General features: G+C 67.4%; 109 protein-coding genes (1 of these 109 running past the window's edge). 50 read left to right on the top strand and 59 right to left on the bottom strand.

Going from position 1 to position 113933, the window contains the following annotated elements; all coding sequences use genetic code 11:
• The 3 genes from DAT37_RS41740 to DAT37_RS41730 form a co-directional block, all read left to right on the top strand.
• Positions 1–755, top strand: partial view of a cellulase family glycosylhydrolase gene (locus tag DAT37_RS41740; RefSeq protein ID WP_109530491.1) — the 3' portion only. 649 nt of this gene lie to the left of the window's left edge; the window shows 755 of its 1404 coding nt (coding positions 650–1404); its start codon lies off the left edge, out of view; it ends in the stop codon at positions 753–755.
• 260 nt (positions 756–1015) lie between these two features.
• On the top strand, positions 1016–2014 hold the full coding sequence (locus DAT37_RS41735; RefSeq protein ID WP_109530490.1) for an acyl-CoA dehydrogenase family protein: 999 nt from the start codon (positions 1016–1018) through the stop codon (positions 2012–2014).
• Positions 1998–3173: an acyl-CoA dehydrogenase family protein gene (locus DAT37_RS41730; protein WP_109530489.1), complete on the top strand. Its 1176-nt coding sequence runs from the start codon at positions 1998–2000 to the stop codon at positions 3171–3173. Before DAT37_RS41735 ends, DAT37_RS41730 begins: the two co-directional genes overlap by 17 nt.
• A 65-nt stretch (positions 3174–3238) precedes the next feature.
• On the opposite strand, the gene DAT37_RS41725 is transcribed toward DAT37_RS41730, so the two are convergent.
• The 6 genes from DAT37_RS41725 to DAT37_RS41700 form a co-directional block, all read right to left on the bottom strand.
• The gene (locus DAT37_RS41725; RefSeq protein ID WP_109530626.1) at positions 3239–3772 is read right to left on the bottom strand and encodes a carboxymuconolactone decarboxylase family protein; all 534 of its coding nucleotides are present in this window, start codon (positions 3770–3772) and stop codon (positions 3239–3241) included.
• Between the two features lie 94 nt (positions 3773–3866).
• Positions 3867–4550 carry a TetR/AcrR family transcriptional regulator gene (locus tag DAT37_RS41720; RefSeq protein ID WP_198654707.1) on the bottom strand — a complete coding sequence of 228 codons (684 nt, stop codon included), beginning with the start codon at positions 4548–4550 and terminating at the stop codon, positions 3867–3869.
• Between the two features lie 216 nt (positions 4551–4766).
• Entirely contained in the window at positions 4767–5474 is a 708-nt protein-coding gene (locus DAT37_RS41715; RefSeq protein WP_109530487.1) for an SRPBCC family protein, read from the bottom strand.
• A 28-nt stretch (positions 5475–5502) separates the two neighbouring features.
• Positions 5503–6060, bottom strand: coding sequence for a (2Fe-2S)-binding protein (locus tag DAT37_RS41710; protein WP_109530486.1), 558 nt, complete (start codon positions 6058–6060; stop codon positions 5503–5505).
• Entirely contained in the window at positions 6053–6928 is an 876-nt protein-coding gene (locus DAT37_RS41705) for an FAD binding domain-containing protein (protein ID WP_109530485.1), read from the bottom strand. The genes DAT37_RS41710 and DAT37_RS41705 overlap by 8 nt, the downstream gene beginning before the upstream one ends.
• Positions 6925–9276, bottom strand: coding sequence for a xanthine dehydrogenase family protein molybdopterin-binding subunit (locus tag DAT37_RS41700; RefSeq protein ID WP_109530484.1), 2352 nt, complete (start codon positions 9274–9276; stop codon positions 6925–6927). Before DAT37_RS41700 ends, DAT37_RS41705 begins: the two co-directional genes overlap by 4 nt.
• A 420-nt stretch (positions 9277–9696) precedes the next feature.
• Here DAT37_RS41700 and DAT37_RS41695 point away from each other — a divergent pair, with 420 nt between their 5' ends.
• Complete coding sequence (locus DAT37_RS41695) at positions 9697–10797, top strand: XdhC family protein (protein ID WP_109530483.1); 1101 nt, start codon at positions 9697–9699, stop codon at positions 10795–10797.
• 59 nt (positions 10798–10856) lie between these two features.
• On the opposite strand, the gene DAT37_RS41690 is transcribed toward DAT37_RS41695, so the two are convergent.
• Positions 10857–11693: an SDR family oxidoreductase gene (locus tag DAT37_RS41690; RefSeq protein ID WP_109530482.1), complete on the bottom strand. Its 837-nt coding sequence runs from the start codon at positions 11691–11693 to the stop codon at positions 10857–10859.
• A 100-nt stretch (positions 11694–11793) separates the two neighbouring features.
• Between DAT37_RS41690 and DAT37_RS41685 the strand changes: the two genes are divergently transcribed.
• From DAT37_RS41685 to DAT37_RS41670, 4 genes are read left to right on the top strand one after another with little or no spacing between them, the layout of a single operon-like run.
• Positions 11794–13371, top strand: a complete 1578-nt coding sequence (locus DAT37_RS41685; protein WP_109530625.1) for a methylmalonyl-CoA mutase family protein — start codon at positions 11794–11796, stop codon at positions 13369–13371.
• Positions 13371–13769, top strand: a complete 399-nt coding sequence (locus DAT37_RS41680) for a cobalamin B12-binding domain-containing protein (protein ID WP_109530481.1) — start codon at positions 13371–13373, stop codon at positions 13767–13769. Before DAT37_RS41685 ends, DAT37_RS41680 begins: the two co-directional genes overlap by 1 nt.
• 37 nt (positions 13770–13806) lie before the next feature.
• Positions 13807–14763: an LLM class F420-dependent oxidoreductase gene (locus DAT37_RS41675; protein WP_109530480.1), complete on the top strand. Its 957-nt coding sequence runs from the start codon at positions 13807–13809 to the stop codon at positions 14761–14763.
• Positions 14760–15806 carry a CaiB/BaiF CoA transferase family protein gene (locus DAT37_RS41670; RefSeq protein WP_109530479.1) on the top strand — a complete coding sequence of 349 codons (1047 nt, stop codon included), beginning with the start codon at positions 14760–14762 and terminating at the stop codon, positions 15804–15806. The genes DAT37_RS41675 and DAT37_RS41670 overlap by 4 nt, the downstream gene beginning before the upstream one ends.
• A gap of 58 nt (positions 15807–15864) precedes the next feature.
• Here the strand turns inward: DAT37_RS41670 and DAT37_RS41665 are convergent, their stop codons facing one another.
• The gene (locus DAT37_RS41665) at positions 15865–16920 is read right to left on the bottom strand and encodes a ferredoxin--NADP reductase (RefSeq protein WP_109530478.1); all 1056 of its coding nucleotides are present in this window, start codon (positions 16918–16920) and stop codon (positions 15865–15867) included.
• A gap of 75 nt (positions 16921–16995) precedes the next feature.
• Between DAT37_RS41665 and DAT37_RS41660 the strand changes: the two genes are divergently transcribed.
• The 4 genes from DAT37_RS41660 to DAT37_RS41645 are packed head-to-tail and all read left to right on the top strand — an operon-like array spanning position 16996 to position 21142.
• On the top strand, positions 16996–18417 hold the full coding sequence (locus DAT37_RS41660; RefSeq protein ID WP_109530477.1) for a class I adenylate-forming enzyme family protein: 1422 nt from the start codon (positions 16996–16998) through the stop codon (positions 18415–18417).
• Positions 18395–19300, top strand: coding sequence for an acyl-CoA dehydrogenase family protein (locus DAT37_RS41655; RefSeq protein ID WP_109530476.1), 906 nt, complete (start codon positions 18395–18397; stop codon positions 19298–19300). Before DAT37_RS41660 ends, DAT37_RS41655 begins: the two co-directional genes overlap by 23 nt.
• Positions 19287–20375, top strand: a complete 1089-nt coding sequence (locus tag DAT37_RS41650; RefSeq protein WP_109530475.1) for an acyl-CoA dehydrogenase family protein — start codon at positions 19287–19289, stop codon at positions 20373–20375. Before DAT37_RS41655 ends, DAT37_RS41650 begins: the two co-directional genes overlap by 14 nt.
• Positions 20376–20377: 2 nt before the next feature.
• Positions 20378–21142: an enoyl-CoA hydratase/isomerase family protein gene (locus DAT37_RS41645; RefSeq protein ID WP_109530474.1), complete on the top strand. Its 765-nt coding sequence runs from the start codon at positions 20378–20380 to the stop codon at positions 21140–21142.
• A gap of 231 nt (positions 21143–21373) precedes the next feature.
• On the opposite strand, the gene DAT37_RS41640 is transcribed toward DAT37_RS41645, so the two are convergent.
• Together DAT37_RS41640 and DAT37_RS41635 are read right to left on the bottom strand one after the other, a co-directional pair.
• On the bottom strand, positions 21374–22147 hold the full coding sequence (locus DAT37_RS41640) for an SDR family NAD(P)-dependent oxidoreductase (RefSeq protein ID WP_109530473.1): 774 nt from the start codon (positions 22145–22147) through the stop codon (positions 21374–21376).
• Entirely contained in the window at positions 22144–22908 is a 765-nt protein-coding gene (locus DAT37_RS41635; protein WP_109530472.1) for an SDR family NAD(P)-dependent oxidoreductase, read from the bottom strand. The genes DAT37_RS41640 and DAT37_RS41635 overlap by 4 nt, the downstream gene beginning before the upstream one ends.
• A gap of 124 nt (positions 22909–23032) precedes the next feature.
• Between DAT37_RS41635 and DAT37_RS41630 the strand changes: the two genes are divergently transcribed.
• Both DAT37_RS41630 and DAT37_RS41625 read left to right on the top strand, forming a co-directional pair.
• Positions 23033–24178, top strand: coding sequence for a thiolase family protein (locus DAT37_RS41630; RefSeq protein WP_109530471.1), 1146 nt, complete (start codon positions 23033–23035; stop codon positions 24176–24178).
• A 40-nt stretch (positions 24179–24218) separates the two neighbouring features.
• Positions 24219–25100: an ArgK/MeaB family GTPase gene (locus DAT37_RS41625; protein ID WP_408637496.1), complete on the top strand. Its 882-nt coding sequence runs from the start codon at positions 24219–24221 to the stop codon at positions 25098–25100.
• 33 nt (positions 25101–25133) lie between these two features.
• On the opposite strand, the gene DAT37_RS41620 is transcribed toward DAT37_RS41625, so the two are convergent.
• Positions 25134–25787, bottom strand: coding sequence for a TetR/AcrR family transcriptional regulator (locus DAT37_RS41620; RefSeq protein WP_109530623.1), 654 nt, complete (start codon positions 25785–25787; stop codon positions 25134–25136).
• Between the two features lie 300 nt (positions 25788–26087).
• On the opposite strand from DAT37_RS41620, the gene DAT37_RS41615 reads away from it, so the two are divergent.
• Both DAT37_RS41615 and DAT37_RS41610 read left to right on the top strand, forming a co-directional pair.
• Positions 26088–26873: an enoyl-CoA hydratase gene (locus DAT37_RS41615; RefSeq protein WP_109530470.1), complete on the top strand. Its 786-nt coding sequence runs from the start codon at positions 26088–26090 to the stop codon at positions 26871–26873.
• Positions 26874–27117: 244 nt separating this feature from the next.
• The gene (locus DAT37_RS41610) at positions 27118–27633 is read left to right on the top strand and encodes a hypothetical protein (protein WP_109530469.1); all 516 of its coding nucleotides are present in this window, start codon (positions 27118–27120) and stop codon (positions 27631–27633) included.
• 138 nt (positions 27634–27771) lie between these two features.
• Here DAT37_RS41610 and DAT37_RS41605 read toward each other — a convergent pair whose 3' ends face one another.
• From DAT37_RS41605 to DAT37_RS41580, 6 genes are read right to left on the bottom strand one after another with little or no spacing between them, the layout of a single operon-like run.
• On the bottom strand, positions 27772–28584 hold the full coding sequence (locus DAT37_RS41605) for an acyl-CoA dehydrogenase family protein (RefSeq protein ID WP_109530468.1): 813 nt from the start codon (positions 28582–28584) through the stop codon (positions 27772–27774).
• The gene (locus tag DAT37_RS41600) at positions 28581–29696 is read right to left on the bottom strand and encodes an acyl-CoA dehydrogenase family protein (protein ID WP_109530467.1); all 1116 of its coding nucleotides are present in this window, start codon (positions 29694–29696) and stop codon (positions 28581–28583) included. Before DAT37_RS41600 ends, DAT37_RS41605 begins: the two co-directional genes overlap by 4 nt.
• Positions 29693–30109, bottom strand: a complete 417-nt coding sequence (locus DAT37_RS41595; RefSeq protein ID WP_109530466.1) for a nuclear transport factor 2 family protein — start codon at positions 30107–30109, stop codon at positions 29693–29695. Before DAT37_RS41595 ends, DAT37_RS41600 begins: the two co-directional genes overlap by 4 nt.
• Positions 30096–31337, bottom strand: coding sequence for a metal-dependent hydrolase family protein (locus tag DAT37_RS41590; protein WP_109530465.1), 1242 nt, complete (start codon positions 31335–31337; stop codon positions 30096–30098). Before DAT37_RS41590 ends, DAT37_RS41595 begins: the two co-directional genes overlap by 14 nt.
• 3 nt (positions 31338–31340) lie before the next feature.
• The gene (locus DAT37_RS41585) at positions 31341–31700 is read right to left on the bottom strand and encodes a hypothetical protein (RefSeq protein ID WP_109530464.1); all 360 of its coding nucleotides are present in this window, start codon (positions 31698–31700) and stop codon (positions 31341–31343) included.
• A complete protein-coding gene (locus DAT37_RS41580; RefSeq protein ID WP_109530463.1) occupies positions 31681–32952 on the bottom strand; it encodes an aromatic ring-hydroxylating oxygenase subunit alpha in 1272 nt (423 codons plus the stop codon). The genes DAT37_RS41585 and DAT37_RS41580 overlap by 20 nt, the downstream gene beginning before the upstream one ends.
• A 448-nt stretch (positions 32953–33400) precedes the next feature.
• On the opposite strand from DAT37_RS41580, the gene DAT37_RS41575 reads away from it, so the two are divergent.
• The 11 genes from DAT37_RS41575 (at position 33401) to DAT37_RS41525 (ending at position 45568) form a co-directional block, all read left to right on the top strand.
• Positions 33401–34786, top strand: a complete 1386-nt coding sequence (locus tag DAT37_RS41575) for an ABC transporter substrate-binding protein (RefSeq protein WP_109530462.1) — start codon at positions 33401–33403, stop codon at positions 34784–34786.
• 16 nt (positions 34787–34802) lie between these two features.
• Positions 34803–36926: a branched-chain amino acid ABC transporter permease gene (locus DAT37_RS41570; RefSeq protein WP_109530461.1), complete on the top strand. Its 2124-nt coding sequence runs from the start codon at positions 34803–34805 to the stop codon at positions 36924–36926.
• Positions 36904–37617, top strand: coding sequence for an ABC transporter ATP-binding protein (locus DAT37_RS41565; protein WP_198654706.1), 714 nt, complete (start codon positions 36904–36906; stop codon positions 37615–37617). Before DAT37_RS41570 ends, DAT37_RS41565 begins: the two co-directional genes overlap by 23 nt.
• Entirely contained in the window at positions 37614–38384 is a 771-nt protein-coding gene (locus DAT37_RS41560; protein ID WP_109530460.1) for an ABC transporter ATP-binding protein, read from the top strand. Before DAT37_RS41565 ends, DAT37_RS41560 begins: the two co-directional genes overlap by 4 nt.
• On the top strand, positions 38381–38755 hold the full coding sequence (locus DAT37_RS41555; RefSeq protein ID WP_109530459.1) for a hypothetical protein: 375 nt from the start codon (positions 38381–38383) through the stop codon (positions 38753–38755). Before DAT37_RS41560 ends, DAT37_RS41555 begins: the two co-directional genes overlap by 4 nt.
• 314 nt (positions 38756–39069) lie before the next feature.
• Positions 39070–40236 (top strand): acyl-CoA dehydrogenase family protein, encoded by a 1167-nt coding sequence (locus tag DAT37_RS41550; RefSeq protein WP_109530621.1) that lies wholly within the window; start codon positions 39070–39072, stop codon positions 40234–40236.
• A complete protein-coding gene (locus tag DAT37_RS41545; protein ID WP_109530458.1) occupies positions 40236–41000 on the top strand; it encodes an SDR family NAD(P)-dependent oxidoreductase in 765 nt (254 codons plus the stop codon). The genes DAT37_RS41550 and DAT37_RS41545 overlap by 1 nt, the downstream gene beginning before the upstream one ends.
• Complete coding sequence (locus tag DAT37_RS41540) at positions 41000–42409, top strand: CaiB/BaiF CoA transferase family protein (RefSeq protein ID WP_109530457.1); 1410 nt, start codon at positions 41000–41002, stop codon at positions 42407–42409. The genes DAT37_RS41545 and DAT37_RS41540 overlap by 1 nt, the downstream gene beginning before the upstream one ends.
• Entirely contained in the window at positions 42406–43251 is an 846-nt protein-coding gene (locus DAT37_RS41535; RefSeq protein ID WP_109530456.1) for an enoyl-CoA hydratase/isomerase family protein, read from the top strand. The genes DAT37_RS41540 and DAT37_RS41535 overlap by 4 nt, the downstream gene beginning before the upstream one ends.
• Entirely contained in the window at positions 43244–44389 is a 1146-nt protein-coding gene (locus DAT37_RS41530) for a thiolase family protein (protein ID WP_109530455.1), read from the top strand. The genes DAT37_RS41535 and DAT37_RS41530 overlap by 8 nt, the downstream gene beginning before the upstream one ends.
• A gap of 27 nt (positions 44390–44416) precedes the next feature.
• A complete protein-coding gene (locus DAT37_RS41525; protein WP_109530454.1) occupies positions 44417–45568 on the top strand; it encodes an acyl-CoA dehydrogenase family protein in 1152 nt (383 codons plus the stop codon).
• 141 nt (positions 45569–45709) lie between these two features.
• On the opposite strand, the gene DAT37_RS45170 is transcribed toward DAT37_RS41525, so the two are convergent.
• From DAT37_RS45170 to DAT37_RS41510, 4 genes are all read right to left on the bottom strand, one after another.
• Positions 45710–45940 (bottom strand): NUDIX hydrolase, encoded by a 231-nt coding sequence (locus DAT37_RS45170; RefSeq protein ID WP_198654705.1) that lies wholly within the window; start codon positions 45938–45940, stop codon positions 45710–45712.
• A gap of 39 nt (positions 45941–45979) precedes the next feature.
• Positions 45980–46141 carry an NUDIX domain-containing protein gene (locus DAT37_RS45165; RefSeq protein ID WP_198654704.1) on the bottom strand — a complete coding sequence of 54 codons (162 nt, stop codon included), beginning with the start codon at positions 46139–46141 and terminating at the stop codon, positions 45980–45982.
• Positions 46142–46222: 81 nt separating this feature from the next.
• Positions 46223–47041, bottom strand: a complete 819-nt coding sequence (locus DAT37_RS41515; protein WP_232840316.1) for an SDR family NAD(P)-dependent oxidoreductase — start codon at positions 47039–47041, stop codon at positions 46223–46225.
• Positions 47042–47099: 58 nt separating this feature from the next.
• The gene (locus DAT37_RS41510; protein ID WP_157978966.1) at positions 47100–48026 is read right to left on the bottom strand and encodes a hypothetical protein; all 927 of its coding nucleotides are present in this window, start codon (positions 48024–48026) and stop codon (positions 47100–47102) included.
• 300 nt (positions 48027–48326) lie between these two features.
• Between DAT37_RS41510 and DAT37_RS41505 the strand changes: the two genes are divergently transcribed.
• The 4 genes from DAT37_RS41505 to DAT37_RS41490 are packed head-to-tail and all read left to right on the top strand — an operon-like array spanning position 48327 to position 51790.
• Positions 48327–48647, top strand: coding sequence for a hypothetical protein (locus DAT37_RS41505; RefSeq protein ID WP_157978965.1), 321 nt, complete (start codon positions 48327–48329; stop codon positions 48645–48647).
• Positions 48648–48695: 48 nt separating this feature from the next.
• Complete coding sequence (locus DAT37_RS41500) at positions 48696–50498, top strand: mucin-associated surface protein (protein WP_109530451.1); 1803 nt, start codon at positions 48696–48698, stop codon at positions 50496–50498.
• A gap of 40 nt (positions 50499–50538) precedes the next feature.
• On the top strand, positions 50539–50928 hold the full coding sequence (locus tag DAT37_RS41495; RefSeq protein ID WP_157978964.1) for a hypothetical protein: 390 nt from the start codon (positions 50539–50541) through the stop codon (positions 50926–50928).
• A gap of 16 nt (positions 50929–50944) precedes the next feature.
• Positions 50945–51790: a 2OG-Fe(II) oxygenase gene (locus tag DAT37_RS41490; RefSeq protein WP_109530449.1), complete on the top strand. Its 846-nt coding sequence runs from the start codon at positions 50945–50947 to the stop codon at positions 51788–51790.
• Between the two features lie 242 nt (positions 51791–52032).
• Here DAT37_RS41490 and DAT37_RS41485 read toward each other — a convergent pair whose 3' ends face one another.
• The 12 genes from DAT37_RS41485 to DAT37_RS41430 form a co-directional block, all read right to left on the bottom strand.
• A complete protein-coding gene (locus DAT37_RS41485) occupies positions 52033–52776 on the bottom strand; it encodes an SDR family NAD(P)-dependent oxidoreductase (protein WP_109530448.1) in 744 nt (247 codons plus the stop codon).
• The gene (locus DAT37_RS41480) at positions 52773–53600 is read right to left on the bottom strand and encodes a TauD/TfdA dioxygenase family protein (protein ID WP_109530447.1); all 828 of its coding nucleotides are present in this window, start codon (positions 53598–53600) and stop codon (positions 52773–52775) included. The genes DAT37_RS41485 and DAT37_RS41480 overlap by 4 nt, the downstream gene beginning before the upstream one ends.
• A gap of 36 nt (positions 53601–53636) precedes the next feature.
• Positions 53637–54194 (bottom strand): nuclear transport factor 2 family protein, encoded by a 558-nt coding sequence (locus tag DAT37_RS41475; protein WP_109530446.1) that lies wholly within the window; start codon positions 54192–54194, stop codon positions 53637–53639.
• Positions 54195–54237: 43 nt separating this feature from the next.
• Positions 54238–55098: an SDR family NAD(P)-dependent oxidoreductase gene (locus DAT37_RS41470; protein WP_109530445.1), complete on the bottom strand. Its 861-nt coding sequence runs from the start codon at positions 55096–55098 to the stop codon at positions 54238–54240.
• Entirely contained in the window at positions 55095–55637 is a 543-nt protein-coding gene (locus tag DAT37_RS41465; protein WP_109530444.1) for a nuclear transport factor 2 family protein, read from the bottom strand. Before DAT37_RS41465 ends, DAT37_RS41470 begins: the two co-directional genes overlap by 4 nt.
• 12 nt (positions 55638–55649) lie before the next feature.
• Positions 55650–57083 (bottom strand): aldehyde dehydrogenase family protein, encoded by a 1434-nt coding sequence (locus tag DAT37_RS41460; RefSeq protein ID WP_109530443.1) that lies wholly within the window; start codon positions 57081–57083, stop codon positions 55650–55652.
• A gap of 2 nt (positions 57084–57085) precedes the next feature.
• A complete protein-coding gene (locus DAT37_RS41455; RefSeq protein ID WP_109530442.1) occupies positions 57086–58792 on the bottom strand; it encodes a thiamine pyrophosphate-binding protein in 1707 nt (568 codons plus the stop codon).
• Positions 58782–59705, bottom strand: a complete 924-nt coding sequence (locus tag DAT37_RS41450) for an SDR family NAD(P)-dependent oxidoreductase (RefSeq protein WP_109530441.1) — start codon at positions 59703–59705, stop codon at positions 58782–58784. The genes DAT37_RS41455 and DAT37_RS41450 overlap by 11 nt, the downstream gene beginning before the upstream one ends.
• A 23-nt stretch (positions 59706–59728) precedes the next feature.
• Positions 59729–61552, bottom strand: a complete 1824-nt coding sequence (locus tag DAT37_RS41445) for a flavin-containing monooxygenase (RefSeq protein ID WP_109530440.1) — start codon at positions 61550–61552, stop codon at positions 59729–59731.
• A 27-nt stretch (positions 61553–61579) separates the two neighbouring features.
• Complete coding sequence (locus tag DAT37_RS41440; RefSeq protein ID WP_109530439.1) at positions 61580–62956, bottom strand: aromatic ring-hydroxylating oxygenase subunit alpha; 1377 nt, start codon at positions 62954–62956, stop codon at positions 61580–61582.
• A 140-nt stretch (positions 62957–63096) separates the two neighbouring features.
• On the bottom strand, positions 63097–64632 hold the full coding sequence (locus DAT37_RS41435) for an SMP-30/gluconolactonase/LRE family protein (RefSeq protein WP_109530619.1): 1536 nt from the start codon (positions 64630–64632) through the stop codon (positions 63097–63099).
• Positions 64633–65203: 571 nt separating this feature from the next.
• Positions 65204–66010, bottom strand: coding sequence for a FadR/GntR family transcriptional regulator (locus tag DAT37_RS41430; protein WP_109530438.1), 807 nt, complete (start codon positions 66008–66010; stop codon positions 65204–65206).
• 132 nt (positions 66011–66142) lie between these two features.
• Here DAT37_RS41430 and DAT37_RS41425 point away from each other — a divergent pair, with 132 nt between their 5' ends.
• From DAT37_RS41425 to DAT37_RS41405, 5 genes are read left to right on the top strand one after another with little or no spacing between them, the layout of a single operon-like run.
• Positions 66143–67312, top strand: coding sequence for an acyl-CoA dehydrogenase family protein (locus tag DAT37_RS41425; protein WP_109530437.1), 1170 nt, complete (start codon positions 66143–66145; stop codon positions 67310–67312).
• 32 nt (positions 67313–67344) lie between these two features.
• Positions 67345–68289, top strand: coding sequence for an acyl-CoA dehydrogenase family protein (locus DAT37_RS41420; RefSeq protein WP_109530436.1), 945 nt, complete (start codon positions 67345–67347; stop codon positions 68287–68289).
• A gap of 5 nt (positions 68290–68294) precedes the next feature.
• The gene (locus DAT37_RS41415) at positions 68295–69071 is read left to right on the top strand and encodes an enoyl-CoA hydratase/isomerase family protein (RefSeq protein WP_109530435.1); all 777 of its coding nucleotides are present in this window, start codon (positions 68295–68297) and stop codon (positions 69069–69071) included.
• On the top strand, positions 69068–70264 hold the full coding sequence (locus DAT37_RS41410; RefSeq protein ID WP_109530434.1) for an acyl-CoA dehydrogenase family protein: 1197 nt from the start codon (positions 69068–69070) through the stop codon (positions 70262–70264). Before DAT37_RS41415 ends, DAT37_RS41410 begins: the two co-directional genes overlap by 4 nt.
• Positions 70264–71373: an acyl-CoA dehydrogenase family protein gene (locus tag DAT37_RS41405; RefSeq protein ID WP_109530433.1), complete on the top strand. Its 1110-nt coding sequence runs from the start codon at positions 70264–70266 to the stop codon at positions 71371–71373. The genes DAT37_RS41410 and DAT37_RS41405 overlap by 1 nt, the downstream gene beginning before the upstream one ends.
• 504 nt (positions 71374–71877) lie before the next feature.
• Here the strand turns inward: DAT37_RS41405 and DAT37_RS41400 are convergent.
• The 5 genes from DAT37_RS41400 to DAT37_RS41380 form a co-directional block, all read right to left on the bottom strand.
• Positions 71878–73584: a class I adenylate-forming enzyme family protein gene (locus DAT37_RS41400; RefSeq protein ID WP_109530432.1), complete on the bottom strand. Its 1707-nt coding sequence runs from the start codon at positions 73582–73584 to the stop codon at positions 71878–71880.
• A gap of 29 nt (positions 73585–73613) precedes the next feature.
• Positions 73614–74960, bottom strand: a complete 1347-nt coding sequence (locus DAT37_RS41395) for an FAS1-like dehydratase domain-containing protein (protein ID WP_232840315.1) — start codon at positions 74958–74960, stop codon at positions 73614–73616.
• Between the two features lie 14 nt (positions 74961–74974).
• Positions 74975–75958: an acrylyl-CoA reductase (NADPH) gene (gene acuI / locus DAT37_RS41390; protein WP_109530431.1), complete on the bottom strand. Its 984-nt coding sequence runs from the start codon at positions 75956–75958 to the stop codon at positions 74975–74977.
• A gap of 149 nt (positions 75959–76107) precedes the next feature.
• Complete coding sequence (locus DAT37_RS41385; protein WP_109530430.1) at positions 76108–76884, bottom strand: SDR family NAD(P)-dependent oxidoreductase; 777 nt, start codon at positions 76882–76884, stop codon at positions 76108–76110.
• Complete coding sequence (locus tag DAT37_RS41380; RefSeq protein WP_232840314.1) at positions 76881–78422, bottom strand: class I adenylate-forming enzyme family protein; 1542 nt, start codon at positions 78420–78422, stop codon at positions 76881–76883. Before DAT37_RS41380 ends, DAT37_RS41385 begins: the two co-directional genes overlap by 4 nt.
• Positions 78423–78531: 109 nt before the next feature.
• Here DAT37_RS41380 and DAT37_RS41375 point away from each other — a divergent pair, with 109 nt between their 5' ends.
• The 4 genes from DAT37_RS41375 to DAT37_RS41360 all read left to right on the top strand — a co-directional run bounded on the left by DAT37_RS41375 (position 78532) and on the right by DAT37_RS41360 (position 82256).
• The gene (locus DAT37_RS41375) at positions 78532–79725 is read left to right on the top strand and encodes a CaiB/BaiF CoA transferase family protein (protein ID WP_109530428.1); all 1194 of its coding nucleotides are present in this window, start codon (positions 78532–78534) and stop codon (positions 79723–79725) included.
• Positions 79722–80993, top strand: a complete 1272-nt coding sequence (locus DAT37_RS41370) for an acetyl-CoA hydrolase/transferase family protein (protein WP_198654703.1) — start codon at positions 79722–79724, stop codon at positions 80991–80993. The genes DAT37_RS41375 and DAT37_RS41370 overlap by 4 nt, the downstream gene beginning before the upstream one ends.
• Positions 80993–81760, top strand: a complete 768-nt coding sequence (locus DAT37_RS41365; protein ID WP_109530427.1) for an enoyl-CoA hydratase/isomerase family protein — start codon at positions 80993–80995, stop codon at positions 81758–81760. Before DAT37_RS41370 ends, DAT37_RS41365 begins: the two co-directional genes overlap by 1 nt.
• 184 nt (positions 81761–81944) lie before the next feature.
• Positions 81945–82256, top strand: a complete 312-nt coding sequence (locus tag DAT37_RS41360) for a 2Fe-2S iron-sulfur cluster-binding protein (RefSeq protein ID WP_109530616.1) — start codon at positions 81945–81947, stop codon at positions 82254–82256.
• A 28-nt stretch (positions 82257–82284) separates the two neighbouring features.
• Here the strand turns inward: DAT37_RS41360 and DAT37_RS41355 are convergent, their stop codons facing one another.
• The 6 genes from DAT37_RS41355 to DAT37_RS41330 all read right to left on the bottom strand — a co-directional run bounded on the left by DAT37_RS41355 (position 82285) and on the right by DAT37_RS41330 (position 87752).
• Complete coding sequence (locus tag DAT37_RS41355) at positions 82285–83103, bottom strand: SDR family oxidoreductase (protein ID WP_109530426.1); 819 nt, start codon at positions 83101–83103, stop codon at positions 82285–82287.
• Entirely contained in the window at positions 83100–83558 is a 459-nt protein-coding gene (locus DAT37_RS41350; protein ID WP_232840313.1) for a VOC family protein, read from the bottom strand. Before DAT37_RS41350 ends, DAT37_RS41355 begins: the two co-directional genes overlap by 4 nt.
• 91 nt (positions 83559–83649) lie before the next feature.
• Positions 83650–84624: an NADPH:quinone oxidoreductase family protein gene (locus DAT37_RS41345; RefSeq protein WP_109530425.1), complete on the bottom strand. Its 975-nt coding sequence runs from the start codon at positions 84622–84624 to the stop codon at positions 83650–83652.
• A gap of 1 nt (position 84625) precedes the next feature.
• Positions 84626–85402 carry an enoyl-CoA hydratase-related protein gene (locus DAT37_RS41340; protein ID WP_109530424.1) on the bottom strand — a complete coding sequence of 259 codons (777 nt, stop codon included), beginning with the start codon at positions 85400–85402 and terminating at the stop codon, positions 84626–84628.
• A complete protein-coding gene (locus DAT37_RS41335; protein WP_109530423.1) occupies positions 85399–86454 on the bottom strand; it encodes a phosphotransferase family protein in 1056 nt (351 codons plus the stop codon). The genes DAT37_RS41340 and DAT37_RS41335 overlap by 4 nt, the downstream gene beginning before the upstream one ends.
• Positions 86451–87752, bottom strand: a complete 1302-nt coding sequence (locus DAT37_RS41330; protein WP_109530422.1) for an acyl-CoA dehydrogenase family protein — start codon at positions 87750–87752, stop codon at positions 86451–86453. Before DAT37_RS41330 ends, DAT37_RS41335 begins: the two co-directional genes overlap by 4 nt.
• Positions 87753–87911: 159 nt before the next feature.
• Between DAT37_RS41330 and DAT37_RS41325 the strand changes: the two genes are divergently transcribed.
• On the top strand, positions 87912–88586 hold the full coding sequence (locus tag DAT37_RS41325) for a TetR/AcrR family transcriptional regulator (RefSeq protein WP_232840312.1): 675 nt from the start codon (positions 87912–87914) through the stop codon (positions 88584–88586).
• Here the strand turns inward: DAT37_RS41325 and DAT37_RS41320 are convergent, their stop codons facing one another.
• The 5 genes from DAT37_RS41320 to DAT37_RS41300 all read right to left on the bottom strand — a co-directional run bounded on the left by DAT37_RS41320 (position 88587) and on the right by DAT37_RS41300 (position 93649).
• Positions 88587–89357, bottom strand: a complete 771-nt coding sequence (locus DAT37_RS41320; protein WP_109530613.1) for an SDR family NAD(P)-dependent oxidoreductase — start codon at positions 89355–89357, stop codon at positions 88587–88589.
• A 72-nt stretch (positions 89358–89429) separates the two neighbouring features.
• Positions 89430–90296: an SDR family NAD(P)-dependent oxidoreductase gene (locus tag DAT37_RS41315; RefSeq protein ID WP_109530421.1), complete on the bottom strand. Its 867-nt coding sequence runs from the start codon at positions 90294–90296 to the stop codon at positions 89430–89432.
• Positions 90296–91207, bottom strand: a complete 912-nt coding sequence (locus tag DAT37_RS41310) for an LLM class F420-dependent oxidoreductase (RefSeq protein ID WP_109530420.1) — start codon at positions 91205–91207, stop codon at positions 90296–90298. The genes DAT37_RS41315 and DAT37_RS41310 overlap by 1 nt, the downstream gene beginning before the upstream one ends.
• A 39-nt stretch (positions 91208–91246) precedes the next feature.
• Positions 91247–92476: an acyl-CoA dehydrogenase family protein gene (locus tag DAT37_RS41305; RefSeq protein WP_109530419.1), complete on the bottom strand. Its 1230-nt coding sequence runs from the start codon at positions 92474–92476 to the stop codon at positions 91247–91249.
• 33 nt (positions 92477–92509) lie between these two features.
• Entirely contained in the window at positions 92510–93649 is a 1140-nt protein-coding gene (locus tag DAT37_RS41300) for an acyl-CoA dehydrogenase family protein (protein ID WP_109530418.1), read from the bottom strand.
• Positions 93650–93788: 139 nt separating this feature from the next.
• On the opposite strand from DAT37_RS41300, the gene DAT37_RS41295 reads away from it, so the two are divergent.
• Genes DAT37_RS41295 through DAT37_RS41285 form a run of 3 tightly spaced genes read left to right on the top strand, consistent with a single transcriptional unit; the run spans position 93789 to position 96854 of the window.
• A complete protein-coding gene (locus tag DAT37_RS41295; protein ID WP_198654702.1) occupies positions 93789–95087 on the top strand; it encodes a cytochrome P450 in 1299 nt (432 codons plus the stop codon).
• On the top strand, positions 95084–95272 hold the full coding sequence (locus DAT37_RS41290; protein WP_109530416.1) for a ferredoxin: 189 nt from the start codon (positions 95084–95086) through the stop codon (positions 95270–95272). Before DAT37_RS41295 ends, DAT37_RS41290 begins: the two co-directional genes overlap by 4 nt.
• A 25-nt stretch (positions 95273–95297) precedes the next feature.
• Positions 95298–96854, top strand: a complete 1557-nt coding sequence (locus DAT37_RS41285) for an acyl-CoA synthetase (protein ID WP_109530415.1) — start codon at positions 95298–95300, stop codon at positions 96852–96854.
• Positions 96855–96890: 36 nt separating this feature from the next.
• Here DAT37_RS41285 and DAT37_RS41280 read toward each other — a convergent pair whose 3' ends face one another.
• The 8 genes from DAT37_RS41280 to DAT37_RS41245 all read right to left on the bottom strand — a co-directional run bounded on the left by DAT37_RS41280 (position 96891) and on the right by DAT37_RS41245 (position 104181).
• A complete protein-coding gene (locus DAT37_RS41280) occupies positions 96891–97700 on the bottom strand; it encodes an NAD(P)-dependent oxidoreductase (protein ID WP_109530414.1) in 810 nt (269 codons plus the stop codon).
• A gap of 14 nt (positions 97701–97714) precedes the next feature.
• A complete protein-coding gene (locus DAT37_RS41275; protein WP_109530413.1) occupies positions 97715–98533 on the bottom strand; it encodes an NAD(P)-dependent oxidoreductase in 819 nt (272 codons plus the stop codon).
• Entirely contained in the window at positions 98533–99087 is a 555-nt protein-coding gene (locus DAT37_RS41270) for a DoxX family protein (RefSeq protein WP_109530412.1), read from the bottom strand. The genes DAT37_RS41275 and DAT37_RS41270 overlap by 1 nt, the downstream gene beginning before the upstream one ends.
• Positions 99087–100049: an alpha/beta hydrolase gene (locus tag DAT37_RS41265; protein WP_109530411.1), complete on the bottom strand. Its 963-nt coding sequence runs from the start codon at positions 100047–100049 to the stop codon at positions 99087–99089. The genes DAT37_RS41270 and DAT37_RS41265 overlap by 1 nt, the downstream gene beginning before the upstream one ends.
• Before the next feature lie 22 nt (positions 100050–100071).
• Positions 100072–101760, bottom strand: coding sequence for a thiolase C-terminal domain-containing protein (locus DAT37_RS41260; protein ID WP_109530612.1), 1689 nt, complete (start codon positions 101758–101760; stop codon positions 100072–100074).
• Between the two features lie 77 nt (positions 101761–101837).
• On the bottom strand, positions 101838–103196 hold the full coding sequence (locus DAT37_RS41255; protein WP_109530410.1) for a cytochrome P450: 1359 nt from the start codon (positions 103194–103196) through the stop codon (positions 101838–101840).
• Between the two features lie 12 nt (positions 103197–103208).
• Complete coding sequence (locus DAT37_RS41250; RefSeq protein ID WP_109530409.1) at positions 103209–103403, bottom strand: ferredoxin; 195 nt, start codon at positions 103401–103403, stop codon at positions 103209–103211.
• A gap of 70 nt (positions 103404–103473) precedes the next feature.
• The gene (locus DAT37_RS41245; protein ID WP_109530408.1) at positions 103474–104181 is read right to left on the bottom strand and encodes an SDR family NAD(P)-dependent oxidoreductase; all 708 of its coding nucleotides are present in this window, start codon (positions 104179–104181) and stop codon (positions 103474–103476) included.
• A gap of 302 nt (positions 104182–104483) precedes the next feature.
• On the opposite strand from DAT37_RS41245, the gene DAT37_RS41240 reads away from it, so the two are divergent.
• From DAT37_RS41240 to DAT37_RS41225, 4 genes are read left to right on the top strand one after another with little or no spacing between them, the layout of a single operon-like run.
• Positions 104484–105947 carry an aldehyde dehydrogenase family protein gene (locus DAT37_RS41240; protein ID WP_109530407.1) on the top strand — a complete coding sequence of 488 codons (1464 nt, stop codon included), beginning with the start codon at positions 104484–104486 and terminating at the stop codon, positions 105945–105947.
• Positions 105944–107152: a CaiB/BaiF CoA transferase family protein gene (locus DAT37_RS41235; protein WP_109530406.1), complete on the top strand. Its 1209-nt coding sequence runs from the start codon at positions 105944–105946 to the stop codon at positions 107150–107152. Before DAT37_RS41240 ends, DAT37_RS41235 begins: the two co-directional genes overlap by 4 nt.
• Positions 107153–107170: 18 nt before the next feature.
• Complete coding sequence (locus tag DAT37_RS41230) at positions 107171–108349, top strand: OB-fold domain-containing protein (protein ID WP_109530405.1); 1179 nt, start codon at positions 107171–107173, stop codon at positions 108347–108349.
• Positions 108346–109518, top strand: coding sequence for a thiolase C-terminal domain-containing protein (locus tag DAT37_RS41225; RefSeq protein WP_109530404.1), 1173 nt, complete (start codon positions 108346–108348; stop codon positions 109516–109518). Before DAT37_RS41230 ends, DAT37_RS41225 begins: the two co-directional genes overlap by 4 nt.
• A gap of 157 nt (positions 109519–109675) precedes the next feature.
• Here DAT37_RS41225 and DAT37_RS41220 read toward each other — a convergent pair whose 3' ends face one another.
• Positions 109676–110932: an amidohydrolase family protein gene (locus DAT37_RS41220; RefSeq protein WP_109530403.1), complete on the bottom strand. Its 1257-nt coding sequence runs from the start codon at positions 110930–110932 to the stop codon at positions 109676–109678.
• Positions 110933–111224: 292 nt separating this feature from the next.
• On the opposite strand from DAT37_RS41220, the gene DAT37_RS41215 reads away from it, so the two are divergent.
• A complete protein-coding gene (locus DAT37_RS41215) occupies positions 111225–112163 on the top strand; it encodes a radical SAM protein (RefSeq protein ID WP_109530402.1) in 939 nt (312 codons plus the stop codon).
• A 38-nt stretch (positions 112164–112201) separates the two neighbouring features.
• Positions 112202–113221 carry an adenylate/guanylate cyclase domain-containing protein gene (locus tag DAT37_RS41210; protein WP_198654701.1) on the top strand — a complete coding sequence of 340 codons (1020 nt, stop codon included), beginning with the start codon at positions 112202–112204 and terminating at the stop codon, positions 113219–113221.
• Positions 113222–113245: 24 nt separating this feature from the next.
• Here the strand turns inward: DAT37_RS41210 and DAT37_RS41205 are convergent, their stop codons facing one another.
• Complete coding sequence (locus DAT37_RS41205; RefSeq protein ID WP_109530400.1) at positions 113246–113698, bottom strand: MaoC family dehydratase; 453 nt, start codon at positions 113696–113698, stop codon at positions 113246–113248.
• Positions 113699–113933: the final 235 nt, after the last annotated feature.

Below are 113933 nucleotides of genomic sequence, written 5' to 3'. Positions count from 1 at the left end.
TCAACGAGCCGTGGCCGGGGTGGGAATACCCGACCTGTTTCCCACAGGGTTGCCCCCGATTCGAGAACGACGTCCTCGCTCCGTTCCAGGCCGAGGTGATGAACGCGATCCGCCGGGTCGACTCGAAACACGTGCTGTTCTACGAGCCTTCGGTGACCAACGACTTCGGAACGCCGAACTGGATGCCGAATCCGACCGGCGATCCGAACGCGGGCATGAGCTTTCACGACTACTGCGTGGGCATGGCCGACGCGTGTGTGAACAGCGGATCGGATCGCGCCGACCGCGAGGGCGTCGTCGGGATGGTGACCGAATTCGGCGCGACCAGGGACTGGGCGAAACTGACCCGTCTCGGCGATCTCTACGACGACCGCATGGTCTCCTGGATGCTCTGGTCCCTGTCGCAGAACCAGACACCGGGTCATCCGCAGGAACCGCCGACCGGCCCCGACCTGATGGACCCGGCGATCGTGCGGGCCTATCCGCAGGCCGTCGCGGGCACTCCGCTGCAATGGCGCTACGACAGCGCGACCGGCGCTTTCACCCTGCGTTACCGCGCCCTTCGCGTCGATTCCGGGCAGCCGTTCCCGCTCGGAGCCCGGACCGAGGTGTCGCTGCCACAATCCATCTACCCCGGTGGCTACGACGTCGATGTCCAGGGCGCCGATGTCGTCTCCGAACCCGACGCCCCGATGCTCGAACTGACCGCCGACCCCGGGCAGGACCCGGTGACGGTGACGGTGACGCGGCGGTGATCGACACCGGCGCCGCCGAGGTTCACGCCTGGGACGTTCGCCGCGACGCCGACGATCCGATCACGCGGGCGAATCGGGTCGTGCCTCTTGTCGGATATACGCGGTGCCCGTGCGCGCCTAGGCGGTTCAGCGGCCGATGTCAAGCCTGCGGGGTCGCGAAATCGGCGTGGTCAGAGGGCGAATCAGATCGGTCCTTTCGGAATTGAGAATGTTATTCTCATGGAAGTACATCTTCATTCCGCGAAAGGAGGGAGGCTGAGATGCTGTTCGAGTTCGACGCCGACCAGCGACTATTGCGCGATACGGTGCGTGAGGTCACGGCTAGAGAGTGCCCACCGGCGCTCATTCGAGACATCGTCGACAAGGACCTCGACGCCGGTCAGCTATGGCAGACCTACGTCGGTCTCGGCTGGACCGAACTGACGGATCCGGACCTCGCCGTGGAATTGGCCATCGTGCTGGAGGGGCTCGGCCGGGCCACCGACCCCACGCCCTTCCTCGCGTCGGTCTCCCAGTTCGCCCCCCTCGTTCCCGATGCGGGAGCGATCGATCGGCCCGGTACCGCCGTGTATTCGGGTGTGGTGCCCAGCCGCGACGGCGCGGGCTGGCGGCTGAACGGCACCGCGCGCCACGTGCTCGACGGTGACCGCGCCGAGCAGTTCGCGGTGGTCACGTCCGCGGGTGTCTTCGTCGTGCCCGCGTCCGGGGTCACCGCGCGCCGCACCGCGATCTTCGATCCGGTGCTGCACGTCGCCGAGGTCACCTTCGCCGATGTGTGGGTCGGCAACGCCGACCGCAGCAGTATCGACACCGAACGCGCGCGTCAGCACGCGCTGACCGGCATGGCCATCACGACCGTCGGCGCCTGCCAGCGGATTCTGGACCTGGTCCTCGAACACGTCCGCACCCGTAAGCAGTTCGACGCTGTCATCGGATCGTTCCAGGCCGTCAAGCACAAGGCCGCCGATATGCACATCGCGATCGAACGTGCCCGCGCGCTCGGCTATTTCGCCGCGCTGTGCCTGGCCTCCGACGACCCGCGCAGGCGGCTGGCGGCCTCGATGGCCAAGGCGTCGGCGGGCGAATGCCAGTCCGTGGTGTTCCGGCACGGGGTTCAACTCTTCGGCGCCATGGGGTTCACCTGGGAAAATGACCTACAGTTCGCGCTCAAGCGGGCCAAGGCCGGCGAGTTGCTGCTCGGCGGCGCGGCCGAGCACCGGGCGCTGATCTCCGAGGAGTACCGTGCAGCTCACGTTTGATTCCGATGTCGAGGAATTCCGGGCCGAATTCATCGCCTTCCTCGACGCCAATCTGCCCGGTGAGGACGTCGCCGTCGAGCGGTCCGCGTCCAGTGCCGACGTTCCGGAGTGGGCACGGCAGTGGCAGCGGCTGATGTTCGACAGCGGTTGGCTGCTGCCCGCCAACCCGCCCGAGTTCGGCGGGCGCAACGCCACCCTGATCCAGCAGTACGTGCACCTGGAAGAACTGTCCAAGCGGCGGATCTACCACAGCTTCAACCCGCAGGGCCTCGGCATCATCGCGGCCTCGCTGCTGTCGTTCGGCACCGAGGAGCAGAAGCGGCGCTGGGCCGTGCCGATCCTGCGCGCGGAGATCACCGCCGCGCTCGGCATGAGCGAGCCGGGCGCCGGTTCGGATCTGGCCGGGCTGCGCACCCGCGCGATTCGCGAGGGTGACGAATTCGTCGTCGACGGTCAGAAGGTCTGGACCTCGGGCGCGCACGACGCCGACGTACTGCTCACCTTCGTGCGCACCGATCCGACCGCGCCCAAGCACAAGGGCATCAGCGTGCTGCTGATCCCGACCGATTCGCCCGGTGTGACCAGGCGGCCGTTCCCCTCGGTGTGCTCGCCCGACGATCTGGATTTCAACGAGGTCTACTTCGAGGGCGTCCGGGTGCCCGCCGAGAATCTCATCGGCGAGGTCAACGGCGGCTGGTCGGTGGCGAACGGGTCGCTCGGACACGAGCGCACGCTGCTGTGGCTGAGTTTCGCCGATCGGCTCGAGGATCTGCTCGGCGATTTCCGTCCGCACAGCGCGCAGGACCACGACGCCTTCGCGAAGCTGATCATGGACAACCAGGCGCTGCGGCTGCTCGGCTCGGCGGCACTGGCCAGGGAGGCGCGCAACGAGCAGGACGTGCCCGCGCTGTCGATCCTGAAGGTGCTCGGTTCGGAGGCGATCCAGACGGCTTCCGAGCAGGCCCTGTATTCGGTCGGGCTGGAAGGGCTCGCGCATCCGACCCTGAGCTCGCCGCCGAGCCGGATGTCGCTGGATCATTTCTCCTCGGGCTGGTTCGAGCGCTACATGCGCAGTTTCGCGGGAACCATCGCGGGCGGCACCTCCGAGATCCAGCGCACCATCATCGCCGAGCGGGTGCTCGGCCTCCCGCGCGCCTGAGCGGGTAGGCAGACAGTTCGGGGGCGGTACGCGATTCGCGTACCGCCCCCGAGTCGTCGGCGGGGTCAGTGCCGGGTGTCGACCTCGATGCCGAAGGTGTTGATCGCTGACGCCAGCATGGCGTACGCGCCGACGGTGAAGACGAAATCCATGATCTGGCGCTCGCTGAAGCGTTCGCTCAGTGCGGCCCACGTCTCGTCGGACAGATTCGACTTCTCGTCGAGTTCGTCGACCGCCCGCAGGACGGCGAGATCGAAATCATCGGTGATCTGGGCGTTGCCGCGGGCCGCCTCGACCTCGGTCTCGGTGAGTCCGGCGTCGATGCCCATCCTGGCGTGATGGTCCCATTCGTAGGCGCAGTTGCGGCGGTAGGCCACACGCAGGATCGCGAGTTCACGCAGGCGCTCGGTGAGCGTGGACCGGAACAGCAGATGCACGTTGAAGGTGAGGAACGCCTTGGTCAGCGCGGGGTGTCGCGCCATGGTGGTGAGCACGTTGCCCGCCTTCTCGGCGTTGCGACGCTCGGCGGGCAGCATGCGGGACAACGCGCTGATCACTTCGTCGTCCCACTCCTCCTCCGGAAGGGGTCCCAATCTCATCGCGTCCTCCTGATTGCCGAGCGAGAATGCGATTTGCATTCTTGACTAACACATTTTCAAAACCGTGCCCCGCAGTCAAACCGCCGTGCGCACCTCAGGTGAGCAGGCGATCTTCCGCCTCGTCGGAGCGGGCGGTGATGCCGTTGGCGCAGAAGTTCCACACCTCGGCGGCGCTGAGCGGTCGGGCGTCGGCGTCCACGCTCGCGGGCTGGGAGATGAACATGACGGTATGCATGGTCATCGCGGCGAGCCTGCGCGGGTTCGCGTCGCGTTGCAGCCGTGTCGACTTGTTCGCCTCGGTCATCAGCTCGGTGAACAGCGCGAACAGTGCCGCGTGCGCCATGCGCACCTCGGCGGGATGCGAACTGAGCAGCTGGGGGGCGAATTCGGTGAACAGCGGTCGCTTGGCGTCGGGGTCGGGACGGCAGAGCTGGAAGAGCAGTTCGACCGCGGTGCGCAACTTCTCCAGCGGTTCGACGCTGTTGCTGGTCGCGGCACGGATCTGTTCGACGGTCCTGCCGAGCGCGTCCTCGTAGAGCGCCAGCAGCAGTTCGTGTTTCCCGTCGAATTGCAGGTAGAAACTGCGCAGCGACTGTCGCGACCGGTCGACGACCTCCTGCACCGTGAAGTCGGTGCTGCCCTTCTCGGTGATGATCGCCTGCGCCGCGTCGAGGAAGCGCTGAACCCGTTGACTCGCACGGATTTTGGCGGTCCGGAGCGAGCGGTCCACCGCGCGCTGCTTCCACGCGGGCACGTTGCCTTCATCGGTGCGGCTCATAGAGACCTCGAGCGGGCGCATCGATGGGCGGAAACCCTCCGGGGGATGAACATCATTGAATAGTACCGGAAGGGAAGGAACATTCTACTGATTCGTATATCTCAATTCTTATCAGAAAGATCGAGACTATCCAAAATCAAGAACTACGTTCTCAGGTCCGGTTGGGGAGCGTACCGGCCCCGCTGCTGCCGAGACCGGTACGCGCGAGAGCGCCGATCAGGCCGTCGGCTTGGACGAACGCCTGCGGAGCAGTACCGCGAGCAACAGCGCGGCGACCCCGGCGAACGCGAGGCCGCCGAGTTTGGTCGCATTGCCCGCGCCCGCGGCGGCGAGCAGATCGATCGGCTCGGCGGGCTTGCGAGGCGCCGAAGGAGTCGCCGCTGCGGTGGACGCCGCAGCGGCGGCCGGGCTCGCCTGCTCGGACGACGGGACGGCAGCAAGAGTCGGCGACGCGGGTTCGTCGACGGGCGCATCGTGGCTGGAGGCGGTGATCTCCTCGGCCAGGTTGGCGGCGAACTGGCCGATCAGCGTTCCGGCCACATCCGCGAGCGCGCCGCGCCCGAACTGGGCGGGTTTGCCGGTGATCGCCAGATCCGTGTCGACGAAGACCTCGGTGATGCCGTCGGTTTCGACCAGGCGGCAGGTTATGGTCGCCTTGGCCGTCCCGTTGCCCCTGGTCTCGCGACCGCGACCCTCCAGCACGGCGATACCGCCGTCCTCGTCCTGGAACACCACCTTGATGACACCGCTGTAGCTCAGGCCGACGGGACCGAGTTTGACCTTGATCTTGCCGTGGTAGTCGTCGCCCTCCTTGGAGGTGATGGTCGCGCCGGGTACACAGGGGGCGAGGCGTTCCAGATCGAGCAGCACCGGGAAGGCCTGCGCGGCGGGAACGGGAATCGTGAAGGTGTTGTCGAGTTTCATTGGTGTCCTTCAGAGGTCACGCGGACGTTCACGACTGCCGCGCCGTGGGCGCCGCCGCATCGGTCGTCTCCGCATCGTTCGCATCGGAATTGTTCGTACGATCGCCGTTCGCGTCGGCGATGGAATCGGCCGCGGCGCGAACGGCCCGGATGATGCCCTGGTATCCGGTGCACCGGCAGAGGTTGCCCGAGATCGCGTCGCGGATCTCGGGTTCGGTCGGGTCCGGGTTCTCGCGCAGGAACGCGGTGGCCGACACGATGAATCCGGGGGTGCAGAAACCGCATTGCAACCCGTGTTCGGCACGGAACGCGGCCTGCACGGGAGACAGGGTGCCGTCGGGGGCCGCGATGCCCTCGACCGTGGTCAGTTCCGCGCCGTCGGCCTGCACGGCGAAGATCAGACAGGCCCGGACCGCGTCGCCGTCGAGCATGACGGTGCACGCGCCGCACACACCGTGCTCGCAGCCCAGATGGGTTCCGGTCAGCCCGCATTTCTCGCGCAGGTAGTCGGCCAGGGTCAGTCGCGGTGCCACGATGTCGCGGCGCGACGCACCGTTGATCGTGACCTCGATCTCGATATCAGTCATCGCTCGCCTCCTCTACGGCGCGACGCCACGCGCGCACCACCATTGCCGCGCCGACCCTGCGCCGGTATTCGGCGGAGCCGTGCACATCCGATGTCACCGAATCCAGTCCCGCCGTGGCGGACCGGCCGATCTCCTCGACGTCGACGTCGTCGATCGAACGGCCGACGAGTCCGGCCTCGGTGGTTCTGGCCCGCACCGGTGTCGGCGCCAGTCCGATCAGTCCGATCGCGGCGCTCTCGATCCGCGAATCCGCGTCGAGGCGCACCGCGATCGCCGCGCCCGCCATCGCGAAATCGCCACTGCGGCGGGTGAATTCCTCGATGGCGTAGCCGCAGCGGCCGCGCCGGACCTGGAATCCGATCGCGGTGACGATCTCGTCGGGCTCCAGATCCGTCGACCACATGCCGGTGAAGAATTCGGCGGCGGGGACGACGCGGCGGCCACGGGGGGACAGCGTCTCGATCTCGGCGTCCAGTGTCAGTGCCACCGCGGGATATTCACCCGCCGCGTCGGCGTGGGCGATCGCGCCGCCGATGGTGCCGCGATTGCGGATCTGGAAATGCCCGATATGCGGGGTTGCCCGTGACAGCAGCGGCACCGCGCGTCGCACCTCCTCGGACCGGCCGACCTCGGCGTGGGTCGTCCCCGCCCCGATCCACACCGTGTCCTCGCTGGTCCGGATGCCGCGCAATTCGCTCACCTTGCGCAGGTCGACCAGATGGTCGAAGACGGCGAGCCGCAACGCCAGCATCGGCATCAGACTCTGACCGCCCGCGATGATCTTGGCCTCCTCGCCGAGGTCGGCGAGCAGGGTCACGGCCTCCTCGGCGGTGGCGGGGGCGTGGTATTCGAAGGCCGCCGGTTTCATGCGGGACCCTTTCCGGCGGCGCGCGCCTCGTCGAGCATCGACACGATCGTGGCGGGGGACAGCGGCAGTTTCGAGATCTCCACACCGAACGGCGATAACGCGTCGGCGACGGCGTTGAGGATCGCCGGTGTCGAACCGATCGCCCCGCCCTCGCCGACGCCCTTGAAGCTGCCCGGCCCCGGGCTCGGGGTCTCGACGTGGCCGACCTCGATGCGCGGCACCTCCGACGCCGTCGGCATGAGGTAGTCGAGGAATGTGGTGGCGACCGGGTTACCGCTCTCGTCGTAGGCGAGATTCTCGTAGAGCGCTCCGCCGATGCCCTGCACGGTGCCGCCGTAGATCTGGCCCTCGACCACGGCCGGGTTGATCATGGGGCCGCAGTCCTCGCTGACGATGTAGCGCAGCAGGATCACCTCGCCGGTCTCGATATCGACCTCGCAGGTGCACAGGTGGGTGGCATTGGCCCAGATCGCCATCTGCGTGGTCTTGTGCCGTCCGACGGCCTCGAGACCGGGAGGTGTGCCCGGCGGCAGCGCGTCGGCCTGGAGGTAGGCGATCTCGGCGATCTCGGCCAGCGTGAGCGCCTTGTCCGGATTGCCGACCACGGTGGCCCTGCTGGCCGCGAACTCGATCTCGTCCACGGCGACGCCGAGACGATGCGCGGCGATCGCGATGATGCGCTCGCGCAGCGGCGCGGCAGTCGCGGCGATCGCGCCCGCGGTCATCGAACCGGAACGGCTGCCCTGGGTGCCGCCGCCGAACGGAGTGACCGCGGTGTCGCCCTGCACGGTGCGCACGTCGGCGATATCGGCGCCGAGCGCGTCGGCGGTCAGCTGGACGACGGTGGTCTCGATGCTGTTACCCGCCGAACCGCCCGCGACGAAGACGTTGACCTTGCCCGTGGGCGCGATCCGGATGGTGGCGCCCTCGGTGCTCAGGAACGGACTCGCGCCCGCCGTCGGCTCGATATAGGTGCAGGTGCCGACGCCGAGGTAGCGGCCTTCGGCCCGGGCGGCGCGCTGCTGTGCGCGGAAGGCCTCGTAGTCGAGCATCTCGACCGCCTGCTCCAGCGTTTCCATCGGGGAGGCGTTGTCGTAGACCATGCCGTTGGGGTTGGGGAAGGGGAATTCGTCGCGGCGCAGGATATTTCGTCGGCGCAGTTCGATCGGGTCGATACCGATCCGGCGCGCGGCGTGATCGAGCAGCACTTCGCGGGCCACCGACTCGAACTGCCACGGTCCGCGGTAGGCGATCCGGCCGACGGTGTTGGAGTAGAGGAATTTCGCGTGGAAGGAGGCGTTCGTGACCCGGTAGGGGCCGGGGAACAGCATGCCGACCGGAACGCCGCCGGTGATCGGTGAGGGCGTCGGGTAGGCGCCGACGTTCTGCGCGTGTTCGATGGAGGCGGCCAGGATCTTGCCGTCCTCGTCGAAAGCCATTCCGACAGAAGCGTGTTCGTGTCGCGACATCCCGGCGGACATGAGGTTTTCCTGCCGGTCCTCGATCCATTTCACCGCCGAGCCGAGTGCGCGCGCCGCCAGCAGCACGCAGGCCTCTTCGCGCAGCGGCGCGACTTTCATGCCGAAGCCGCCACCGGTGTCGCGGGCCAGGACGCGCACCTGGTGCTCGTCGATGCCGAGCAGTCGCGCGGTGAAACCGCGGACCTCGAAGGGGGATTGGGTGGAGGCCCAGATCGTCATCTCCGAGGTGGGGATCGACCATTCCGCGACGATGCCCCTGGTCTCCATCGGCACCGGCGAATAGGCCTGTTGGAAGATCTGCTGGCGCACCACGTGGGCGGCCGAGTCGAAGATCGGCGCGAGGTCCGAGGCCGGGCGGCCGCCGATCTCGCCCGCGGAATTCCCGGCGAAACCGGCGTGCACGAGGTTCGGTGATTCGCCCGCGGTGATGTAGTCGACCACCGGGTCGAGCGGTTCGTAATCGATGATCACCTGTTCGACGGCGTCCTCGGCGACGTAGCGATCGACGGCGATCACGAGGACCACCGGGTCGCCGACGAAGCGGACCTCCTCCTCGGCCAGCGGCGGACGCGGCACCGGCGGCATGCCGATCATGTCGAGTCCGTAGGAGATCTGGTGCGCGGTGGGATTGAGGTCGGCGGCGGTGTAGACGGCCAGTACGCCGTCGAGTTCGAGCGCGCCGGAGACGTCGATGTCGCCGATGCGCGCACGTGGCAGCGGGCTGCGGACGAAACACGCGTGCGCCATGCCGGGCCGCGTGACGTCGTCGACGAAGGTGCCCGCCCCGGTGACCAGGCGCGCGTCCTCGACCCGGGGTACCCGGGAACCGACGACGCCGGTGCTGGGAGGGGTGTGCGTGCGGGTCATCGCGCGGGTCTCCGGCCGTATCCGCCGTCCACCCCGATGGGCTGCCTGGAAGAAGTCATCCGGCTGGTACTCCGTTCACCTCGGATGCCGACCGGCCCCGCCCCGCGCGGGCTCGGCGCCGTCGGCGAGTTCGGACATCGTGAGGGGGCATCGTGATCGGAGGTCGGGGTCGGGCGCGCGGGCCGGGGCTGCGGACCGCTCGCGGGACGACGGGTGCCGTTCGTGGATGCTGAACATGTGTTTAGCACTGGGATTCGCGGAATGTCAACCGCCTATGCCGCAAACGGATATGCCGCTAGAATCGTACGAGAATTGTATTCTCGCTGAGAGTGCGACGTGATCGGAGTTCTCGGCAGACTCCGATCCGATCGGCGGCGGGCCGTTCTCGCGGGCCGGGCCGATGACTGCGAGAGGACTGCCATGCGTGAACTCGGTGCGCATCTGCTGCGCTGGCATGCCGCGGGGATCTCGTATGTGCTGGCCACGGTGGTCGGCGTGACCGGAAGCGCGCCGCGTCCGCCCGGGGCGACGATGGCCGTGGACGCCGAGGGCAATATTCGGGGGAGTCTGTCCGGAGGATGCGTCGAGGGCGCGGTCCTCGAATTGTGCGGCCGAGTACTGGAGACCGGCGAACCAGTCCGCGAGATTTTCGGATACAGCGATAGCGATGCTTTTGCCGTCGGCCTGACCTGTGGCGGTGAGTTGGAGATTCTGGTCCATCGGATCACCCCGGACCGGTATCCGATCGTCGAAGCCGTCCTCGACGCCGACGGTGGACCGGTCGCGCTCGTGCGCGATCTGGAGTCGGGGGCGATGCTGGCTCTGCGCCCGGACAGTGTGGTCGGGCCCGACGCCGATCCGACACTCGTCGCTCGGGCGCGGGCCATGCTCGACACCGCGAGCACCGCGGTACGGGTGATCGGCTGCGCTGATCGGGAAAGAACGGTTTTCATAGAATCGTTCGCGCCGCCCCCGCGCATGCTCGTCTTCGGCGCGACGGATTTCACCACCGCGCTGTGCCGGGTCGGCCGGTTGCTCGGCTACCACGTCACCGTCTGCGAGGCGCGTCCCGCCTTCGCCGATCCGGCCAGGATGCCCGACGCGCACGAGGTCGTCCGCGAATGGCCGAATACCTATCTCGCGCGCACCCACGTCGACGCGCGCACCGTCATCTGCGTGCTGACCCACGATCCGAAATTCGACATTCCCGTACTGGTCGAGGCGCTGCGACGCCCGGTGGCCTATGTCGGCGCGATGGGGTCGCGGCGCGCGGACCGCGAACGAAGGCTGCGATTGCGCGCGGCCGGACTGGGCGAGGAGCAGTTGCGTCGGCTGCGTTCGCCGATCGGCCTCGAACTCGGCGGGCAGACGCCGGAGGAGACCGCCGTCGCGATCGGCGCGGAGATCGTCGCCGTGCGACGGGGTGGTTCGGCGCGGCCGCTGTCGGTGACCGATCGCCCCATTCATCCGGGTGGCCTCGTGTCCGGCGGGACGCAGGCCGAGCAACTCGCCACGGGGTGAACATCGGGGGGCTCGGGGTGCGGTTCCCGGCCGATGCCGCCGGGAACCGCACTCGCGGATCAGGCGTCGAGGAAGAGGTCGAGCGTGGGGTTGTCGCCACCGCCGTAGCGGGACATGTCGTCGATGCCGGTGAAGCGCTTCACCGCGTCCTCGTCGATGAAGGTGTTCCCGGTGATCTTGCCCGAGGGCTGGGTCATGATCGCGACGGCGGCGTCGGCCATGATGCGCGGGCTGCGGGCGGCGGCCAGACCTTCTTCGCCGCTTTCGAGATTGGCGACCGCCGAGGTGGCGATATAGGTCTGCGGCCACAGGCAGTTGAAGGCGATCGCGGCGTCGGCGTACTCGGTGGCCCAGCCGAGGGTCAGCAGGCTCATGCCGTATTTGGACAGCGTGTAGACCGGGTGCGCGCCGAGCCAGTACGGATTCATGTTGATCGGCGGCGCGATGGTCAGCACGTGCGCGTTGGCCGATTTGCGCAGGTGCGGAAGGGACGCCTTGGTCAGCAGGAAGGTGCCGCGGATATTGATGTCCTGCATCAGGTCGAACTTCTTGGCCGAGAGCTGCTCGGTCGGCTCGGTGGCGATGGCGCTGGCGTTGTTCACGACCAGGTCGACGCCGCCGAATCGTTCGACGGCGAGGTCGACGGCCCGCTGGACATCGTCTTCGTTACGCACGTCGCCGACCACCGCCGCGGCGCGTCCGCCCGCGGCCTCGACGTCGGCGGCCGCGGTGTGGACGGTGCCGGGCAGCCGCGGATGCGGTTCGGCGGTCTTGGCGAGCAGCACGACGTTCGCGCCCTGCTCGGCGGCGGCGAGGGCGATCGCCAGCCCGATTCCGCGACTCGCGCCGGAGACGACCAGCGTGCGGTCGGTCAGTTGTCGTTCCTGATCGGACATCGTTCTCCTCAGTCCCGAGAGTGTCCCGAGAACATTTTGCGGTCTCGTTCACACCAAACGGTATTGGCATTCTCCTAAAGCGAAAGTATCGTATTCAATGATGAACAACCAAGTGCAGACCTCGTCCGGAATCCCGCTGGAGCCGATCTACGGACCGGATGACCGGCGCGGTGACCCGCCCGACCCGGGCGCTTATCCCTTCACGCGCGGAAACTTCGCCACCGGCTACCGGGGGCGGCTGTGGACTTTCCGGCAGTACTCCGGTTTCGGAACCGCCGAAGAGTCCAATGAGCGATACCGCTACCTGCTCGGGCAGGGCGGTACCGGCTTGTCGGTCGCGCTCGACCTCCCCACCCAGTGCGGGTACGACTCCGACGACCCCGAGGTGAGCGAGGAAGTCGGCCGCGTCGGTGTCGCGGTCGACACCCTCGCCGACGCCGAGGTGCTCTTCGACGGCATCCCGCTGGACAAGATCAGCACGAGCTTCACGATCAACGGCACCGCCGCGATCCTGCTGGCCTTCTACGTGGCCGCCGCGGAGAAGAAGGGTGTGCCCAGGGAGAAGCTGACCGGCACGATCCAGAACGACATCCTCAAGGAATACGCCTCGCGCGGCACCTGGATCTGGCCGCCGGAGCCCTCGCTTCGCCTGATCGCCGACACCATCGAGTTCTGTGCCGCGGAGGTACCGCGGTTCAACGCGATCTCGGTGGCCGGGGCGCATTTCCGCGACGCGGGCGCGACCGCCGTGCAGGAGATGGCGTTCACGCTGGCCGACGGCGTCACCTACTGCGACACCGTCGTCGAGCGCGGCCGGATGACGATCGATCAGTTCGCCCCGCAGATCTCCTTCTTCTTCTACACCCACGGCGATTTCTTCGAGGAGATCGCGAAGTACCGCGCGGGCAGGCGTCGCTGGGCGACCCTGGTGCGCGAGCGGTACGGCGCGACCACCGACAAGGCCTCGATGTTCCGTTTCGGCTGTGTGGCCGGCGGCGCCTCGCTGTACGCGCCGCAGGCCCAGAACAACCTGGTCCGCGTCGCCTACGAGGCGCTGGCCTCGGTGCTCGGCGGGGTGCAGTCGATGTTCACCGCCGCGTGGGACGAGCCGTTCGCGCTGCCGAGCGAGGATTCGGCGACCCTGGCGCTGCGCACCCAGCAGGTGCTCGCCTACGAGACCGGCGTGACCCGGGTCGCCGACCCGCTCGGCGGCTCCTACTTCGTGGAAGCGCTCACCGACGCCACCGAGGAGAAGATCATCGAGATCATGCGTGACCTCGACGATCACGGCGGCATGGTGCGCTGCATCGAAGACGGTTACCTCCAGGGCCTCATCGCCGACGAGGCGTTCAAACTCCACCACGAGGTGGAGAAGGGCGAACGTCCGGTGGTCGGTGTCAACAAATTCGTCTCCGACGAGCCCGCCCCCGACATCGGTACCTACGAACTCGACGCCGAGGGGCGCGAGCGACAGCTCAAGCGACTGGCGCGGGTGAAAGCCGAACGTGATCCCGCCGCCGTTCGTGACACCCTTGCCGCGCTCTCGCGCGGCGCCGAAGGAGACGACAACCTGATGCATCGCCTGATCGATTGCGCCAACGCCTACTGCACGGTCGGTGAGATGACCGCCGCGCTGAAGTCGGTGTGGGGCGAATTCCAGCAGCCGGTGGTGTTCTGATGCCCGCTCGCGTACTGGTCGCCAAACCAGGTCTGGACGGACACGACCGCGGCGCGAAGATCGTCGCCCGCACGCTGCGCGACGCCGGATTCGAGGTGGTCTACACCGGGATTCGCCAGCGCGTGGAGGACATCGTCTCCATCGCCTTGCAGGAGGACGTCGCCGTCGTCGGCCTCAGCATCCTGTCGGGCGCGCACGTCGCGCTCACCGCCCGCGTGGTGAACGCGCTGCGCGAGGCCGACGCCGGTGATATCGCGGTGGTCGTCGGCGGGACCATCCCGCAGGCCGACGTGCCGAAGCTGCTCGAAGCGGGTGCGAAGGCGGTCTTCCCGACCAGCACTCCGCTCGAGACGCTCGTCACCGAGATTCGCGCACTGACCGGAACACCGGCCCCGTGATCCAACGGATGCCGAAGACACACAGCTTGGAGGAACAGTGCGCATCGGAGTAATGATCGGGCCGGAGCGGGGTGACTCCGGGCGCAAGCTCGAGCGCATGTTGCGCGATATCGAGTGGGCCGAATCGGCCGGGATGGACACGGCGTGGATCCCGCAGATCCCCACCGATTTCGACGCCCTGATCACGATCGCCGCGATGGGTTTGAAAACTTCGCGTATCGAATTGGGTACCGCCGTGGTGCCGTTGCAGGCGCAGCATCCCATCGCGCTGGCGCGCCAGGCGTTGTCGGCGCACGCCGCGTCCGGTGGCAGGCTGGCGCTCGGCGTCGGCCCGTCGCACCACTGGATCGTCAGCGATATGCTCGGCCTGCCCTACGACAAGCCGGCCGCCTACACCCGCGACTACCTCGAGGTGCTCAACGCGGGACTGCTCGGGTCGGGTTCGGTGGACGTGGAGAACGATACGTTCACGGTGCACAACCCCCTCGATCTCGGCCCGGTCGCCCCGGTGCCGGTGCTGATCGCGGCGCTGGGACCGGTGATGCTTCGCATCGCGGGCGAGCAGGCCGACGGCACCGTGCTGTGGATGGCCGACGAGCGCGCCATCGAGAGCCATATCGTCCCCAAGATCAGCAAGGCCGCCGCCGACGCGGGCAGGCCCGCGCCGCGCGTGGTCGCCGGACTTCCGGTCTGCCTGTGTGAACCCAGCCGGGTCGACGAGGCGAAGGCGCGCGCCAATCGCATTCTCGCCGAGGCCGAGGTGTCGCCGAACTACCAGCGGCTGCTGGATCAGGGGTCGGCGCGCAATGTCGGCGATATGTGCATCGCCGGTGACGAGAAGCAGATCGAGGCAGGTCTGCGGCGCTACGCCGACGCGGGCGCGACCGATATGTCGATCCGGCTGCTGCCGATCGGCGACAACCGCGACGAACTGGTGGCGTCCAAGCAGCGCACCAGGGAGATGATCGCGGCGCTGGCCCAGGAGCTGCGATGAGCGGTCCGAATTCCGGCCCGCTGGCCGGGATTCGGATACTCGAGGTCGGCACCATGCTCGCCGGTCCGTACGCGACGATGATGCTCGCCGATCTCGGGGCCGAGGTCACCAAGGTCGAGCCCGCGACCGGCGATATCTCCCGACAGGTCAGCGACAGCTATTTCGCCAGCCTCAACCGTGGGAAACGTAGTGTCCGGATCGAGATCGGCAGCGAGGCGGGCCGGGCCCGTCTCGGTGAACTGGTCGGGCAGTCGCACGCGCTGCTGGTGAATCTGAAGCCGTCGGCGATCCGGCGGCTCGGACTCACCTACGAGGCGCTGCGGCAGTACAACGAGAAGATCGTCTGCGTCGCGATCACCGGATACGGGCTCTACGGCGGCGATGACCCGGCGTTCGACTACATCGTCCAGGCCGCCGCGGGCATCGCGGCGCTCACCGGCGATCCGGCGGGTCCGCCGACCCTGCCCGGCTATTCGTCGGCCGACAACTCGACCGGCCTGACCGCCGCGCTCGGCCTGCTGGCCCAGATCGTGTCCGGTCGGGGCGGGCAGGTGGACGTCTCGCTCTACGAGACGATGCTGTCGCAGTTGAACTATCACGCCGCCGCCTATCTCAACGACGGTAAGCGACCCGAGCGCCGCCCACACGGCGCGCACTCGTATTACGTTCCGGCCCAGATCTTCCCGACGGCGCGGGGCTACCTCGCGCTGTTCGTGACCCACGACGGGTTCTGGAAGACCTTCGCCGCCGAGGCGGGTGTCGACGGGTTCGAACTGATGGCGGATCGCGCCGCGCGCCGCACCGAGGTGCTCGACGCGGTCACCGCCGCGTTGGCCGCCGATACCGCGGTCGGCTGGGAAGCGCGCCTGCGACCGCTGGGCATTCCCGCGGCCGCCGTGCGGGATCTGCCGGAGGCGTTGGACACCAGTCCGGACGCGGTGGTGACGGCGGGGCAGTTCCGTCTGGTCGGCAATCCGATCCGGATCGACGGGTACGTGCCCGCGTACGGCCCGCCGCCTCGGCTCGGTGAGCACGACGACTGAGTCCGTGCGCGACGAAACCCTGGGGCGGCCCGTGACTTTCACGGGCCGCCCCCTCGGTTCACTGGTCGTAGTCGACGGTGATCGATTCGCTGTCGGGCACCGCCTGGCAGGTCAGGACGTAGCCGTCGTCGACCTCGTCGTCGGTCAGAGCCTGGTTGGCGCGCATCGTCGCGTGGCCCGCGGTCACCTTGGCCATGCAGGTGGCGCAGTTGCCCGCCTCGCACGAGAACGGCGGGGTGAAACCGGCACGGCGGGCGCTCTCGAGCAGCGTCTCACCCTCCTTGCGCGGCACCGACTTCTTCTTGCGCTTGAGGGTGATGTTGACATCACCCAGTGCGACCGCCGCCTCGGTGGGCGACGGGCTCTGCACGGGCGCGGTCACGACGGTGTCGGGCGTCGCCTCCACGGTCTCGCCCGGAATCGGCGCGGCGGCGCCGAATCGCTCGCTGTGGACCAGACCCGGTCCCGGCAGCGCGAGTTCGATCATCTCCATGAACGCCTCGGGGCCACAGATGTAACTGTCACCGTGGCCGTCGGCGCCGACGAAGGTCTTGATCGCCTCGGCGTCGAGGAAACCCGCCGTGGAATCCAGGTGCCTGATCACTTCCAGCCTGCCCGGATACTTCTGGGCCAACTCCTTGAGCGCTGTGTCGAAGATCACCGAATCCGCGTCGCGATCGGCACACAACAACCGAACCGATCGGTTGGTTGTCGCGAGCGCGGATTTGGCCAGCGACAGGATCGGGGTGATACCGCTGCCGCCACTGAAACCCAGCAGCGGGACATCGGTCTCGCGCAGGCAGAACCGGCCGGCCGCCCTGGTCACCTCGACTTCGTCACCCTCGCCGAGGTTGTCGTGCATCCAGTTCGACACCGCGCCGCCCGGCACCCGTTTGACGGTGGTCATCAGCTCACCATCGGTTTCCGGTGCGCTGGACATCGAATACGCGCGATACAGCTCGGTGCCGTCGACGGTGACCTTGAATGTGCAGAACTGCCCGGCGATGTAGGAGATCGGCCCGTCGTGCGGCGCGAGCACGAACGTCCGGGCGTCGACGCTCTCCTTCACGATCCGTGTCACGGTCGCGCGCTGGAACAAAGAGGGTCTCGCCATGAGCCGCAGCCTCCTGGTATTAAGGTTCTAGTAGTAAGAGAATTATATTCTCACTCACGAGACGGGATCTCTCAAATGTCGCCAGGAAGCAAGTCGGGTGCGCTCGACTTCGAGGGGCGGTCCTACTCACGGAACGACCTCGACGACCTCGCGGCGGGTTTGGCGGACGAACTGGCCGCCGAGGGCGTGCGAACCGGTGACCGGGTGGCGCTGATGTCGTCCAACCGTCCCGAATTCGTGATCGCGGTGCTGGCGATCTGGCGACTCGGCGCGGCCGTCGTCCTGCTGAGTCCGGCCTGGAAACACGACGAGGTCGCGCACGCGCTCGCGGTGACCGCGCCGACCCGCGCGGTCGGCGACAACCCGGTGCTCGGCGCGCTGCTGCCGATGCGCGATCTCGACCACCCGATCTCCCCGCGTGCCGCCGACGCCGCGTCGCCCGATCCCGCCGCCGACGCGGTGCTGGTGTTCAGTTCCGGCACCACGGGCCTGCCGAAGGCCGTCCGCCACACCCACGCCTCGCTGGCCTTCGGGGTGCGGCAGTGGATCGAGGTGCTCGGGCTCACCGGCGCGGACCGAATCCAGATCGCGACCCCGCCCTCCCATATCCTCGGGCTGCTCAATATCGTGACCGCGCTGGAAGCGGGCGCATGGATGCGGCTGCACCGGCGTTTCGACCTGGACACCATGCTCGGCTGTATACAGGACGACCGGATCACCATCGAGATGGCCGTCGCCCCGATCGCCCTCGCCATCGCGTCACATCCGAAACTCGAAACTTTCGATTTGAGTTCGCTGCGCTACATCATGTGGGGCGCCACCCCGGTCACCGCCGCCGTCGCCGAACAGGTCACGGCGCGCACCGGGGTGCGCTGGCTACCCGCCTACGGTGCGAGCGAATTACCCGTGATCGCCTGCAATCCGCTCGGCGGCGCCCGCTTGGACACCGTCGGCAAGGCCGCGCCGGGAGTACGCGTGCGCGTGGTGTCCCTCGACACCGGCGAGGTTCTCGCGCCCGGCGAGACGGGTGAGATCCAGTGCCGCGCGGATTCGGTGATGGCGGGGTACCTGCCCGCCGAGGCGACAGCGAGCGCGTTCGACGACGGCTGGTATCGCACCGGCGACGTCGGCCACGTCGACGACGACGGCTGGATCAGGCTGACCGACCGGGCCAAGGAGATGATCAAGGTCCGTGGATTCCAGGTCGCCCCCGCCGAGATCGAGGCCGTCCTGCACGGCCATCCGCTGGTGCGCGACTGTGCCGTGTTCGGCGTCCCCGCCGAGGACGGCGAATCCGTCGTCGCTGCGGTAGCGGTTGTGGATGCCGCCGCGGACACCCTCACCGAAGACGAATTGATCGACCTGGTCGGCGCGCGACTGGCCACCTACAAGCGGCCGCGCCGGGTCGTCTTCGTCCCCGAAATTCCCCGCCTGCCGTCCGGCAAGGTGTTGCGTCGAGTCCTGAAGGAGCGCTATGGACGTCCGTCTGACCAGTGAACAGCGGCAACTGCGCGATGCCGCAGCCAAATTGGCCGATGATCTAGGTCCTGGATCGGTCGCCGAACTCGATGACGAGAAACGCCGCGCGCGGCTGGAGCGGGCGGTCGACGGCGCCGGCTGGCGAGCCCTGCGCACCGACGGCGCCTCCGGCGTCGAAGTCGCCATCGTGGCCGAGGAATTCGGTCGTCGTCTGATCGATGTCGCCTTCCTCGGCCCGGTGCTGGCCGACGATCTGTACGGCAAACCCGCCGAGGACGGCGACACCTGGACCGTCGCCGTCGGTGATCGCGCGATCGACGCGCGCGATCGAGGCCGGGCGCTGTTCATCGAGGACAACAGCCTTTTCGCGATCTCGGTCGGCGAAGCCGCCCCCGGCGCGGATCTCACCCGGCACAAGGCGCACCTGACCGGTGACCGCGAACATATCGGCGAGCTGTCGGCCGATCAGGTCATCCAGTGGCAGGCCCTGGCCGTCACGGTGACGACCGCGGACCTGCTCGGCGTCGCCCGTGGCGCACAGGACCTGGCGGTCGAATACGCCAAGATGCGTGAGCAGTACGGCAAGACCATCGGGTCCTACCAGGCCGTCGCGCATCTGCTCGCCGAGAGCCAGGCCCTGATCGAGGGCTCGGTCAGCGTGCTGCGCCACGCGGCATGGGCCGTGGACGAATTGACCCCCGCCGAGGCACTGCGCGCCGCGCGGATCGCCAAGCTCTACACCGCTCGTGCCGCGCGCACCATCTGTGAGACCTCGATCCAGGTGCACGGCGGCATCGGCAACACCTGGGAATGTCTCGCGCACGTCTACCTGCGTCGCGCGCTGACCTCGACCGAACTGTTCCCCGTACGTCTGGAGGAGATCGACCTTGGACTTTCGTGATTCACCGCAGGAGGCCGAATTCCGCACGCGACTGCGGAACTGGCTCGCCGAGATTGCCGGGACCTTCCCGACCTCGGGTGACGAATACTGGGCCAAACAGGGTGAGTGGCACCGCGCGCTGTACGAGGCGGGATTCTTCGGGACCTCGTGGCCCGAGGAATTCGGCGGCCAGAACCTGCCGCCCGTCTTCGACGTCATCGTCGACGAGGAACTCGCGGTCGCGGGCGCGCCGCCACGGCCCAGCCTCGGATATCTGGTCCAGGGACTCGGCAGGCACGGCAGCAAGGAATTGCAGCAGCGCTTCCTGCCCGGTCTGATCAACGGCACCGAACGCTGGTGCCAGGGCTTCTCCGAGCCGGGCGCCGGTTCGGACCTGGCGTCGTTGTCGACCACCGCGACCCGCGACGGCGACAACTACATCATCCACGGTCACAAGATCTGGACCAGCTACTCCGATGTCGCCGACTGGTGCCTGCTGCTGGCACGGACAGATTCGACCGTGGCACGCCACAAAGGCATCTCGGCCTTCCTCATCTCCATGCACCAGCCGGGCATCGAACAGCGTCCGCTCAAGATGATCAGCGGTGTGACCAAGGAATTCGGCCAGGTCCTCTTCGACGGCGCGGTCGTGCCCGCCGACCAGATGGTCGGCGAGCCGGGCGACGGCTGGAAGATGGCGATGACCGTGGTCGGCCACGAACGTGAGCCCTCCACCCTCGGTTTCGCGGCGCGCTACGGAAAACTGGTGCGCCAGATGTCGGCTCGCGTCGACGGCAGGAATCCCGACGAACTCGCTTGGGCCGCGGTCGAGGTGGAGATGTTGCGTCTGCACGTGCGCCGTCGGCTGTCCGAACAGCTCGACGGTGTGGTCCACGGACCCGACGGCTCACTCGACAAATTGCTGATGACCTGGGTCGATCAGTCGGTGGGGCACGCGGCGCTGGCCGTGGGCGGCACCGACGACACCGAACTGATGGGCAGCTACTTCTACAGCCGGGCCCAGAGCGTCATGGGCGGCACCTCGCAGATCCAGAAGAACATCATCGCCTCGCGCATTCTCGGACTAGGAGTTTGACCATGTACGACATGCCCGACGAGATCCAGGTCGAGGCCGACGGCCCGCTGCGGATCATCACCCTGAACCGGCCCGACGCGCTCAACGCGGTCAACGACGACCTGCACGCGGGTCTGGCCAGGCTCTGGCCCCGGCTCAGCCGCGACCGTGACGCGCGGGTCGCGGTGCTGACCGGTGCGGGCAAGGCCTTCTCGGCCGGTGGCGATTTCGCCTACCTCGCCGAACTGGGCACCGACGCGGATCTGCGCGCCAAGACCATCTCCGACGGCCGCGACATCGTCCTCGGGATGACCCGCTGCCGGGTGCCCGTCATCGCCGCGGTCAACGGCCCCGCGGTGGGGCTCGGATGCAGTCTGGTCGCGCTCAGCGATGTGGCCTATATCGCCGAGACCGCGTACCTGAAGGATCCGCACGTCCAGGTGGGACTGGTCGCCGCCGACGGCGGTCCGCTGACCTGGCCGTTGCACACGAGTCTGCTGCTGGCCAAGGAATACGCGCTGACCGGCGCGAAGATCTCGGCCGAGCGGGCGCGCGAGATGGGTCTGGTGAACCACGTGGTCGCCGATCCGCTCAACGAAGCCCTTGCCTGCGCCAAGCGCATCCTCGAACTGCCGCGCCAAGCCGTCGAGAGCACCAAGCGCCTGATGAACGTGCATCTGGAGCGCGCGGTCCTGGCGACACTGGATTACGCGCTGGCCGCGGAGGAAGCCTCCTTCCAGACCGAGGAATTCCACGCGGTGATCGCGGGTCTCACCAAGCGCGGCTGATTGTCGGTCGGCGCGCCGCACCGTATGGCGCGCCGACCGGGTCGTGGCGACCACCACGAACGCCGCGACGACGAAAATCCCCCGGAAACTACAGTTTCCGGGGGATTTTCACGTTCTGCTCGGCGAGCAGTGCGCTCGCGGCGCGACCGGTACTCGGCCTGAGCGGACATTCTCGCTCGCGGGATACGGGATCCCGCTGCTCTGAGGGGATGTCGACCGCTCAGGCCGTTGTCAGCGGGCCGCGATGAGATGTTCGGAACGCTGCACGGTTCCGGTGATCCCGTCGGCGTTCTGAGCCGCGAGCAGGACGGCCGCGTCGGCCATCGCCTCGGGGGGCTCGACCATTTCCGGCGGGATCTCGCGTCCGCCGCTGCCGGCCTGCCAACCCTCGGTCAGCACGACCCTGGTCGGGCTCAGGCAGTTGACGGCGATATTGTCGCCGCGCAGGTCCGAGGCCAAGCCGAGGTACATTCGCTCGACCGCGGCCTTGGAGATCCAGTACGCGTTCGCGCCACGGTCGACCATGTCGACGCCGGTGGTGGTGATCGCGATGAGTGAACCGCCGCCGCGAGCCCGCAGATGCGGAATCACCGCCTTGGTCACCAGGAAGACACCGGTCAGATTCACATCCAGGCACAGTTGCCAGCGTTTGAGCGGCGTCTTCTCGATCGGCGCCAGCCACATCACGCCCGCGTTGGCCACGAGGATGTCGATGCCGCCGAATTCGGCGACGGTGGCGGCGATCGCCGCGTCCACGGACTCTTCGCTCGTGACATCGCACTGGACCGCGAGCGCGCGTCCGCCCGCCGCGGTGATGCGTTGCGCGACAGCGTGAATCGTTCCGGGCAGCGCGCCTTCCTGTTCGGAACGCGCGGCCACGGCCACCGAAGCGCCCGCCGCGGCGAGTCCTTCGGCCACAGCCGCGCCGATACCGCGGCTCGCGCCCGCCACGAAGGCGACCTTGCCGGTCAGGTCGCCTGTCGCGGGTAGAACTGTGTCACTCATTTCGGCGGGAAACGCAGCGCGCCGTCGAGACGGATGACCTCGCCGTTGAGGTAGTCGTTGTCGATGATCGACAGCGCCAGCTTGGCGTACTCGTCGGAACGGCCCATGCGCTTGGGGAAGGGAACCTGCGGACCCCAGTAGCCCTCGAGCTGGTCAGCCGCCTTGCCGTACGCGGGGGTGTTCACGGTGCCGGGGGCGATGCTCACCACGCGGATGCCCGCGGGGGACAGGTCGCGCGCGGCCACCAGGGTCATACCGACCACGCCACCCTTGGCGGCGGCGTAGGGGAGCTGACCGATCTGGCCTTCGAACGCGGCGATCGAGGCGGTGTTGATGATCACACCGCGGGCGCCTTCCTCCAGCGGCTCGGTCTTGGCGATCGCGGCCGCCGACAGACGCAGGATGTTGAACACCGCGGTGAGGTAGAACTCGATGGTGGTACGGAAACCATCGAGAGCCAGCGGGGAGCCGTCCTTGCCGATCAGCCTGCCTCCCGAGGCGGGACCGCCGTGGGTGTCGACCGAGATCCGCAGCGGGCCGAGGGCTTCGGCCTCGGCGATGGCCGCGAGCACCGAATCCTCGTCGGTGGCGTCGGTGTGTACGTAGGTGATGCCGAGCTCGTTCGCGAGCTCTTTGCCCTTGTCGTCGGCCACGTCGGCGACGACGACCTTCGCGCCTGCCGCGTGCAGTCGACGGACGGTCGCCTCGCCGAGACCACCGGTTCCACCGACGACGAGCGCGGAGCTTCCACTTATCTGCATGTCATAATCCTATCTTGCAACTGTCACTCTCGTACTGAGAAAATAGCATTCTCGCGACTCTCGGCATGATTGCCGAAAAGCTCTCGAACCGCAATCTCGTCGTTCGAAAAATGGAGGCCAACCAATGCCTGAAGCCGTCATCGTGTCCGCGCTGCGGACCCCCATCGGCACCGCCCGCAAGGGCACCCTGCGCGCCACCAACGCCTTCGATCTCGCCAAGCATGTCGTCAGTGCCGCCGCCGAAGGTCTCGATGCCGACCGCATCGACGACGTGGTCCTCGGCGAGGGCCGCTACGGCGGCGGCGTGCTCGCCCGCCACGCGGCCGTGACCGCCGGGCTCACCTCCGCGCCGGGCGTGGCGCAGAACCGGCACTGCGCGGCCGGAATGGCCGCGGTGCAAAGTGCGGCGGGCAGCATCCGCGCCGGAATGGACGAACTGATCATCGCGGGCGGTGTGAACTCCGATTCCACCGCGCCCCGGGTCCGGTTCCAGGTCGGCGAGGACTCCTGGATCGACCCGTGGGTCTCGCCCAGCCACCCCGATCGCCCCGATGCCCCGGCGATGGATATGTCCATCACCGTCGGCTGGAACGCCGCGGTCAAGGCCGGGCTCACCCGTGACGACCTCGACGCGTGGGCGCTGCGCTCGCACCGCAATGCCATCGCCGCCATCGACGAGGGCCGTTTCAAGGAAGAGATCGTCCCGATCGACACCCCGTTCGGCCTGTTCGACACCGACGAGCACCCGCGTCGCGACACCAGCCTGGAGAAGCTGGGCTCGCTCAAGGTGCTGCACCCGGAGATCGAGGGCTTCTCGATCACCGCGGGCAACTCCTCGGGCGCCAACGACGGCGCGGCCGCGCTGGCCATCGCCAGCGACGCGCTCGGCCTGCCCGCCCTCGGCTACATCCGCTCGTGGGCCTCGGTCGGCGTCGACCCCGCCATCACCGGCCTCGCGCCCATCGAGGCGATCAACAAGGCCGTCAAGCGGGCCGGGATCTCGCTGTCGGAAGTGAAGCTCATCGAGATCAACGAGGCGTTCGCCTCCGTCCCGATCGCGGCCATCCGGGCGCTGGACCTGGATCCGGATTCGGTCAACTTCAGCGGCAGCGGCTGCTCGCTCGGACACCCCGTCGCCGCCACCGGCGCGCGGATGATCGTCACCCTGGTGCACGAACTGCGTCGTCGCGGCGGCGGTTTCGGCATCGCCGCGCTGTGCGCGGGCGGCGGCATGGGTTCGGCCACGGTGATCGAGGTCCCCGCCCCGTGATCGGGCAGGACACGGTGGACACCAGGGTTGGGAGCAGGCGGTGATCGCGGAGACCGCGACCATCGCCGAACTGCTCGATCAGGCGAGGTCGGGCTCGGCACGGGCCACCGGCAGGCTGCTCAGCCTGGTCGAGGGCGAGCGTCGCGACGAGGTGCAGGCGGCGCTCGGGACCGGCTCGATCCGGGTCATCGGGGTGACCGGTCCGCCCGGTGCGGGTAAGTCGACGACGATCGCGGCGCTGGTCGCCGCGTACCGTTCCCGCGGACTGCGGGTCGCGGTACTCGCCGTCGACCCGTCGTCGCCCTACAGCGGCGGTGCGCTGTTGGGGGACCGGATCCGGATGGCGAGGCATATCAACGACGCCGACGTGCTGATCCGTTCGCTGGCCACCCGTGGGCATCTCGGCGGGCTGTCCGCCGCGGTGCCCGCGGCCCTGCGGCTGCTCGCGGAATTGAAGTACGACGTCGTCATGCTGGAGACGGTCGGCGTCGGGCAATCCGAGATCGAGATCGCGGCCGTCGCCGATCCCACCCTGGTGATCCTGAATCCCGGTGCGGGCGACGCGGTTCAGGCCGCGAAGGCCGGGCTGCTGGAAGTGGCCGACCTGCTGGTGGTCAACAAGGCCGACCGGGATGGCGCCGAGCGCACTGTGCGCGACCTGCGCGCGGAATCCGATGTCCCGATCCTCACCCTGATCGCCTCGCGCGACGAGCGGATCGAGGAACTGGTCGAGGCGATCGATGCCCACCACCGGGCCGATACCCCCGCGCGGCGTGCCGCGCGGGCCCGTGCCCAGATCCTGTCGCTGGCGCAGTCGTTGATGCGTTCCCACCCGGAACTGGACCGACTGGCCGAGGCGGTCGCCTCGGGCGATCGCGATGCCTACGGCGCCGCCGCGGCACTGCTGACTTCGCGGGAGTGAGTCGGCGCGATCACGGCCTCGCCCGCGGGAGAACTAGCCGCGGGCGAAGCCGTGAGCGCAGAAGTTCCAGACCTCGGACGCGGTGATCGTGTGCTGCGTGTCGTCCTCGGACACCCCGGCCGACTGCGCGGTGAACATGACCGTCTGCATGACCATGGCGGCCATGCGGCGCGAGTTGATGTCGGGGGGAACCTGTTTCGCCTCTTTGGCGAGTTCCATCAGTTCGGAGAACAGCGCGAGCATCGGCGCGTGCGCGATCTTCACCTGGCTGGGATGGGTGACCAGTAACTGCGGCGCGAAATCGGTAAACAGCGGACGTTGCGCGGCAGGATCGGGACGGCACAGTTCGAACAGCAACTCGACAGTCACCTGGAGTTTGTCGAGCGGGTCGGTGGGACCGTCGGCGGCGGCGCGCAACTGTTCGGCGATGCGGCTCAGCGCGTCCTCGAAGAGGGCGAGCAGCAGTTCGTGTTTGCCGTCGAATTGCAGGTAGAAGCTGCGCAGCGATTGCCGGGAGCGATCGACGACCTCCTGTACCGTGAAGTCCGTCGTGCCCTTCTCGGTGATGATCGCCTGCGCGGCGTCGAGGAAGCGCTGAACGCGTTCCTCGGCGCGTAATTTCGCACTGCGTAGGGAGCGCTCCACCGCGCGCTGTTTCCATGCGGGCTTCTCACTCAGGCTGGTCACCGGCACCTCGGCCCTGGGTCGTCTGAAGAGAACATGGATGCACTGTACCGGAAATGCCAAAATTTTCGGGTTCCGTCGATTACGGTCCTCCTTATTGGAGACTATCCTTTCCGGTAGTGAGAATGTTATTCTCGCATCCGATCAGGCATCGACGCTGGCAAGGAGGCAAGCCGGATGTTCGTGGCGTACGGCTCCGACCGACCGCCGGGGCGCAGACATAGCGCCGGTCGTCGGCCGGATATCCAGCGCACCATCGTGGCCGGGCGTGTGCCCGGTCATCCACGGAGTTGAGGAGTCGTCTTGTACATTCGCTACGAGGTGGCCGACAAGATCGCCACCATTTCGCTCGACCGGGCCGATGCGGCCAACGCGCAGAACAGTGAACTGCTCGACGAACTCGATGCGGCCTGGACCCGCGCCGCCGACGACGACGATGTCGCGGTCATCGTGCTGCGCGCCGAAGGCAAGCATTTCTCGGCGGGGCACGATCTGCGGGCGGGTTCGAAGGCGGACTGGGGCAAGATCACCCTCGAGCGGATCTACACCAACGAGGCCCGCCGCTATCTCGAGTACTCGCTGCGCTGGCGCAACGTCCCCAAGCCGTCCATCGCCTCGGTGCAGGGCCGCTGCATCGCGGGCGGGCTGCTGCTGGTCTGGCCGTGCGATCTCATCGTCGCCGCCGACGACGCCCAGTTCTCCGACCCGGTCGTGCTCATGGGCATCGGCGGCGTCGAATACCACGGTCACACCTGGGAACTCGGCGCGCGCAAGGCCAAGGAGATCCTGTTCACCGGGCGACCGGTGACCGCCGAGGAGGCCGCGCAGGTCGGCATGGTCAACACCGTCGTCCCGCGCGCCGAACTCGACGAGCAGACCAGGGCGCTGGCCACCAGGATCGCGGCCATGCCGCGGTTCGGACTGCGCCAGGCCAAACGCGCGGTCAATCAGACCCTGGATGTGCAGGGGTTCTACGCTGCCATCCAGTCCGTATTCGATGTGCACCAGACGGGTCACGGAAATGCCCTCAGCGAGAACGGTTTACCGATTCTGGTGCAGCTGGAAGACATGAAGGCGAATATCGAATAATTCTCCCCAATGTTTACGGCATCGCTTACAGTTTTCCGAGTCGCTGGTGACCCGCGTAGCGACCGGTACGCCGGTATCGACAACATCGAGTCGGCCGCCGGTATCGCCGAGCAGGCGTAACCGGCGATGAAGCACAGATCGCGCCGCACCCATCTATACGACGCGATCGTGCACAAATAAATGTTCGGCAATTCGGGGCACCGAGGCCGTTCAGCAATTCCCTTTCCTGAGACGAGGATTTCTCATGCGCATTTCGTTCCCCCGCACTGCCGCGGTGTGTAGTGGTCTCGCGCTTGTCGCGGCCGTCGCCCTGACCGGCTGTAGCTCCGATGACGAGTCGAGCGATTCGGCTTCGACGTCCGCCTCGGCAAGCAGTGCCGCGAGCTCGGCCGCCGCCGCGCCCGGCGCCGCCGATGCCGAGACCACCAAGGCGATCACCGACGCCTACACCGTCTTCTTCAACGCCGCCGCGCCGGTCGACCAGCGCATCGCGTCGGTCGAGAAGGGCGATATCTTCGCGCCGGTCCTGCAGGCGCAGGCCGCCGACCCGGCCAAGGGCGGCACCACCGCCACCGTTTCGGCCGTCAAGGTGGTCGACGCGACCAACGCCAAGGTCACCTACACGCTGCTCATGGGCGGCAACCCGGTGCTGCCGAACCAGGGTGGCGAGGCCGTGAAGATCGACGGCAAGTGGAAGGTCGGCGCCAGCACCTTCTGCGCGCTGATGGCCCTTCAGGGTGGTACTTCGGCCGCCTGCTGATTCCAGCGGCCTGCCGATGAGCCGGTAGAAACACCGAATGGCCCGGTCCCGACACAGAGTCGGGGACCGGGCCATTCGGCGTTCGGAGTGTTTCGAGGTGCTACGTCGGGGTGCTCTCAGGAAAACCGAGCGGAGCGCTCAGAGCTGAGCCAGTCGCGGCGCCGAACCGTTCGCGCGGATGAGCGCACCCGCCTCGCGGGTGAGTTCCCTTGCGCTGCCGAGTAATCCGTCCAGCACCAGGGTGCGGCGGACATGCCGGGACAGATCGTGTTCGGCGGTGAAACCGATACCGCCGAGCACCTGCTGGCAGTGCCTGGCGGCGGTGAGCGCCGCCTGTCCCGCCGCGGCCTTCGCCAACAGCGCGCCGAGTTCGCCGTCGGCGTTGTTCAGGGCGGCTTCGGCCCCTTCCAACGCGACGAGGGTTTCGGCGAGCCGATGCCGCACCGCCTGGAAGGACGCCAGCGGACGGCCGAACTGGGTGCGCTCGACGGCATGGCGCCTGGCGAGGGCGAGCATGGTGTGGCCCGTCCCGAGCAACCACCAGCCCAATGCCCGCCTGCCCTCGGCCAAGGCCTCGGCGGGAAGCACCGTCCCTTCCGTGAGCGTGCGCAGCGCGAGTTGCTCATCGACCGCACTGCCCGCGCCGCCGGTGCTGTCCCAGATCACGAAGGTGCCGCCGGCGAACGGCAGCGTCACCGGATCGGTTCCGGTCCATCCGGCGGCCCTGCGGACCACGTCGTTGAGCACCGAGGCGTGCGCCCCGGTCTCACCGAGCAGCCGGAACACCAGCGGTACGGCCAGATCCGGCAGATCGTCGAGCACATCCGGCCAGCCCAGTTCGGCGAGCGCGGTGTCGAGCTCGTGACCACTGGCCGAGGTCAGGGTTTTGCGCAGTGTGTCGGTGAGCAGTTCGAGTTCGGCCCGATCGGCACCGGAATCGGCCACGGTCATTCCTTCCCCAGGTCCAGCAATCGCCGGGCGATGATGTTGCGCTGGATCTCGGCGGTTCCGCCGTAGATCGTGGCCGCCCGCGAGTAGAGAAATTCGGTGCGCCACGGCGATTCGCCGAATTCCACCTCACCGGGGAGCAGATCGCGCGCGGTGTCGAACAGACGCTGTTCGGCGGTCGCGAGCAGAACCTTGTCGATCGAGGTCTCCGCGCCGAGCCGTTCGCCCGCGGCCAATCGCCGCTGGGTTCCCAGGGATCGGCACCGCACGGTGTGCAGGGCGAGGTAGGCCGCGCCGAGTTCGGCGTCGTCGGCGATGGTCGTCTGCTCGATCACCTGGTCGAGCCGGGTGAGCAGATAGGCGATCCGATGCCAGAAGCACGTCGAACGTTCGTAGGGCAGCAGATCCATCGCCACCCGCCAGCCGTCGCCCGGTTTGCCGAGCATGCGATCGGCGGGCACGACCACGTCGTCGAAGAACACCTCGGCGAATTCGTCGACGCCGTGCATGGTGCGCAGCGGACGGACGGTGATGCCGGGGGAGTCCATGTCGACGAAGAAGGCGGTGATGCCGTCGTGGCCGGGACCGGTGCGGGTCAGCAGGACGCAGCGGGCGGCGTACTGGGCCAGGCTGGTCCATACCTTCTGACCGCTCACCACCCATTCGTCACCGCGCTGGGTGGCCTTGGTGGACAGGGAGGCCAGATCGCTGCCCGAGCCCGGTTCGGAGAAGCCCTGGCACCACTGTTCGCGGCCGGAGAGCAGCAGCGGCACCATCTCGGCCGCCAGTTCCGGTCGCGCGTAGGAGATCATCGTCGGCGCGAGCACCTCGATCATCGAATAGATGCCGGGTTCGGCCAGATCGCGGGTGGCGATCTCCTCGCCGAGGATCGCGCGCAGCGCGGCGGGCCCACCGAGGCCGGTCACTTCGGCGGGCCAGCCGTAGCGCATCCAGTCCGCGTCGTAGAGCGCGCGACGGACCCGCATCAACTGCTCGACCTGTCCGTCGAGCGAGTGATCCGGGCCCGGGGTCAGATCGTTGTCTGCGAGCCACGCGCGCAGACCGTCGCGGAATGCGGCGATCTGCGCGTGCGGGTCGGTGTCTACCGCCGTCATGCCTTGGAACGCTCGAAGGCGTGCGGGATTCCGGAATCGTGATCGCCGTTGCGACGGATGAAGGTCATCCGTCGCGTCTTGATCCGCCAGCCGTCCTCGGTGCGGACGATGTGGTCGGTGTAGTACCCGATCCGCATGTCGTGGGTGCTGTTGTCGATGAAGCACAGCGGCTGGGTGCCCGACGCGGTGTCGCCATCGATGTCGAGAACCGGTGTGCCCGTGAGGAACAGGCCCTTGGGCGCGGCGGCGACCAGCTCCGGGAAAAGGTCCAGGGTGTAGGTGTCGCCGAAAGCGCTGTAGGTGCCGTCCGGGGTGAAAACCTTTACCACCCCGTCGATATCGCCCTGCGTGATAAACACGGCGTATCGGGCCAGCAACTGCTGGATATCCAGCAGGTCGTCATTTCTGGACATAGATCTTTCCGCCTTTCATCACGAATCGCACGTCCCTGGTGACGGTGATGTCGTGCGTGGGATCGCCGGGGACGGCGATGATGTCGGCCAGTTGTCCCTCGGCCAGCCTGCCGCGGTCGGTGACCCCGATCAGTTCGGCGCCCCTGATCGTCGCCGCCCGCAGCACGTCGATCGCGGGCAGTCCGCGTTCGACGAGCGCGACCAGTTCGTCGGCGTTGCGGCCGTGCGGGATCGCGGGCGCGTCGGTGCCGACCGCGATCTTGACCCCCGCCTTGTAGGCGGCCAGCACCGAGGTGCGGGCCTTGGGGAACATCAACGCCGCTTTGGCCTGTAATTCGGGCTCGGCCTTGGACACGTCCATGGCGTCGGCGAGGCGGGTGGTCGGCACCAGCCAGGTGCCGTTCTCGACCATCAGGTCGATCGCCTCGTCATCGATGAGGAAGCCGTGCTCGATGCAGTCGATACCCGCGGCGACCGCGTGCTTGACCGCTTCGGCGCCGTGGGTGTGCGCCGCGACCTTGAGTCCGCGCCGATGCGCCTCGTCGACGATCGCGAGCAGTTCCTCGTCCGAATAATGCTGTGCGCCCGGCTCGCCCGTCAGGGACATGACGCCACCGGACACGCAGATCTTGATCAGCTGCGCGCCGTGCTTGATCTGGTACCGCACCGCCTTGCGCACTTCGTCGACACCGTTGGCGATTCCCTCTTCGAGGGTCAGGTGCAGGACGTCGGGCGCGAAGGCGGCGAACATCGTCGGATCGAGATGACCGCCGGTCGGGGTGATCGCGTGTCCGGCGGGCACGATCCGCGGGCCGTCGATCCAGCCCGCGTTGATCGCCTTGCCCAACGCCACGTCGAGCAGATAACCGCCGGTCTTCACGAACAGGCCGAGGTTGCGGACGGTGGTGAAACCCGCACGCAGCGTGCGACGGGCATTGCCCACCGCACGCAGCATGCGCAGTGCCGGGTCGTCCTTGACACTGGAGGCCAGGCCGGTTTCGCCCCGGCCTCCCATCAGGAGGTTGACCTCCATGTCCATCAGGCCCGGCATCAGGACGACGTCGCCCAGATCGACGACCTCACCGGATTCGGCCTCATCCGACACGGATGTGTCGGTACCGCCGACACCGACGATCCGATCGTCCTCGATCCGAATGATTCCGGGTCGGACGATGGTGCCGGTGTCGACGTCGAGCAGGCCGGCGGCTTTCAGTGTCAGCGCCGTCATGGGTCAGACCACAGGCTCGTGGACCAACGCGACGTAGGCCGCGCCGGAGTCGGGCACCCGGGCCTGGCTCCAGCACTCGATCGGGAACGACACCATGACGACCGACTGCAACAGGTGGAACAGGTTGCGAGCCTCGTCGGGCAGATCGTTGATGTCGAACTTGTCGCAGTAGTCGAGCGCGGCGTCGAGGTGCTCCATGCCGACGTCGTAGAGGTCCTGCATCTCCTCCATCGACGAGGCCAGGCGCTTGGTGTAGCGCTCGGGCTCGGTCGGCAGGATCCAGGCGGAGAACCGGGAGAGAGCGGCGAACTCTTCGGGCAGCTGCTTGGTCACGGTCGCGGCCTCAGTTGTTGACGTTGTCATTGCGGTATTCCTCCACGATTCGCTGGACGGTGGTGTGCAGGTGGCGCAGCAGCACTTCCTGGTCGTTGAGCGGGAAGTCGCTGATCTCGCGGGTGGCGAGCATGGTCTGGGTGGCCTCGAGGGTGTTCGCGTCCTGCAACGCGTACTCCTTGAAGGTCACGGCGGCCAGTTCCTGGGCCAGCCGCTCGCGCGCGGTCTTGGCGGGAACGAAGTAGAGGTTGGCCTCGAAGATGTGCTTGTTCACCGCGGTCGGCCAGTAGTGGTAGGTCAGGTACCAGCCCGGCGCCCAGAACAGCAGCGACATGTTCGGGAAGATCTCGAACTCGTCGATGCCCCACGCGCGGTGGCGGGCCGGGTTGATGCCCTCGGGCAGCGGATCCAGGCCCTCGATGTCGGGGCGATCCCACGGACCGAAAAGGCCGCTGCGCAGTTTGCGCTCGATCGGCTTGACCATGTTCGGGTCCTTCGGCGGGGCCATGCCGCCCCACGAGGAGACCATCGAATGCGGCGCCTCGATCTGGTAGTGCAGCGCCTCGAAGCCGACGTCGAGCAGCTTGCTGGCCTCGTCCTTGACCGCCTGCTTCTGGTGCAGGATCGGCGCGTGGTAGAACTCGGCGAAGGCGTCGATGAACAGCTTCCAGTTACTGCCGATCTCGGCCTTGTAGCTGTAGACCTCGGTCATCTCGTGGAACGGGTAACCCTCGGTGCCCTTGATCAGCGGGCCGAGGAACTCGGTCAGCGGCTTGGCGTTGACGTCGAGGTTGATGAAGATGAACCCCTCCCACACCTCGCAGCGGATGGTCTTGAGGCCGTACTTGCTCTTGTCCAGGTCGAAGAATTCCTTCTCCTGCTGGACGAAGGCCAGATCACCGTTGAGTTCGTAGCGCCACGCGTGGTACTTGCAGGTGAACTGACGGCAGGAGCCGGAGGTCTCCTCGTTCGGGAAGTCGTCCCAGACCAGCTTGTTGCCGCGGTGACGGCAGATGTTGTGGAAGGCGTGGATCTCGCCGTCGCGGTCCTTGTTGATCACGACCGAGGAGCCGATGCAGGGCAGTTCCTTGGTGAAGTAGCTGCCGACGCGGGGGAGCTGCTCGACCCGGCCGACATTCAGCCAGTTCCGGCGGAAGATCGCGTGGCGCTCGTCCTCGTAGAAGGCGGGGTCGACCGAGTCGGTGTAGTCCACCGGCCCCGTGCCGAGCTCGGGATAGTTCTGCGTCCAGCTTCCCGCAGCCGGCTTGCTGAATTTTGCCAAGGGATTACCTTTCCTGGTCCGGCGGATCGCCGAAGGGGTTGACTGCCATGACCGGTGGGCGGTCCGGTCAAGACCTGAGGCGGGCCACGCGGTGACAGCCCGAAACCGGGCTGTCCCCCCGCAGTCCTGCACATTGCTGCTCTCCGTTAAGAGAATAGCATTCTCAAAATCTGTCATCAGATTTTCACGCCGCCGGGCTGCTGTCAATCAGCGGGGTAGAAGTCACGTCACCGGCGGGAGGCTCCCGGCGGGCTGAGGGCGGCCGGACCAGGGGTGCAGGTGTGACTCTCCGAAAAACAGATATTGATTATCCAAATCTGAGAAGATAGTTTCCCTGGAGCGGACGGTGCCATGCCAGGCACCCGCAGCTCATCGACGAGCACGGGCAAGACGTCGACGACGTATCGGCTTCGCATACGGGACGCCGAGCCCACAGAGGAGGAAAACGGTGAAACCGCAGCGAATAGTCGTTGCCCTGATCGCGATCGCGCTGGTGGCAGCTGGTTGCGCTCGTGAGGGTGGTGGCACCGAGGCCGTCGAAGGTGGTGGCTCGTCGGGGCCCGCCGCCGCGGCGAACTTCGGCAGCCTCAACGGCGTCTGTCAGCCCGGCAGCGCGAAAAGCGCTCCGACGCAAGGGGTCACGGCGTCCGATATCGAGGTCGGCATGTTCTCCGATGTCGGGTTCACCAAGAACCCGGACTACGTCGACGCCGCGAAGGTCTTCACGTCCTGGTGCAACGCCGCGGGCGGGATCAACGGCCGCAAGGTCAATGTGAATCTGCGCGACACCAACCTGATGGAGGTGCGCCAGCGGATGCTGGAGGCCTGCCGTGAGGATTTCGTCCTCGTCGGCGGTAGCGCCGCGCTGGACGGACTCGGCGTCAAGGACCGGCTGAAGTGCACGCTTCCCGAATTCCCCGCGCAGGTCACCCAGGTGCCCAATACCGGCTCCGATCTGCAGGTTCCCTCGTACGGCGCCTCCGCCTCGGAGAACGTCAACCCGTATACCGGGCTTTACGAGTGGCTGACCAAAGAGGCCTACCCGGATTCGCTCGGCGCCATCGGCATGATCAACGGCGACTCGCCGATCACCAAGTCGATGGGCGACAAGCAGACCGAGTTCTTCAACGCCATGGGCGCGAAGATCGTCTACAACGACCTGTACCCGGTCGCCGGTGTCTCGGACTGGACCCCCTACGCGCAGGCCATCAAGGCCAACAACGTCAAGGGCCTGATCTTCCTCGGCGAGTTCCGCTACCTGGCCAAGCTCGAAGACATCCTGACCAGCATGAACTACAAGCTGGACTGGATCGACGCCAACGCCAACGCCTACAACCAGTCCTTCCTGAGCGCGGCGAAGGGTTCGCTGGCCGCGCAGACCAACGTCTCCGACCTCAGCGGCACCGCTCCGCTGGATGCCGCGGGTTCGGTTCCCGCCATCGCGGAGCTGAAGGACCTGTACGCGAAGTACGCACCCGGTGCGGCGATCACCTTCCAGGGACTGCGGGCTTTCCAGACCTGGCTGCTGTTCGCCAAGTCGGCCGCGAGCTGCGGTGACAGCCTGACGCGCTCGTGTGTCTACAACGCCGCGATCAAGGAGACCGCCTGGACCGCCGGTGGCCTGCAGGCCCCGATCGATCTGTCCAAGCCGCTCTCGGAGCAGCCGCGCTGCTTCAACGTGCAGCAGGCGACCCCGGAGGGTTGGAAGGCCGCTGATTTCAAGCCGAACAACGGTCAGTTCCGTTGTGGGTTCACCCCTTACAAGTACACCCAGGATTTCGGCAAGCCGCTGACGCTCGCCGACGTGGGTTTGAGCATGAACGATCTGAAGTGACGGAGCAATCGCACTGATGGAGCAATTCATCGCTTTCGGGATCGTCGGTCTCAGTACCGCCGCGATCTACGCAATCATCGGCAGTGGCCTGGTACTGACCTACACCACCACCGGTGTGTTCAATTTCGCGCACGGTGCCGCGGGCATGATCTCGGCGTTCGTGTACTGGCAGCTCACGATCGGCTGGGGCTGGCCGACCCCGACGGCGATCGTCGCCGTACTACTGGTATTCGCGCCTCTGTTCGGCCTGGCTTTCGGTAAGGCGCTGGCGCCGACCCAGGGGCTCGGCGACGCGGAAAAACTCGTGATGACGATCGCGCTGCTCAGCGGCCTGATCGTCCTCGCGCGGTGGATCTGGAATCCGAACGAATCCCGTTCGCTGTCCCGGTTCTTCGCGGACAAGAAGTCGATCGACCTCGGCGTGGTGACCATCACCTGGCACCAGGCACTCACCATGGTGGTCGCCATCGTGGTGGCCATCGCGCTCCGGATCCTGTTGTTCCGCACCAGGACCGGCGCCGAGATGCGGGCGACCGTCGACGATCGCGCGCTGGTGGGTCTCACCGGCGCCGATCCCAAGCGGGCCAACCGGGTCGCCTGGATCCTCGGCATCGAACTGGCCGCGATCGGCGGCATCCTCATCGCGCCCACCGTGGCGCTGGATGCCGCTCAACTCTCGCTGCTGATCGTCAGCGCCTACACCGCCGCCATCTTCGGCAGGCTCAAGAGTCTGCCGATGACATTCGTCGGCGCGGTGGTCGTCGGGCTCATGGAAAGCTATCTGACCGGATACCTTCCGCAGAACGAGTACCTGCCGGGCCTGCGCCTAGCGGCCCCGGCACTGCTGCTCTTCGTGGCCTTGCTCGTGTTCCCGCACGGCAGGCTGCGCGGGCGTGACCGCAAACTCAATCCGGTGCCGTTGCCGACCAGATCCGGTTCGGTGGCATTCGCGGCGACGGTGATCGTGCTCGGCCTGATGTTGGCGACGATGCTGACCGAGTCGGATCTGATCACCTACGGTGCGATGTTCGCTTGGGCCATGATCGCGTTGTCCTATGTCCCGCTACTGGGTTTCGCCGGGCAGATATCGCTGTGCCAGTTGAGTCTGGCCGGTGTCGGCGCGGTCGCCTACTCTCATCTCGGGCCGGACGGCCAGTGGTGGGCGATACTGGCGGCGATGGGAATCGCCGCGGTCGTCGGGGTGGTGATCGCGATCCCCGCCCTGCGGTTGTCCGGTGTCTACATGGCATTGGCGACAGCGGCGTTCGCGGTCATCCTGGACCGGTGGATCTTCACCCTGCCGTCCTTCGAGATCCTCGGCATCAAGATCTCACTGTTCGATCAGGGGTCGATCTCGCTCGTCGGGCCGGATCTGTTCGGATGGAAACTCGAGAGCATCGAGGAGATCACCGTCTTCGCGGCGGTCTGCGTCGCGGTGGTCGGTCTGGCCATCGCGGTGCTGCGGCGCAGCAAGTACGGTCGCAGGCTCATCGCCCTGCGTGACAGCGAGGCGGCCTACGCCACCCTCGGTGGCAGCCTGCTCATCGCCCGCGTCCTGGTGTTCGCCTTCTCGGCGGCCATCGCCGGACTGGGCGGCGCGCTGTACGGCATGCAGTCCCAAGCCGTCGCGCCGGAGCAATTCGGTCTGGTGGCTGGTCTGCCGATCTTCCTGGTCGTCACCATCGCCGGTCTCGGCGCTGTCGGCGCGGGCATGTTCACCGGTCTCGCTCTCGCGGGTCCGCTGAAGGTGATCCCCGTGCTGTGGCCGGGGCTGGCCAACCTCGCGCAGGTACTGCCGGCCCTCGGTGGTATCGCCGCGGGCGGCGGCGCGCTCAAGGAAGGCGCTATCGGTCCGCTGCGCCGGGACTGGTTCCCGATGCTGCGCGACAAGCTCATCGCGTCGCTGCTGGTCGTGGTGATCCTCGGTCTGTGGGGTCTGCGGCTGATCGAGGCCATCGACGGCTGGGGCTTCTTCTTCGGTGTCGTCGCCGCGGTCATCGCCGCACGCTTCTGGCACTCGGAGCGGTCCAAACCCGCCCCGGAGACGCTGGAGATCCCGGTCGAGTGGGTCGGCGTCAAGAGACCGTGGACATCAGAAGACGAGGAGGTGCTCGAACGTGGTGTCACTGCTGGAAGTTGACGATGTCACTGTCGTATTCGGTGGTAACAAAGCACTCGACAGCGCTGGCCTGCGGGCCGAGCGCGGTCAGGTGACCGGTCTGATCGGGCCGAACGGCGCGGGCAAGTCCACGCTGTTCGACGTGATCGGCGGTCTGCGCAAACCGACGACCGGGCGGGTGTCCATCGGCGGTGTCGATGTCACCAAGCACGGTCCCGCCAAGCGCGCCAAGCACGGACTGGCCAGGACATTCCAGCGACTGGAACTGTTCGGGCGCCTCAGCGTCCGCGACAACCTGCTGGTCGCCGCCGAACTCGGTCCCGAGCGCAGGCGCGCGAGCCGCGTCGTCGACGAGATCATCGAACGGCTCGACCTGCACCACATCGCGGATTCTTCCGCGGACGAGCTGCCGACCGGAACCGGTCGGCTGGTCGAGGTCGGACGCGCCATCGCGGCGCGCCCGAGTTTGGTTCTGCTCGATGAGCCAGCGGCGGGGCAGGACCACACCGAGACCGAGCGTTTCGGTGAACTGCTCCGCTCGCTGGCCGACGACGGAGCCGCGGTGCTGCTCGTCGAACACGACATGGGTCTGGTGATGAACGTCTGTGATCAGCTGTTCGTGCTCGACCTGGGCAAGATGATCGCCTCGGGTCCGCCCGAGGTCATCCGCGCCGACGAAACCGTACTCGCCGCCTACCTGGGGGACGTATGACAGCCCGAAATCTGACGGCCCCCAACCTCGAGAAGACACCGACGAGTACCGGGGCCGCCGAGGGAAACCTGCTGGAACTGCAAGAGGTTCGGGCCGCCTACGGCGCGATCTCGGTCCTGCACGGTGTCGACCTCGCGGTCGCACCGGGGCAGGTCGTCGCCCTGCTCGGTCCCAACGGCGCGGGCAAGACCACGACACTGCAGGTGATCGCGGGTAACCATCCCGTGGCCTCCGGACGTCTCGTGCTCGGCGGACGCGATGTCACCGGCGTCGATCCGCGCGACCTGGCCCGGTCCGGCGTCTGCCTCATCCCCGAGGGGCGTGGTGTCTTCCCGAACCTTACCGTGCGCGACAACCTGCTGATGATGACCTTCACCGGACGGTCGAAGGCCGAAATCGAGGAGATCGCGTTCAGTCGCTTCCCGATCCTGGGCAAGCGAGCGAACCAGGTCGCGGGCACCATGTCCGGCGGCGAGCAGCAGATGCTGGCGCTGGCACGCGGTCTGGCCACCGATCCGGCCGTGCTGTTGCTCGACGAACTCTCCATGGGCCTGGCGCCCCTGGTGGTCGGGCGGCTCTACGACGAGGTCGCCCAGATCGCCGCCCAGGGTGTCGCGGTACTCGTGGTCGAACAGTTCGCGGCCTCGGTACTGGACACCTGCCATCACGCGGCCGTGCTGGTGCGCGGCAAGGTGGTGCGGCAGGGTCATCCGGAAGACGGAATCCGAAATGAATTGGCAGCCCTCTATTTAGGAAGTTCCACATGACCGAAACACGTGCCGACCGGTTCGTCCAAGAACTGAACGCTCTCAAGATCCCCGATCCGTCGGCTGGCCGCTCCGGACTGTGGTTGCGCACCGGCGTCATCCTGATGGTCGGCGGCCTGGTGGTCGCGGTGCTGGCATACTTCATGTCACACGGCACCACCAACCCGCTGTCGCAGCGCGACGCCATCGTGCTGGCCCTGGGCGGCGTCGCGGCGTCCATCGTCGGATCGGCGCTGTTCCTGCGCTATTCGCTGACCAACTTCCTGCGATTCTGGCTGGCGCGTCAGTCCTTCGATCTCGACGCGCTCGGCAACAGGGTCGTCGGAGCCGACAACAGCCGCTACGACGGCGTCGGCGCCGGATCGCGGTAGAGGACTCACCCGCCATCGCGCGGGTCGTGAATGTCGTATCCGGCGAACACCGTTCGCCGGATACGAACACAAGCCCCCGGTGCAGTGCCGCACCAGTGGCGGCAGACGTTCGGGAAAACTCGTCTCGACTGGGGAGACGGGTGAGCTACGTGCTGGATACCGAACAGACGCCGGGTGGACACGGTGCGTGCGGTCCATCGACCGCACGCACCCGTGTGCGCTGTGGCAGGCCGGGTCCGGATCAGCCGACCGGTGGAACCCGATCAGAGGAAAGTGGAGGTGCGGATGTGTCCGGCGAATCCAACAGCGAGGGCATGAATTTCGAACTGTCCGAGGATCAGGAGCTGATCCGCAAGTCGGTGGCGGAGTTGTGCCGCAAATTCGACGACCAGTACTGGATGGAAAAAGACCTGGCGCACGAATTCCCCACGGAGTTCTACAACACGGTCGCCAGCGGCGGTTGGCTCGGGATCACCATTCCAGAAGAATACGGCGGACACGGCCTCGGTATCACCGAAGCGACAATATTGGCCGAAGAAGTTTCGCGGTCCGGCGGCGGCATGAACGCCGCGAGCTCGATCCACATGTCGATCTTCGGTATGCATCCGGTGGTCGTGCACGGCTCGGAAGAACTGAAGAAGCGCACCCTGCCGCGCATCGCCAACGGTGACCTGCACGTGTGTTTCGGCGTCACCGAGCCGACCGCGGGACTCGACACTCCCCGCATCACGACATTCGCGCGCCGCGACGGCGACCACTATGTCATCAACGGGCGCAAGGTGTGGATCTCGAAGGCGTTGGAATCGGAGAAGATTCTGCTGCTGACGCGCACCACCCCGTACGACGAGGTGACCAAGAAGACCGACGGCATGACGCTGTTCCTGACCGATCTGGACCGCGCGCACGTCGACATCCGGCCGATCAAGAAGATGGGCCGCAACGCCGTCAGTTCCAACGAGGTGTTCATCGACGATCTGCGCGTCCCGGTGGAGGACCGCGTCGGTGAAGAGGGCCAGGGCTTCAAATACCTGCTCGACGGCCTGAACCCGGAGCGCATGCTCATCGCCGCCGAAGCGCTCGGTCTCGGCCGCGTTGCGCTCGATCGCGCGGTGCGCTACGCCAACGAGCGCGTCGTGTTCGACCGCCCGATCGGCATGAACCAGGGCATCCAGTTCCCGCTGGCCGATTCGCTGGCCAGGCTCGACGCGGCCGAATTGATGCTGCGCAAGGCGACCTGGCGCTACGACAACGGGAAATCCTGTGGGCGCGAGGCGAATACGGCCAAGTACCTGTGCGCCGACGCCGGCTTCACCGCCGCCGACCGGGCGCTGCAGACCCACGGCGGTATGGGGTATTCCGAGGAGTACCACGTATCGCGTTACTTCCGGGAGTCGCGGGTCATGAAGATCGCCCCGGTCAGCCAGGAAATGATCTTGAACTTCCTGGGTTCGCACGTTCTTGGATTGCCGAGGAGCTACTGATGACACAGCAGACGTTGTTCGATCTCACCGGGCGTTCGGCCCTCGTCACCGGCGCCGCGGGCGGTATCGGCTCGGCCGTCGCCCAGGCGCTGGCCAACGCGGGCGCCGCGGTGCTCGTCAGCGATCTCAACGGTGACGCGGCCGCCGCCGTGGCCGAGAAGATCAACGCCAACGGCGGGACCGCCTCCAGCTTCGCCCTGAACGTCTCCGATCGTGAGGCCGCGGGCGCCGCGGCGGCGGCCGCGGCGGCGCTGACCGGCGGCACGCTGAATATCGTGGTGAACAACGCCGGCATCACCGCGCCCGCGATGTTCAAGGACACCACCGCCGAATCGGTGCAGAAGATGTTCGACATCCACGTGATGGGCACCATCAACTGCACCCAGGCCGCGCTGGAATTCCTGCCGACCGACGGCACCGGCCGTGTCATCAACGTGACCTCCGCCGCGGGCCTGGTCGGCACCCTCGGCCAGGTGAACTACTCGGCCGCCAAGGCCGCGATCATCGGCATCACCAAATCGCTGGCCAAGGAATTGGCGCGCAAGCAGATTCTCGTCAACGCCCTCGCGCCGCTGGCGGCCACGCCGATGACCGAGACCATCCGCACCAACGAGAAGTTCTCCGAGCAGATGCTCAACCGAATCCTGCTGCGCCGCTGGGCCGAACCCGAAGAGGTCGCGGGCGCGTTCGTGTTCCTCGCCTCCGACGCGGCCTCCTTCATCACCGGCCAGGTGCTGCCGGTGGACGGCGGCACGGTCATATAATGACTGCCTCCCCGCAGGACGTCCCCGTGAGCGGGTCCGGTAATCCGGGCCCGCTGGCCGGTATCACTGTCGTCGCGCTGGAGCAGGCGGTGTCGGCGCCGATGTGTACCCGCACCCTCGCCGATTTCGGCGCGCGGGTGATCAAGGTGGAGAATCCGGACGGCGGTGATTTCGCGCGGTACTACGACGACGTCGTCAACGGCCAGGCCGCGCATTTCGTCTGGGTCAACCGGGGTAAGGAATCGGTCACTCTCGATCTGAAATCCGAAGCGGGCGTGGAGATCCTGCACCGTCTGCTCGATCGCGCCGACGTGCTGGTCTCCAACCTCGCGCCGGGCGCGACGGCCAGGCTCGGCCTGTCGCCGACGGACCTGGCGCAACGGCATCCCGATCTGATCTCGGTGGAGATCGACGGATTCGGCGCGGGCGGACCGCTGTCGCACAAACGGGCCTACGATCTGCTGGTCCAGGCCGAATCCGGAGTGTGCGCGGTGACCGGCACCGCCGACGCCCCGGCCAAGCCGGGACCGCCGGTGGCCGACGTGACCACGGGACTGTATGCGGCACTGTCGATTCTGGCGCAGCTGACCGGTCGCGGGCGCGGCGCTGTCGGCTCCGGCCCGGGGAGCGGCAACACCATCGCGGTCAGCCTGTTCGACACCATGGCCGAGATGATGGGTTATCACCTGACCTACGCGCGGCATTCGGGAGTCGATCTGCTGCCGCTGGGCATGAGTTCGCCCGCGGTCGCCCCCTACGGCGCGTTCGCGACCGCCGACGGCCGCACCGTCGTCCTCGGTACCACCAACGACCGGGAGTGGCGGCGACTGGCGACCGATATCATCGGCCGCCCGGATCTGGCTGCCGACGAGCGATACCGCACCAATTCCGACCGGACGCGCCATCGCGAAGAACTCGACGAGGCCATCGCGGCCTGGTGCCTGCGCCACGACCTGGCTCAGATCCAGAAGATCGCCGACGACGCGGGCATCGGCAACTCCGTTTACAACAAACCGAGCGAGGTCGTCGACCATCCGCAGCTGGTCGAGCGGAATCGCTGGCGCACCATCGACACCCCGAACGGGCCGATCCCGTCGCTGTTGCCGCCCGCCGTGATCGACGGTTTCGAACCGCCGATGGGCGCGGTGCCGGGTCTCGGCGCGCATACCGATACGGTGCTCGGTGAAATCGGTTGCAGCGCAGCCGATATCGCCGGACTGCGGGATGCGGGCGCGATCGGCGCGGCCGGAGTGCGGGGGTCGGCGAAGGTACATGGAGCTGCCGACGTGCGGGGTTCAGCAGAGGTACAGGGCTCTGTCGTCGACGCGAGGGGCTCTGCCGACGTGCCGAGTTCGGCCGAGAGACAGGGTTCTGCCGAGGAGCTGGGTTCTGCCGAGGAGCGGCGATGACCGCCGAACCCGTCCTACTGAGCGCCGATCACGACGGTGTCCGCACCCTCACGCTCAACCGGCCGCACCGCAAGAACGCCATCGACGCCGCGTTGTGGACGGCGCTGGCCGACGCGTTGCGCGCGGTCGCGGCCGATCGCTCGGTGCGGGCGCTGGTCATCACCGGTGCGGGCGATGCCTTCTGTTCCGGCGCGGATATCTCCGTGCCGGACAACGCGCACCCGATCTACCGGATGCGCGCGCTCACCGACGTCGCGGCGTTGCTCTACGAACTGCCGCTGCCGACCGTCGCCAAGGTCACCGGTGTCGCGGTGGGCGCGGGCTGGAACCTCGCCCTCGGATGCGACCTCGTGGTCGCCACCCCCGAGGCGAAGTTCTCGCAGATCTTCGCCCGCAGAGGACTTTCGATGGATCTCGGCGGATCGTGGCTGCTGCCGAAACTGGTCGGCTTGCAGCAGGCGAAGCGGCTGGCCCTGCTCGCCGAGGATATCGACGCCGAGCAGGCCCGCGAACTCGGCCTGGTCACCTGGGTGGTGCCCGCGGCCGAGATCGACGCCCACGTGGCCGATCTCGGCGCGCGCCTGGCGGCGGGTCCGCCGGTCGCGCTGGCACAGATCAAGGCGTTGCTGAACGAGGGCGCGTCGTCGACTCATCGCGACGCGCTCGCCGCCGAGGCACGGGCGCAGGGACTCAATTTCGCGACCGCCGATGCCCAGGAGGCCTTCGCGGCCTTCGCCGGGCGGCGTGAACCCAGTTACACCGGGCGCTGGCTGATCGAACGTCCGCCGATCCGGACCGCCGACGGCGCCATGAAATCCGAGAACGGGAGAACTGATGCGTGAAGTAGTCATCGCCGGGGCGGTTCGCACCGCTGTCGGTAAACGTAACGGCGGCCTGGCGGCCGTGCATCCGGCGGATCTATCCGCCTACGTGTTGCAGGCGCTGGCCGCGCGCACCGGACTGGACCCGGCCGTCGTCGACGACGTCATCTGGGGTTGTGTCTCCCAGGTCGGCGACCAGTCCAGCAATATCGGCCGCTACTCGGTGCTCGCCGCGGGCTGGCCGGAGAGCATTCCCGGCACCACGGTGAACCGCGCGTGCGGATCGAGTCAGCAGGCCCTGGATTTCGCGGCCCAGGCCGTGATGTCGGGTCAGCAGGACGTCGTCGTCGCGGGCGGTGTCGAATCGATGAGCCGGGTGCCGCTGGGCGCGGCCAAGGGTGACGGCGCGCCGTACGGCCCGAAGGCGTTGGCCCGCTACGACGGCTTCGTCTTCAACCAGGGCATCGGCGCCGAATTGATCGCCCAGAAGTGGGGTTTCGATCGCACCCGGGTCGACGAGTACTCGGCGCTGTCGCACGAGCGGGCCGCCGCCGCCCAGGACGCGGGCGCTTTCGCCGATCAGATCGTCGCGGTGGAGACCGACGCCGGTGTGGTGAACCAGGACGAGGGCATCCGCCGCGGTACCACCGTGGAGAAGCTCGCCAATCTCAAGCCCGCATTCCAAGAGGACGGCGTCATCCACGCCGGCAACTCCTCGCAGATCTCCGACGGCGCGGCCGCACTGGTGCTGACCACTCCGGAGAAGGCGCGTGAACTCGGCCTGACCCCGCTGGCGCGTTATGTCGGTGGCGCGGTGGCCGGTTCGGATCCGGTCCTCATGCTCACCGGACCCATCCCCGCGACCGAGAAGGTGCTGAAGAAAACCGGTCTGTCGATCGGCGATATCGGCGCCTTCGAGGTGAACGAGGCGTTCGCGCCCGTCCCGCTGGCGTGGCTGGCCGAGACCGGCGCCGACCCCGCGCTGACCAATCCGCTGGGCGGCGCCATCGCGCTGGGCCATCCGCTCGGCGGTTCCGGCGCGGTGCTGATGACCAGATTGATCCACCACCTGCGCGACAACGGGATCAGGTACGGGTTGCAGACCATGTGCGAGGGTGGCGGCACCGCCAACGCCACCGTGATCGAACTGATTTCCTGAACCTCTCTCCCGAACGGAGGAACCGGCGTGCGCCGCGACCTTTTCACCGAAGACCACGAGGCGTTCCGGCAACTTGTCCGGGGCTTCATCGAAAAGCAGATCGCCCCGAACTACGCCCAGTGGGAGAAGGACGGGCAGATGCCCCGCGAGATCTTCCGCGAGATGGGCGGTCTCGGCATTCTCGGCTTCGCGCTGCCGGAGGAATACGGGGGCGGGGGATCGCGTGACTACCGCTACAACGTGATCCTCCAGGAGGAGGCCGCGCGTGCGCTGGTCACCCTCGGCACCGTGCGCACCCAGCTCGACGTCATCCTGCCGTATTTCCTGGAGTACGCCGACGCCGCGCAGCGCGAACGCTGGTTCCCCGGCATGGCGGCCGGTGACCTGCTCACCGCCGTCGCCATGACCGAACCGGGCACCGGCTCGGATCTGGCCGGAATGCGCTCGACCGCGGTGCGCGACGGCGACCACTACATCCTCAACGGCGCCAAAACCTTCATCACCGGCGGTCTGCTCGCCGATCTGGTGATCGTGGTCGCGCGCACGTCCACCGATCCGGACAACCGCCGCGCCGGGCTCACCCTGCTCGTCGTCGAAGGCGGAATGCCCGGTTTCACCCGCGGCCGCATGTTGGAGAAGATGGGCTGCAAGGTGCAGGACACCATGGAGCTGTCCTTCGAGGACGTGCGTGTTCCGGTCGAGAACCGGCTCGGCGAGGAAGGCGCGGCATTCGGCTACCTGGGGCACAACCTGCCGCAGGAGCGCATGACGGTCGCCGTCGGCTCGGTGGCCCAGGCCCGTGCGGCGATCAACGCGACCATCGAATACACCAGGGAGCGTAAGGCTTTCGGCACACCGGTGTCCTCGTTCCAGAACACCAAGTTCGAACTGGCCGCCATGTCGGCGGAGGTCGAGGCCGCCCAGACCATGATCGACCGCGCGGTGGCCGACCTGGTCGACGGCGAGCTGTCCGGTGCGGACGCGGCCCGGACCAAACTGTTCTGCACCGAGGTGCAGGCCAGGGTGGTCGACCGCTGCCTGCAACTGTTCGGCGGCTACGGCTACATGATGGAATATCCGATCGCCCGGCTCTACACCGACGCCCGGGTGGCGCGGATCTACGCCGGCACCAGCGAAGTCATGAAGATGATCATCGCGCGCGATCTCGGCGTTTCCTGACCTATCGCCGGTTCGAAGGATCGGGGCCGGTTCACTCCATTCGGAGGGGACCGGCCCCGGTCGTCGGATATCCCTGGGCGGACTGCCCGTGCTCGCTGTCGACCCGCGTCTCGGTTCGGCCGCCTCCTCGAAATCGGTGCGCTATCCGTTCCATGCCTGCCAGTACCGTGCCGAGTCACCCTCCGCGACCGGTAATACGTTCTTCAGTGCCGCGGGACGGATATCGGTGTCGACGAGTCGGGTGACAGGGAGCCAGTGGAATTCGATGTGGTCTTCCCGGCTTGTCGGATCCAGGTCAGCGATGGTGACCTCGAAGACGAGGTTCAGTTCATGGTGCTGGGCGCCGTCCTCCACGTAGCCGTGCTCGACCACGCCGACGAATCCGGCGATCTTCGCGTCCGTGCCCAGTTCTTAGGCGATCTCGCGAATCAGCGCGTCTTCCACGCGTTCACCCGGTTCCACATGCCCGCCGGGCAGGAACGACCAGTCTTTCGTTCGCTGCTTGACGAGCAGGATGTCGCCGTCTCGCCGGACGACCGCTCTGGCGATGATTTCCGTGCGTGCCGTGTTCATGGTCGAACCTTTCACGGTGGCGGCTGGATCTCCCGTGGACCTCGGACTGGCGTCGAGCGCGATTCCCCGGCTTCGATCGCGTCAGTTCGGTGTGGCGGTGGTGGTCAGTGGCGCGGGCGTCGTAGTCAGGGTATTCCGCCCGGTCGGCTCCTCGGCTTCCAACGGACCTTCGATCGCGTACACCCCGCCGGTCATGCGGCCGCGGTCCAGTTCCAGGATCGACAGCAGCACCTTCTCGGTCGGCACCGATGTCGGAAACGCGCGGGGCGCGATGGTGTTCACCCGCACCCCGAATTCCTCGAACTCGACGGCCAGGTGCCTGCCCAAATGGTTGAGCGCCGCCTTGGACGCGCCGTACAGCGCCTGCCCGCCTTCGAGGATTTCGGTGCCGGACATGCTCGACACATTGACCACATTGCGATTCCGCGCCAGGTTCGTCTCGCGATCGTGCAGCCAGCAGCGCTGCGCCAGTCGAGTCGCCAAGCGCAGTGGCACGGCGACATTCGTGCGGAAGTGGTTGTCGAAATCGTCCAGCGCGGTATCGCCGTCGACCACGCCCCGCTCGTGCAACGTCGTGTGCGCGGCGTTGTTTATCAGCAGATCCACCGTGCCGAACCGCGCCAGCGCCACATCGACGACCCGCTCCACCTCACCCGGCTCGGTCAGGTCGGACTCGAGCAGGTAGGCCCGCGAATCGTTCTCCGGCAGTGCGGCTTCCGGCTCGAACGGGTCGACGAACCACTCGTATTGCGACGGCACCGCGGGCGTGCGCTTGCGATGTACGGCCACGATGTCGTACTCGGTGTACAGCGCCTGGCAGAACGCATTGCCCAGCATTCCGCCCGCCCCGGTGATCAACGCCACCTTCCGGTCGCCGAGCACCCGTCCACCGTCAGCCAATTCCGTCTCCTCCCCATCCCACGAGCATGTCGATATTAGGGTGTGCCGCTGAACCCCGTCACTCCGAACGCTGAGCCAGCGCCGCCAGCAAGGCGTTCTTCAACCGCTCCGGATCCGACCGCAGCAACTGCGTCACCGGGCTGTAGACCCGTAACTCGTCGGCCGCCAGCATCCGTTCCCGACTCGCGTCATCCGGAATCCAGGACCGGAAATACGCGCGTGCTTCCGCCCAATCCCCGCTCGCCGCCGCTCGATGCACCAGATCCCGCGATCGCAACATGAACTGCAACCGGATCGGCGCACTCGGATCGTCCCACCAGAAATTCGAGAACTCCCCATGGTTACCAAATTTCGCCACCCAGCTCTCGAACGACGGGTTCGGATAGTGCAGGATCACCGGCCCGATCGCCACGTGATGCTCACCCGCGTAGTCGTGGAATTCATGAATACCGGCGCGCACTCCAGGCGATACCCGCACCGCGCTCTTGCCGTTGCCGTACGCCATGAAATCGGTCCGCCCGTTGACCCGGAACAGCGTGCACTCGGCGAAGCAGTTCTCCGGCCGGTGGTCCACCGGCACTGCCTCGTGGTTCGCGAACGTCACCTGCCCCACCCGCTCCCGGTCCCGCCAAGCCCCACCGCTCTCGTCGTAGAGCAGTTCATCGCTGTCCACGGCGGCCACCCAGTCGAACCCGTGCTCCACCGCATGGGACACCGCGGCCTGCGTATTCGCGATGATCCGCCGAACTACCGCCGACGGAGTGTTGTCCGCGCGATCCCCGGCTCCGTCCAGCACCAGCACCGGCCGATCCCCGACCAACTCCTCGAACTCCGGCCGCTTCTCCGGATCATCGAGAAAGAGCATGATCGACTCGGCCTGCCGCAGGTGGAAGTCGAGCCAGAACCGATGCCCGGCAACAGGATCCAGCACTGTCGAACAGATGAGGAATCGACTGGAGACCGTCGGCGCAGGGTTACCGGACACGCGCTGATCGTAATCGGGTCGGTCGAATCGGAGATGACCGCCGGACCCTGCCATCGCCAGTGTGCCGCCCGACCGGGATGTCCGCGATTGAACCTTCTGTCCACCGCGCAGTAGATTGCCGTGCGTGTGGTCCGGGCCGAAGCGCGGCTTTCGGATCCGATGGAACCGGTGTGGGCACGCGTGCGTCGAAGACAGTAGAACAGCAGTCTGCGCAAGCGACGGGGCCGAAGTCCGGAACCCGGGAGGGGTGACGATCATGGGCTCGGCGCGTGAGATACGAGACAGGGTGGAGGACGATCCATGGCTACGTTGGATGTCAGTGCGGCGGATCTGACAACGCTATCGAACGCGATGAAGGAGTCGGGCAACGCGATCGGTGGGCAGATCGATCCCGTCAGGAAGAATCTCTGGGGCATGGGCACGCACAACGGCCAGCGCGAGTCCGGGAAGAACTATCCGAAGCAGGGCGAGGACGCCAATGCCGCGCTGGAGCGTGTCGCCTTCTGGTTGACGCACTGGAGTACCGCCGTGAAGGCTACTGGCAGCGCGCTGGGGCAGAGCGCCGACGCGTATGTCTACACCGACGCGGTCAACGCCAAGAAGGTGAACGAACTGTCTTAGACGACACCACAATTCGAGCGGCGTGTGTGAACTGACCGAGTAGGAAATATGGCTGAGGCAAATGTCGACGACATCCTGACAGCGGGCGCCTGGGGATTGGAGTACTGGAAACAGTTCCATCCGCATTTCGTGAAACTGTGGCCGAAGGAATGCAACTACACGGTCCAGCAACTCGACGACAGGTATCACCAGCAGCAGGGGCTGAACCTGGTCGGGCTCGGCAACACACTCAAAGCGCTGTCCGACGCGAAGACGGTCGGCGACGACCAGATCACCAATCAGCGCAATATCGTCGGGCGGTTGCCGAACGTCTGGAGTGGGAACGCCTCGCAGGTCGCACAGAAGATGATCTGGGAGCAGATCGGACTCGCCGAAGCGGATGTCACGAAGCTACAGGCCGCGATCAACGCGATCGGTACCTTCGTCAACGATGTCAAGAGTGCGGTCGATACGAAGGCCGAGTTCACGCTGGCCCTACTCAAAGAAGTCTGGATCGAGCGGGTCGCGGTCGAATGGAAGATGGGACAGAACTTCACCGGTCAGCTGGAGGTGAAGATCGATGGAAAGACGCCCGAAGATGTCGGTAAGATGATCGAAATCCGTGAGGCGCGAGAATGGTTGAGTTACGACCAAATTTGCTGGGTTTACGATAATTTCCCCGAAACCAGGCCATTGATGGACGAGTGGGGTCGTGCCCGGACCAGCAAGGACGGAGAGCTGAACAGGCTTGACTCGGAGGATTTGGCGAAGGCGAACGCGGGAAATTACGACGATGATGTCCACAACGCCGCGATAGCGCAGACCACGGTCAACAGGTGGCTGGACAATGTCTTCAAGAAAGATTTCACCGGCAAGCTGTCGAAGTGGGATCAGATGTGCACGGACGTGGACAATCTCATCACCGCGCACTACACCTCGATGAACAACGCGCTGGGTCAGCTCGACAGGGATTCCTACCCGCAACCGGCGGGTGCCCCGTCTCCGTCTTCGTCCACACCCTCGCCGAGCTCTGGAACTCCGAGTTCGGGTACTCCGACGTCCGGAACTCCCACCTCTGGAACGCCGACGTCTGGCACACCGACGACGGGAACACCGACAACCGGAACGCCGACGTCCGGCTCACCCACCTCCGGCACACCCACGTCCGGAACGCCGTCCGCCCTGACGACGATGAGCGGTCTGGCATCGGCGCTCACGAGCACGCTGAGCACAGCGGCCACCACGCTCGCCGCGGCCGCGACCAGCGGTCTGTCCACCCTCACCACCACCATCTCCGATGCCTTCGAGGACTTGACCGAGGACAGGGGCACAGAGGACAAGGGCACAGACGACAAGAAGGACGAGGGGAAGAAGAACACTTCGTCCGAATTCGACCTCGCCGGTAAGCATTACAAGCTCGAGGTGGGCGCAGACGGGCAGCCCAAGCTGGTCGAGACCAGCGCGGACGGCAAAACTCATGAGTACAGCGTGAAGCTGGACTCGAACGGAATCCCCGTCATCTCCAGCGAGGAGAAGACGGACGACGACAAGTCGTCCGCCGGGACGCCGTCTGCCGGGACGCCGAGCGGAGGGACACCGTCCGCCGGGACGCCGAGCGGGGGCACGCCGTCCGCCGGGACGCCGAGCGGGGGCACGCCGTCCGCGGGAACACCGTCCGAGGGAACGCCCAACGCGGGCGCACCGACCACAGGCACGCCATCGGAAACCCCGACCACGGGTACGCCCAACGCGGTCGTGCCGCCGACTGTAACCGGCAAGCCGGCGCAGGACGGCGAGCACACGCCGAAGACCGCCGAACAGCCCGCACCGGCCCGGACCGGCGCCGAGCTGGCCGAGGCGGGCCCCCTGTGATCGGTACGCGAGAGCTGGAACTGGTGAAGAGGTAGCGGCGATGGATTACGTCAGGGAAATGGAATACGCCTTCGAGGATTTCCGCCGCCGGTCACGCGCGAACCTCGAGGAACTCGAAGAACAACAGCGCGAGACCCGTGCGGCCTACGACAGGGCCGTCGAACAAGCCGTGGCCGAGGAACTTCGATTCCGGGAGGAGCACGCGGAGGAAATCGAGGCGGCTCGTGTCGCGGGTGCGGAGCGCGAACGACTCGAAGCGCAGGCTCGGGCCGAGCGGGAGCGAGTCGAAGCCGAGGCGCGCGAGCAGCGTGAATCGATCGCACGTGCCGCATCGTCGCGCCAGACGCAGGGCTACGCCGCGCCGAGCGACGACGACGAGTGGGACGACCCGGACTCTCGGTACTACCGCCGCGAAAGCTGGCTCGTCTGAACGCCAGGGGGACAAGATGGTTGTGAAGTTGGACAGCGACTGGCGGAACTGGCTGGCCGAGAACGTGGATCGCGGCTGCCGGGTGGAGACGATCGTCAGCGCCATGGTGGGGGCCGGGTTCGAGGAAACCGCGGCGGATTCGGCCGTGAAGCGGGCCTTGGGAGGTGAGACCGCGCGGCCGATCGCGCCGGAGCCGAATCCCGAATACGTGTACGACGAGTGTCCGGTCCCGAGCGACAACATCATTCACGCGCACGACCGGGAAGTGCGAGTGCTGACGCGCGTCCGCCGACCGCAGGTCGTGCTGTTCGGTGACGTGCTCTCGGCGGACGAGTGCGATCGGATGGTCGAACGGTCGCGGCACCGGCTGAAGCGCTCGACCACCGTCAACGGCGCGACGGGCGCGGACGAGACGATCGCGAACCGCACCAGCGAGGGCACGGTGTTCCAGCGCGGTGAGGACGAGTTCATCGATCGTCTGGACCGCAGGACCTCGGCGCTGATGAACTCGCCGCTGGACCACGGCGAGGGTTTGCAGATTCTGCGCTACGGCGTCGGCGGCGAATATCGCCCGCACTTCGACTACTTCCCGCCGGAGGATCCCGGCAGTTGGCAACACGTCGCGACGGCGGGGCAACGGGTCTCGACACTGATCGTCTACCTCAACGAGGTCGAAGCCGGTGGCGCGACGGCCTTTCCGGAGGCGGGCCTGTCGGTCACGCCGAAGAAGGGTGACGCCCTCTACTTCCGGTACCGCAACGGGGTGGGCCAGCTCGATCCGCTCACCCGCCACTGCGGCGAACCGGTGATCGCGGGGGAGAAGTGGATCATGACGAAATGGATGCGCCTGCGCGCGTTTTGAGCTCTTCGCTTGTGCTCGGGCCGGTCCCGCCCGCCCGGTGGGACCGGCCCCAGCTGTCGAGGCCGGCGTCCCGGCCTTCACGGGCATCGCGGCGTGGAATCCGCCGCGATCTCGTCCAGGGAATCGACGGCCGGGCAGGTCCGATCCGTTCGTCATTGCACGCGAATCCCAGCGCGTACAAGCGGTTTCGGATCGGGCCCGGCCCGACCGGCGTCGCCCACGTTCCCCCTGGACGACGTTCTCTAGGTGTTGCGCCCGCCGTTGACACCGATGATCTGGCCGGTGATGTAACCGGCCTCCTCGCTGACCAGGTAGGCGCAGGCCGAGGCGATATCCTCGGGGCGGCCGATGCGACCGACCGGGGTGCGTTCGGTCTGGCTCTCGACGTCGAAGAAACCGCGTTCCACCGCCTGTTGCAACATGGGGGTGTCGATGAAACCCGGTGGGACGGTGTTCACGGTGATCCCGTGCCTGGCGAATTCCAGGGCGAGGGATTTGGTGAGGCCGACGACACCGGATTTGGCCGCGACATAGCTTGCCAGCCAAGCGGATCCGCTGTGCACGCTCGACGAGGAGATGGTGACGATACGTCCCCAGCGTTCCTCGATCATGTCGGGCAGCACGGCCTGGCAGCAGTCGAAGGTCCCGGTGAGATTCACCGCGAGCGACTTGTTCCACATCTCGGCGGTGACGTCGAGGAAATTGCTCTCCAGACTCAGTCCCGCGCTGGTGACCAGAATGGTCGGCCTGCCCAGCCGTGAGCGCACCTCGTCGATGCCCGCGTCGATCGCGGCCCGGTCGGTGACGTCGACGGCCAGGCCGACGGATTTGCCGCCCGCCCGCTCGAGTTCGGCGGCCATGGTGGCGGCCGCCTCACCGTCGAGATCGAAGACGGCCACCATATTTCCGTCGGCGGCCAGCCGCGAGGCGATGGCCGCGCCGATGCCGGACGCGCCTCCGGTGACGATCGCGGTACGCGAGCTCATCCGATCGCCTCCTCGCCGGCGAGGGTGGTCCGATGCATGCGGCGCGGTTCCGAACGGTCGAATTCGCAGGCGCGGTGCACCAGGCCCCTGTTGTCCCACATGACCATGTCGCCGACGGTCCAGGTGTGCCGGTACACCCGATCCGGGGCGGTCGCCCGCTGCTCGAGATCGAGCAGCAGCGCCTTGCCCTCGTCGAGGTCCATATCCACGACATGGGCCGCGGTCGCGCCGAAAACCAGTGAGCGTCGGCCGTTTTCATGGTTCCACACGAGCGGATGCTCGCGCACGGGCCAGCGAGCCCAGTCCGCCGCCTGTTTCGGCGTCGGATTCGGGTTCGCGCGGCTCTGCACTCCCGACATGCTGTGCGCGACCCGCAATTCGGCGAACCGCCGCTTCTCGGTTTCGGTCAGCGCGTCGTAGGCCGCGTAGGTGCTGGCGAATTCGGTCTCCCCGCCGACGGCGGCGATCACCCGCGCCGACATGATCGACGCCTTCGCCGGGATCTCGTCGAGCGACCCGTCCAGATGCCAATGATCGTTGGCGCCGAAGTATTTCGCGCTCGGGTTGGCGGGATCGAAACTGATCTCCATGACCTCGGGGTTGGCGTACTGCGGGAACTTCACCAGTTCGCCCAGCCGCCTGCCGAACGCCACCTGGGCGTCGTCGTCGGCGTTCAGTTCGCGGAACAGCAGCACGCCGTAGGTGTCGAGCGCGTCGAGACACCACGCGGGAATCTCGTCGTCGTTCAGCAGCCGGGCCACGTCGACGTCGAGCACTTCGATACCGACGTTGTCGCTCAGTTTCTCGAATGTGATGTCGGACATGCCTACCGTTCTCCTCCTGTCATGCCCGCCGTGTGCTCAGGCGGGAATATGCGGTGCCCGCGTATTGGTGAGCGGGCGGCGGTAGGACGGATCGTCGCCGCTGCGCGACGGGGCGCCGTTCTGGTGGATATCCGGAACGTCGGCGAAGGGCAACGGCATCGTCGGAACCAGGCCGGACCACTCGATCACGTTGGTGCGCAGCGCGATACGCCACTGTCCGTCGCGCTTCTCCAGGCGGTCGATGTAGCGTCCGCCCGCGATCCAGTTGCTCTCGTCGCGATTGCGTCCGACGAACAGGTAGTAGGTCTCGGCGTGTGCGGTGTCGCCGTCGAGGTCGACGGTGTGATTCAGCAGATTGTGGTGGGTGGCGACCTGGCCGGTCTCGTGCATGGCCGAGGCCCAGTCGTACAGATCGGTGGGTCCGCCGACGTAATCGCCCGCGGCGATGGTGGCGTCGGCGTGGAAGGCCGAGAGGAACAGTTCCCTGTCGAAACGGTCCATGCCGCGGCTGAATCGGGTCAGGGCATCGAGGATGTCCTGACGGTCGAGCAGTGATTCGAGGCGGGCCTGACGGTCCGTATCGGTAGAGGTCATGATCTTCTCCCTGGTGGATCTGTGAATCGGGATGCGGGCCCGGTCATACCGGCGACCAGATCGGTGCGCCGCGAGTCGCGCGCAGCGACGGGATCACCGACCCGTCGATATCGGTGACGTCGTATTCCCGTGCGAGTTCGGCGGTGATGAACGTGCCGCCGGATCGGGCGAGCACGTCGGGATCGCAGGCCATGGCCGCGATGACGCGGCCGGGGAATTCCGGTGTGCAACTGTCCTGCGGACGGGTGGCGGACTGTCCGCTCAATCCGGGCAGGGCGGCGAGATTGCGTTGCGCGCGCTCGGTGAGCGTCAGCCCCTGCCACAGCGAGATCGAGGTCACGCCATACGGTTTCAATTCCACGGCCATATCCCGCGACATGCGGTCGACCGCGGATTTCGCGGTGCCGAACACGACGCCGTAGGTGTAGGCCACGCCGGTGTACCCGGAGATCGCGACGATCAGGCCGCTACCGCGCGGTGTCATGAGACGGGCGGCGTGCCGGGCGGCGACGAAATTCGAGCGGACGCCGACGTCGACCATCTCCCAATCGGACAGCGGCTTCTCCCAGAACGGCTCGGGGTCCGTCAGATCTTCCGGGAGTGCGAACGCGTTGTTGACCAGGATGTCGAGGCTGCCCTGTTCGCGCTCGACGCGTTCGAACAGGGCGGCGACCTCGTCGTCGTTCGCGTGATCGACCTTGACGGCGATTCCCTTGCCGCCCCGGCGATCACATTCGCTCGCCGTCTCGGCCAGACTGCCCGGGAGTGGATGCGATCCCTCCGTGACGGTCCGGCCGGTGAGGTAGACAGTGGCGTGCTGTTCGGCCAGGGCCAGTGCGATACCTTTACCGATACCGCGACTGGCCCCGGTGACGACAGCCACCTTGCCGGACAATGTGGTCACGAGGAAGCCCGCGCACCGAAGAACGTCGCGCTGTGATCACCCGACGTCCGGCCGATATAGCGACGGCCGGTCAGTTCCGCGCCCAGGATGCCCTTCGACCAGTCCGCCGCGTCGCCGCCTTCGCGAACCCAGTCGTAGAGCATGGTGCGTTTGGCGATGCGCCACTGACCGTCGCGTCGTTCGAAACGGTCGAGATAGCGCCCGCCGAGGGAGATATCGCGCTCGCCTTCACCCATGTCGACGCGGTGGTACGCGTCGACGTAGGTTTCGGCCAGTCCGATATCGCCGTCCAGCTCGACCAGGGTCTGACCGAGCATGTGCTGGGTGAGGATCACCGCGGGCGATCCCGGCACCACCCAATTCAGATAGTCGTCGAACGATCCGGAGAAGATACCGAAATCGGTCGTCGCGTCCTTCCAGAAGGACGCGGTGATGGCCACCGCGTCCCTGCGGTCCTCGCCGCGAGCCAGACGCACGATCTGTTCGCGGATGCTCTGCTTGTCGAGCAGCGCCTGCACTTCTTCGGGCACGACACTCATCTCTGTCTCGAACTACGCCGAAGTATCCGGCGCGTACCCGAGGATGCCCTTGATCTCCAGGTAGTCGTCGAATCCGAATTCGCCCCACTCGCGGCCGTTTCCGCTCTTGCGGTAGCCGCCGAAGGGAGCACTGAAGTCGAAGGCGTCGTTGATCGTGACGTAACCGGCGCGGATACGACGTGCCACCGCGCGTGCCTGCTCCAGATCCGCGCCCGCGACATTGCCGGCGAGACCGTATTCGGAATCGTTGGCGATCTCGACGGCCTGGTCGACGCTGTCGTATCCGAGGATGGACAGCACCGGCCCGAAGACCTCTTCGCGCGCGATCGTCATATCGTTGGTGACGTTCGCGAAGACGGTCGGCTTGACGTAGTAGCCGGTGTCGAGGCCGTCCGGACGGCCGACGCCGCCGGTGACCAGGGTCGCGCCCTCGTCGATGCCCTTCTGGATCAGCGACTGGACCTTCTCGAACTGCGCGCCGGAGACGACCGGACCGATCACAGCGTCACCGGTCGGATCGCCGACCGTCACCTGCTCGGTCGCTTCCTTCGCCGCGGCGATGGCCTCGTCCATCCGAGCCGCCGGGACCAGCATGCGGGTGAGCGCGCTACAGGTCTGGCCGGAGTTCATCATGAGCGGGCCGATCGCGGCGCCGACATTGGCCGCCAGATTCGCGTCGTCGAGCACGATATTGGCGCTCTTGCCGCCCAGTTCCTGGGTGACGCGCTTGACGCTCGGGGCCGCGTTCTTGGCGACCTCGATGCCACCGCGGGTGGAACCGGTGAACGAGATCAGGTCGACATCGGGATGCGACGACAGCGGCACACCGACACTCGGCCCGTCACCGTGCACCAGGTTGAACACACCGGCGGGAACACCCGCGGCGTCCAGGATCTCGGCGAAGATCTGCGCGGAGAACGGCGACTGCTCCGAGGGCTTGAGCACCACGGTGCAGCCGACCGCGAGGGCCGGGAACACCTTCACGGCGATCAGGCTCAGCGGCCAGTTCCACGGGGTGATGAGCCCGCAGACGCCGATCGGCTCCTTGGCGATCAGCGTGGCCCCACGCTGTTCCTCGAAGGAGAAGTTCTCCAGGATGCCGATCGCGGTACCGAGATGTCCGGCAAGGAGATTGAGCTGGAAGCCGTTGGCGAGCGCGGCGGGAGCGCCCATCTCCTGGGTCAGCGCGGCGCCCAGGTCGTCGCGGCGCTTGCCGAACTCCTCGTCGATGGCGCGCAGCACCGCGAGCCGTTCGTCGACCGAGGTCGCCGACCAGGTCGGGAACGCCGCGCGGGCGGCGGCCACGGCACGGTCGACATCCTCGGCCGTGCCCTGCGCGACGCGACCGAAGACCTCTTCGGTGGCCGGATTGACCACGTCGAAGAATTCGGTGCCCGCGGGCTCGACCCACTTGCCGCCGATGTAGAACGTTGTCAGATCACTCATGACTACTGTGTCCCTTCCGCGTACCAGGTGCGGAACTCGTCGTAACTGGGCATTTCTTCCGAGTTCGCCTTGGGATCGACGGCGACGTGGATCAGGCCCGGCTTGCCGCTGGCGTAGGCCCGCTTGATGGCCGGTGCGATGTCCTCGTCGCGTTCGACGTATTCGCCGTAGCAGCCGAAGCCCTCGGCGACCTTGTCCAGTCGTGTCTCGGTGCTCCAGTGCACGCCGGTCTCGAGCGAACCCTGACCGAAGGTGCGCTTGTAGACGCCGACCTCGAGGCCCCACGCGTAGTCGACAGCGACCACGACGACCAGCGGAAGACCCAGCCGCACAGCGGTTTCCAGCTCCGCGATCTGGAACTGGATCGAGGAGTCACCGGTGACGAGCATGACCGGACGCTTGCGGCCCTCGGCGACCGATGCGCCGACGGCGTAGGGCAGACCGGTGCCGAGGTGACCGAAGTTCTGGTTCCAGATCACGTCGTGCGGCTTGGCCTGGGAATAGGTCCAGCCGAAGATCGTGGTGGCGCCGCCGTCACGGACCATGATGCCGTCGGCCGGGAACGCCTTGGTGGCCTCCACGATCAGACGCGCGGGGTGCACGGGGGTCATCCCGGACGGCGCGGTCTCGGCCAGTTCGGCCAGACGCGCGGCATCCTGCTCGATCCAGCCCGCCAGCTCCGGCGTCGCGGTGCGCGGGGTGTCCTTCAGCGCCTCGACCAGCTGCGGGACGACCGCACGCAGGTCGCCGACCAGCGGAACGTCGATCGGGCGGTTGACGCCGAACGCGTACGGATCCTGTTCGATCAGAATCCATTTGCGGTTCGCCTCGTTGGCGACCCAGTGCCGGCCGCGACCGTAGTGCACCGGCTCACCGAGTTCGGTGCCGATGGCAAGGCACAGATCCGACTGCACGACCGCCTCGACCGCCGAGGGCGAGAAGCCGTACGGGAAGGTGCGATCCTCGAGGCCCTCGATGTAGGAGGTGCCGCCGGAGGTCTGGATCACCGGGCAGGCCATCGCCTCGGCCAGCGCCCGGACCGACTCACCGGAGCGGGTGGTGTGCACACCGTGTCCGACCAGCAGCACCGGCTGCTTCGCGGCACGGATGAGTTCGACGGCCTCCGCGATCACGTCGGCGCCCGCGGTCTGTCCGACCAGGCGGTAGCGCGACGGCGCCACCGGCTCCGGCACATCCAGCTCTTCGAGGATGACGTGCGACGGGTACTCGATGTAGACCGGTCCCGGGGTACCGCCGAGCGCCTTGCGCAGGCCCTCGCGGATGATCTCGTCGGTCTGGTCCGCGTATTCGATGCTGGCGGAGTACTTCACCGACGGCTCGAACAGCGCGGCCTGCTTGACGAACTGGATCCGTCCGCGGCGTACCCGCTGCTCGGTGATCCTGGCGCGCTGACCGCCCAGGAAGATCACCGGCGAATTCTCGACCTTGGCGCACATCATCGCGCCGGCGAGGTTGGCCACACCCGGGCCGAGGGTGCCGATGCAGACCGCGGCCTTACCGGTCATCCTGGACACGGCCTCGGCCATGAACCCGGCGGATTCCTCGTGGTGGGGTGCGATGACATTCCAACCGCGTTCCTCGGCGAGATGGAACATGTGCACGAAGTTCGGATCGGGGATACCGAAAATCGTGTTGATGCCCTCCGCTTCGAATAGCTGGAGAATGCGTTCGTAAACTTTAACCGACATGCTGGCCTGCCTCCGTGGCTAGCGCGAAACTCTTCGTTAGGTGTTCTACGTGTCCTGTGGTCGCGGGGAAGACCCACGAATCCGCGGTGTCGCGGATCGCCTCGATCTGCTCGCCGACCTGCTCGATGGACCATGAGGGTTGATAGACCCCCGGGGTCTCGGCGATATACGCCCGCGCCACCCGGCCCCCGACGGCCACCAGCATTTCGCCTGTGACCGAACAGGTTTCGTGAGCGAGCCAACCGACGGTCGGCGCGATCAGCTCCGGACCCATCGGCGGGTAGGCCGAGGTGTCCAGTCCGTCGGCCAGCCGGGTCACCGCGGCGGGCACGATGATATTGCTGCGCACGCCGGATTCGGCGCCCTCGAGCGCGATCACATTGGACAGACCGATCATGGCCGACTTGGACACCGCGTAATTCGCGACGCCCTGATTGCCGTACAACCCGCCGATAGACGAGGTGAGCACGACGCGGCCGTAGCCGGCGTCGGCCATCAACGGAAACGCCGGGCGAACGACATGGAACGCCCCGCGCAGATGGACATCGAGTACCGCGTCGAAATCCTCGTAACTCAACTCGCGCAGCGAGCCGTAGCGGACATTGCCCGCGTTGTGCACGAGGATATCGATCCGGCCGAAATTCTCGATGGCCGTATCGATGATCGCACGCCCGCCTTCGGGGGTCGCCACCGACTCCGTGCACGCGACGGCGGTACCGCCCGCCGCTTCGATCTCCGCGACTACGGCGGCGGCTGCGTCGACTTCGACACTGTCGCCGCGCACGCTGCTACCGGGGTCGTTGACGATCACCTTGGCGCCACGTGACGCGAGCAGCAGGGCGTATTCACGCCCGAGCCCGCGTCCCGCGCCGGTGATCACGGCAACTCGATCGTCGAATCTGAGTTCCGGCACTGGATCTCCTCCTTCTACGATCGTCACTTGTCCAGGACGAGGCCCTGGTGGTCTCCCGCGTCGCGCCAGGCCTGGAACAGTTCCTCGAGTGCGTAGAAGCCGGGCCAGTACGGGTCACCGAGGTGCGACTTGATCTTCTGCTCGCCCTCGTTGTTGTAGTAGCCGGGGGTGCACTCGCGCTGGAAGGTCGTGTTGTCGACCGCCGACTCGCGGATGGTGGTGCACCATTCCTCGACGGCTTCCGCCGTGGGTTCGACCGTGGCCGCGCCGGTTTCGTAGGCCTTGGCCAGGATGTAGGCGATGTGGTTGGCCTGCTGGTCGAACATGTCGGTGGTGCTCGCGGTCACGCCGCCCTGGATGAACCCGGTGAAGAACACGTTCGGGAAACCGCGGGTGGTGAGCCCGTGCAGGGTCCGGTAGCCGTCGGCCCAGTGCTCGTAGAGCGAGAGTCCTTCGCGGCCGGTGAACGGCGCGATGCCGAGGCGTCGGTCCAGATCGGTGGTGATCTCGAAGCCGCTGGCGAAGATGATGACATCGACTTCGTGCTCGACGCCGTCGGCGACGATGCCCTTGGCCGTGATCCGCTCCACGCCCTTGGTCTTGGAGACATCGACCAGGGTGACGTTGTCGCGGTTGAAGGTCGGCAGGTAGTCGTCGTTGAAGACGGGCCGCTTGCACAGGAAGCGGTAGTAGGGCTTGAGCGCTTCGGCGGTCGCGGGATCCTTCACGATCTCGTCGACGCGGTTGCGGACCCGCTCCATCGCCTTGTAGTCCTCGGCTTCGCGCAGCTCCATGAACTTCTCGGGAGTCAGCGTCGCCCACTGGCCGGTGGCGCTGATATGCGCCTCCAGGTTGCGGCTCACCTCGGTCCAGCCGTCGCAGATCAGGTCTGCCTGGCCCGGGGCGAACGCCTCGAAGGCGGCGGTGTGGAAGTTGCGCTTGCGCTCACGGGTCCAGCCCGGCTGCACCGTGGCGGCCCATTCCGGATCGGTGGGCACATCGCCGCGCTCGTAGACGTAGGACGGTGTGCGCTGGAAGACGTACAGGTGCTCGGCGGACTTCGCCAGATGCGGGATCACCTGGATGCCACTGGCTCCGGTGCCGATCACGGCGACCTTCTTGTCGGCCAGCTTGTCCAGGCCGCCCTTCAAGCTGCCGCCGGTGTACTCGTAATCCCAGCGAGCGCTGTGGAAGGTGTGCCCTTCGAACTCCGAAATACCGGGAATGCCGGGCAGTTTCGGCTTGTTGAACGGACCCTGCGCCATGATGACGTAGTGGGCGCGGATGTTGTCGCCACGGTTGGTGCCGACATTCCAGAGCTTGGTCGCCTCATCCCATTCCAGGGAGGTCGTCAGCGTGGAGAAGATCGCGCGCTCGTAGAGGTTGTAGTGCTTGCCGATGCGCTGCGCGTGCTCGAACGCCTCGTCGCCGCGGGCGTACTTCTCCTTCGGCATGTAGCCGGTTTCCTCGAGCAACGGCAGGTAGGCGTAGCTGTCGGTGTCGCACTGGATGCCGGGGTAGCGGTTCCAGTACCACGCGCCGCCGAAATCGCCCGCCAGCTCGATGATCCGGAAGTCGGTGATGCCCGCCTCTTCGAGTCGGGCCGCGGCGATCAGGCCTGCCCACCCGCCGCCGAGGATCGCCACACCGATCTCGGCGTCGATCGGTTCGCGGGGAACGACCGTGGTGTACGGGTCGCCCTCGTAGAACTCGTTGAATCCCTCTTCGGTGACCAGGTACTGGCCCTGGCCCTCCGTGCGCAGACGCTTGTCGCGTTCGCCGAGGTACTTCGCCCGAAGTGCGTCGATATCGACCTCGGGGGTCTGCGTGGGTGCGCAGTCAGTCATGCGGGTTTCCTTGCTGGGTGTGGTGATTCAGACGAGGTCGCGTGGTTCGCCGGTACCCATGTACTGGGCCAGGCCGTGGTGGAGGTTGACCACGCTGCGTTCGCGATAGGGATTGGGTTTGGGACCGGAGAAGCCCCTGGACTTCATGCCCTGCTGGACCGCGGCCATATTGTCGAAGTCCTGGGGGAGCACGGTGCGCCACCCCGGGTCGCCGACGGGGGTGTATTCCCATTCGGTCTCGGGTTCTTGCCCTTCGGGGAAGAGTTCGAAAACCGCGGCCTCGAAGATGCACTTGTCCGGATCGGTGCCGAAGGGCCGGAACCGGTAGCAGAGCATGTTGTTGACCGCGTGCCCGATCTGGAAGTTCGGGAAGATCTGCCAGGCGGTGCCCGCCTTGGCGACGATGTCGGGTTCCACCTTCGGCCAGTCGACACCGCGGGCCTGGTCCTCGGCACGAGAGGTCTCGAGCCAGTAGCGCAACACCTCGGCACTCGGTGTGCCTTCGGGCAGTTCGTCGACGAGACGGTTGGCGACGTCGACGAGGGTGCGCGTGGTGTTGGTGTTGGCGTTCTCCCAGGTGAAGTTCTGCAGGGTCGCCGTGGAGATACGGGCGTCGTCACCGCCGCCGACGCGCAGCTTGGCCTGGTTCTCTTCCATGCCCTTCGGCGCGTCGTAGCCGATGTTGCTGTGCTTGCCCTGCTGGCGGGCCCACCCGAGGAAGCTACCGAAATTCGTGAATTCCGGGTGGGTGTAGGGGACGTGGTAGGTCTCCATGAACGCTTCGAAGGCGACTTTCCAGTTGCAGTCGAAGGTGAGCCATTTGCGCCAGCGGTAGCGCATCTTCTCGAGTTCGAAGTGTTCGAGCAGGCTCGCGGCCGGCTCGAGGTAGTCGCGCAGGGATCCGGCCTCGGGATCCATGTTGATCCAGACCCAGCCGCCCCAGGTGTCGACCTGCACGTGGTTGAGGCCGTCGTTGCGCTCGGTGAGTCCGCAGGTCCAGTCCTCGCGTTCGGCGACGAAGGTGTTGTTGCCTTCGAGGTCGTAGCGCCAGCCGTGGAAGCCGCAGATGAACTGGCGGGCTTGTCCGCGGGCGTCGTGTGCGCCGGGCGGGGTGTCGACCAGGCGGCGGCCGCGGTGGGCGCAGACGTTGTGGTAGGCCCGGATGGTGTCGGGGGCGGTGCGCACGACGATGATCGAGTCGTCGACGATCTCGTAGGTCAGGAAGTCGCCGACCTTGGGGATCTCTTCCACGCGCGCGACCTGCTGCCAGACCTTGGCCCAGAGCTTGTCGCCCTCGGCTTTGGCGTATTCCGGGGATATGTATGCCTCGACACCGATCGACATCGGAGTCGACAGGGGTTCCGTCGTGGTGGTCTCGGTGATGTTTTCAGCGGTTTCGGTCATGACATCCTCCTGGTGGAAACCGTGGTGTCAGTAGGTGGTCGCGGCGCGGTGGCTGGTCCGGCCGGTGTTCTCTCGCGATGGCCCGGCAGCGGGGAACAGGCTTGTCGCGTTTCCGTTCCCCGCCGTCGGTCATCGGTGGCTCACGCCTCCTCGCGCAGGACGAGCACGCTGCCCTCGGCGTCGGCTGAGATGTAGACGGTGCCGTCCGGTGCGGCGGCGATACCGGCGAACGGGCCCATCGGGCCCGAGAACGGCGGGGTGCCCTGGAGCGGCTTGGCGACGACACCGTCGGGGGTGCCCACCGGCAGGTTGGTGGCCAGGGTGGTGCGCACCTTGGTCTCGAGGTTGAAGCTGATCAGAGCCTTGAGGCCGACATCGACGATGAGCAGCTGCTTGCCGCGCACCAGGATGCCGTGCGGGGTCTCGAGGCCGTCGACGACGGTGTCGACACCGCCCGCGCCGACCGAAACGACGCGTCCGGCGCCGGATTCGGAGACCAGGATCGCGTTGTCCGGGCCGAGTGCGACGCCGATCGGGCGTTGCAGGCCGGATGCCAGCACCTCGGTCTGTCCGCCGCGCACCGACGCGATCTGTCCGGTGCCCGCGTCGACCGCGACGATGGAACCGTCCGAGGCCACCGCGATGCCGTACAGCTCGGCGAAGCCGTCGGCGATCAGCCCGGTCTCCGGCTCCTCGCCGTGCTTGTAGGTGACGATCTGCCCGGTGGAGGTGGCGCCGACGAACTCGTTGACGCCGGTCGCCACCACGCCGCGCACGTAGCCCGGGCTGTTCAGGCTGAACAGCGACGCGACCACCTGGAGTTTGCCGTCACGGAACTCGTGGAAGTAGGTGCCGTCGGCGACGTAGAGCGTGCCGTCCGGTCCGACCGTGAGGTCGAGCGGCCACAGCAGACCGCCCGGCAGCAGCGACTTGCTCTCGCCGCCGCCGAGTACCTCGGTGATGGAGCCGTTGAAGTTGGAGACGAAGAGCCTGCCGTCGACGAAGGTGCAGTTGTCCAGGCCGGGGTCGAGCTGGGCCAGCACCTCGCGGTCGCCGGTGCGTGGATCGATGCGCAGCACCTGCCCGGTGCCCGCCTGGGTGGAGACGATGAACCCGGCGGCGTCGAACTTCACCGAGTCCGGCCCGGCCAGATCGCCGACGACCCGCTCCGGCGTCCCGCCGTTCGGGTCGATGCGCCAGATGTCGTTGGTGCCCATCACGGGGTAGTAGAGCAGCCCGTCCGGGCCGACCTCCATGGCGTTGGGCATCGGCAGGTTGTCCTGGAGCACGATCGGCGCGCTGCCGTCGAGCGGCACCTCCATGAGCCTGCCGCCGATGCGGCACTCGTTGACGAAGAGCCTGCCGTTGTACACGGTGATGCCGTTGGCGCCGGGCAGATCGTCGCGCAGCACTCGGCTGGTGCCGTCGGGGCTGCGCACGCTCACCCGCGCGTCCATGTACTCGGTGGCGATGAGGTTGCCCGCGGGGTCGAAGGCCATGTCGTCGGGGGCGATGATGTCGCCGCCCTTGGCGCTGATGGTCTCGAGATCGCCGGTGGTGATGTCGAGGGCGCTGATCGTGCTGCCCACCACCTGGGCGACGTAGATGCGGTTATCAGGTCCGGTGCGCAGGCCGTTCGCGCCGAAGAGGCGGCTGGGCGGTGTGAGCCGTTCGATGCTCACACCCTCCGCGGTGGTGATGGACGTGGTGCTGCTGTAACGCGCCCCTCGAGTCAAGGTGGGGCCCTCCGATGCGGTGAGAAGTCCGATATTCGCGTTGCGGCACTGCCCGGACCCGGCGGCGCCGTGGGGCGGGATTCCGATGGGGGCAAGTGCAGGACCGCGTGTCGTGGGTCACGCTACTTCAATCCTCACAAGGATAGCAATACTTGAACAATTGCTTACCGGTGGGTAATTTGCCGCGGGCTGTCGATGACGCCTCGAAGCGGCGTGAAGCGGTCGTGCCGCCGAGCGGAGGCGGGGCGTCGCCCGTCTCGCTGCTGTATTGAAATATGTTGTGCTGCAACCGGATAGCCGCAGACAACGACCTCTCGGCGTCGACCGGTCGCGTCGGTCCGGTCGGAATGTGCCGTCCGGTGCCCAGGTCTACCCGAGCATACGCCCGAAACACGATTGGAAACGCTGATTTCACTGGGATGAGAACACGATTATCCTAGGCCGTTCGCGGACGCCCAGCAAGGAAAACGCGACTTCAGCGGGGGTGCGGTGGAATTCGTGACGCGGTGCGTCAGATCCGGGAACGCAGCCCGGAGTGCACGGCCAGACGCGCGCCCGCCGACGCGGCGTTGACCACGCCGTCGTCGAAGCGTTCGAGCACGAGCGCCTGGGTCGCGGCCAGGTGGGTGCGATACAGGCGCTCGGCCTCGGCCGCCCGGCCCGCCGCGATCTCGGTGACGATGCGCTGGTGGGTGCGCACGACCGCGGCGGCCTCGTCCTCGGAGGGGTATTCGCCGCGCCTGGTGAGCGCCTCCGCCCAGGCCTCCTCCTGCGCCGACCACAGCGTGACCAGGGTGCTGACCACGTATCGGACGGTAAGATTGGGGGTGTTCTGGACGATGAGGTCGTGGAATTCGCGCGCGGTGTGGGTGAAGGCCATGCCGTCGGCCACGAGTTCGGCGGATTTCTCGACGTTCTCGGCGAGCACGGGCACGACGGTGTCGGCGCGATCGGGGCGCTCGGCGCATTCGGCCGCGCACAGCGGCTCCAGCATGCGCAGTCCCGCGGCGAGGTCGCCGAGCGTGACGCGAGCGCCCTGCAGGGCCAGACCGAGGTGATACGCTGCGGAAGTCGCGTCGGGACGGTGTACTTCGGCGCCACCGACATTGCCGCGCCTGACCGTTACCAGGCCTTCTGTCTCCAGGATGCGCAATGCTTCGCGGATCGAGGGATAGCTGACACCGAAATCCTGTACCAACTGGTCCTGGGTGGGAAGTCGGTAGTTCTCGTCACCCGCGAGGATGCGCGTGCGTAGCTCGGCGGCGACGGTTTCGGCGATGCGGCGCTGCGGCACCCGGCCGCGTTTGGCCGTGGTCATGCGGACCGTCGCGAGTTCGTCCGACTCGTTCGAACGCAGGTGGCCGTATCCGTCATGGCGGCAGTCTAGTCATCAACCGGCTGACCATTCAAATATTGCTATCCTTATGAGGATTGAAGTAGTCTGCGCCACATGGACTTCACGATGGGTGGGTCCGCCGCAGAACTCCGGGGAGAACTGCGGCGGCTGATTGCCGAGGAGGTCCCCGCCGATTTTCTCGGCGCGTTCACCGACAATCCCTCGGATCTGGCAGTGGCCCAGCGATTCTGCCGGGTACTGGCCGAACACGGACTGCTCTGCGCGGCCTGGCCGGAGGATTTCGGCGGTGGTGGCGCCTCGGTGTGGGAACAGACCGTCGTCCGCGAGGAGATGTGGGCACACCACGAACCGCGCGGCGCACAGTACATGGGTGTCAACTGGGTCGGCCCGACACTCATGCGGCACGGTACCGCCGACCAGCAACGCAAACATCTGCCGCCGATCGCGCGCGGCGAGGTGATCTGGTGCCAGGGCTTCAGCGAGCCGGACTCCGGCTCGGACCTCGCCTCGTTGCGCACCGCGGCCCGCCGCGACGGCGACGGTTGGCGGATCTCCGGGCAGAAGATCTGGACCTCCTACGCCTCCATGGCGCAGTGGTGCTTCCTGCTGGCCCGCACCTCGACCGGCGCGCGCAAACAGCAGGGCCTGACCGTCTTCCTCATCCCGATGTCGGATCCCGGCATCGAGGTACGGCCGATCAAGTCCATGCTCGGACCGCACCACCTCAACGAGGTCTTCTTCGACGGCGTCCGCGCCACCGAGGCCGATGTCCTCGGCACGGTGGACGAAGGCTGGTCGGTGGTGCAGGAGGTGCTCGCCTTCGAACGCGTCGGCATCGCCCGATACGCCCGCTGTGACCGCCTGCTCTCCGCGGCCCCCGATGTGCTCGGCGAACGCTGGGACACGCTGCCCGCGGAATTGCGCGTGCGCTGGGCCAAGACGCTGGTCCGGGCCAGGCGCGCCAGGTTGCTCGCCTACCAGGTGGTCTCCATGCAGGCCACCGGCCGGGTCGCGCCCGGCGACGCCGCCGCCTACCGGATCGCGGTGACCAAACTCGATCAGGAGAGCGCGAGTGTGCTCACCGAACTCGCCGCGTTCGTCCCGAGCGAGGGTGAATCACAGCGGCTGTTCCGCCGCGCGGTGGACGATCACTGGCGCTACGCGAACGCGGCGACCGTCGCGTCGGGAAGTATCGAGATGCAGAAGATCCTGCTCGCCCGCTCACTGCTGAGCGCGCCCCGCCGGGCCGGGGAGGCCGCATGACCACCGCGCCCTTCCCCTCCGACGGTCATGCCATGACCATCGAATTGTCCGACGAGGCACAGGAATTCGGTAAGCAGGCGTTGCGCGCGCTGCGCGCCGCGGGTGGCGACGAACTGGTGCAGGCCGCCGAGTCGGAACCCGCGCGCAGGCACGAACTCGTCGCCCCGGTGCTCGACGCGCTCGGCGCGTGGGATCTGGAGCCGCGCCGCGATCCGGAGGAATTGGAAGCGGCGGCGGCGCTGTGCCGCAGCGCGGGCTACTGGGCGACGCCGTACCCCGTCGCCGAGCGGCTGGCCCGCCCGGTCGACATGGATGTCGACGGCCTCGTCGTGGTCGCCGGAGACGAACCCACCGCGGCGTTGGCCGGGGTGGATCTGCGCTGGGCCGCGGTGACCCTCGAGGGCGCGCGCGGCGAGATCACCGTGCTGCCGTCGACCGAATCGGCGCGCTACTCCGCGTTCACGACCGGTGTGCGGGTGCGCCCGGTCGACACCGAAGGCGCCGCCGATGTGGCGCTGGCACTGGTCCTGCCCTGCTGGACGCTGCTCGGCATGCTCGATCGCGCGGTCGAATCGGCCCGCGAACACGTGCTGGTGCGCGAACAGTTCGGCAAACCGCTGGCCGAATTCCAGTCCGTGCAATTCCAGCTGACCGATGCCGAAGTGGACCGCCGCGGGGTCGACATGCTCGCCAGGTACGCGCTGTGGAGCATCCAGGCCGGTCGCGAGGACGCGCTCATCGACGCGCTCTCGCTGCGGTCGGCGATACTCGACGCGGCCGACACCATCTTCCGCGCCGCGCACCAACTGCACGGCGCCACCGGCTTCTGCGACGAGACGCCGCTGTCGTGGCTCTCGCGCTACAGCCTGCCGCTGCGACGGCTGCCCTTCGCCTCCATCGGCACCGACGAGGCACTGGCCGCCCACATGGGCCGCTGCGGGCCCGCGGGACTTTTCACCGAGATCGGGGGAGTGTGAGTCGCATGGGATACGACCTGCCCGCGGTGCTGACCGTGGAATCCGAGGGCCCCGTCCGCATCGTCACCTTCAACAGGCCCGACGAACTCAATGCCGTCAACGCCGATCTGCACCGCGCGGTCGCCGAGGTCTGGCGGCAGCTGGCCGCCGACCAGGAGGCCAGGGTCGTCATCCTGACCGGCGCGGGCCGCGCGTTCAGCGCGGGCGGCGACCTGGACTGGATCACCACCTTCCTCGACGATCCCGCCGCACGTGACGAGAGCATCCGCGAGGGCGCGCAGATCATCGAGGAGATGCTGCGCTTCCCGTTGCCCGTGATCGCCGCCGTCAACGGCGCGGCCATGGGACTCGGCGCGAGCATGGCGGTGCTGTGCGATGTCGTGCTGATGTCGGAACGGGCCTACCTGGCCGATCCGCACGTCGCGGTCGGACTGGTCGCGGGCGACGGCGGCGCTGCGTTCTGGCCGCTGCTCACCCCGATCCTGCGCACGCGCGAATTCCTCTACACCGGCGATCGCATCGATGCCGCCACCGCGGTCGAGGTGGGGTTGGCCAGCCGGACCGTCGCGCCGGACGAACTGCTCGCCGAGGCGCGCAAACTCGCCGAACGCCTCGCCGCGATGCCCGCAGAGGCGCTGCGCAGTACCAAACGGGTGGTGAACATGTACCTCTCGCAGGCCCTCGGCGGGCCGATGCAGGCGGGTTTCGCCGCCGAGGTGTCCACCATGAAGTCCCCCGAACACCGGGAGCGACTGCTGGCGATCAGGGCACGCGCGCGGTGACCGGGCGCGATCTGCACGAGTTCCGCGCCGAGGTGCGTCGGTGGTGCCGGGACAACGTCCCGCCCGACTGGCGCACGGCCCAGACGGGTCCGTCGGAGACGGAATTCGTTCGCTTCCAACAGGAGTGGTTCCAGAAATTGCGCTCCGCGGGTTACGCGGTGCCGCACTGGCCAGCCGCCTACGGCGGCGGAATGTCGATTCCCAAACAGGTCGTGCTGTACCAGGAACTCGCCGCGCACGACGCGCCGCGCCTGGTCCTGGCCTTCGTCGCGGTCCATCACGCGGCCGCGACGCTGCTCGCCGCCGGCACCGAGGAACAGCGCAGGCGACATCTGCCCGCCATTCTCGACGGTGAACTCTGGGTCCAGGGCTTCTCCGAACCGGGGGCGGGCTCGGATCTGGCGGCACTGCGCACCACCGCGCGCCGCGACGGCGACACCTACCGGGTGACCGGGCAGAAGGTCTGGGCCAGCGGCGCGCAATACGCGGACTGGTGCCTGCTGCTGGCACGCACCGACCCGGACGCGCCCAAACGTCGCGGGATCTCGTATTTCCTGATGGATATGCGCACACCGGGCATCGAAGTGCGTCCGATCCGCAACGCGGTAGGGGAATCGCATTTCTGTGAGATCTTCCTCGACGACGTGCCCGTTCCCGCCGCCAACCTGATCGGCGCGGAGAACGCGGGCTGGCAGGTCGCGCAGCAGACGCTCGGCGCCGAACGCGGACTGACCATGCTCGAACTGGCCGAACGTCTCGGCAACGCCGGATTCCGCTGGCTGGTCGAGGCGTGCGCGACCTCCGACGCGACCGGACGACGTCCGGTCGACGACCCGGTGGTGGCCGACCGGCTGGTCGCACTCGATATCGAGATCACCGGACTGCGCGCGCTGTGCAGCGATCTGGTCGAGCGCCACGACACCGGCACCGCGGGTCCGGCCGACGCCTCCATCGTGAAGTTGTACTACAGCGAACTGCTCCAGCGCATGACCGATTTCGGCACCGAGGTCGGCGGCGTCGGCGCGCATACGGTGCTGCGGAAACCGATGTCCGGCGGTTGGGAATCCGGGGCGTGGGTTCTCGATTTCGTCGGCTCGTGGGAATGGACCATTCCGGGCGGAACCAGCGAGATCCAGCGCACCATCATCGGTGAGCGCGGGCTGGGACTGCCCAGGGAACCGACGGGGACGTGATGAGCGAAGCATTCGCGGCAGGTGACGAATTCGCCGAGATCCATGACGAACTGCGCACGGTGGCCCGTGATCTGCTCGGCAAGGCCGGTCGCGAGACCGCCGTCGACTGGTCGCTGATCGCCCGCTCGGGCTGGCTCGGCCTGGAAGCGCCCACCGAATTCGACGGAGCCGAAGCCACGTTCGCGGAAGTGGCGGTCCTGCTCGGTGAACTGGGACGCGCGGCGGCGTCGGGCGCCTACCCGGCGGTGGCCGCACTCGGACTCGGCGCACTCGGCCTGGTGACCCCGAACCCGGAACGCGACACGCTACTGCGCGACACCGTCGCGGGCGCGTCCGTGCCGATCGTCGTACTGTCGTCGGGACGTTCGCCCGCACTCGACCTCGACGAGCCGGAATTCCGGCTCGTCGACGGGGCGAACGGACCGACCCTGCACGGCAGCGCCGATTTCGTGCTGGACGCGGCCTCGGCCGACCGGTTGCTCATCCCGGCGAGCACATCCGACGGCGAGATCGTGCTCGCCGCGATCGAACCGGGTGACCTGGTGACCGAACAACCGGTCGTCGACGAGACGCGCGGATTCGGGCGCGTCCGCGTCGACGGACTGTCGATCGCGCCGGAGCAGGTGTGGCATTTCGACGGTGACGGCGCGCGCGCCCTCGGGCGACTGCGTGACCGCGCCGTGGTCGCGCTCGCCTGCGACAGCCTCGGGCTGAGCGAGGCCATGCTGGACGCGACCGTCGAATACGTCGGGGTCCGCGAACAGTTCGGCCGACCCGTCGGCTCGTTCCAGTCGGTCAAACACGCCTGCGCGGACATGCTGGTCCAGGTGACCGTCGGCAGGCAGCTGGTCTCGGCGGCCGTACGCGCCCTCGTCGCGGACACACCCGACGCGAGCACCGCGGCGTCGATGGCCAAGGCGTTCACCAGCGCCGCCGCGGTCGACATCGCGGGCAAGGCGATGCAGTTGCACGGCGGCATCGGCTACACATGGGAGAGCGGAATCCACCAGTATCTGAAGCGGGCGGTCCTCAACCGCTCCCTGTTCGGCTCTCCCGCCGAACACCGCAAGGTATTGGCACGCCGCTACGTTCCTTCAATCGCCGAGTAGACGCCGACTCGGCGCGGCGGCGCACCGGCCGTTGACATCGAGACGACCCGAACACGATGAGCCCGAACAGCGTTGTCTGTTCGGGCTTCGTCGTGTGGCGAGGGGACGCCCCCGGACCGAGCGGACGGCGCGGCGGTTGCGGGAGTCGGGATCGCCGGAACGCGATGGGCCGAACAGCGTTGTCTGTTCGGAGCGCGGGACACCCGGCCCGAACGGACAATATCGCCCCGAACAGCCGGGTTCCCGGACCTGACCGCCGCGTTTGTCCGCGTAGGCCGGGCCTTCCCGACCCGATTCGGACCCACCCCGCGTGCACGACACCCCCAATTACGAAAAAGCCCGAACAGCTGAGCGGCTGTTCGGGCTTTTCGTGTCACGTGACGGGCACCGCCGTGGCGGATCGGACGACGCCGTTGTCGGGTCCGGTCCGCCGCGCGTGGGACGCGGGCGATGGTCCGGCGACAAACGTCGTTGTCGGCGCCGGACCCACCCCGCGGTCAGCGGCTAGGTTTCCAGCCGCTGTGCGGCGAGCACCCGCAGGTCACTCGATTTGATCTTGGCGCTGCCGGTGATCTCGATATCCTCTTCGGCGAAGAAGAGCACGTGCCGGGGCACCTTGTAGCTGGCCAGGCTTTCGCGCAGGAAGGTGCGGATCGCCTCGCCGTCGAGCGTCGTGTCCGCGTGCGGCACGACACAGGCCACCACGACCTCGCCGAGGGTTTCGTGCGGAACACCCACGGTGCGACCGACCTTCACGCCGGGGTAGCGGTTGAGTTCCTCGTCCACTTCCAGCGGGGAGACGTTGGCGCCACCGGTCTTGATGATGTCGGTGAGCCGTCCTTCCCAGTAGAGGCGGCCGATATCGTCGAGGTAGCCGCCGTCGCCGGTGTGGAAGTAGCCGTCCTCGTCGAGCGTCTCGTCCAGCGGGATGCCGACGTAGCCGAGCATCAGGGTCGGGCCTTTGACGCAGATCTCGCCGCGTTCCCCGCGCGTCAGCACCAGACCGGTGAGCGGGTCGACGACCTTGATCGTATTGCCGGGCAACGGCTCGCCACTGCTGCCCGCGATCACGTCCTCGGGGGTGTTGGCCGCGAAACACGTGGTGATGGTGAAGGTTTCGGTATTGCCGTAGGCGTGACCCGGCTCGGTCCAGTCGGTCGTCACCGTGGGATGCCGCGCGGCCGGGTAGTCGCGGTCGACGAACCGCAGACTGCTCAGATCCACCGTCGACCAGTTGGGCGCGCCTTCGAGCTGTGCCCACTGATGCGGCCACGCGACCGGGAAATTGACCCGCTCGGACTGCATCAGTTCCAGGGCCGCCGCACCGTCGAAGGTCGACTGGAGCACCAGCGATCCGCCTGCGGCGAGGGTGGAGCCCAGCGCCTGCCCGAAGTTGCCGGACCAGAAGAACCCGTTGGCGGTCCAGCAGCGGACATCGTCTTCCGGACCGAAACCGAACATCCGCCGGAAGCGCCACATCTGGATCGTGACGCCGCGGTGCGCGCTGCGGATGCCCTTGGGCTTGCTCGTGGTGCCCGAGGAGAAGAACAGGACAGCGGTATCGCTCGGGTTCACCGACGCGGCGCTGGCCTCGATCAGTTCGACCGGTTCGGTCTGTCCACGGGCCACGAAGGTGTCCCAGTGGTCGATCGCGCCGCCCGGCACCGGCTCGCCGACGACGGCGAGATGGCGCAGGAACGGGTAGGCCGCCGACTGCACGGCGCCGGGCGCCGAGGTGGCGATGGCCGGTTCCAGATCGGTCAGCACCGTGGCGAAATCCCTTTTCGCCACGGTACGTTCGAACAGCAGCACCGAGACTCCGGACAGCCCGAGCAGATGCTCGAGCTCGGCCGGGGTGGAGAAGGTGCTCAGCGCGACGGCGACGCCGCCCGCCAGCGAGGTGCCGAAGACGGCCGCGAGCCATTCGGGCCTGTTCGTCATCAGCACGCCGACGCGGCTGTCCTTGCCGACGCCGCAGGCGCGTAGCGCCCGCGCCACCTCGACGGAGCGTTCCCACAGCTCGTCGTACGTCCAGCGGGTGACACCGGCGTCGTCGTGGAAGACCAGGGCCTCACGACTGCCGAACTGCTGTGTCACCTCGCGGAGGAAGCCCGGCAGGGTGAGGGTGCCCAGGCCCGGCTCGTCCGCTAGCGGCAAGCCGGACGCGATCGCCGGTTGTTGTTCGGATACTTCCTTGGTTTCGGTGGTCATCCTCGACCTTCCCCGTTCCTTCCGCCGCCTCAGAACGGCAGTTCGACCTCGGCGACGCACTTGACGAGCGTGCCGCCATTCTGGTCGGTGAGCCTGAGCTCGACCTGGACCAGTGGTACACCCCAGACAGACTGGGCTTCCTTGCCGATGATCTCGGCGTCGAAGTAGGTCACGTCGCCCTCGAAGGCCGGAAGGCGGAAATCGGCCTTGGTGTGGCGCACCATGCCGTCGTTACCCGCCCAGTAGGCCAAGTAGTCGGTGCACCAGGCGCCCATGGTCGCGCCGTAGCCGTAGGCCCGCGCCATGCCGACCTCGCCCGCCTTCTCGTTGTCGATATGGCCGCGAGACGGGCCGACGTAGAGACCGTCGCGCAGTCGCGGATCGATCTTGGCGCCCTCTTCGTCGAAGCCGAACCCCTCGGTCCAGCCCGGATCCTGGTACACCCACGGATCCTTGATGCCCTCGGGCGCGGTCCAGCGGAAGGTGCCCCAGATGTTGAACAGGAAGGCGCGGTACTCGGTGGTGAAACTCGCGATCGAGTGCGGGCCGATGACGCGGCGCGGCAGCTTGTCGCCGACCTTCACCTCGTCGAAATGCGGTGAGACACCGAGACGATTGGAATGCAGCCATTCGGTGCGCAGCGCGTCGACCTCGGCCAGTTCCTCGGCCGTCCAGCGCTTGAGCTCGCCGACGGAGTTGTCGTACATGCCGCGCTTGGCGGCCTCTTCGGCGAGGTAGCGGATGGCGGTGGAGCGTTCGCGGGCGACGAGCACGCCGTTCTGGTTGCGGTGGGTGGTGTCACCGCGCGAGAACATGGTCGGCCCGGCGAATTTCGTGTCCGCGACCTTGTAGTCGTGGAAACGCCGATCCTGGAACAGGGTGTCGCCGGGGCGCACGGGCGCACCGTAGAACCACCACTCCTCGCCACCGAAGATCAAGTGGCTGTTGGGGATATGGCCGACACACGCGGGGGCGGCGCCGTGACCGTAGTCCAGTCCGACCGCCATCGACTGCGGGGCGACCAGGCCGCCGTAGCGGGACTCCCTGGCGAATTCCTGATCCCAGTGCAGCGGGTTGGGGTAGTCCATCGCCATGACCCAGCGGCGGATATCGGAGGTGCTGCACGGATCCCACAGCTGACCGCCGCCGATCGGCTTGCCGACCCGATGGTCGACGTCGGACAGATCGAGTTCGACGGTCGGCTCCGCCGCTGCCGCCTTGGCCGCGGTGGCCTTGGTGGCGGTGGTCTTGGTCGCGCGGGTGGTCTTCGCCGCCGGCGCGGCTTTGGCCGCGGTGGTCTTCTTCGCCGCCGGTGCGGCCTTCGCCGCCGGTGCGGCCTTCGCCGCCGGTGCGGCGGCTTTCCTTGTGGTTGCCACGAATAAACTCCTGATCAGCGATTCACGTCGACGACGATGCGACCGCGCACGGTGCCGTCGATGAGCCGGCTCGCCTCTGCGATGGACTCACCGAGACCGACTTCCTGGGCGATGGATTCCAAGGCGGCGGGGTCGAGGTCACGGGCCAGTCGGGCCCAGGCCTCGAGACGGCGCGGTTTGGGCGCCATCACACTGTCGACGCCCAGCAGCGACACACCGCGCAGGATGAACGGGGCGACGGTGGCCGGGAAATCCATACCCTGTGCCAGGCCGCAGGCCGCGACGGCGCCGCCGTAGCGGGTCTGCGCGGCGGCGTTGACCAGGGTGTGGGAACCGGCGGTGTCGACGACACCGGCCCAGCGTTCCTTCTGCAGCGGCTTGCCGCGCTCGGACAACTCGGCGCGATCGACGACGGTGCCCGCGCCGAGGCTCTGGAGGTATTCGGTCTCGGAGGTCTTGCCGGTGGCGGCGGCCACGCCGAAACCGGCCTTGGTCAGCAGCGCGATCGCGATGCTGCCCACGCCGCCGGTCGCGCCGGTCACCAGGATCTCGCCCTGGTCGGGCGTGACGCCGTGGCGCAGCAGCGCCTCGACGCACAGGCTGGCGGTGTAACCCGCGGTGCCGATCGACATCGCCTGGCGCGCGGTGAATTCCGCGGGCTTGGGGATCAGCCAGTCGCCGTCCAGGCGCGCCTTCTGCGCGAGGCCGCCCCAGTGCTTCTCACCGACGCCCCAACCGTTGAGGATGACCTCGTCACCCGCCGAGTAGTCCGGATGCGCGCTGTCGGTGACGACGCCGGCGAGATCGATGCCGGGGACCATCGGGAACGACCGCACGACCGGCGACGAGCCGGTGATGGCGAGGGCGTCCTTGTAGTTGAGGGTCGAATACGCCACCTCGACGGTGACGTTCCCCTCGGGAAGCGCCGCTTCATCCACATTCGTCAGCGCGACTTTTGTTCCCTCGTCGCCCTTTTCGATAACAACTGCCGCAAACATTCGGAGCGGATTCCTTCCTCGCCCTTGGACTTTCCGGATCTCGCACATCAATTTTCGTCATACGAGAATTAGATTCTCCAGATAGGACAATAATATTTCCATTATTGGTACCGGGTGTCAACCGGCTCTGACCGGCGCAAGCGCACAGGTCAGCGGGTCGTCCAGCCGCCGTCAACGACGATCGTCTGACCTGTGACGTAGCGGGCCGCGTCACCGGCCAGCCAGGTGACCGCGCCGACGATGTCGTCGGCCGTTCCCTCGGTCGGCAGGGGGGTGTTGCGGCGCAGATAGTCCGCGCCCCGGTCGCTGTCGTAGAGGCTGTCGGTGATCTCGCTGCGGAAGAATCCGGGCGCGACCGTGTTCACCCGGATCGAGTGCCGGGCCCACTGCACCGCGAGTTCGGCGGTGAGTCCGGAAAGCCCCGATTTGCTCGCGGCGTAGGAGGCCTGGGGAATTCCCGGCACGCCGACCCGTCCGCTGATCGAGGAGATGTTGACGATCGATCCGCGCCCGGCGTCGCGCATGTACGGGAACACCGCCTGCGCGAGCAGGAACGGGGCGATCAGATTCAGGCCGAGCGTCCGGTGCACGTCTGCGAGCGATTCGGATTCGGCGCGATCGTTGCTGAAGCGGTTGCCCGCGGCGCTGACCAGGATCTCCGGCGGTCCGAGCGCGTCGACCACCGCCGGAACCACGTCGCCGACCCGGTCGGAGTCGCCGAGATCGCAGACGACGGGATGTCCGTCGATGCGTTTGGCGAGTTCGGTCAGGCGGTCCTCGCGGCGCGCGACCACGGCGACCTTGGCGCCGAGCGCGGCCAGGGATTCCGCGACCGCGACCCCGAGACCGGACGACGCGCCGGTGACGATGGCGACCCGGCCGTCCAGGTCGAACAGTCGTGTCGCGTGTTCGCGGGGCAGGCTCACCGGGAGACCTCCGTTGTCGGTTCGGCGGCGGGCGCGGCGAGTTCGGTGAGTTTGGTGCGTTCCACCTTGCCCATGGCGTTGGTCGGCAGGGCGTCGACCCGCACCCAGATCTCGGGCACCTTGTATCCGGCCAGGTCCCGTTTGCACAGCGCCGCGAGTTCCGCGAAATCGACCGTGGGGGAGAGACTTTCGACGATCGCGGCGACCTTCTGGCCGAGCCGTTCGTCGGGAACGGGACAGACCGCGACCTTGTTGACATCCGGATGGGCGCCGATGACCCGCTCCACCTCGAGCGGGTACACATTCGCGCCGCCGCGAATGATGACCATCTTCTTGCGATCGAGCACCGACAGCATGCCCTCGGCGTCGACGGTGCCGATATCGCCGGTGGGGGTCGGACCCGGTTCGGGGGGCCGCACGCGACCATCCTCCCAATAGCCGAGCATCGGTGTCCACAGTCCGGCCCACGGCCCCGCGGTGGCGGGGGCGACCTTCAACTCGCCGAGCCCGCCGGGTGGCAGGCGTCGGCCGTCGTCGTCGTAGGCGGCGACATCGAACTGGGGCATCACCAGGCCGCTGCTGCCGGGTGACCACTGCGAACCCGGTGTGTCGATGGAGACGATGGTCGGGGCTTCGGTGAGGCCGTAGGTGACGCGGGGGGAGATGCCGTGCGCGGCGGCGAAGGCCTTGCGGATGGTGTCGGGGGTGTCGCTGCCACCGCTCCAGACCTCCCGCAGCGAGCTCAGATCGAGCTCGGGCCGCCGTGCCAGGTCGTAGAGCTGGGCCGGTGCGCCGTTCCACACGGTCACGCGGTGGCGGGCGATCCACTCGGCCACGCCTTCGAGATCGCGGCGGTTCATGACGACCGCGCAACCGCCGGCCTGTGCCGTGAGCAGGGTCGACAGCACCATCAGATTGAGGATCGTGAACGGGAAGCTGTCGCCCTTGCGCAGGTCGGGGCCGTATCCGCGGGTGGCGACCAGTGCGGCGCCCGGCAGCAGCAGGTTACGCTGACTGTGCACGACGGCCTTCGGCTTGCCGGACGTCCCGCTGGTGAAGGCGATACCCGCGGGCGCGTCGATATCGAGTTCGACGGCGGGTGGCGCTTCGGCCGATTCGGTCAGGGCGGCCCAGCGCTCGGCGTCGATGGTCTCGGGTGTGTCGAGCAGCCAGCGCGGTCCGGCGAGTACCACCGTCGGCGTGACCAGATCGACCAGATGCCGCTGTTCGGGAGCCGACAGGGCCTCGCCGATACCCGCCCACACGGCGCCTATCCGCTGCGTGCCGTGGAAGGCGACGACGATGTCGAGGTCGTTGGGCAGGCACGCCGCGACGCGGTCGCCGGGGCGCACGCCGAGCGACCACAGGGCGCCCGCCGCGCGGTCGGCTCGTTCGTCGAGTTGGGCATAGGTCAGGGAGCCGGAGGCGGCTTCTACGGCCGTCGCGTCGGGCTCGGCGCGCAGAGGCGCGTCGAGCACACGGGCGATCGGTCGAAGGGGGGCCGGGCCCGGTGGGCTGTCGCCGTTGAAACTGTCCACAGCGTCTTTGATATCACTATCCTTGCAAAGATTCATCAGATAGCCTCACGGTACCCATCGCGATGGGATTTGTGTAGACACCGGAGAGGTCGCAAAAAAGGACGTGGCGATGGAACATACAGGCCCGCTGTCCGGTATCCGTGTCATCGACCTGACGGCGATGGTCATGGGCCCATACTGCACGCAGATCATGGCCGATATGGGCGCGGAGATCATCAAGATCGAACCTCCGGCCGGCGACAACACCCGCTTCATCTCGGTGGGCCCCGAACGCGGCATGGGCGGCGTCTTCGTCAATGTCAACCGGGGCAAACGCAGTGTGGTGCTCGACCTGAGATCCGACGAGGGCGCCGCCGCGCTGCGCGACCTGGTGGCCACGGCCGACGTGTTCATCCACTCCATGCGCGCCTCGGCGATCGATCGGCTCGGATTCGGCTACGACGCGGTCGCGGCACTGAATCCGTCGATCGTCTACACCAACTGCTACGGCTACGGCCGTCGCGGTCGCGACGCTGATCTGACCGCCTACGACGACACCATCCAGGCCGAATGCGGTCTGCCGTCGGTCCAGGAACAGCTCACCGGAACCGCCGGATACGTCGGCACCATCATGGCCGACAAGATCGCGGGCCTGACCGCGGTGTACGCGACGACGATGGCGCTGTTCCATCGCGAGCGCACCGGCGAGGGCCAAGAGGTCGAGGTCGCCATGTTCGAGACCATGGCGGCGTTCATGCTGGTCGAGCACGCCAACGGCGCGTTGTTCGAACCGCAGCTCGGACCCGCGCACTATCCACGCGCCGTCACCCCGAATCGCAAGCCCTATCGCACCGCCGACGGCTACCTGTCCGCGCTGGTCTACAACGACAAACAGTGGACGACCTTCGTCGAGGCCGTGCGTCCCGCCTGGGCGGGCCCGGAATTCGCGACGCTGGAACAGCGTGCGGCGCGGATCGACGTCGTCTACGCCCGACTCGCCGAGACCTTCGCCGAGCGCACCACCGACCAGTGGCTGGAACTGCTTCGCGCGCTGGGTATTCCGTGCGCGCCGGTGCGCTCGCTGGACGAATTGTTCGACAATCCCCACCTGACCGACGCGGGCTTCTTCGAAACCGTCGAATCCTCCTACGGGCCTTTGCGTTTCCCCGGCCCGCCGACGTGGTTCTCCCGAACGCCCGGCCGGGTCGCCGGTCCCGCGCCGCGACTGGGCGCCGACACCGAGGAAGTGCTCGGCGAGCTGCGCCGACACGCGGACGTGGGTGCGAACGGAACGGCTCACGCGAACGGAAAGGCGCAGCGGTGACGACAGTGCTCGAGGCAGACGAACTGGATCTCCGCACGATCCTGCGCCTCGGCGACCGGATCGTCATCGGACAGGCGTGCGGTGAACCGACCACGCTGCTCGAGGCGCTCATCGCGCAGGGCCGCGAGATCGGCGGACTGTCCGCGTTCGTGGCCACCAGTTTCTCCGGGATCTTCACCCCCGAGGCCACCGATTCCTTCGCGCTGTCGAGTATGGGCGCGATCGGCACCCTGCGTTCGCTCACCAAGGAACACCGCCTCGGCATCGTGCCGTGCCACGTCAGCCGGGTCGGTCCGCTGATCGAATCCGGGGCCATCGGCTGCGATGTCGCTTTCGTCCAGGTGAGTCCGGCCGACGAGAACGGCGAGCACAGTTTCGGACTCATCAGCGATTACGTGCGCGCCGCCGTCGCCACGGCGCGGGTCGTGGTCGCCGAGGTCAACGACCAGGTGCCGTTCACCCTCGGCGAGCGGCTGGCCGCCTCCGATATCGACATCGCCGTGCGGGTCTCGCGGCCGCCGGTGCAGGTCCGGGCCGCGAAGGTCAGCGAAACCGACTCGGCCATCGCGAAATTCGCCGCCGCCTATATCGAGGACGGCTCGGTGTTGCAGGTCGGGGTCGGCGCGGTGCCCGACGCGATGCTGCGACTGCTGCACGACCGGGTCGACCTCGGTGTGCATTCGGGCATGATCGGCGACGGACTCGTCGACCTGGTCGAAGCGGGCGTTCTCACCAACGCGCGCAAGAAGATCGACCGAGGTGTCTCGGTCACCGGTGCGCTCATCGGCACCGATCGGCTGTATCGGTTCGCCGACCGCAACCCGTCGATCCGGATGTGCGCCACCGGCTACACCCACGACGCCGGGGTGCTCGCGCAGATCGAACGGCTGGTCACCATCAATTCCGCGATGGAGGTCGACATCACCGGGCAGGTGAACGCCGAACAGAGCGGCTCGTCCTATCTGGGCGGCACCGGCGGCCAGGTCGATTTCGTTCGCGCGGGTGTGCGTTCGCCCGGCGGTCATTCGATCATCGGACTGCCCGCCACGGCCAAGGGGGGCACCATCAGCCGGATCACCGTGGCACTGAGCGGTCCGGTGACCACCGCGCGCAGCGACGTGGACGTGATCGTCACCGAATTCGGCGCGGCCGAACTCGCCGGGCAGACGCTGGCAGAGCGCACCCGCAGGCTGATCGCCATCGCCCATCCCGACTTCCGTGAAGAGCTGGAGCGAGCGGCACACGTCGTCCAGCGGAGAGGTTTCTGATGTCAGACGCCGTACTCTTCGATGCCAGATCCGACGGCATCGCGATCATCACCATCAACCGGCCCGAACGCCGCAACTGTCTCGCGCTGGACGTGCGCGCCGGACTGTTCGAGGCGTGGGACCGGTTCGAGCGCGATCCGGATCTGCGCGTCGCGATTCTCACCGGCGCGGGCCCCAAGGCGTTCTGCGCGGGCGGCGATCTCGAGGAGATGGTGCGCACCGGGATGACGGTCCCGCCGCGGGATATGTTCGCGCTGCCCTACGACACCATCGAACTGTCCAAGCCGACCATCGCCGCGGTCAACGGCGCGGCGTTCGCCGGTGGCTGGATGATCGCGCAGGCCTGTGATCTGTGCGTCGCGAGCACCACCGCGACCTTCGCGGTCACCGAGGTGAAGGTCGGCCGTAGTTCGCCGTGGGCGGCGCCGCTGATCCACATGATCCCGCAGCGGATCATGATGGAGCTGTTGCTGACCGGTAAGCCGATCACCGCGCAGCGGGCCTACGAGATCGGTCTGGTGAATCGCCTGGCCGAGCCACAGGACCTGCTCGACGCCGCCATCGCGCTGGCGACCGAGATCACCGCGGGCGCGCCGCTCTCGGTCCGCGCGGCGCGCGATACGGTCATGCTGGCGACCGAGATGGGGCGTTCGGCGGCGTTGGAGGCCGCGCGGCACGCGTCGACGCACTGCTACGAGAGTTCCGACGCGCAGGAGGGGCCGCGCGCCTTCTCCGAGAAGCGCACACCGCGGTGGACCGGACGGTGAGCATGTCCTCGGTGTTCAGGTCGCTGACCTGCCGGTATTGACCGCCCGCGAAGTGCCGTGCTAAGCATGTGCACAGCCCAAATTGCTGAGCGAGCGCTCAGGCCCATGGCCTGAGCGCTCGTCGGTACCGTCGGGGTCTTGCCCATCCGACGTGTGCGATTTCACCGATCAGGAGTGTGCCGTCATGGCCGGATCATCTGTACCCCAGCACGACACCGCCACCGACTCGGTGGTGACCGTACGGCTCGACGGCGGGGAGTCCATCGTCGAGATGAAGCCGGACGAGACGGTGCTCGAGGCCGGTCGCCGTTCCGGGCTGAATCCGCCGTTCGCGTGCGAGGCGGGCAACTGCGGCACCTGCATGGCGCGGCTCATCGAGGGGCGTGTCGAGATGCGGGTGAACGACGCGCTGACAGATGAGGATGTCGCCGAGGGGTACATCCTCACCTGTCAGTCGGTTCCGCAGACGCCGACGGTGACCGTCGAATACGAGTGATTCCGGCGTCGACCGTTGTTCGCGGTGATCAGCCGCGCGCGGCGGCGCATACGCCGCCGTCGACGAGCAGATCCACGCCGTTGAGGAAACTCGCCTCGTCGGAGAGCGCGAACGCGACCACCGCCGCGAGTTCCTCCGGCCGTCCCGTGCGGCCCAGCGGGGTCCGCGCGACCAGCGCCTGCATACTCGCGTGCTGCTCGGCCTCCTGACGCCCCTGCGGGGTGTCGATCATGCCGGGTGACACCGAGCAGATGCGGCCGCCCGCCGCGCCGATACGCACCGCCTCGCGCCGGACGAACTGCTTCACACCGTATTTCGCCCACGAGTAGGCGACGCCCGGATCTTCGACCGACGGGCCGACGGCCTCGCGTACGGCGTCGAGGAATCCCTCGGCGAGCGGATCGTCGAGAATCTCGGCGACCGCGGGTTCGGCGGCGATGCCGGCCAGGACCGGCGCCATCGACGCGAAACACACCGTCGCGGTGCCGGTGGTGACCAGCGGCCGCAGTTCGCGGGCGAGCAGGGCGGTACCGATCAGGTCGACGGTGAAGATGCGTCGCCAGTCGGCCATGGTGGGGGAGATGCCCGCGACATGGGCGACGGCCCGCAGGGTGCCGAGTTCGCCCGCGCGCGCGGCCAAACCGGCGACGCCGTCGGCGTCGGAGATGTCGACGACGATCGGTTCGATCCGCGCCGAGCCCCGCGCCGCGAGGGCATCGGAGGCCGAGGCGAGGGTTTCCTTGTCCAGGTCGGCGACGAGCAGCACGTCGACCATGGTCGAAAGTCGTTCGGCACAGGACAGACCCATGCCGCGACCGGCGCCGGTGACGATTCCCACGGTGGTCATGAGGCATTCCTCTCGGTGGCCCAACAGCCCGACAGGCCGGGTTCGGTCAGGCGGTTGACGAGTTCGATCCTGATACCCGACGGACCGCGCAGGAAGGCGAATTGCGGCAGGCCGTTGGGCAGGTCGCGCGTCACCTCGCTGACGTAGCCGTTGTCGAGCAGCGTCGCCGCGTCGGCGGCGACGTCGTCGGACCAGTAGCCGAGGTGGTGGATGCCGCCGCCCGACGGCTCCCACAGCGTGCCGGGGATCGAACGGACGATCTCGATGCGCGGGACGGTCACCGAGTAGGTGCACGCGAGATCGACGACGGTGGCGCCCGCGGGCGTGGTCACCTCGATGGAGCCCCCGACCTGCGGACCCCACCGGTAGCCGAAGGCCTCCGACAGTTCGGCCACGGTGGCCTCGAAATCGTCGGAGACGATGCCGAGATGGAATTGGTTCTCGGCCCGGATCATCGGGTCACCGCCTGGCGTGCCGGACGATGGAGGACGAGATGGGCATCGGTGTTGTTGATGACCCTCTCCTTTCGGTCGAAAGGTATATCGACTACTGGTCGCCGGACAGCTCGACCAGGATCTTGCCGACCGCTCGTCCGTCGGCCACCTCGCGCAGCGCGGCGCCGACCTCGGCGAGCGGATACTCACCGCCGATATGCGGGCGGATCCGGCCCTCGGCCAGCATCGCGGCCAATTCGTCCTCGTTGCGGCGGTATTCGGCCGGATCGAGATCGTGGAACTGGAAGCCGAGCAGATGGATTCCCTTGATCAGCACCAGATTCAGCGGGATGTCCGGGATGACGCCGGACGCGTAGCCGACGGTGACGAAACGACCACCGCGCGCCAATGTGCGCAGCGCGGGCACCGACAGGTCGCCACCGACCGTATCGACCACCGCGTTCGCGCCGTCGGGCAACGCCTCGCGCAGGGCGGCGCGGATATCGCCGGCCGTCCGGTCGATCAGGTGCGCGGCTCCGTATTGCTTTGCCGCCGTGAGCTTCTCCGGTGACGACGCGACCGCGGTCACCTCGGCGCCCAACTGGACGGCCAGCTGTACCGCCGCCAGCCCGACCCCGCCGCCGGCGCCGAGCACGATCACCCGATCGCCCTCGCCGATACGGGCCATCGATCGCAGCGTGTGATACGCGGTGCGATAGGCGACGCCGAACGCGGCGGCGGTGGGCAGATCCACCCCGTCCGGTATCCGCGCCAGTTTCTTCGCCGCGAAGACGACCTGTTCGGCGAAGGCGCCGTAGAGCCCGGTGCCGCTGACACGGTCACCGATCGCGAGATCGGTGACCTCGCTGCCGATCGCCTCGACCGTGCCCGCGAACTCGCTACCGGGAACGAACGGCGGCGGCACGCTGATCTGGTACTTGTCGGCGATCAGCAGGACATCGGGGAAATTGACCGCGGCCGACCCGACCCGAACCAGCACCTGGTCGGGTTCGGGTTCGGGTGCGGGCAGCGTGCGGATCTCGACCGCCTCGGGCGGTCCGTAGGCCGGGCAGACGGCCGCGCGCATGTCAGCGACCCTGCCACACCGGCGCGCGCTTCTCCAGGAACGCCATCGCGCCCTCTTTCGCGTCGTCGCTGGTGAAGACCTTGCCCTGCCAGTGTGTCAGCCGCTTGTCGGCCTCGGCCGCGTCGTCGACGGCCAACCGGACCAGTTCCTTGCACGCGGCCAGGCCCAGCGGTGCGTTGGCCGCGATCCGCTGCGCGAAGTCGAGCGCGGTCGCGAACACCTGATCCGCGGGGACGACCGCGTTGACCAGACCGATCTCGTAGCCGCGTGCCGCGGTGATCGGATCGCCGGTCAGCGTCATCTCCAGCGCGATGTTCATCGGGATCCTGGTGCCGATGAACGTACCGCCGCCACCGGGGATCAGCCCGCGTTTGATCTCGGGGAACGCGAATTTCGCGTCCTCGGAGGCGATGAGCACATCGCCGCCGAGCAGCAGTTCCAGACCGCCGCCGATGGCGGAACCGTTGGCCGCGCCCACCACGGGGACCGACAGCTTGCCGCGCGCCAGGCGCAGGTAGGCGGCTGTATCGCGGTCCTCGTCGGAGAAGGAAGCTCCCGAGGAGAACGCGCGCAGATCCATACCGGAACAGAACGCGCGGTCACCGGCGCCGGTGAGCAGCAGCGCGCGGATCTCGGGATCGCTCTCGGCCTCGACGGCCGCCGCGCCGATGCCCTGCATCATCGCCACCGTGAGCGCGTTGCGGGCTTCGGGCCGGTTCAACCGGACCACCGAGACGGCGCCGTGCCGTTCGAGCTGGAATTCCTCTGTCTCGCTCATCCCTTGTACCCACTCGATTCGGCGAGTTCGGCGGCCGAGCGCATGAGCTCGGGAACGATTCCGCCGAACGACTGCAGTTTGATGTCGTCGCCCGCGCGCTGGAAACCCTGTTCCAGCACGATCGCGAGCTTCCACTTGGCCAGGACCAGGTAGTAGTCGAGATCGTCGACCTGGCGTCCCGACACCTTCGCGTAGTGGTCGACGAGCTGCTGGCGCGAGGGCATACCGCTCAGATCGACGTAGCTCGAGGTCGCCGCCTCGGGGGCCGAGGTGTCCTCGGGCCAGCCCTGCAACATCCAGGCGAGGTCGAGTTTCGGGTCGCCGACGGTGCCCATCTCCCAGTCCACGATGGCCGAGAGCCGCGCGGGCGCGCCGTGGTGGTACATGACATTGGCGAACTGGTAGTCGCCGTGCATGACGCCGGGGATGAAATCGAGCGGCCGGTGTTCGTTCAACCACGCGGTGGCGGTGTCCATACCCTCGAGTTCGCGACCCTTGATGCGCTCGAAGAATCCGGTCCAGCGCGCGACCTGACGTTCGTGGAAACCGTCGGGCCTGCCCAGATCCTCCAGCCCGCGCGCCTTCCAATCGACGTTGCCCAGCAACGCGATTCCCTCGGCGAGCTGGTAGGCCAGATCGGCGCGGGCCACCGGGTCGGAGTCGAACGGCGCGGGCCAGATCTTCTTGTGCTGCATCGGCGACCAGCCGTCGACGAAGCCCATCAGGTAGAACGTGCGTCCGAGCACCGACGGATCGGTGCAGACCGCGACGGCCTTGGTGTGCGGAACCTCGGAGCCGTCGAGCGCCTCGATGATGCGCCATTCGCGCAGGATGCCCTTGTCGCGGTCGGCGGGTGCGGCCTTCGGCGGAATGCGGAGCACGCTGCGGTGGTCGCCGTGGCGGATCTCGTAGATCTCGTTCTGCGTGCCGCCGGAGAGCAGGCCGATCTCGATCGGGCCCTTCGCGTCCGGGAGTCCGGCCTGTTCCATCCAGGCGGCCAGGCGGGTGACGTCGAGGGTCGACCCGGTCTCCGTTACTGCGTCGCTTGTCATCGGTTTCCTACTTCGTTTTCCAGGAATTCGGCGTACTTGGCCAGGGCGGCCTCGCGCTGGCGCGGAATCCATTCCGTGGGCCAGGTGTCCTCGGTGGGCTTGTGATCGCGCAGCACCTGTTTGGCGACGGTGGTCTTGTGCACTTCGGTGGGTCCGTCGGCCAGGCCCATCACGGCTGCGCCGTGGATCATCCGGAACAGCGGCAGTTCGTTGGTGGTGCCGAGCGCGCCGTGGATCTGCATCGATCGCCAGGCGATGTCGTGCAGCACGGTCGGCATGACGACCTTGACCGCGGCGATGTCCTTGCGGACCTTCTTGTAGTCGTTGTGCTTGTCGATCTCCCACGCGGTGTAGAGCACGAACAGCCGGAACTGCTGCAACTGCGCGTAGGAATCGGCGATGTAGCCCTGCACGAACTGCTTCTCCGACAGCCTGCTGCCGGCCGTCTCACGGCTGAGCGCGCGTTCGCACATCATGTCGATCGCCTTGCGGGCCAGGCCGATGGTGCGCATCGCGTGGTGGATGCGACCGCCGCCGAGGCGGGTCTGCGCGATGGCGAAGGCCTGTCCGGGGCCGCCGAGCAGGCCCGCGTTCGGCACCCGCACGTTGTTGTAATGGATCAGCGCGTGCTGGCCCTCGCCCTCGGGCTCGCCGTACAGGCCGACGTCGCGAACGATCTCGATACCGGGGGTGTCGGTGGGTACCAGGAACATCGACATGCCCTTGTACGGGCTGACGTCGGGGTCGGTGATCGCCATGACGATCAGGAAGGACGCGGTTCTCGCGTTGGACGAGAAGAACTTCCAGCCGTTGATGATCCAGTCGTCGCCGTCGCGCACCGCCATGGTGCGGAACTGCGTCGGATCGGCGCCCGCCTGCGGTTCGGTCATCGAGTAGCAGGAGAACAGTTCGCCCTCCAGCAGCGGCCGCAGATAGCGTTCCTTCTGCTCGGGCGTCCCGTAGTGGGCGATGATCTCGGCGTTGCCGGTGTCGGGCGCCTGGCAACCGAAGACGATCGGGGCCCAGGACGAGCGGCCGAGGATCTCGTTGAGCAGGGCGAGTTTCACCTGCCCGTGGCCCTGGCCACCCAGATCGGGGCCCAGGTGGGTCGCCCACAGGCCCTGTTCGCGGACCCGCTGTTTCAGCGGGTCGATCGCCTTGCGTCGTCCTCCGTCCAGCGGCACGAACTGCTCGTGCGGCCAGACCAGGTCCAGTGGCTCGACCTCTTCGCGGACGAACTCCTCGGCCCAGTCCAGCTTCGCCTGGTACTCGGAGTCTGTTTCGAAATCCCATCCCATGGCATCTCCTCTCGCTACGAAGAATAAGCTTCTCTCTAACCAGAATGCAATTCTTGGCTAGGATCGAGCGTGTGCTCGACGCTCGCGTTTTCGCAGCTGGCGTCAGCATTTGCGCTGGAGGAGCCTGTCGAGAACAATATTCTTGTGAAGGAGAACGCGGTGACGGACCTGGCGGTCGACCTGTCGTACGACGACGCGGCGTCCGACGAGGCGGAACGTGTCGACGATGTCGCCGCGAGGATAGCCAAGCGCGCCCTCGCCAAGCGCCGCGCCGACTACGCCGACGAGATCCGGCGCCTGCTCGATGCCGCGCTGTCGGTGATGACCGCGGGCGGGGTGACCGCCAAGCCCAGGGTCGTCGATATCGTCGCGGCGGCAGGTCTTTCCAACGACGCCTTCTATCGGCATTTCCCGTCCAAGGACGCGCTGGTCGCCGCCCTGCTCGAGGACGGCTCCGAGCGGCTGGCCCGCTACGCGGCGCATCAGATGGCCAAGGAATCCGATCCCCGCCTGCGCGTGCGCCGCTGGGTGGCCGCGATCCTGGCTCAGGCCGACGAGCAAACCGCGGCGGCCACCCTGTCGGTGCTGTGGAACGCGGCCGGACCAGGTCTGGCGCTGGAGGCCGGGCCGGGCGTGGTCGGCAGTGGACTGGCCACCTTGCTGCGCGACGTGCTCGCCGAATTGGGAAGCGCCGCACCCGAATCGGATGCGGCGCTGATCGCCCATGTCGCGATCGGCACGCTGGCCGACCTGCTGCGGCAGCGATCCGGTCCCACCGAGGACGACGTGGACCGGATCACCGCCTTCTGCCTGCGTGCCCTCACCCCGGAATAGTCAGGGGATACCGCCGTCGGATCGTAGAATCGACCCCGTGGTGTAGCTGGACGCGTCGGAGGCGAGGAACAGCGCGGCCCCGATGATTTCGTCGGGTCGGCCCGCGCGGCGCAACGCGTGCGCGGCGAAGGGGTTGCGCGCGGGCTCCAGCGATTCCAGGCCCCACGCTTTGCTGACATCGGTCAGATACGGGCCCGCCATCAGGGTGTTGACCCGTACGTTCGGCCCGAAGGCGAGTGCCAGACCCTCGGTCATCGCGTTGAGCCCGGCCTTGGCCGCCGCGTACGGGACGATCCACGGCGTCGGGCGAATCGACCCCGTGGAACTGACGTTGATGATCGACCCGCGCCCCGCCTGCACCATCTTCTCGCCGACCAGCGCCGCCAATCGGAACGGCCCCTTGAGGTTGAGGTTCAGTACCGAGTCGAACAACTTCTCGCTGACCGAGGTGAGCGAGTCGTAGGTCGGCTGCATTCCGGCGTTGTTGATCAGCGTGTCGATCTTGCCGAACCGTTCGTAGGCGGCATCGACCAGACCGTCGAGTTCGTTCCACCGGCCGACATGCACCGCGTAGGGCAGTGCATCGCGGCCGGTGGCTTCCCTGATCTCCTCGGCGGTCGCCACGCACGAGTCGTGGTTACGGCTCGCGATGATCACATCGGCACCGCAGTGCGCCACGGCGAAAGCCATCTCGCGCCCGAGCCCGCGGCTGCCGCCGGTGATCAGCACGACCTGATCGGTCAGATCGAAAACACCGTCCGCGTATCCCATCAGTGGCTCCTCATCGGCGATCACATCGCGTCGTATCCGATCCGACTCCGGCCTGCGACCTCGCGGCGTCCATCAACGCGCCGCCTCGGTGGCCCCGCGGAGCACCTCGAGCGGGGCGTGGTTGGCCCAGCCCTGGCCGGGCCAGTTGAACCAGCCCGCCGACGCGCTGGTGCCGCCGTCGGGATGCAGCGTGGATCCGGTGATGTAGGACGAGAGCGCCGAGGCCAGGAACACCACGCTGTTCGAGATGTCGGTGACGTGGCCGACCCGGCCCATCGGGATGGCGACCTTGACCCCGACCGGATCGTCGAGCGCGCCGTCGGCGTGGCTGAACCGCGTCAGATTCGGCGTCGGCACGTAGTCCGGCGCGACATTGTTGACCCGGATCCCGTCCGGCGCGACTTCCACGGCAAGGGTGCGGGCGAACTGTTCCACCGCCGCCTTGGCCGCGGAGTAGACCGCGAAACCCGGTGCGGCGCGGTGGGCTTCGATCGTGGTGATGTTCACGATGCTGCCGCCGCGTCCGCCCGCGCGCATGCGGGGCACCGCCAGTGAGCACGCGTGCAGCACATGGCCCAGGTTGGTGCGGATGACCGCGTCCCAGCCTTTGGCGTTGGTTTCGGTGAACGGGGCGCGGAAGGTGCCGCCGACCACGTTGACCAGGGTGTCCAGGCGTCCCCAGCGGGCGTCGACGGCGTCGAACAGCGCGGCGAGCACATCGGGATTCCTGGCGTCGCCGACCTCGATCAGGACGTCGTGGCCGCGTTCGGCCGCCAGTCGTCCCAGTGCCGCCGCGGCGTCGGCGTCGGCGTCGAGTACCGCGACCCGCACGCCGTTGGCGGCCAGGTCGGTGACGACCGCCTGGCCCAGTCCGCCCGCGCCGCCGGTGACCACGGCGACCGTGGCGTGCAGGCCCGCGCGTTCTTCGAACCAGCCCATCAGCGGGCCGCCGTCAGATAGGTGGTGCCGAAACCTTCGATGAAGTCCATCGTCTCGGCCTGTTCGCGGGTCCGGCTGGAGATGACGATCCAGTCCACCCCGGCCTGGGCCAGTTCGGCCAACGCGTCGGTATGGCGCTGGGCGTCGACGGTCGGTTTCGTGATGCCCTCGCCGCTGTAGGAGTACACGACATCGATGTGTTCGGTGCGTCCCGCAGCCTGCGCCTGTTCCCTGATCTCGGCGATCTTGCGCGCCAACTCCGGTACCGGCCCCAGCGACGGCGTCCGCGCTGTCGTGGACAGTTCCGCGCCGCCGCTCATCGGGATCCAGCCCTGGGCCCGCTGGGCCACCCGGCGACGGCTCAACGCCGAGTTTCCGCCGATCCACAGCGGGATCGGCTGCTGGATCGGGCGCGGCCGTGCCACCACGTCGCGTGCGCTGAAATGGGTGCCGGTGTAGCTGAACGGCTCACCGCTCCAATGCTGGGGCAGCACATCCAGCGCTTCGTCGAACAGGACGTTGCGTTCGTCGAAATCCACACCGAGGGCGTGGAATTCGCTCTTCTGGTAGCCGGTGCCCATACCGACGGTGACCCGTCCGCCCGACAGGATGTCCAGGGAGGCGGCGGTTTTGGCCAGCAGCATCGGATTGCGGTAGGGCGCGACTGTCAGATAGGTGATCAGCCGCAGCCGCTCGGTCGCGGCCGCCACGAAGGCGAGGGCGATGAACGGATCGAGGGTCTGATGACCGCCCGAGGCCAGCCATTTGGCGCCGGGGGCGGGATGCTCACTGAGGGAGAAACCGTCGAACCCGTGCCGCTCGGCCGCCGCCGCGACCTCGGGCAGCGGACCCGCGTCGAGCAGGCTGCCCTCGTATCCGGCTGTTTCCGGATAATGGAATATGAATCGCATCGACTCCCTATCGGTGGGTTCGGTACAGGTGGGTTCGGCTCATCGGCCGCGCTTGACCTGGTTGAACGGGACGTCGCGGTCGGCGGCGTATTCGCGCGGCATGCCGAGCACCCGTTCGCTGATGATGTTGCGCGCCATCTCGGTACTGCCGCCCGCCAGGCTCCACGCGTTGCGGAACAGGTAGTCCAGCCCGATCTTCTCGCTGTTGACCGGATCGCCGGGCGCCTGGGTCGCCGCGACCGAACCCGCGATGCGCACCCGCATATCCGTTTGCATCCATTCGGTTTCGGCGCTGAACAGCCGGGTGATCGAACCCGCCGCGGGCGGAAGGGCGCCGCTCATGATCGATTTCGTGACGTGGGCGATGAGCTGATCGCGTACCACCCGCATGGCACGCGCCTCGCCGATGTCCTCGCGCACGCGCGAGTCCTCCCACTGACCGGTCGCCTTCGCCACCTGGACCAGCGAGATCGTCTCGGCGCCCATGTGCACGGTGTGGCCGCTGATGTAGGGGGAAGTGCCGCCCAGCGCCGCGCGCTCGTGGTTGAGCAGCCGCGACGCCGCTTCCCAGCCCGCGTCGACCTCGCCGAGCACCGCTTCGGCGGGCAGCGCGACATCGTCGAAGAATTCCTGGCAGAACTCGGTCGAACCGGTGACCTGCTTGATCCGCTGCACGGTCACACCGGGCGCGTGCACGGGAACGATGAACAGCGTCAGGCCGCGATGCTTGGGCACGTCCCAGTTGGTGCGGGCCAGGCACAGGCCGTAGTCGGCGGCGTAGGCGCCCGAACTCCAGATCTTGGAGCCGTTGAGGATCCAGCGCTCGCCGTCGCGTTCCGCGCGGGTGGTCAGGCCCGCGAGATCGGATCCGCCGTTGGGCTCGGACAGGAACTGGACCAGGACTTCGTCACCCTTGAGCACGGCGGGCAGGTGTGCGCGCTTCTGCTCGTCGGTGCCCAGTTCGGCCAGCGTCGCCGCGCAGATGGACAGGGTCGGGACATTGAGCAGCAGCGGCATCTCGTAGCCCGCCGATTCCTTGTTGAAGGCGCGCTGGTGTGCCGGGGTCAGTCCGCGGCCGCCGTATTCGGCGGGGTAGCAGATGCCGGCGAAACCGCCGTCGAAGAGGATGCGCTGCAACTGACGCGCGCGTTGCCACGCCTCGTCGGAATCGGGTTTGAGTTCCGTCGACGGGGCGGTCGGCATGTTGTCGCGCAACCAGATTCGCGCGCGTTCGCGGAAATCGGCGACGGATTCGAGCTCGGTGGTCATTGGTGACGTGCCTTCCTGGAGATTCGGTGCGACTCAGGCTGCCGCGGTGTCGAGCAGGTCGGTGATGTGGCGCCGGTGCTCTTCCGGGGTGCCGTACAGGGTGCGGCCGAGGGTCACCCGACGCAGGTAGAGGTGCAGGTCGTGTTCCCAGGTGACGCCGATGCCGCCGTGCAACTGCACGCAGTCCTGGGCGATCACGGTCGCCTTCGCGCCCGCGAACGATTTCGCGATGCTGACGGTCTCGGCCGCGCCCGCCGCGTCCTCGTCCCACGCCGCGGCGGCCGCGGCCACGGTCGCCTTGCAGGCTTCGAGCCAGGTCTTGTTGTCGGCCATGCGGTGCTTGAGCGCCTGGTAGGACGCCAGCGGCCTGCCGAAGGTGTAGCGATCGGTGAGCCATTCCAGCGTGGAGTCGAAGGCGGGGCCGGTCGCGCCGACCGTCTCGGTCGCCGTCAACACCGCGGCGGTGAGCGCCTGGGTCCTGATCGAATCGGCGGCCTCGGCGCCGACGTTGACCACGGCGTCCGCCGCGACCTCGACATTCTCGAACGACACCTGCGCGGTGCGGCGCACCAGGTCCAGGGTCCACGCGGGGGTGACCGTCACGCCGGGGGCGTCGGCGCGTACCAGCAGCTGGATCGGGCCCTGCTCGCTCTCGGCGGTGACGAGGAACAGATCCGCCTGATCGCCCGCCTCGACCCGGTCCTTGACGCCGGTGAGCCGGTAGCCGTCGCCGTTCGGTTCGGCGCGGGTGCCGGTCACCGTGCCGGAGAGCGCCTCGAAACCGCGGTTCGGTTCGTATACCGCCCACGCCACGACGGTCTCACCGCTCTGCACGGCGGTGAGGGTCTCGGCGAACCGGTCCGCGGCGGGAACCAGTCCGGCGAGTACGGCGTTGGTGGTGACGAACGGGCCGGGCGCGACAGCGCGGCCCAGTTCCTCGGCGACCAGGCCGAGTTCGGTCATGGCGTAACCGGATACCGTTCCGCCGCCGAGACTTTCGGGGATGAGCATCGACGTCCAGCCGAGTTCGCACCCGCGCTGCCACCAGTCGCGGTCGAATCCGGTGCCGGAGTCGCCCAGCGCGCGCACGGTGCCGATCGGCACGGTGTCGGTGAGGAAGTCCCGGGTGGTCGACTGGAAAAACCGCTGATCCGCGGTGGGGTCATTGGGCATGATGGCGGTCCTCTGGTTGACGCGGAGCTATGAATATGGAAATCTCATATTCACAGATGAGAGCCTTATTCTCAATCATGGAAGTCAACTGGCAGCGTCAGCCCCGTGCGCTCGCCGGAGCATCGAAGGGAACCGTCGAGTGGTGAAAAACTTCCAGGATCTGGACTTCTTCCTCGGACAGGAGCTGGTCGATGATCCGTACCCGTACTTCGACTCGCTGCGCGAGGTGTGTCCGGTCACCAAGGAGAACCATCACGACGTGACGATGGTGACAGGCTACGAGGAAGCGCTCGAGGTCTACAACGACGTCGAGCGTTTCTCCTCCTGCATCTCGGTCACCGGCCCCTTCCCCGGCTTCCCGGTCTCGCTCGAGGGCGTCGAGGATGTCGACGCGCTGATCGCCGAACATCGCGACAAGCTGCCCATGAGCGACCAGCTGCCGACGATGGATCCGCCGATGCACACCGGGCACCGCGCCGTGCTGATGCGTCTGATCACCCCCAAGCGCCTCAAGGAGAACGAAGAGGCGATGTGGTCGATCGCCGACCGGTTGCTCGACGAGTTCCTCGTGATGGAAGACGCCGACATCATCCGCGATTTCGCGGGGCCGTTCACCCTCTACGTGATCGCCGATCTGCTCGGCGTGCCCGCCGACGACCAGGAGGAATTCCTCAACAAGTTGCAGCGCGAGAAGCATTCGCGCGGCGCGGTCGGCAGCACCGACGGTGAGGACCTGCAGCATGCCCCGATCGAATTCCTCTACACGAAGTTCTCGGGCTACATCGACGACCGCCGGGCCAATCCGCGCAACGATGTGCTGACCAGCATGGCGACCGCGACCTTCCCCGACGGCAGCACGCCCGAGGTCATGGATGTGGTGCGGGTGGCGGCCAACCTCTTCTCGGCGGGGCAGGAGACCACCGTCCGCCTGCTCAGCTCGGCGCTGCGTACGCTGGCCGAACGCCCCGACATCCAGCAGTACCTGCGCGAGGACACCAGCCGCATCCAGAACTTCATCGAGGAGTCGCTGCGGATGGAGAGCCCGGTCAAGGGCGACTTCCGACTGGCCAAGGTGGATACCGAGGTCGGCGGGGCCGAGGTGTCGCAGGGCAGCGTCGTGATGGTGATCAACGCCGCCGCCAACCGCGATCCGCGCCGCTTCGACGATCCGACGACCTTCGACCCGGCCCGCTCCAACGCTCGAGCCCACGTCGCCTTCGGTCGCGGTGTGCACAGCTGCCCCGGCGCTCCGCTGGCCCGCGCCGAGGCGCGCGTCGCCATCGAGCGTCTGCTGCAGCGCACCGCCGATCTGCGGATCAACGAGAACAGGCACGGCCCGGCCGACGCCCGCACCTTCTCCTACCTGCCCACGTTCATCCTGCGTGGACTCAACGAGCTGTACCTCGACATCGACGTCGCCGAGGCCGAAGCGCGATGAAGGTCTCCATCGACGACGAACGCTGTCGCGGACACGGCATCTGCATGGTGCTGTGCGACGAGGTGTTCGCCATCAACGACGACGGCTACGCCGAGGTGCTCGTCGACGAGATCCCCGCCGAACACGAGGACAAGGTCCGCGAGGCCGTGCAGAACTGTCCCGAACGGGCGATCGTCGAAGAATGAACACAGAGGAATCGAGCGGCCGGGCATGAGTGATGCCGAAGCGACGCTCGGGTGGCACGCGACCCGATCCCCGGATCGGGTCGCGCTCGTCATGGCGAGCAGCGGCGAGACGGTCACCTACGCGCAACTGGAGGAATGCTCGCTGCGATTCGCCACGGCGCTGCGCGAACGTGGCCTCGGCGTCGGCGGCCATATCGCCATCCTGCTGGAGAACACCCGCGCCTATCTCGAAGTAGCCTGGGCCGCACAGCGTTCTGGGCTCTACTACACTGCGGTCAACCGTCATCTGCGCCCGGCCGAGGTCCAGTACATCCTGGCCGACAGCGGCGCGACCGCGTTGGTGACCAGCGCCGCCATGGCCGATGTGGTGGCCGGGCTGGATCTGTCCGATATCCCGGTACGCGTCACCGTCGACGGTGACCTGCCGGGTTTCGAGCGTTACGACGACATCCTCGCCGCCACCGCGCCCGGTCCGCTTGCGGACGAGTGCGAGGGCCGGGAGATGCTCTACTCCTCGGGCACCACCGGCCGTCCCAAGGGTGTGCGCAAACAGCTGCCAGCCACACCACTGGGCGATCCCACCGCCGCGCCCGTGCAGATCGCGCGCGGCCTGCTGATCTCCGGCGCCACCGGCGACGGCGTGTACCTATCACCGGCGCCGCTGTATCACGGTGCGCCACTGGTGTTCTCGATGTCGTGGCAACGTCTCGGCGCGACCGTCGTGGTGATGGAGCGCTTCGATCCGGCGCAATGCCTGGATCTGATCGAGAACTACCGCGTCACCCACACCCAGATGGTGCCGACGATGTTCGTGCGGATGCTGCGGCTGCCCGCCGAGCGCCGCGCCCGCTTCGACCGTTCGAGTCTGGTGGACGTCGTGCACTCGGCGGCGCCGTGTCCGGTGGCGGTCAAGCATCGGATGATCGAATGGTGGGGACCGATCATCAGCGAGTACTACTCGGGCACAGAGGATATCGGCACCACCTACATCGGCGCGCAGGACTGGTTGAGTCATCCCGGTTCGGTGGGCAAGCCCATGCAGGAATGCCATATCGTCGACGCCGAAGGCAACGAGGTGGGCCCGCGCGTGGTCGGCGTCGTCCATTTCGGCGGCGGCAGACCCTTCGAGTACCACAACAATCCGGACGCGACCGCGGCCGCCGCCCACCCGAAGGGCTGGCGCACCATCGGCGATATGGGCTACCTCGACGAGGACGGCTACCTGTACCTCACCGACCGCAAGGCGCACATGATCATCTCCGGCGGGGTGAACATCTACCCGCAGGAAGCGGAGAACGTGCTGGCGGGCCATCGGGCCGTCGCCGACGTCGCGGTGATCGGCGTACCGGACGAGGAGATGGGCGAGGCGGTGAAAGCGGTCGTCCAGGCGGTGGATCCGGCGCTGGCCGACGACGCGCTCGCCGCGGAACTGATCGAGTTCTGCCGCGGGGAACTGGCCTCGTACAAATGCCCGCGCACGGTCGATTTCGTCACCGAGCTGCCGCGCGATCCCAATGGGAAGCTGTACAAGCGACTGCTGCGCGAACGCTACTGGGAAGGGCGCGAATCCCGCGTCATCTGAAGCGGAACCCGCGCCCCGAGAAGGCTTTCCGAGCGGTCAGGCCGGATCGTGCGCGGGCACTCCCGCGTCGATGGCTGCCTCCAGAATTCCCAGGTCGCCACCGAGTTCGGCGACGAGCGCCCTGGCGACGGCGACATCCTTGCCGAGGAATTCACCGACCGATGCCATGAACTGCGTTACCGCGCCCTTGCTCGCCACGCTGAGCAGCGCGCGACCGCTACTGCTCGCGTGCGGCAGTGCCGAGAGCAGTGTCGCCTCGTCGAGCCCGAGCTGTTCGCCGAGCCGCACCGCGTCGGCGACCAGGCCGATCTGCGCCGCGAACAACGCGTTGTTGACGAGTTTGACCCGCTGTCCCGACCCCAGCGCGCCGACGTGCACCGCCGGATCGGCGTAGGCGCACACCACCTCTCGCGCACGGGCGACCGCGTCCTCGGACCCACCGAGGAAAACCGTCAGCTTGCCCGCGGCGATATTGTGCGGCCCGCCGCTGACGGGCGCGTCCACCACCTCGACACCGTAGTGTTCGGCGGCCTCGGCGATGGCGGCCACGGTGGCTGGACTGCCCGTGGTGTGCACGATCAGCACCGCTCCGCGCGGCAGATCGCTCAGCAGCGATCCGCCGAGGCAGACCTCACGGACCTGGTCGTCGGTGAAGACGCACACCACGAGAGCCTCGGCTCCCGCGGCCGCCGCGCTCACCGACGCCACCGGTTCGGCGCCGGTTTCGGCCAGCGCGGCCCTGGTCTCGGCGGACCGGCCGACGGCGCGCACGGTATGCCCGGCCTTGGCCAGACGTTCGATCATCGGGCGGCCCATCCGCCCGGCGCCAACGAATCCGATACGCATGCCGGCTGTCTCCCTCAACGTGAACGATCCATGAAGCCCAGAGTCGCGTCGGCGGCGTCGAGCACGATTCCCGGGGTGACATCCGCCGCCGCGGCCAGGGCGGCCACCAGGCTGACATCTTTGAGCAGCAGATCGCCCGCGTGCGCCGCGAGCCGGTCCAGCGTGCCGCCCGCGTCGACGATGCGTCCGAGCGCGAAACTGTTCGCGGTGCCGTTGGAGATGACCTGACCGAGGCGTTCCTGGCTCAGACCGAGCGAGGTGCCCAGATCCAGTGCGCTCTTGGCCGTCGCCAGATTGGCGGTGAACAGCAGGTTGTTGAGCAGTTTGGTGACCTGCCCGGCGCCCACGTCACCGAGGTGCACGATCGGATTCGCGTACGACTCGAAGATCGGTCGGCTGCGCTCGACGGCTTCGGTCGCGCCGCCGACCATCACGAGCAGGGTGCCCGCCGCGGCGCCGGGGCCGCCACCGCTGACCGGGGCGTCGATCAGCTCGACACCCTGTGCCGCGGCTGTTTTCGCGAGATCACGGCAGGTGTCCGGGTGCACCGTGGAGTGCACCGCGATGATCGATCCCGGCGCGATACCGGCCAGGATGCCGTTCTCGCCGGTGATCACCTCGCGCACGTCGGCATCGCCGACCACGCACAGACAGACCAGATCGCTCTTCTCCGCCAAGGCGGCGGGGGATTCGGCGGTGTCGGCCGCGGTGTCGGCGTACGGCTCCAACGACGCGGGCCTGCGTGCCCACAGGGTGGTCGGGTGGCCCGCCTCGATGATCCGGCGGGCCATCGGGCCGCCCTGGCTGCCCAATCCGATGAATCCGACGCGCATCAGTGTGCCTCCTCGCTGACGGTGGTTTCCGGTGCGGTACTCGCGGGTTCGGGCGCCGGGCTCGCGGGAGCGGGGCGGTAGAACACGGCCAGCAGCCCCGCGGTGCCGAGCACGCCGACGCCCAGTGCGACCGCGCCACCGGCCCAGCCGGTGATCTCGATGCCCGCGGCATGATCGAGTGAGAGCCATCCCGGTCCCGACAGGCCGAGCGCGAGGGCGACCACGGCCAGGACCAGGACGTACTCGTAGCCCTCCTTGAACACGAAGAAGCCGTTCTTGCGGTGCGCGAGCAGTCCGGCGACCAGCATGACCGAGATGACGGCGGCGGCGGCGAACGGCGTCAGCAGCCCCGCGATCAACAGGACGCCCGCGCCGATCTCGGTGATGACGCTCAGCCATGCCTGTAGCACGCCGTTGCGCAGCCCGAGTCCGCCGAACCAGCGTGCCGTGCCTGCGATCTTGCCGCCGCCGATCCAGTGGTTGACGCCGTGCGCGATCATCGTGACACCCACGACCTGCCGCAGCAGGAGCGGCGCGATATCGGTGACCTCCATTACCTAACCTCCCTGGCCGCGCTCGCGCCGCCATCGAATTGCGTTGTCGGTCCGGTGAATTCTCCGGTAGTCGCGGCGACCACGCATTCCTCCACGAAGGAAAGCACCTTCAGGTGGTATGCCGCCGCCGTATATCCCAGGCTCGCGTTGTGCCCGGTATTGGGTTGCAGGTTGAGCACGACGCGCGGCGCCGCCTCGAACAGCGCGCCGATACGCGCCACTTCCTCCGGGTCGTTGCGCCAGATGGCCTCGTATTCACCGGCGGTGTAGCGCACCGGGATCCGTACCCGCGCGGCCAGGCTGGGGAAGTGGTGTTCGGCCCAGTCGGCGATGGTCTGCGCCTCCAGCTTGGGGCCGGGCACGTAGATCGCCCCGCCGCCGAGCGAGGGCGGGTACAGCCGACGCGGTTTCCACAGCAGTCCGCCGAGCCCGATCGGCCTGCGGCCGCCCTCGGATCGAGGCCCCCACAGCACTTCCTGGGCCTTCGGGTGATGGTTGCGTCCGGTCCCGGCCAGCTCGAGGCCGAGCAGGTCCGCGCCGCGATCCGCGCTCGCCATCCGCAGCGCGAGTTCGCAACCGGCCGAATGGGCCATCAGGAATACACCGGCGCCGCGCTCGCGATTCGCCAGCAGCGAGTCGACGACGCCGTACATGAGATCGACGCGCCGCTGTGCGGGGGTGAGCTCCTCGGTGAACGGCGCGGAACTGCCGTAGCCGGGCCGGTCGAGCGCGAGCACGGTGTAGCCGAGGCGTTGCCCGAGGCGCAGCAGCGAGAGTTCCGGGTGCCCGGGGCAGTCGAAATACGTCGAATCGGTCGCGCCGCCGTGCAGGGCGACCAGCACGGCGCGTGGCGCGGGCGCTTCGGCCAGCAGACCCGAGACCGGGATGCCGTCGAATTCCGCGACGACCGGCAGCGGGGCCGGACCGTCGAGCGGGCGTAGGTCGGATTCGATGAGTGTCATAGCGAGACCGACATTCTCGCGCTCACGAGTCGGTGCGCAGCAGCATCGCGCCGCCCGGGGTCAGTCCGCCGCTGGAGACCACGGCGACCCTGGCCCCGCCGACCTGGCGTGCCCCGGCCTCGCCGCGCAACTGCACCACCGCCTCGTGCAGCAACCCCATGCCGTGGGTGCGCCCGTGCGACAGCTGGCCGCCGTGGGTGTTGACCGGAATCGTGCCGTCGCGGGCGATGTTCTTGCCGCCCTCCAGGAAATCCTTCGCCTCGCCGATCCCGCAGAAGCCGAGCGCCTCGATCCAGGACAGACAGTTGAAGGTGAACCCGTCGTAGAGTTCGGCGACGTCCACATCGGCCGGACGCAGGGTGGTGCGGGTCCACAGGTGCGCGGCGGGGCCGAGGACCTGCGGTTCGTGGGTCAGGGTGCTCTGATCCCATTCGATGCGCTCGACGATCTGGGTGCCGACGGCCTCGACCAGCACCGGCGGTTTCGCCAGATCGCGCGCCACGTCGACCGCCGACACGATCACCGCGACCGCGCCGTCGCACGGGACGTCGCAGTCGTAGAGCCCGAACGGGGTGGTGATGGAGCGGGCGCCGAGGTAGTCGTCCATCGTCATCGGATCGCGGTAGACCGCGGTCGGTTCCAGTTCCGCGTTGGCGCGCTGGTTGAGCGCGATCCAGCCGAGTGTCTCGCGGGTGGTGCCGTAGCGCTGGAAATGGCGCTGGGCGTTCTGGGCGAGCGTGTGCGCGGCGGAGGTCGCCCCGAAGGGCATCATCCAGCTGGTGGTGCGGCCACCCGAGGACGGGATGCGACCCGCCTTCATCAGTTCGTTGAACGTCGATTCCCACACGGTGCGGAAACAGAGCACGTGGTTGGCCAGTCCGGCCGCGACCGCCGTCATCGCCGCGATCACCGAACCGCCGGGACCGAATGTCTCGATACCGCCGTTGTGCCAGGTCGGGCGCAAACCGAGCGCGGCCTCGACCGCGGTGACGCCGCCTTCGCCGAATCCGCCGACGTTGCCGCCGCCCGGATAGGAGGCGATACCGTCGATATCGTCCATGGTCAGCCCCGCGTCGGCGACGGCCCGTTCGCACGCCTCGACCGTCAGCGCCAGCGGCGGGACCATCAGCCTGCGTCCGATCCGCGACATGCCGATACCGGTCAGCGCGACCTTGTCCTCGAACTTGTCCTGGCGCACCATCGGGCGCACGTATTCGCCGAAACGCTCGGGGGCGATCTCGTCCACCGGCAGCGGCGCGAGTTCGGGCTGGTCGGCCACCGGCCGGAACAGCGGCAGCCACACGTCGGCGTCCTGTTGGAAGACGACCTCGACGCGCATCCCCAGCTCCAGGCTGTCGGGATCGGCGTCGATGATGTTGGTGGTCAACCGAACTCGCGGATCCTCGACCAGCGCGACCTGGGCGACCACGTAGGGCGGCGGCAGGCCGGGCAGGCCGAAGCGGTGGTTGACGGTGAATCCGGCGAGCACGGCCTGACCGGAGACCTCGCGGATACCGAGGTCGTGGCCGCGGCAGTAGCGGCAGATCGGCTGCGGTGGGTGGATGAGCGCCGCGCAGGAACGGCATTCGGTGATGCGCAGGATGCCGTCGGCCCCCGAGGTCCAGAAGAACTCGGTGTCCAGACTCAGCAGCGGCAGTGGCCGCCCCGACGGTTCGGCCTTCGCCGCGGGTGAACTCTCCGCCTCTGCCACAGTGCCTCCTCGTATCAGCCGGTAGCCGCGCGTGGCCGGATCGGCCACGCGCGGCGCGTGTTTCGGTTGTCGTCCGGTCAGATTTCCGCGGTGTGCTTGTTCGCGGTCACCGGCTCGGCGAGCCGCTGCTCGTCGCAGACGACCTGCAACTTCTCCAGGGTCTCCTCGATTCCCGGACCCAGGCGCGGGCCGGGGGTGAACTCGGCGGGCAGATGCCGCATGCCCTGGATGATCGCGATGGTGTCGTAGTGCACCGTCTCCTCGGGGATGCACCGGTAGTCGGGCATCCGATCCAGCACGGCCACCAGCATCCGCTTGAAGACCATACGGGCCATATTGGAGCCGATGCAGCGGTGGATGCCGAGACCGAAGGAATAGTGCCTGTTGCCCTTGCGGTCCAGGATGACCTCTTCCGGATCCTGGAACACCGAGGGGTCACGGTTGGCCATCGCCCAGGACAACCAGACCCGGTCACCTTCCTTGAACGAGGTGCCCGCCACCTCGCAATCCTGCGCGATGGTGCGACCGTCACCCGGTGCGGGGCAGTAGTAGCGCAGGAATTCCTCGGTGGCCGAGTTGAGCAGCAGATCGCGGTCCCGGCTGAGATTCTCGCGTTCGGCGGGGTTCTCCGAAAGCCATTCCAGCGAATGCGCGGTGAGCGCGGTGGTGGTGTCGAAGCCACCACCGATCAACAGGCTGAGCATCCCGAGGATTTCCATATCGGGCAGCGGCTCGCCGTTGACCCTCGCCGAATCGACCGCGTGGATCATGCCGGGCCGGGGGCTCTGCCTGATCTCGGCGAGGTTGGTCAGCAGATCGATGCCGAGCGCCCTGTGCATTTCGGCGATCCGGGGGTAGTCCGGATCTTCCGGGTGGGTGTACACCGCGGCGTGGATGGGCTCGTTGTAGATCTGCCACTTGTTCAGTGGCACACCGAGCATGCCGAGTGTCAGGACGGCGGGAGTGATGTTCGCCAGTTCGTCGACGAAATCGATTCGGCCGCTTTCGATCTTCTCGTCGATCGAGGCCCGGACGATCTCGTCCACGAACGGAATCCAGCGATTCACGGCGGCGGGGGACAGGTAGGGGTTGAGCACCGCGCGCAGTTCCCTGTGCTCGGGCTCGTCCATTTCCAGAATGCCCGCGCGGATACCCTTGGCGCGCGGCGGCGGCGGAATGGAGATGCCCTTGTAGCCCGAGCCCGTGCCGTTGGGGTCGTGATCGTTGGACATGTGCGGGCAGCGCGCCAGTTCGAAGACCTCTTTGTTACCCGCGGCGACCCAGTGGCCGTCGTAGGTCTCGGTCCACGCGACCGGGCATTCGCTCTGCATTTCCTCGGTGATCGACTGGAAGCTCTCCCGATATTCGGGTGCGAACCGGTCGAAGTGGAATTGCGGCTGCTTGCGGTCGGTATCGGTGATGTTCTCCACGGTCATAGCGGTTCCGATCTACTCGTCGATCGAGATCGCGCGCTCGGGGCAGGAATGGACGGCCTCGCGGACCTGCTCCTCCTGGCCGTCGGCGACCGACTCGTCGACCGGGGACGAGTGTCCATCGATATCGCTGAGTTCGAATGATTGCGGGGCGATCATCGCGCACAGCGTGTGCCCCTGGCAGCGGTCTTGATCGACGTGGACCTTCACGGTGTTCTTCCTTTTCCGTCTTGCGTTTCGGGCTGCACCGTCCGCGCCCGGTAGGGCGGGGCGGGGGATGTTACGTGTTACGTCCGCCGTTGACACCGATGCTCTGACCGGTGATGTATCCGGCTTCCTCGGAGATCAGGAACGAGCACGCGGCGGCGATGTCGGCGGGGGTGCCGACCCTGCGCACCGGGGTGCGCTGGATGTGGTCCTCGACGGTTCCGCCGAGTCGCCGCGCTTCCTCGTTCTTACGCAGCATCGGGGTGTCGATGAAGCCCGGCGGCACCGAATTGACGGTGATGCCCGAAGGCCCGAGTTCCAGCGCCAGAGCCTTGGTGAGGCCGTTGACGGCGGATTTGGCCGAGACGTAGTGCGACATGAACGGCTGGCCGGACTGCGTGCTGGACGAGGAGATGTTGACGATACGTCCCCAGCCCGCTTCCAGCATGTCGGGCAGCACCGCTTGGACGCAGTGGAAGACCCCGTGCAGGTTGACGTCGATGACCTTCTTCCATTCCTCGAACGAGATGTTCTGGAATCGCTTGAATCCGTCGAGACCCGCGGAATTCACGAGGATGGTGACCGGCCCCAGCTTGGCCCGGATGGCTTCGAGTGCCTGAGCGACCTGCTCGGGATCGGTGACGTCGGCCCGATAGGCGAAATCGTCGTCGGCGGGCGGATTCAGATCCAGCGTGGCGACGTGGAATCCGTCGCCGCGCAAACGCTCCGCGATACCCAAACCGATTCCGGACGCGCCTCCGGTGACCACTGCCGTCTTCACGCCTGGAACCTCTCTCCGTTGACCATGTTGCGGGACGAAACTGCGCGGGTGCCGCGCCTCGCCCGTTCGGGGACCGGCGCGAGTGTAGTGTCGAACACAAGAATCTCCCTTCCGGTTGTGAGAACCGTACTCTCGCACGGAACACCTTCGCAAGAGTCGCCCTGCTTGCTGAACGGTCGCCAAGCGGAATGGAGAGCGTGGCGGACTGTCGCGTAAAGCCGATTATTGCTACAGTCCCGCATTGTGAATGTTACATTCTCCGGAAGCGAGAATGTAATTTCCATTGTTAGCGAGGAGACGGGATGTCAACGCAGGAACAGGCAGTAGCGGTGACGCGGCGGCTACTGATCGACGGGCAGTTGGTCGAGACCGAGCAGACGCTCGCCTCGCTCGATCCCGCCACGGGCGAGGTGTTCGGCTACGCGCCGGAGGCCACCGTGGCCGAGGTCGACGCGGCGGTCGCGGCGGCGCGACGCGCCTTCGACACCACCGACTGGTCGACGAATCACGAGCTGCGGGCGCGTTGCTTGAACCAGCTGTACCAAGCGCTGCGCGACAACGTCGAGGAATTGCGCGAGCTGACCATCTCCGAGGTCGGCGCCACGCGCGCGCTGACCCACGGCAATCAGCTCGAGGTCCCCTTCGAGATCGTGCGCTACTACGCGGGGCTGCTCGAGGGCTACGAGTGGAGCGAGGATCTCGGCAATATCGAGATCCGCGGTCAGCAGCATCACCGCTGGGTCGAGAAGGAGGCCGCGGGCGTCGTCGCCGCGATCGCCGCCTACAACTACCCGCACCAGCTCGCGCTGGCCAAGCTGGCGCCCTCGCTGGCCGCCGGTTGCACCGTGGTGCTCAAGGGCGCGCCCGACACCCCGCTGTCGACCCTGGCGCTCGGTGAGATCATCGCGCAGACCGATATCCCGGCGGGCGTGGTCAATGTGCTGACCTCCTCCGATATCGAGGTCGGCAAGCGCATGACCACCCACCCCGACGTCGACGTCGTCACCTTCACCGGATCCACCCCGGTCGGCCGCGAGATCATGGCGGCGGCCAGCGCGACCCTGAAGAAGGTCTTCCTCGAACTCGGCGGCAAATCCGCGATGATCCTGCTCGACGACGCCGACTACGTGAAGTCGGCCCAGTTCGCGGCGTTCAGCGTGGCGACCCACGCAGGACAGGGCTGCGCGCTGACCACCCGCGTCCTCGTTCCCGCCGCCGATCACGACAAGGTGGCGCAGATGATCGCGGGCGTCTTCGCTCACGTCACCTACGGTGATCCGCGCGATCCCAAGACCTACATGGGTCCGCTGATCAGCGAACGTCAGCGCGACAAGGTCGACGGCATCGTCCAGCGCGCGGTCGCGGCGGGGGCCACCCTGGTCGCGGGCGGCGAGAAGGTCGATCCGGGCTTCTTCTACAAGCCGACTCTGCTGGCGAACGTCGATCCCGACAGCGAGATCGCCCAGGAAGAGGTCTTCGGCCCGGTCATCGCGCTGATCCCCTACACCGACGAAGACGACGCGGTCCGCATCGCGAACAACTCCATCTACGGTCTGTCCGGCGGCATCATGAGCGCCGATCAGGAACGCGCGAAGGCGGTGGCGCGCCGCGTGCGCACCGGCACCTTCAGCATCAACGGCGGCAACTACTTCTCCGCGGACGCTCCCTTCGGCGGTTACAAGCAGTCGGGCATCGGGCGGGAGATGGGCCGTCAAGGTCTGGAGGAATTCCTCGAGCTGAAGACCTTCGCCGAGGTTCTGGCATGAGCAAGCCGCTGGAAGGTATCAAGGTCCTCGAAGTCGCGATGTACGGGTTCGTTCCGTCGGCGGGCGCTGTCCTGTCCGACTGGGGCGCCGAGGTCATCAAGGTCGAACACGCGGTCAACGGCGATCCGCAACGCGGCCTGCGGCGGATCGGCGCCTTCACCGTCGAGGGCGACCCGAATCCCAATGTGGAGCACGCCAATCGCGGCAAGCGCAGTATCGGCATCGATATGACGGTGGCCGAGGGCCGCGAGGTCATCCTCGAGCTGGCCAAGAAGGCCGATGTCTTCCTGACCAGTTTCCTGCCGCAGGCGCGCGCCAAATTCGGCATCGACGTGGAGCACATCCGCGCGGTGAACCCGAATATCGTGTACGCCCGTGGCAGTGCGCTCGGCCCGCGCGGTGTCGAGTCGACGCGCGGCGGATACGACATGACTGCGTTCTGGTGCCGCGGCGGCGTCGCCGCCACGATCACCCCGCCCGGAACCGACGGCATGATCCAGCCGCCGGGACCCGCGTTCGGTGACACCATCTCCGGCACCAACCTCGCGGGTGGTATCGCCGCCGCGCTGTTGAAACGGGAGCGCACGGGGGAGACCTCGGTCGTCGACGTGTCGCTGCTCGGTAGCGGACTGTGGGCACTCGGCCACACCATCGCGCTGTCGGCACAGCAGAAGCAGCCGATGATCGCGCCGGTTCCCGGCGCCCACGGTGCGCCGACCAACCCGCTGTCGGGGCTCTACGCCACCTCCGACGACCGGTACCTGTCGTTCGTGATGCTCCAGCCGGGCAAGTTCTGGGCCGATGTGTGCCGTCACATCGATCGGCCGGAACTGATCGACGATCCGCGTTTCGCCGATTCCGCCGCGATCTCGGCGAATACCGCCGAAGCGGTGGCGATCCTGCGCGAGGTGATCAAGGGACGCACTCTGGCAGAATGGACCGAGCGGTTCGCGACCCTCGCGGGGCCGTGGGCGCCCGTCCAGGATTCGTTGCAGCTCGGATCGGACGCCCAGATCAGGGCGAACGAGTACCTGTTGCAGGCCGGTGAACTGGAATTGGTCTCCAGCCCTGTGCAATTCGATGTCGGTGCGCCCGAGCTGCGGCCCGGCCCCGAATTCGCGGCGCACACAGAAGAAGTTCTGCTCGAACTGGGTATGGACTGGGATCGCATTATCGAGCTGAAGACCGCGGGCGCGGTGTCTTAGCTCGGGAAAGGGTGACCGATGCCTTTTGTCACGTCTATCGGGACCTATCTGCCCTGTTGGGGCAGTAGACGCAGCAGGGTGCCCGGTGAGGACGAAGACGCGGTCACCCTTGCGGTCGAAGCGGGCCGTGCCGCGGTAGCGCACGGCGAGCCGGTGGAGCGGGTGGTCCTGGTCAGCCGGGACCTGCCGCTCATGGACAGCAGTAATGCCGCGGTGTTGCTGGCCGGGCTCGGGCTCGACCCCGAGCTCGAGGTGATCGAACGCCTCGGCGGCGCTCCGGCGGCCTTGGACGCGTTGAGTTCGGCGCGGCCGCGCACCATCGTGATCGGCGTCGATCTGGAACCCGCGGGCGCGGTCGCGGCCTACGTCTCCGACCGCGGCGGCATCCAGGTCCGCACCGCGGCCAGGGTGACGCGCAGTCTTCCCGTGCGCACCCGCAACGCGGTCGGGGCCGTGCACGACTACGGCGACCCGCGACTGCTGCACGAGCGTGGACTCATGGCCTCGCTCTCGGCGGCCTGGCTCGACACCCCGGTGGCGGTGGCGGGCGTCGACCACAAACAGGCGTCGGCGCTGTGCTTGAGCCCGCCGCCGCAACTGCCGACGCTCGGCGCGAGTTCTAGCCTGTTCGCCCTGGCCACGATGGCCGAATGGGAAACGGGGGGACTGCTCGTCGGAGTGGAGCAGGCGAATCTGTCCGGCGTCACCGTCGTCGCGGGCGCGGCCGACGTCCGGCGTAACGAACAGCCCGCGCGGGCGCTGCCCGAAGGCGTCACCGTGCCGGGCGCCGATCTTCCGCTGTCGCTGGCCGCCTACGAGCGCGCCTTCGAGGCCAAGGTCCGCTGGGAGGCGGGCAGGCATCCCGGCAGCGACGAACTGGATTTCCCGCCGCGCTACCGGATCGGGCCCGACGGACTGTTGAGCACCGACTACACCCTGGTGCCGCTGCCGCGTACCGGCGTCGTGTACTCCGAGACGACGGTACGGATTCCGGTCCCCGGCGTGAAGAGTCCGTATTCGCTGGTGATCGTGGAACTCGACGAAGTCGGCGTGCGTGCCGTCGCCAAGGTGACCGGCGCCGATCCCGGCACCGTCGGCATCGGCGACCGCGGTCGGATGGTGCTGCGCCGGGTCGCCGTGCGCGCCGGGGTCCCCGACTACGGATACGCGTTCGAACCGGAACCGGAGGCGGTATGAGGAAAGTGGCCATCGTCGGCGCGGGGATGACGCCCTTCGCCGAACATTTCGCACTCGGCATCAAGGATCTGTTGCCGATGGCCTTCGCCGAATCCGCGGCCTCGGTCGACAAGGGATTCCGTACCGCCGATCTACAAGCCGCCTGGTTCGGCGCGCTCGGATCGACCGACGGTTTCCCGTCCGGGGTGCTCGCCGACGCGCTCGGGCTGCCGGGTCTGCCCGTCACCCACATCCAGAACTCGTGCGCGACCGGTAACGACGCGGTGCGCAACGCGCTGTACGCGCTGGCATCGGGTGCGGTCGACGTCGCCCTGGTGATCGGGGCCGACAAATTGCGCGAGACGGCGCAGAAGGATCTGCTCGGCGAGTGGCAGCCGATGACCTGGGACCGCGCCTGGGATTCCCAGCTGGGCCTGTTCCCGCACGCGGGTTACGCCCTGCACGTCAATCGCTACCTGTACGAATCCCCGGCGACCCACGAGCACATGGCCATGGTCGCGGTGAAGAACCACTACAACGGCGCGCGGAATCCCAAGGCGCGACTACGTTTCGAGATCACCATGGAACAGGCGCGCGACGCCCCCGTGGTGGCCGATCCGTTCCGCGTCTACGACTGTGTGCCGCAGAGCGACGGCGCCGCCGCGCTGATCCTCGCCGCCGAGGACGTGGTCGACCGCTACACCGACAGGCCGGTATGGGTCCGCGGTGTCGGCCTCGGCCTGGATTCGGTCATGCACCAGCACAAGCGGGATATGACGACCTTCCCCGCGACCGTGCGTGCCGCGCGCGAGGCGTTCCGGATGGCGGGCCTCGGACCCTCCGACATCGATGTCGCCGAGGTGCACGATTTCTTCACCGGCATCGAGTTGATGAGTTACGAGGACCTCGGCTTCGCCGAACGGTTCGAGGGATACAAACTCATCGAATCCGGCGTCACCGCGCTCGGCGGCGCGCTGCCGGTGAACCCGAGCGGCGGACTCAAGGCCAAGGGACATCCGCCGGGCGCCACCGGTGTCGCGCAATGCGTCGAACTGTTCGAGCAGTTGCGCGGCAGCGCGGCCAATCAGGTCGACGGAGCGCGTATCGGCTTGGCGCACAACGTCGGTGGGCCCACCGCGGTGGCCGCGGTGACGATCCTGGAAGGTCCGGGCGGCGACACCTCGCGCTGAGGACCCCGCTCGCCCGCAGCGGGCGATGTCGTGACACAACCCGGCCGGAGTACTCCGGCCGGGTTTTCGCCGTCCCGATCGGGGTATCCGGGCGTCGGCGAACAGAGAAATGCCCCGGCAGGAGAATCTCCTGCCGGGGCATTCGTCGTACCAGACGTCAGCTGGCGCTGGGCGTGTACTCCCGTGCGTACTGCGCGCGCGACTTGGTCGAGATGTCGACGTCGGTGGCCTTGGCGCGCAACGCGCCGACCGAGGCCTGCTCACGCGGAATGTGCTGGAACGGGTCCCAGTTGAAGTGACGGCAGGCGTTCTGCCAGGTGATCTTGTCGATATCACTGTCGTCGGCGCCCGCGTGCACGAGCTCCTCCATCACGAATTCCGGCGCGCCCGGCCACAGCGAGTCCGAATGCGGGTAGTCGCATTCCCACGCGATGTTGTCGATCCCGATGTCGTGGCGGTACTTCAGCGACGTCCGGTCGGTCACGTAGCAGGCGAGCACGTGCTCGCGGAAGACCTCGCTGGGCATCTTGCCGCCGAAGTCACGGCGCAGCCAGCGCTGGTTGGTGTAGTGCCGGTCGGAGCGGTCGAGGAAGAACGGGATCCAGCCGACACCGCCCTCCGACAGCGCGACCTTCAGCTTCGGGTAGGTGCGGAACGCGGGGCCCCACAGCAGATCCTGCGCGGCGATGAGCGAGATGCTCGGCGCGAGGACCATCAGGTTGTCGATCGGGGCGTCCGGCGCCAGCTTCAGCACGCCGAAGCCCTGGCCGATGTGCAGGTTCATCACCGTGTCGTTGTCGCACAGCGCTTGGAACACCGGGGCCCAGTACTCGAGGTCGTGGTAGCTGGGCAGGCCGTCGATATGCGGCAGCTCCGGCATCGTCACCGAATGACAGCCGCGCTTCGCCAGTCGCTCGATCTCGGCGACCGCGAGTTTGGGGTCCCACATGGGCAGGATGCCGATCGGGATGAAACGGCCCGGGTAGGCGCCTGCCCAGTCGTCGATATGCCAGTTGTTGTAGGCCTCGATCATCGCGACGGTGATCTCGTCCTGGCCACCGCGGCTCAGGTGCCCGGCACTGAAGCCGGTGAAGGTGGGGAAGCACATCGAGGTCAGCACGCCGTTGACGTCCATGTCGCGAACCCGCGCGTGCACGTCGTAGACCGCGGGGCGCATCTCGGCGTAACCCGCGGGGTCGCGGCCCCATTCCTCAGCGGGCCAGGTGACGACGGCGTTGAGCCCGGCGACGCCGGTCGGCCGGTCCCGGTAGATCCATCGATCGATGCCCTGGTCGTCGACGACGACCTTCGGTGCGTAGTCAACCCACTTCTTCGGAACATGGCCGTCGAACATGTCGAGCGGCTCGACGACATGGTCGTCGATGCTCACCAGGATCAGGTCGTCGATGTTCACGTGACTCCTCGGTGTTCATGGGGCTGCGTTGGGGCTGCGCTCCACCGGTTCGAGATTGGAAAAGGTTCGAGATGATAAGTCTTCATTGAAGAGAATGTCACTCTCATACGTGTCATCGACCATACACCCCAGGTGCCCGGCTGGTCGACATATATGCGAGCAATGGTCGCAAATCCTGTTCGCGGATGGGCCTTGTCCGTTGATAGAAATAGGATTACCGTAATCGGAGAATCACATTTCCGTTCGCGGAGCCGCACGGCGACGCGGCGGCCCAACCACGACGGAGGCCGGTATGAGCGCACCACTACCCGTGGTCGGACAACGCGGACACCAGCCCGAGGCGCCGCACCGCGTCAGCTGGGAATTGACCCACGACCACGAAGAGTCGGAGGCGGTGTTCCCGTCCACGGCGGTGCGGGAACTCGGCACCGCGGAATGCCTGGGGCTCGTCGAGGAGTTCGACGCGATGGGCGTCGCGTACCTCGACATCGTCGGCGGCGAACCGATGGTCCGCACCGACTTCTGGCGCATCGTCGACGCCGCGAGCGCCCGGCGCATCGGTGTCGGTTTCCGCACCGACGGCCGCCGCCTCACCCCCGAGGCCGCTCGGCGGATCGCGGGTAACGGCTACGTCGACGTGCGCATCCGTCTCGACGGCGCGACCGAGGCCACCAACGATCCGGTCGGCGGCGCGGGGGCCTATCGCGCGGCCGTGCGCGCCATGGAATTGCTCTACTCCTCCGGTGTCTACGATTTCGCGGTCGACGTGGTTCTCACCGAGCGCAACAGGGGACAACTCGACGCGATGGCCGCCGTCGCCGACCTGTTCGGCGCGCGCCTGCGCACCTCGAGCGCCCGCCCACCCCGCCTGACCGGACGGCCGTGGTACGAACTCCGCCCCGGTGCCGGTCAGGAACTGGATGTGCGACGCCGTAAGCGTGAGTTCGGCGACGCGGCCGCCGACGATCACGGACAGCCGCCGGGCGGATGCGGCGCGGGCCGGAACGCCTGCCTGATCGACGCGACCGGGGACGTGTACGCGTGCCCGGTCGCCTCGCACGAGGCCCTGCTGGCCGGAAATATCGTCACCGCGAACGGTTTCGCCGCGCTCTGGCGGTACTCGCCGCTGTTCGAACACCTGCGCGGCGCGGAGAACGACGCGCTGTGCGTATCCTGCGGCGGACACCACCGCCACGAGGATGTCCTCGCGAGTGTCGGTCGGTCGGCATAGCGGCGCTCGGGTCACGGACCGGAAAGAAGGATCGGATGGTGGGGGCCGAATCCCGTACGACGGCCGAACGCGACGAGCCGGACCGCGAGCCGATGCGCCCCGGAGACCATCCGGTGGTCGGAACCTTCGGCGAGCAACGCAATCTCACGGCCGATCAGGTGGCCGCCGCCGTCGGCGTGCCCGCGGAGCGCGGCAGACGCTACCTGCGCGCGCTCGGCTACCCGCGGGTCGATGACGCCAGCGTCGATTTCGCGGCCTCCGACGTCGATCTGGTTCGTCTGGTCACCGGGTACGCCGACCGGGGCCTGGTGGACGAGACCGAGGCCCTGCACCTGGTCGGTGTACTGGCCAGGTCCATCTCCCAACTCGCTCGGCTACAAGCCGAGATCGTCGCGGGCCAGATGCTGCGGGCCCCGGAATCCCTCGACACCACCGCGGCGCTGGCCGAGCGGATTCCCGAGGTGCAGTGGATGCTCGGGCAACTGTGGCGACGCAGGCTAGAGGACGCGATGGACATGCTCGATCCCGGATCGGAAACCCCGCCGGGCCGCGACGCGGGCGTCGGCTTCGCCGATATCGTCGGATTCACCGAACTGAGTCGCGATCGCCGTGCCGCCGACCTGCTCAGGGTGGTGGCGCGATTCGAACATCGCAGCATCGACGTGGTGTCGGAATACGGTGGCAGCGTGGTGAAACTGCTCGGCGACGAAATCCTGTTCACCGCCGATTCCCCGGTGATCATCGCGGAGATCTGCACGCGCCTCACCCGGGCCTTCGCCGCCGACCCCGATATTCCGGGGCTGCGCGTCGGCGCGGCGTGGGGGCCGCTGCACCATCAACTCGGCGATATTTTCGGCAATACCGTCAATCTGGCCAGCAGACTCACCGCGCTCGCCGCGCCTGGCGGCGTCGTGATCGCCCCGGCGCTGGCCGCCGAATTGCGTGGGCACCCGGATTTCCGGTTGACGGATATGGCGTGCGCGGAGATCAGGGGGATCGGCACGCTCACCCCGGTGCTGCTGCACCGAGCGGTCGAGAACCGCGCTCCGGCACCGTGATCCGGTGCCGGAGCGCGGCAGCGCTCAGCTCAGGTACCGGACCAGATGCACCGCGACACAGGCGGGTTTCTCGGCGCCCTCCGCGGTGATGGTCACGGTGCGCTCGGCCTGCACGCCACCGGGCACGTCGGTCACCGAGGTCAGCGTGACCGTGCCGCGCACCCGGCTGCCGACGAGCACCGGGCTGATGAAGCGGACCTTGTCGAGCCCGTAGTTGATCGCCATGCGCGCCGAACCCACCGACATCAGTTGCTGGGTGATCGGGGCGAGCAGCGCCAGGGTGAGGAAGCCGTGCGCGATGGTCGCGCCGTAGGGTCCCCGCGCCGCGCGTTCGGCGTCGACGTGGATCCACTGCCGGTCGTCGGTCGCCTCGGCGAATCCGTCGATGCGCGACTGGTCGATCTCGAACCAGTCGCCGGTGCCGATCTCGGTGCCGACGGCTGCCCGCAGGGAATCGAAGTCGGGGAAGTCCGTCATGGGGATCGCTTTCTGCGCGAGAAGAATTCGGGGTACTACGTTGGTCGGCGCACCACCGGCGGTCCGACCGGCATCGCGAAAGCGGCGGCGCTGGAGCGGGGAGCGTGCTCACCCGCTCCGGCGCCGCCGTCGGTTCGCGCTTATCGCAGTTGGTTTTTCATTACTTTGCCGGTGGCGTTCAACGGCAGGGTGTCGAGGAATTGTATCGAGCGGGGGACTTTGAAGCCTGCCATGC

Origin of the sequence: Nocardia aurea (assembly GCF_003123685.1) — a bacterium.
Classification (GTDB): Bacteria; Actinomycetota; Actinomycetes; order Mycobacteriales; family Mycobacteriaceae; genus Nocardia; species Nocardia aurea.
The sequence above is the reverse complement of the archived record's forward strand: the minus strand, read 5'-3'. Positions and strand labels throughout refer to the sequence as shown.

Excerpts from the sequence above, each read along its gene's own strand:
- DAT37_RS41735 (WP_109530490.1), top strand. The coding sequence starts at position 1,016 with ATGCTGTTCGAGTTCGACGCCGACCAGCGACTATTGCGCGATACGGTG.
- DAT37_RS41725 (WP_109530626.1), bottom strand. The coding sequence starts at position 3,772 with ATGAGATTGGGACCCCTTCCGGAGGAGGAGTGGGACGACGAAGTGATC.
- DAT37_RS41720 (WP_198654707.1), bottom strand. The coding sequence starts at position 4,550 with ATGAGCCGCACCGATGAAGGCAACGTGCCCGCGTGGAAGCAGCGCGCG.
- DAT37_RS41715 (WP_109530487.1), bottom strand. The coding sequence starts at position 5,474 with ATGAAACTCGACAACACCTTCACGATTCCCGTTCCCGCCGCGCAGGCC.
- DAT37_RS41710 (WP_109530486.1), bottom strand. The coding sequence starts at position 6,060 with ATGACTGATATCGAGATCGAGGTCACGATCAACGGTGCGTCGCGCCGC.
- DAT37_RS41705 (WP_109530485.1), bottom strand. The coding sequence starts at position 6,928 with ATGAAACCGGCGGCCTTCGAATACCACGCCCCCGCCACCGCCGAGGAG.
- DAT37_RS41700 (WP_109530484.1), bottom strand. The coding sequence starts at position 9,276 with ATGACCCGCACGCACACCCCTCCCAGCACCGGCGTCGTCGGTTCCCGG.
- DAT37_RS41695 (WP_109530483.1), top strand. The coding sequence starts at position 9,697 with ATGCGTGAACTCGGTGCGCATCTGCTGCGCTGGCATGCCGCGGGGATC.
- DAT37_RS41690 (WP_109530482.1), bottom strand. The coding sequence starts at position 11,693 with ATGTCCGATCAGGAACGACAACTGACCGACCGCACGCTGGTCGTCTCC.
- DAT37_RS41685 (WP_109530625.1), top strand. The coding sequence starts at position 11,794 with ATGAACAACCAAGTGCAGACCTCGTCCGGAATCCCGCTGGAGCCGATC.
- DAT37_RS41680 (WP_109530481.1), top strand. The coding sequence starts at position 13,371 with ATGCCCGCTCGCGTACTGGTCGCCAAACCAGGTCTGGACGGACACGAC.
- DAT37_RS41670 (WP_109530479.1), top strand. The coding sequence starts at position 14,760 with ATGAGCGGTCCGAATTCCGGCCCGCTGGCCGGGATTCGGATACTCGAG.
- DAT37_RS41665 (WP_109530478.1), bottom strand. The coding sequence starts at position 16,920 with ATGGCGAGACCCTCTTTGTTCCAGCGCGCGACCGTGACACGGATCGTG.
- DAT37_RS41660 (WP_109530477.1), top strand. The coding sequence starts at position 16,996 with ATGTCGCCAGGAAGCAAGTCGGGTGCGCTCGACTTCGAGGGGCGGTCC.
- DAT37_RS41655 (WP_109530476.1), top strand. The coding sequence starts at position 18,395 with ATGGACGTCCGTCTGACCAGTGAACAGCGGCAACTGCGCGATGCCGCA.
- DAT37_RS41645 (WP_109530474.1), top strand. The coding sequence starts at position 20,378 with ATGTACGACATGCCCGACGAGATCCAGGTCGAGGCCGACGGCCCGCTG.
- DAT37_RS41640 (WP_109530473.1), bottom strand. The coding sequence starts at position 22,147 with ATGAGTGACACAGTTCTACCCGCGACAGGCGACCTGACCGGCAAGGTC.
- DAT37_RS41635 (WP_109530472.1), bottom strand. The coding sequence starts at position 22,908 with ATGCAGATAAGTGGAAGCTCCGCGCTCGTCGTCGGTGGAACCGGTGGT.
- DAT37_RS41630 (WP_109530471.1), top strand. The coding sequence starts at position 23,033 with ATGCCTGAAGCCGTCATCGTGTCCGCGCTGCGGACCCCCATCGGCACC.
- DAT37_RS41610 (WP_109530469.1), top strand. The coding sequence starts at position 27,118 with ATGCGCATTTCGTTCCCCCGCACTGCCGCGGTGTGTAGTGGTCTCGCG.
- DAT37_RS41605 (WP_109530468.1), bottom strand. The coding sequence starts at position 28,584 with ATGACCGTGGCCGATTCCGGTGCCGATCGGGCCGAACTCGAACTGCTC.
- DAT37_RS41600 (WP_109530467.1), bottom strand. The coding sequence starts at position 29,696 with ATGACGGCGGTAGACACCGACCCGCACGCGCAGATCGCCGCATTCCGC.
- DAT37_RS41595 (WP_109530466.1), bottom strand. The coding sequence starts at position 30,109 with ATGTCCAGAAATGACGACCTGCTGGATATCCAGCAGTTGCTGGCCCGA.
- DAT37_RS41590 (WP_109530465.1), bottom strand. The coding sequence starts at position 31,337 with ATGACGGCGCTGACACTGAAAGCCGCCGGCCTGCTCGACGTCGACACC.
- DAT37_RS41585 (WP_109530464.1), bottom strand. The coding sequence starts at position 31,700 with ATGACAACGTCAACAACTGAGGCCGCGACCGTGACCAAGCAGCTGCCC.
- DAT37_RS41570 (WP_109530461.1), top strand. The coding sequence starts at position 34,803 with ATGGAGCAATTCATCGCTTTCGGGATCGTCGGTCTCAGTACCGCCGCG.
- DAT37_RS41560 (WP_109530460.1), top strand. The coding sequence starts at position 37,614 with ATGACAGCCCGAAATCTGACGGCCCCCAACCTCGAGAAGACACCGACG.
- DAT37_RS41555 (WP_109530459.1), top strand. The coding sequence starts at position 38,381 with ATGACCGAAACACGTGCCGACCGGTTCGTCCAAGAACTGAACGCTCTC.
- DAT37_RS41550 (WP_109530621.1), top strand. The coding sequence starts at position 39,070 with ATGAATTTCGAACTGTCCGAGGATCAGGAGCTGATCCGCAAGTCGGTG.
- DAT37_RS41545 (WP_109530458.1), top strand. The coding sequence starts at position 40,236 with ATGACACAGCAGACGTTGTTCGATCTCACCGGGCGTTCGGCCCTCGTC.
- DAT37_RS41540 (WP_109530457.1), top strand. The coding sequence starts at position 41,000 with ATGACTGCCTCCCCGCAGGACGTCCCCGTGAGCGGGTCCGGTAATCCG.
- DAT37_RS41535 (WP_109530456.1), top strand. The coding sequence starts at position 42,406 with ATGACCGCCGAACCCGTCCTACTGAGCGCCGATCACGACGGTGTCCGC.
- DAT37_RS41530 (WP_109530455.1), top strand. The coding sequence starts at position 43,244 with ATGCGTGAAGTAGTCATCGCCGGGGCGGTTCGCACCGCTGTCGGTAAA.
- DAT37_RS45165 (WP_198654704.1), bottom strand. The coding sequence starts at position 46,141 with ATGAACACGGCACGCACGGAAATCATCGCCAGAGCGGTCGTCCGGCGA.
- DAT37_RS41505 (WP_157978965.1), top strand. The coding sequence starts at position 48,327 with ATGGCTACGTTGGATGTCAGTGCGGCGGATCTGACAACGCTATCGAAC.
- DAT37_RS41500 (WP_109530451.1), top strand. The coding sequence starts at position 48,696 with ATGGCTGAGGCAAATGTCGACGACATCCTGACAGCGGGCGCCTGGGGA.
- DAT37_RS41495 (WP_157978964.1), top strand. The coding sequence starts at position 50,539 with ATGGATTACGTCAGGGAAATGGAATACGCCTTCGAGGATTTCCGCCGC.
- DAT37_RS41490 (WP_109530449.1), top strand. The coding sequence starts at position 50,945 with ATGGTTGTGAAGTTGGACAGCGACTGGCGGAACTGGCTGGCCGAGAAC.
- DAT37_RS41485 (WP_109530448.1), bottom strand. The coding sequence starts at position 52,776 with ATGAGCTCGCGTACCGCGATCGTCACCGGAGGCGCGTCCGGCATCGGC.
- DAT37_RS41480 (WP_109530447.1), bottom strand. The coding sequence starts at position 53,600 with ATGTCCGACATCACATTCGAGAAACTGAGCGACAACGTCGGTATCGAA.
- DAT37_RS41475 (WP_109530446.1), bottom strand. The coding sequence starts at position 54,194 with ATGACCTCTACCGATACGGACCGTCAGGCCCGCCTCGAATCACTGCTC.
- DAT37_RS41465 (WP_109530444.1), bottom strand. The coding sequence starts at position 55,637 with ATGAGTGTCGTGCCCGAAGAAGTGCAGGCGCTGCTCGACAAGCAGAGC.
- DAT37_RS41460 (WP_109530443.1), bottom strand. The coding sequence starts at position 57,083 with ATGAGTGATCTGACAACGTTCTACATCGGCGGCAAGTGGGTCGAGCCC.
- DAT37_RS41455 (WP_109530442.1), bottom strand. The coding sequence starts at position 58,792 with ATGTCGGTTAAAGTTTACGAACGCATTCTCCAGCTATTCGAAGCGGAG.
- DAT37_RS41445 (WP_109530440.1), bottom strand. The coding sequence starts at position 61,552 with ATGACTGACTGCGCACCCACGCAGACCCCCGAGGTCGATATCGACGCA.
- DAT37_RS41440 (WP_109530439.1), bottom strand. The coding sequence starts at position 62,956 with ATGACCGAAACCGCTGAAAACATCACCGAGACCACCACGACGGAACCC.
- DAT37_RS41430 (WP_109530438.1), bottom strand. The coding sequence starts at position 66,010 with ATGACCACGGCCAAACGCGGCCGGGTGCCGCAGCGCCGCATCGCCGAA.
- DAT37_RS41425 (WP_109530437.1), top strand. The coding sequence starts at position 66,143 with ATGGACTTCACGATGGGTGGGTCCGCCGCAGAACTCCGGGGAGAACTG.
- DAT37_RS41420 (WP_109530436.1), top strand. The coding sequence starts at position 67,345 with ATGACCATCGAATTGTCCGACGAGGCACAGGAATTCGGTAAGCAGGCG.
- DAT37_RS41415 (WP_109530435.1), top strand. The coding sequence starts at position 68,295 with ATGGGATACGACCTGCCCGCGGTGCTGACCGTGGAATCCGAGGGCCCC.
- DAT37_RS41405 (WP_109530433.1), top strand. The coding sequence starts at position 70,264 with ATGAGCGAAGCATTCGCGGCAGGTGACGAATTCGCCGAGATCCATGAC.
- DAT37_RS41400 (WP_109530432.1), bottom strand. The coding sequence starts at position 73,584 with ATGACCACCGAAACCAAGGAAGTATCCGAACAACAACCGGCGATCGCG.
- acuI (WP_109530431.1), bottom strand. The coding sequence starts at position 75,958 with ATGTTTGCGGCAGTTGTTATCGAAAAGGGCGACGAGGGAACAAAAGTC.
- DAT37_RS41375 (WP_109530428.1), top strand. The coding sequence starts at position 78,532 with ATGGAACATACAGGCCCGCTGTCCGGTATCCGTGTCATCGACCTGACG.
- DAT37_RS41365 (WP_109530427.1), top strand. The coding sequence starts at position 80,993 with ATGTCAGACGCCGTACTCTTCGATGCCAGATCCGACGGCATCGCGATC.
- DAT37_RS41360 (WP_109530616.1), top strand. The coding sequence starts at position 81,945 with ATGGCCGGATCATCTGTACCCCAGCACGACACCGCCACCGACTCGGTG.
- DAT37_RS41355 (WP_109530426.1), bottom strand. The coding sequence starts at position 83,103 with ATGACCACCGTGGGAATCGTCACCGGCGCCGGTCGCGGCATGGGTCTG.
- DAT37_RS41350 (WP_232840313.1), bottom strand. The coding sequence starts at position 83,558 with ATGATCCGGGCCGAGAACCAATTCCATCTCGGCATCGTCTCCGACGAT.
- DAT37_RS41345 (WP_109530425.1), bottom strand. The coding sequence starts at position 84,624 with ATGCGCGCGGCCGTCTGCCCGGCCTACGGACCGCCCGAGGCGGTCGAG.
- DAT37_RS41340 (WP_109530424.1), bottom strand. The coding sequence starts at position 85,402 with ATGAGCGAGACAGAGGAATTCCAGCTCGAACGGCACGGCGCCGTCTCG.
- DAT37_RS41335 (WP_109530423.1), bottom strand. The coding sequence starts at position 86,454 with ATGACAAGCGACGCAGTAACGGAGACCGGGTCGACCCTCGACGTCACC.
- DAT37_RS41330 (WP_109530422.1), bottom strand. The coding sequence starts at position 87,752 with ATGGGATGGGATTTCGAAACAGACTCCGAGTACCAGGCGAAGCTGGAC.
- DAT37_RS41320 (WP_109530613.1), bottom strand. The coding sequence starts at position 89,357 with ATGGGATACGCGGACGGTGTTTTCGATCTGACCGATCAGGTCGTGCTG.
- DAT37_RS41315 (WP_109530421.1), bottom strand. The coding sequence starts at position 90,296 with ATGGGCTGGTTCGAAGAACGCGCGGGCCTGCACGCCACGGTCGCCGTG.
- DAT37_RS41310 (WP_109530420.1), bottom strand. The coding sequence starts at position 91,207 with ATGCGATTCATATTCCATTATCCGGAAACAGCCGGATACGAGGGCAGC.
- DAT37_RS41305 (WP_109530419.1), bottom strand. The coding sequence starts at position 92,476 with ATGACCACCGAGCTCGAATCCGTCGCCGATTTCCGCGAACGCGCGCGA.
- DAT37_RS41300 (WP_109530418.1), bottom strand. The coding sequence starts at position 93,649 with ATGCCCAATGACCCCACCGCGGATCAGCGGTTTTTCCAGTCGACCACC.
- DAT37_RS41290 (WP_109530416.1), top strand. The coding sequence starts at position 95,084 with ATGAAGGTCTCCATCGACGACGAACGCTGTCGCGGACACGGCATCTGC.
- DAT37_RS41285 (WP_109530415.1), top strand. The coding sequence starts at position 95,298 with ATGAGTGATGCCGAAGCGACGCTCGGGTGGCACGCGACCCGATCCCCG.
- DAT37_RS41280 (WP_109530414.1), bottom strand. The coding sequence starts at position 97,700 with ATGCGTATCGGATTCGTTGGCGCCGGGCGGATGGGCCGCCCGATGATC.
- DAT37_RS41275 (WP_109530413.1), bottom strand. The coding sequence starts at position 98,533 with ATGCGCGTCGGATTCATCGGATTGGGCAGCCAGGGCGGCCCGATGGCC.
- DAT37_RS41270 (WP_109530412.1), bottom strand. The coding sequence starts at position 99,087 with ATGGAGGTCACCGATATCGCGCCGCTCCTGCTGCGGCAGGTCGTGGGT.
- DAT37_RS41265 (WP_109530411.1), bottom strand. The coding sequence starts at position 100,049 with ATGACACTCATCGAATCCGACCTACGCCCGCTCGACGGTCCGGCCCCG.
- DAT37_RS41255 (WP_109530410.1), bottom strand. The coding sequence starts at position 103,196 with ATGACCGTGGAGAACATCACCGATACCGACCGCAAGCAGCCGCAATTC.
- DAT37_RS41240 (WP_109530407.1), top strand. The coding sequence starts at position 104,484 with ATGTCAACGCAGGAACAGGCAGTAGCGGTGACGCGGCGGCTACTGATC.
- DAT37_RS41235 (WP_109530406.1), top strand. The coding sequence starts at position 105,944 with ATGAGCAAGCCGCTGGAAGGTATCAAGGTCCTCGAAGTCGCGATGTAC.
- DAT37_RS41230 (WP_109530405.1), top strand. The coding sequence starts at position 107,171 with ATGCCTTTTGTCACGTCTATCGGGACCTATCTGCCCTGTTGGGGCAGT.
- DAT37_RS41225 (WP_109530404.1), top strand. The coding sequence starts at position 108,346 with ATGAGGAAAGTGGCCATCGTCGGCGCGGGGATGACGCCCTTCGCCGAA.
- DAT37_RS41215 (WP_109530402.1), top strand. The coding sequence starts at position 111,225 with ATGAGCGCACCACTACCCGTGGTCGGACAACGCGGACACCAGCCCGAG.
- DAT37_RS41205 (WP_109530400.1), bottom strand. The coding sequence starts at position 113,698 with ATGACGGACTTCCCCGACTTCGATTCCCTGCGGGCAGCCGTCGGCACC.